This window comes from Streptomyces sp. NPDC034043 (assembly GCF_055575675.1).
This window is the reverse complement of record NZ_JBVISF010000008.1, coordinates 223,671-332,602: the sequence shown is the minus strand read 5'-3', so window position 1 is coordinate 332,602 and position 108,932 is coordinate 223,671. Positions and strand designations below refer to the sequence as shown.

The 108,932-nt window shown below is 73.2% G+C and carries 99 protein-coding genes, 3 tRNA genes, 2 pseudogenes and 1 riboswitch (1 of these 105 only partly in view); of the genes and pseudogenes, 39 read left to right on the top strand and 65 right to left on the bottom strand.

The features are described 5' to 3' along the window. Positions 1–91 precede the first annotated feature (91 nt). Positions 92–877 (bottom strand): SDR family oxidoreductase, encoded by a 786-nt coding sequence (locus ACZ51S_RS21650; RefSeq protein WP_468477532.1) that lies wholly within the window; start codon positions 875–877, stop codon positions 92–94. A 151-nt stretch (positions 878–1,028) separates the two neighbouring features. On the opposite strand from ACZ51S_RS21650, the gene ACZ51S_RS21645 reads away from it, so the two are divergent. After that, positions 1,029–2,174 carry an acyl-CoA dehydrogenase family protein gene (locus ACZ51S_RS21645; RefSeq protein WP_468802141.1) on the top strand — a complete coding sequence of 382 codons (1,146 nt, stop codon included), beginning with the start codon at positions 1,029–1,031 and terminating at the stop codon, positions 2,172–2,174. After that, on the top strand, positions 2,174–3,145 hold the full coding sequence (locus ACZ51S_RS21640; protein WP_468802142.1) for an acyl-CoA dehydrogenase family protein: 972 nt from the start codon (positions 2,174–2,176) through the stop codon (positions 3,143–3,145). Before ACZ51S_RS21645 ends, ACZ51S_RS21640 begins: the two co-directional genes overlap by 1 nt. Before the next feature lie 82 nt (positions 3,146–3,227). On the opposite strand, the gene ACZ51S_RS21635 is transcribed toward ACZ51S_RS21640, so the two are convergent. After that, positions 3,228–3,301, bottom strand: a tRNA-Lys gene (locus ACZ51S_RS21635). A gap of 53 nt (positions 3,302–3,354) precedes the next feature. Beyond that, positions 3,355–3,714 carry a hypothetical protein gene (locus ACZ51S_RS21630; protein ID WP_468802144.1) on the bottom strand — a complete coding sequence of 120 codons (360 nt, stop codon included), beginning with the start codon at positions 3,712–3,714 and terminating at the stop codon, positions 3,355–3,357. A 64-nt stretch (positions 3,715–3,778) separates the two neighbouring features. Here ACZ51S_RS21630 and ACZ51S_RS21625 point away from each other — a divergent pair. Then, a tRNA-Ala gene (locus ACZ51S_RS21625) sits at positions 3,779–3,853 on the top strand. A 74-nt stretch (positions 3,854–3,927) separates the two neighbouring features. Further along, positions 3,928–4,002, top strand: a tRNA-Arg gene (locus ACZ51S_RS21620). Between the two features lie 7 nt (positions 4,003–4,009). On the opposite strand, the gene ACZ51S_RS21615 is transcribed toward ACZ51S_RS21620, so the two are convergent. The 3 genes and pseudogenes from ACZ51S_RS21615 to ACZ51S_RS21605 all read right to left on the bottom strand — a co-directional run bounded on the left by ACZ51S_RS21615 (position 4,010) and on the right by ACZ51S_RS21605 (position 5,389). After that, positions 4,010–4,459, bottom strand: coding sequence for an alpha/beta hydrolase fold domain-containing protein (locus ACZ51S_RS21615; protein ID WP_468477536.1), 450 nt, complete (start codon positions 4,457–4,459; stop codon positions 4,010–4,012). A gap of 103 nt (positions 4,460–4,562) precedes the next feature. Further along, a pseudogene (locus tag ACZ51S_RS21610) lies at positions 4,563–4,646 on the bottom strand (hypothetical protein); the annotation flags it as partial. Continuing rightward, a complete protein-coding gene (locus ACZ51S_RS21605) occupies positions 4,646–5,389 on the bottom strand; it encodes an SDR family NAD(P)-dependent oxidoreductase (RefSeq protein ID WP_468961708.1) in 744 nt (247 codons plus the stop codon). The pseudogene ACZ51S_RS21610 and the gene ACZ51S_RS21605, both read right to left, overlap by 1 nt. A 156-nt stretch (positions 5,390–5,545) precedes the next feature. Here ACZ51S_RS21605 and ACZ51S_RS21600 point away from each other — a divergent pair, with 156 nt between their 5' ends. Together ACZ51S_RS21600 and ACZ51S_RS21595 are read left to right on the top strand one after the other, a co-directional pair. Then, entirely contained in the window at positions 5,546–6,184 is a 639-nt protein-coding gene (locus ACZ51S_RS21600) for a helix-turn-helix transcriptional regulator (protein WP_468477538.1), read from the top strand. A 152-nt stretch (positions 6,185–6,336) separates the two neighbouring features. Further along, positions 6,337–6,849, top strand: a complete 513-nt coding sequence (locus ACZ51S_RS21595; RefSeq protein ID WP_468477539.1) for a pyridoxamine 5'-phosphate oxidase family protein — start codon at positions 6,337–6,339, stop codon at positions 6,847–6,849. An 80-nt stretch (positions 6,850–6,929) separates the two neighbouring features. Here the strand turns inward: ACZ51S_RS21595 and ACZ51S_RS21590 are convergent, their stop codons facing one another. The 5 genes from ACZ51S_RS21590 to ACZ51S_RS21570 all read right to left on the bottom strand — a co-directional run bounded on the left by ACZ51S_RS21590 (position 6,930) and on the right by ACZ51S_RS21570 (position 15,373). Beyond that, a complete protein-coding gene (locus ACZ51S_RS21590) occupies positions 6,930–7,130 on the bottom strand; it encodes a DUF397 domain-containing protein (RefSeq protein ID WP_468477540.1) in 201 nt (66 codons plus the stop codon). Continuing rightward, positions 7,115–7,951 carry a helix-turn-helix domain-containing protein gene (locus ACZ51S_RS21585; protein ID WP_468802147.1) on the bottom strand — a complete coding sequence of 279 codons (837 nt, stop codon included), beginning with the start codon at positions 7,949–7,951 and terminating at the stop codon, positions 7,115–7,117. The genes ACZ51S_RS21590 and ACZ51S_RS21585 overlap by 16 nt, the downstream gene beginning before the upstream one ends. Before the next feature lie 214 nt (positions 7,952–8,165). Beyond that, a complete protein-coding gene (locus tag ACZ51S_RS21580; protein ID WP_468477542.1) occupies positions 8,166–9,626 on the bottom strand; it encodes a glutamate synthase subunit beta in 1,461 nt (486 codons plus the stop codon). Beyond that, positions 9,619–14,202, bottom strand: a complete 4,584-nt coding sequence (gene gltB / locus ACZ51S_RS21575) for a glutamate synthase large subunit (protein ID WP_468802331.1) — start codon at positions 14,200–14,202, stop codon at positions 9,619–9,621. Before gltB ends, ACZ51S_RS21580 begins: the two co-directional genes overlap by 8 nt. A gap of 439 nt (positions 14,203–14,641) precedes the next feature. Beyond that, the gene (locus tag ACZ51S_RS21570) at positions 14,642–15,373 is read right to left on the bottom strand and encodes a VIT1/CCC1 transporter family protein (RefSeq protein ID WP_468477543.1); all 732 of its coding nucleotides are present in this window, start codon (positions 15,371–15,373) and stop codon (positions 14,642–14,644) included. Between the two features lie 282 nt (positions 15,374–15,655). On the opposite strand from ACZ51S_RS21570, the gene ACZ51S_RS21565 reads away from it, so the two are divergent. The 7 genes from ACZ51S_RS21565 (at position 15,656) to ACZ51S_RS21535 (ending at position 24,012) form a co-directional block, all read left to right on the top strand. After that, the gene (locus ACZ51S_RS21565; protein ID WP_388935307.1) at positions 15,656–16,642 is read left to right on the top strand and encodes an ADP-ribosylglycohydrolase family protein; all 987 of its coding nucleotides are present in this window, start codon (positions 15,656–15,658) and stop codon (positions 16,640–16,642) included. Positions 16,643–16,890: 248 nt separating this feature from the next. After that, entirely contained in the window at positions 16,891–18,327 is a 1,437-nt protein-coding gene (locus ACZ51S_RS21560; protein ID WP_468961716.1) for an ADP-ribosylglycohydrolase family protein, read from the top strand. Positions 18,328–18,334: 7 nt separating this feature from the next. Then, on the top strand, positions 18,335–19,480 hold the full coding sequence (locus ACZ51S_RS21555; protein ID WP_468883726.1) for an ADP-ribosylglycohydrolase family protein: 1,146 nt from the start codon (positions 18,335–18,337) through the stop codon (positions 19,478–19,480). Beyond that, positions 19,477–21,024 carry an ADP-ribosylglycohydrolase family protein gene (locus ACZ51S_RS21550; protein ID WP_468961704.1) on the top strand — a complete coding sequence of 516 codons (1,548 nt, stop codon included), beginning with the start codon at positions 19,477–19,479 and terminating at the stop codon, positions 21,022–21,024. The genes ACZ51S_RS21555 and ACZ51S_RS21550 overlap by 4 nt, the downstream gene beginning before the upstream one ends. Further along, positions 21,021–21,962 carry a ribokinase gene (gene rbsK, locus ACZ51S_RS21545; RefSeq protein WP_468883729.1) on the top strand — a complete coding sequence of 314 codons (942 nt, stop codon included), beginning with the start codon at positions 21,021–21,023 and terminating at the stop codon, positions 21,960–21,962. The genes ACZ51S_RS21550 and rbsK overlap by 4 nt, the downstream gene beginning before the upstream one ends. Continuing rightward, positions 21,959–23,203 (top strand): CaiB/BaiF CoA transferase family protein, encoded by a 1,245-nt coding sequence (locus ACZ51S_RS21540; RefSeq protein WP_468961702.1) that lies wholly within the window; start codon positions 21,959–21,961, stop codon positions 23,201–23,203. The genes rbsK and ACZ51S_RS21540 overlap by 4 nt, the downstream gene beginning before the upstream one ends. Further along, the gene (locus ACZ51S_RS21535; protein ID WP_468477547.1) at positions 23,200–24,012 is read left to right on the top strand and encodes an HpcH/HpaI aldolase/citrate lyase family protein; all 813 of its coding nucleotides are present in this window, start codon (positions 23,200–23,202) and stop codon (positions 24,010–24,012) included. Before ACZ51S_RS21540 ends, ACZ51S_RS21535 begins: the two co-directional genes overlap by 4 nt. Positions 24,013–24,191: 179 nt before the next feature. Here ACZ51S_RS21535 and lgt read toward each other — a convergent pair whose 3' ends face one another. The 11 genes from lgt to hisI all read right to left on the bottom strand — a co-directional run bounded on the left by lgt (position 24,192) and on the right by hisI (position 33,390). After that, positions 24,192–25,250 (bottom strand): prolipoprotein diacylglyceryl transferase, encoded by a 1,059-nt coding sequence (lgt, locus tag ACZ51S_RS21530; RefSeq protein WP_468802152.1) that lies wholly within the window; start codon positions 25,248–25,250, stop codon positions 24,192–24,194. Positions 25,251–25,338: 88 nt separating this feature from the next. Beyond that, on the bottom strand, positions 25,339–26,277 hold the full coding sequence (locus ACZ51S_RS21525) for a DsbA family protein (RefSeq protein ID WP_468477594.1): 939 nt from the start codon (positions 26,275–26,277) through the stop codon (positions 25,339–25,341). Between the two features lie 95 nt (positions 26,278–26,372). Continuing rightward, positions 26,373–27,203, bottom strand: a complete 831-nt coding sequence (gene trpA, locus ACZ51S_RS21520; protein WP_468477549.1) for a tryptophan synthase subunit alpha — start codon at positions 27,201–27,203, stop codon at positions 26,373–26,375. Beyond that, entirely contained in the window at positions 27,200–28,465 is a 1,266-nt protein-coding gene (gene trpB, locus ACZ51S_RS21515) for a tryptophan synthase subunit beta (protein ID WP_468883741.1), read from the bottom strand. Before trpB ends, trpA begins: the two co-directional genes overlap by 4 nt. Before the next feature lie 177 nt (positions 28,466–28,642). Then, complete coding sequence (gene trpM, locus ACZ51S_RS21510; RefSeq protein WP_468477551.1) at positions 28,643–28,882, bottom strand: tryptophan biosynthesis modulator TrpM; 240 nt, start codon at positions 28,880–28,882, stop codon at positions 28,643–28,645. Positions 28,883–28,890: 8 nt separating this feature from the next. After that, on the bottom strand, positions 28,891–29,700 hold the full coding sequence (trpC, locus tag ACZ51S_RS21505; RefSeq protein ID WP_468477552.1) for an indole-3-glycerol phosphate synthase TrpC: 810 nt from the start codon (positions 29,698–29,700) through the stop codon (positions 28,891–28,893). Positions 29,701–29,881: 181 nt separating this feature from the next. Beyond that, positions 29,882–30,379, bottom strand: coding sequence for a DUF2752 domain-containing protein (locus ACZ51S_RS21500; RefSeq protein WP_468961699.1), 498 nt, complete (start codon positions 30,377–30,379; stop codon positions 29,882–29,884). 67 nt (positions 30,380–30,446) lie between these two features. Beyond that, complete coding sequence (locus ACZ51S_RS21495; RefSeq protein ID WP_388935342.1) at positions 30,447–30,698, bottom strand: HGxxPAAW family protein; 252 nt, start codon at positions 30,696–30,698, stop codon at positions 30,447–30,449. Between the two features lie 131 nt (positions 30,699–30,829). Further along, the gene (locus ACZ51S_RS21490) at positions 30,830–31,459 is read right to left on the bottom strand and encodes a TIGR02234 family membrane protein (RefSeq protein ID WP_388935345.1); all 630 of its coding nucleotides are present in this window, start codon (positions 31,457–31,459) and stop codon (positions 30,830–30,832) included. 22 nt (positions 31,460–31,481) lie between these two features. After that, a complete protein-coding gene (locus tag ACZ51S_RS21485) occupies positions 31,482–33,002 on the bottom strand; it encodes an anthranilate synthase component I (protein WP_468477555.1) in 1,521 nt (506 codons plus the stop codon). 19 nt (positions 33,003–33,021) lie between these two features. Continuing rightward, positions 33,022–33,390 (bottom strand): phosphoribosyl-AMP cyclohydrolase, encoded by a 369-nt coding sequence (gene hisI / locus ACZ51S_RS21480; protein WP_388935351.1) that lies wholly within the window; start codon positions 33,388–33,390, stop codon positions 33,022–33,024. Between the two features lie 84 nt (positions 33,391–33,474). On the opposite strand from hisI, the gene ACZ51S_RS21475 reads away from it, so the two are divergent. Continuing rightward, entirely contained in the window at positions 33,475–34,107 is a 633-nt protein-coding gene (locus tag ACZ51S_RS21475) for a TIGR03085 family metal-binding protein (protein WP_388935354.1), read from the top strand. Positions 34,108–34,195: 88 nt separating this feature from the next. Here the strand turns inward: ACZ51S_RS21475 and hisF are convergent, their stop codons facing one another. From hisF to hisD, 8 genes are read right to left on the bottom strand one after another with little or no spacing between them, the layout of a single operon-like run. Next, the gene (gene hisF / locus ACZ51S_RS21470) at positions 34,196–34,951 is read right to left on the bottom strand and encodes an imidazole glycerol phosphate synthase subunit HisF (protein ID WP_468477556.1); all 756 of its coding nucleotides are present in this window, start codon (positions 34,949–34,951) and stop codon (positions 34,196–34,198) included. Beyond that, complete coding sequence (locus ACZ51S_RS21465; RefSeq protein WP_388935359.1) at positions 34,948–35,334, bottom strand: RidA family protein; 387 nt, start codon at positions 35,332–35,334, stop codon at positions 34,948–34,950. The genes hisF and ACZ51S_RS21465 overlap by 4 nt, the downstream gene beginning before the upstream one ends. Beyond that, entirely contained in the window at positions 35,331–36,059 is a 729-nt protein-coding gene (gene priA, locus ACZ51S_RS21460; protein WP_468961696.1) for a bifunctional 1-(5-phosphoribosyl)-5-((5-phosphoribosylamino)methylideneamino)imidazole-4-carboxamide isomerase/phosphoribosylanthranilate isomerase PriA, read from the bottom strand. Before priA ends, ACZ51S_RS21465 begins: the two co-directional genes overlap by 4 nt. Beyond that, on the bottom strand, positions 36,059–36,700 hold the full coding sequence (gene hisH, locus ACZ51S_RS21455) for an imidazole glycerol phosphate synthase subunit HisH (RefSeq protein ID WP_388935365.1): 642 nt from the start codon (positions 36,698–36,700) through the stop codon (positions 36,059–36,061). Before hisH ends, priA begins: the two co-directional genes overlap by 1 nt. Then, positions 36,697–36,864 carry a hypothetical protein gene (locus ACZ51S_RS21450; protein WP_468477557.1) on the bottom strand — a complete coding sequence of 56 codons (168 nt, stop codon included), beginning with the start codon at positions 36,862–36,864 and terminating at the stop codon, positions 36,697–36,699. Before ACZ51S_RS21450 ends, hisH begins: the two co-directional genes overlap by 4 nt. 2 nt (positions 36,865–36,866) lie before the next feature. Further along, the gene (hisB, locus tag ACZ51S_RS21445) at positions 36,867–37,460 is read right to left on the bottom strand and encodes an imidazoleglycerol-phosphate dehydratase HisB (protein WP_266577736.1); all 594 of its coding nucleotides are present in this window, start codon (positions 37,458–37,460) and stop codon (positions 36,867–36,869) included. Further along, positions 37,457–38,566 carry a histidinol-phosphate transaminase gene (locus ACZ51S_RS21440; protein WP_468477558.1) on the bottom strand — a complete coding sequence of 370 codons (1,110 nt, stop codon included), beginning with the start codon at positions 38,564–38,566 and terminating at the stop codon, positions 37,457–37,459. The genes hisB and ACZ51S_RS21440 overlap by 4 nt, the downstream gene beginning before the upstream one ends. Then, positions 38,563–39,885: a histidinol dehydrogenase gene (gene hisD / locus ACZ51S_RS21435; RefSeq protein ID WP_388935374.1), complete on the bottom strand. Its 1,323-nt coding sequence runs from the start codon at positions 39,883–39,885 to the stop codon at positions 38,563–38,565. The genes ACZ51S_RS21440 and hisD overlap by 4 nt, the downstream gene beginning before the upstream one ends. A 122-nt stretch (positions 39,886–40,007) precedes the next feature. Here hisD and ACZ51S_RS21430 point away from each other — a divergent pair, with 122 nt between their 5' ends. From ACZ51S_RS21430 to ybaK, 3 genes are read left to right on the top strand one after another with little or no spacing between them, the layout of a single operon-like run. Further along, entirely contained in the window at positions 40,008–41,594 is a 1,587-nt protein-coding gene (locus ACZ51S_RS21430; protein ID WP_468802156.1) for an oxidoreductase, read from the top strand. 34 nt (positions 41,595–41,628) lie between these two features. Further along, positions 41,629–42,369, top strand: coding sequence for an LON peptidase substrate-binding domain-containing protein (locus tag ACZ51S_RS21425; protein ID WP_468961694.1), 741 nt, complete (start codon positions 41,629–41,631; stop codon positions 42,367–42,369). A gap of 4 nt (positions 42,370–42,373) precedes the next feature. Next, positions 42,374–42,886: a Cys-tRNA(Pro) deacylase gene (gene ybaK / locus ACZ51S_RS21420; protein WP_468477561.1), complete on the top strand. Its 513-nt coding sequence runs from the start codon at positions 42,374–42,376 to the stop codon at positions 42,884–42,886. Positions 42,887–42,934: 48 nt separating this feature from the next. Here ybaK and ACZ51S_RS21415 read toward each other — a convergent pair whose 3' ends face one another. From ACZ51S_RS21415 to ACZ51S_RS21400, 4 genes are read right to left on the bottom strand one after another with little or no spacing between them, the layout of a single operon-like run. Then, positions 42,935–43,549, bottom strand: a complete 615-nt coding sequence (locus ACZ51S_RS21415; protein WP_468477562.1) for a hypothetical protein — start codon at positions 43,547–43,549, stop codon at positions 42,935–42,937. A 50-nt stretch (positions 43,550–43,599) separates the two neighbouring features. Beyond that, a complete protein-coding gene (locus ACZ51S_RS21410) occupies positions 43,600–44,406 on the bottom strand; it encodes an ABC transporter permease (protein ID WP_468477563.1) in 807 nt (268 codons plus the stop codon). After that, entirely contained in the window at positions 44,403–45,440 is a 1,038-nt protein-coding gene (locus ACZ51S_RS21405) for an ABC transporter ATP-binding protein (protein WP_468477564.1), read from the bottom strand. Before ACZ51S_RS21405 ends, ACZ51S_RS21410 begins: the two co-directional genes overlap by 4 nt. 28 nt (positions 45,441–45,468) lie before the next feature. Next, positions 45,469–46,755, bottom strand: a complete 1,287-nt coding sequence (locus tag ACZ51S_RS21400; RefSeq protein WP_388935397.1) for an NYN domain-containing protein — start codon at positions 46,753–46,755, stop codon at positions 45,469–45,471. A gap of 212 nt (positions 46,756–46,967) precedes the next feature. Between ACZ51S_RS21400 and ACZ51S_RS21395 the strand changes: the two genes are divergently transcribed. Continuing rightward, positions 46,968–47,132 carry a hypothetical protein gene (locus ACZ51S_RS21395; protein ID WP_467888065.1) on the top strand — a complete coding sequence of 55 codons (165 nt, stop codon included), beginning with the start codon at positions 46,968–46,970 and terminating at the stop codon, positions 47,130–47,132. Between the two features lie 99 nt (positions 47,133–47,231). Here the strand turns inward: ACZ51S_RS21395 and dnaE are convergent, their stop codons facing one another. Next, positions 47,232–50,774 (bottom strand): DNA polymerase III subunit alpha, encoded by a 3,543-nt coding sequence (gene dnaE, locus ACZ51S_RS21390; RefSeq protein WP_468477565.1) that lies wholly within the window; start codon positions 50,772–50,774, stop codon positions 47,232–47,234. A gap of 169 nt (positions 50,775–50,943) precedes the next feature. Between dnaE and ACZ51S_RS21385 the strand changes: the two genes are divergently transcribed. The 5 genes from ACZ51S_RS21385 to ACZ51S_RS21365 all read left to right on the top strand — a co-directional run bounded on the left by ACZ51S_RS21385 (position 50,944) and on the right by ACZ51S_RS21365 (position 56,910). Beyond that, positions 50,944–52,278, top strand: a complete 1,335-nt coding sequence (locus ACZ51S_RS21385) for a DUF2252 domain-containing protein (protein ID WP_468477566.1) — start codon at positions 50,944–50,946, stop codon at positions 52,276–52,278. A gap of 83 nt (positions 52,279–52,361) precedes the next feature. After that, on the top strand, positions 52,362–53,051 hold the full coding sequence (locus tag ACZ51S_RS21380; RefSeq protein ID WP_468802158.1) for a hypothetical protein: 690 nt from the start codon (positions 52,362–52,364) through the stop codon (positions 53,049–53,051). A 40-nt stretch (positions 53,052–53,091) separates the two neighbouring features. Then, complete coding sequence (locus ACZ51S_RS21375) at positions 53,092–53,886, top strand: DsbA family protein (protein ID WP_388935410.1); 795 nt, start codon at positions 53,092–53,094, stop codon at positions 53,884–53,886. 197 nt (positions 53,887–54,083) lie between these two features. Further along, positions 54,084–55,733, top strand: coding sequence for an alkaline phosphatase D family protein (locus ACZ51S_RS21370; protein WP_468477568.1), 1,650 nt, complete (start codon positions 54,084–54,086; stop codon positions 55,731–55,733). A gap of 223 nt (positions 55,734–55,956) precedes the next feature. Further along, positions 55,957–56,910, top strand: a complete 954-nt coding sequence (locus tag ACZ51S_RS21365; protein WP_468477595.1) for a zinc metalloprotease — start codon at positions 55,957–55,959, stop codon at positions 56,908–56,910. A gap of 70 nt (positions 56,911–56,980) precedes the next feature. On the opposite strand, the gene ACZ51S_RS21360 is transcribed toward ACZ51S_RS21365, so the two are convergent. Beyond that, the gene (locus ACZ51S_RS21360) at positions 56,981–57,550 is read right to left on the bottom strand and encodes a dienelactone hydrolase family protein (protein WP_468477569.1); all 570 of its coding nucleotides are present in this window, start codon (positions 57,548–57,550) and stop codon (positions 56,981–56,983) included. Between the two features lie 73 nt (positions 57,551–57,623). Here ACZ51S_RS21360 and ACZ51S_RS21355 point away from each other — a divergent pair, with 73 nt between their 5' ends. Next, complete coding sequence (locus ACZ51S_RS21355) at positions 57,624–58,664, top strand: mechanosensitive ion channel family protein (RefSeq protein ID WP_468477596.1); 1,041 nt, start codon at positions 57,624–57,626, stop codon at positions 58,662–58,664. A gap of 31 nt (positions 58,665–58,695) precedes the next feature. On the opposite strand, the gene ACZ51S_RS21350 is transcribed toward ACZ51S_RS21355, so the two are convergent. From ACZ51S_RS21350 to ACZ51S_RS21330, 5 genes are all read right to left on the bottom strand, one after another. Next, positions 58,696–60,288, bottom strand: a complete 1,593-nt coding sequence (locus tag ACZ51S_RS21350; protein WP_468477570.1) for a Na+/H+ antiporter — start codon at positions 60,286–60,288, stop codon at positions 58,696–58,698. A 101-nt stretch (positions 60,289–60,389) separates the two neighbouring features. Beyond that, a complete protein-coding gene (locus tag ACZ51S_RS21345; protein WP_468477571.1) occupies positions 60,390–60,863 on the bottom strand; it encodes a GNAT family N-acetyltransferase in 474 nt (157 codons plus the stop codon). Continuing rightward, positions 60,860–61,801: an RluA family pseudouridine synthase gene (locus ACZ51S_RS21340; protein WP_388935421.1), complete on the bottom strand. Its 942-nt coding sequence runs from the start codon at positions 61,799–61,801 to the stop codon at positions 60,860–60,862. Before ACZ51S_RS21340 ends, ACZ51S_RS21345 begins: the two co-directional genes overlap by 4 nt. Positions 61,802–61,853: 52 nt before the next feature. Continuing rightward, a complete protein-coding gene (lspA, locus tag ACZ51S_RS21335; protein ID WP_388935424.1) occupies positions 61,854–62,420 on the bottom strand; it encodes a signal peptidase II in 567 nt (188 codons plus the stop codon). Positions 62,421–62,506: 86 nt separating this feature from the next. Next, entirely contained in the window at positions 62,507–63,529 is a 1,023-nt protein-coding gene (locus ACZ51S_RS21330) for a TraR/DksA family transcriptional regulator (protein WP_468961690.1), read from the bottom strand. Between the two features lie 554 nt (positions 63,530–64,083). Between ACZ51S_RS21330 and ileS the strand changes: the two genes are divergently transcribed. Further along, positions 64,084–67,230: an isoleucine--tRNA ligase gene (ileS, locus tag ACZ51S_RS21325; RefSeq protein ID WP_388935429.1), complete on the top strand. Its 3,147-nt coding sequence runs from the start codon at positions 64,084–64,086 to the stop codon at positions 67,228–67,230. Between the two features lie 180 nt (positions 67,231–67,410). On the opposite strand, the gene ACZ51S_RS21320 is transcribed toward ileS, so the two are convergent. The 16 genes from ACZ51S_RS21320 to rsmH all read right to left on the bottom strand — a co-directional run bounded on the left by ACZ51S_RS21320 (position 67,411) and on the right by rsmH (position 85,495). After that, a complete protein-coding gene (locus ACZ51S_RS21320) occupies positions 67,411–68,610 on the bottom strand; it encodes a DivIVA domain-containing protein (protein WP_468961688.1) in 1,200 nt (399 codons plus the stop codon). An 82-nt stretch (positions 68,611–68,692) separates the two neighbouring features. Further along, complete coding sequence (locus ACZ51S_RS21315; RefSeq protein WP_030155988.1) at positions 68,693–68,989, bottom strand: YggT family protein; 297 nt, start codon at positions 68,987–68,989, stop codon at positions 68,693–68,695. 60 nt (positions 68,990–69,049) lie between these two features. Further along, positions 69,050–69,667, bottom strand: a complete 618-nt coding sequence (locus tag ACZ51S_RS21310; RefSeq protein ID WP_388935436.1) for a cell division protein SepF — start codon at positions 69,665–69,667, stop codon at positions 69,050–69,052. Positions 69,668–69,836: 169 nt separating this feature from the next. Further along, positions 69,837–70,556, bottom strand: a complete 720-nt coding sequence (locus ACZ51S_RS21305; protein ID WP_468477574.1) for a YggS family pyridoxal phosphate-dependent enzyme — start codon at positions 70,554–70,556, stop codon at positions 69,837–69,839. A gap of 3 nt (positions 70,557–70,559) precedes the next feature. After that, positions 70,560–71,291, bottom strand: coding sequence for a peptidoglycan editing factor PgeF (gene pgeF / locus ACZ51S_RS21300; RefSeq protein WP_468477575.1), 732 nt, complete (start codon positions 71,289–71,291; stop codon positions 70,560–70,562). Beyond that, the gene (gene ftsZ / locus ACZ51S_RS21295; protein ID WP_388935446.1) at positions 71,288–72,490 is read right to left on the bottom strand and encodes a cell division protein FtsZ; all 1,203 of its coding nucleotides are present in this window, start codon (positions 72,488–72,490) and stop codon (positions 71,288–71,290) included. Before ftsZ ends, pgeF begins: the two co-directional genes overlap by 4 nt. 280 nt (positions 72,491–72,770) lie before the next feature. Beyond that, complete coding sequence (locus ACZ51S_RS21290) at positions 72,771–73,628, bottom strand: cell division protein FtsQ/DivIB (protein ID WP_468961686.1); 858 nt, start codon at positions 73,626–73,628, stop codon at positions 72,771–72,773. A gap of 23 nt (positions 73,629–73,651) precedes the next feature. Further along, positions 73,652–74,743 (bottom strand): undecaprenyldiphospho-muramoylpentapeptide beta-N-acetylglucosaminyltransferase, encoded by a 1,092-nt coding sequence (gene murG, locus ACZ51S_RS21285; protein ID WP_467896347.1) that lies wholly within the window; start codon positions 74,741–74,743, stop codon positions 73,652–73,654. A 6-nt stretch (positions 74,744–74,749) separates the two neighbouring features. Continuing rightward, a complete protein-coding gene (gene ftsW, locus ACZ51S_RS21280; RefSeq protein WP_388935453.1) occupies positions 74,750–76,111 on the bottom strand; it encodes a putative lipid II flippase FtsW in 1,362 nt (453 codons plus the stop codon). A gap of 69 nt (positions 76,112–76,180) precedes the next feature. Continuing rightward, a complete protein-coding gene (gene murD, locus ACZ51S_RS21275; protein WP_468477577.1) occupies positions 76,181–77,626 on the bottom strand; it encodes a UDP-N-acetylmuramoyl-L-alanine--D-glutamate ligase in 1,446 nt (481 codons plus the stop codon). Continuing rightward, positions 77,608–78,678 (bottom strand): phospho-N-acetylmuramoyl-pentapeptide-transferase, encoded by a 1,071-nt coding sequence (gene mraY / locus ACZ51S_RS21270; protein ID WP_388935460.1) that lies wholly within the window; start codon positions 78,676–78,678, stop codon positions 77,608–77,610. Before mraY ends, murD begins: the two co-directional genes overlap by 19 nt. Continuing rightward, positions 78,675–80,099: a UDP-N-acetylmuramoyl-tripeptide--D-alanyl-D-alanine ligase gene (locus ACZ51S_RS21265; protein WP_388935462.1), complete on the bottom strand. Its 1,425-nt coding sequence runs from the start codon at positions 80,097–80,099 to the stop codon at positions 78,675–78,677. The genes mraY and ACZ51S_RS21265 overlap by 4 nt, the downstream gene beginning before the upstream one ends. Further along, positions 80,096–81,790, bottom strand: a complete 1,695-nt coding sequence (locus tag ACZ51S_RS21260; RefSeq protein ID WP_468961684.1) for a UDP-N-acetylmuramoyl-L-alanyl-D-glutamate--2,6-diaminopimelate ligase — start codon at positions 81,788–81,790, stop codon at positions 80,096–80,098. The genes ACZ51S_RS21265 and ACZ51S_RS21260 overlap by 4 nt, the downstream gene beginning before the upstream one ends. A 37-nt stretch (positions 81,791–81,827) precedes the next feature. Further along, positions 81,828–83,819: a peptidoglycan D,D-transpeptidase FtsI family protein gene (locus ACZ51S_RS21255; protein WP_468477579.1), complete on the bottom strand. Its 1,992-nt coding sequence runs from the start codon at positions 83,817–83,819 to the stop codon at positions 81,828–81,830. 240 nt (positions 83,820–84,059) lie between these two features. Beyond that, entirely contained in the window at positions 84,060–84,569 is a 510-nt protein-coding gene (gene ftsL / locus ACZ51S_RS21250; RefSeq protein ID WP_468477580.1) for a cell division protein FtsL, read from the bottom strand. Then, complete coding sequence (gene rsmH, locus ACZ51S_RS21245; RefSeq protein ID WP_388936198.1) at positions 84,566–85,495, bottom strand: 16S rRNA (cytosine(1402)-N(4))-methyltransferase RsmH; 930 nt, start codon at positions 85,493–85,495, stop codon at positions 84,566–84,568. Before rsmH ends, ftsL begins: the two co-directional genes overlap by 4 nt. A 293-nt stretch (positions 85,496–85,788) precedes the next feature. Here rsmH and ACZ51S_RS21240 point away from each other — a divergent pair. From ACZ51S_RS21240 to ACZ51S_RS21225, 4 genes and pseudogenes are all read left to right on the top strand, one after another. Continuing rightward, positions 85,789–86,124 (top strand): annotated as a pseudogene (locus ACZ51S_RS21240) (carbonic anhydrase); the annotation flags it as partial. Between the two features lie 137 nt (positions 86,125–86,261). After that, positions 86,262–87,272 carry an AAA family ATPase gene (locus ACZ51S_RS21235; protein ID WP_388935473.1) on the top strand — a complete coding sequence of 337 codons (1,011 nt, stop codon included), beginning with the start codon at positions 86,262–86,264 and terminating at the stop codon, positions 87,270–87,272. After that, the gene (locus ACZ51S_RS21230) at positions 87,272–88,639 is read left to right on the top strand and encodes a DUF58 domain-containing protein (protein WP_468477581.1); all 1,368 of its coding nucleotides are present in this window, start codon (positions 87,272–87,274) and stop codon (positions 88,637–88,639) included. Before ACZ51S_RS21235 ends, ACZ51S_RS21230 begins: the two co-directional genes overlap by 1 nt. Further along, a complete protein-coding gene (locus ACZ51S_RS21225; protein ID WP_468961682.1) occupies positions 88,636–91,122 on the top strand; it encodes a transglutaminase TgpA family protein in 2,487 nt (828 codons plus the stop codon). Before ACZ51S_RS21230 ends, ACZ51S_RS21225 begins: the two co-directional genes overlap by 4 nt. Positions 91,123–91,429: 307 nt before the next feature. Here ACZ51S_RS21225 and ACZ51S_RS21220 read toward each other — a convergent pair whose 3' ends face one another. From ACZ51S_RS21220 to ACZ51S_RS21210, 3 genes are read right to left on the bottom strand one after another with little or no spacing between them, the layout of a single operon-like run. Beyond that, positions 91,430–92,056 (bottom strand): TetR/AcrR family transcriptional regulator, encoded by a 627-nt coding sequence (locus tag ACZ51S_RS21220; RefSeq protein ID WP_388935483.1) that lies wholly within the window; start codon positions 92,054–92,056, stop codon positions 91,430–91,432. Positions 92,057–92,084: 28 nt separating this feature from the next. Then, on the bottom strand, positions 92,085–94,178 hold the full coding sequence (locus ACZ51S_RS21215; RefSeq protein ID WP_468802163.1) for a YhgE/Pip family protein: 2,094 nt from the start codon (positions 94,176–94,178) through the stop codon (positions 92,085–92,087). Continuing rightward, on the bottom strand, positions 94,150–95,229 hold the full coding sequence (locus tag ACZ51S_RS21210) for an ATP-binding cassette domain-containing protein (RefSeq protein WP_468961680.1): 1,080 nt from the start codon (positions 95,227–95,229) through the stop codon (positions 94,150–94,152). Before ACZ51S_RS21210 ends, ACZ51S_RS21215 begins: the two co-directional genes overlap by 29 nt. 280 nt (positions 95,230–95,509) lie before the next feature. Here ACZ51S_RS21210 and ACZ51S_RS21205 point away from each other — a divergent pair, with 280 nt between their 5' ends. From ACZ51S_RS21205 to ACZ51S_RS21185, 5 genes are all read left to right on the top strand, one after another. Next, on the top strand, positions 95,510–95,992 hold the full coding sequence (locus ACZ51S_RS21205; RefSeq protein WP_388935493.1) for an SAV_6107 family HEPN domain-containing protein: 483 nt from the start codon (positions 95,510–95,512) through the stop codon (positions 95,990–95,992). 73 nt (positions 95,993–96,065) lie between these two features. Beyond that, complete coding sequence (locus ACZ51S_RS21200) at positions 96,066–96,824, top strand: methyltransferase (RefSeq protein ID WP_468477585.1); 759 nt, start codon at positions 96,066–96,068, stop codon at positions 96,822–96,824. Positions 96,825–97,132: 308 nt separating this feature from the next. Continuing rightward, positions 97,133–97,534, top strand: a complete 402-nt coding sequence (locus ACZ51S_RS21195; RefSeq protein ID WP_388935499.1) for a DUF3040 domain-containing protein — start codon at positions 97,133–97,135, stop codon at positions 97,532–97,534. Positions 97,535–97,635: 101 nt separating this feature from the next. After that, positions 97,636–98,262: a DUF4126 domain-containing protein gene (locus tag ACZ51S_RS21190; protein WP_468477587.1), complete on the top strand. Its 627-nt coding sequence runs from the start codon at positions 97,636–97,638 to the stop codon at positions 98,260–98,262. Between the two features lie 31 nt (positions 98,263–98,293). Beyond that, positions 98,294–99,727, top strand: a complete 1,434-nt coding sequence (locus ACZ51S_RS21185) for a phytoene desaturase family protein (protein WP_468477588.1) — start codon at positions 98,294–98,296, stop codon at positions 99,725–99,727. A 34-nt stretch (positions 99,728–99,761) separates the two neighbouring features. Here ACZ51S_RS21185 and ACZ51S_RS21180 read toward each other — a convergent pair whose 3' ends face one another. The 5 genes from ACZ51S_RS21180 to ACZ51S_RS21160 all read right to left on the bottom strand — a co-directional run bounded on the left by ACZ51S_RS21180 (position 99,762) and on the right by ACZ51S_RS21160 (position 104,097). Next, positions 99,762–100,646, bottom strand: a complete 885-nt coding sequence (locus ACZ51S_RS21180) for a hypothetical protein (protein ID WP_468961678.1) — start codon at positions 100,644–100,646, stop codon at positions 99,762–99,764. A gap of 50 nt (positions 100,647–100,696) precedes the next feature. After that, a complete protein-coding gene (gene metF, locus ACZ51S_RS21175; RefSeq protein ID WP_388935510.1) occupies positions 100,697–101,611 on the bottom strand; it encodes a methylenetetrahydrofolate reductase [NAD(P)H] in 915 nt (304 codons plus the stop codon). A 79-nt stretch (positions 101,612–101,690) separates the two neighbouring features. After that, positions 101,691–102,329 carry a thiamine phosphate synthase gene (gene thiE, locus ACZ51S_RS21170; protein ID WP_468477590.1) on the bottom strand — a complete coding sequence of 213 codons (639 nt, stop codon included), beginning with the start codon at positions 102,327–102,329 and terminating at the stop codon, positions 101,691–101,693. A 69-nt stretch (positions 102,330–102,398) separates the two neighbouring features. Further along, complete coding sequence (locus tag ACZ51S_RS21165) at positions 102,399–102,764, bottom strand: Rv2175c family DNA-binding protein (RefSeq protein WP_267035306.1); 366 nt, start codon at positions 102,762–102,764, stop codon at positions 102,399–102,401. A gap of 112 nt (positions 102,765–102,876) precedes the next feature. Then, a complete protein-coding gene (locus ACZ51S_RS21160; protein ID WP_468961676.1) occupies positions 102,877–104,097 on the bottom strand; it encodes an NAD(P)/FAD-dependent oxidoreductase in 1,221 nt (406 codons plus the stop codon). Between the two features lie 114 nt (positions 104,098–104,211). Continuing rightward, positions 104,212–104,324: riboswitch (TPP riboswitch) on the top strand. On the opposite strand from ACZ51S_RS21160, the gene thiO reads away from it, so the two are divergent. The 5 genes from thiO to ACZ51S_RS21135 form a co-directional block, all read left to right on the top strand. Continuing rightward, positions 104,322–105,503, top strand: coding sequence for a glycine oxidase ThiO (gene thiO, locus ACZ51S_RS21155; protein ID WP_468802168.1), 1,182 nt, complete (start codon positions 104,322–104,324; stop codon positions 105,501–105,503). It overlaps the preceding riboswitch by 3 nt. Next, entirely contained in the window at positions 105,500–105,700 is a 201-nt protein-coding gene (thiS, locus tag ACZ51S_RS21150; protein WP_401252701.1) for a sulfur carrier protein ThiS, read from the top strand. The genes thiO and thiS overlap by 4 nt, the downstream gene beginning before the upstream one ends. 5 nt (positions 105,701–105,705) lie before the next feature. Next, positions 105,706–106,500, top strand: a complete 795-nt coding sequence (locus ACZ51S_RS21145; RefSeq protein WP_468961675.1) for a thiazole synthase — start codon at positions 105,706–105,708, stop codon at positions 106,498–106,500. Positions 106,501–106,698: 198 nt separating this feature from the next. Continuing rightward, entirely contained in the window at positions 106,699–108,606 is a 1,908-nt protein-coding gene (gene pknB / locus ACZ51S_RS21140) for a Stk1 family PASTA domain-containing Ser/Thr kinase (RefSeq protein WP_468961673.1), read from the top strand. A 10-nt stretch (positions 108,607–108,616) separates the two neighbouring features. Beyond that, a protein-coding gene (locus tag ACZ51S_RS21135) for a deoxyribonuclease IV (RefSeq protein WP_468961671.1) crosses the window boundary here: on the top strand, positions 108,617–108,932 show its beginning. It continues 542 nt past the right edge of the window; only the first 316 of its 858 coding nucleotides appear in the window; its start codon is at positions 108,617–108,619; the stop codon falls past the right edge of the window.

Here is a 108,932-nt window from a genome sequence, read left to right as displayed (position 1 = left end):
GCCCGAGTACTGGACGTACTCGGGCGCCCCGACAACGCGGCGAGGTGCGGTGCCGGGGGCCGCGGGCCAGGCGGGACTTTGACGACAGGGCCTAGGCGTGCTGGCTGCTGACCGACACCGTCTCGCCCGTCATGTACGAGGAGTAGCCGCTGGCCAGGAAGACGATGACGTTGGCGATCTCCCACGGCTCGGCGTACCGGCCGAAGGCCTCGCGGGCCGTCAGCTCGCGCAGCAGCTCCTCGCTGGTGACCTTCGCCAGGTGCGGGTGCATGGCCAGGCTGGGGGCGACCGCGTTGACGCGTACGCCGAATCCGGCGGCCTCCAGGGCCGCGCAGCGGGTCAGGGCCATCACTCCGGCCTTGGCGGCGGCGTAGTGGGCCTGGCCGGTCTGGGCGCGCCAGCCGATGACGGAGGCGTTGTTGACGACGACTCCGCCGCGTCCGGAGGCCTTCAGGGAGCGCAGGGCGGCGCGGGTGCAGCGGAAGGTGCCGTTGAGGGTGACGTCGAGGACCCGGTCCCACTGGTCGTCGGTCATGTCCACGAGTTCGGCGGTGCCGCCGAGCCCGGCGTTGTTGACGACGACGTCGAGGCCGCCGTGGAGCTGTTCGGCGTGCGCGAAGAGGGCCTCGACCTGGTGGCCGTCGGTGACGTCGCAGGGCAGGGAGGCGACGCGGCCGGGCCCGAAGGCGGTGGTGAGGGCTGCCTCGGTCTCCTTCAGGCGGCGGGCGTGGGCGTCGCTGATCAGGACGGTGGCGCCCTCCTCCAGGAAGCGGCGGGCGGTGGCGCCGCCGATGCCCGCTCCGGCGGCGGCGGTGATGACGGCGGTGCGGTCCTTGAGCAGCCCGTGGGCCGGGACGTAGGCGGGCCGCGCGGTCATGCCCGTGCCTCCTCGGGGAGGCCGGGGGACCGCCCGGCGGTGGTGCGGGGGGTGCGGAGCCGGGCGCGGGCTCCGGTGCGCGACTCCTCGACTCTGCTCATGGCCGTACGTTAACCTACCAAACACTTGTTAGGGAAGGATGTGCCGCCTCATGAACCTCGACCACTCCCCCGGGGTGGAGGCCTTCCGGGCCGAGGCCCGCGACTGGCTCCGCGCCCACGTCCCGGCCCGCCCCCTGCCCTCCCTGGAGACCGCCGAGGGCTTCGCGGCCCACCGGGAATGGGAGGCGCTGCTGCACGCGGACCGCTGGTCGGTGGTGTCGTGGCCCGAGGAGTACGGGGGCCGGGGCGTGGACCTCGAGCGGTGGCTGGTCTTCGAGGAGGAGTACTGGGCGGCGGGCGCACCCGGCCGGGTCTCCCAGAACGGCATCAACCTGCTGGCCCCCACCCTCTTCGAGCACGCCACGGCCGCGCAGCGGGCGCGCGTACTGCCCCCCATGGCGAGCGGCGAGGCGGTCTGGGCGCAGGCCTGGTCGGAGCCGGAGGCCGGCTCCGACCTGGCCTCGCTGCGCTCGGAGGCGGTACGGACGGAGGGCGGCTGGCTGCTGTCCGGGCAGAAGACCTGGTCCTCGCGGGCCGCCTTCGCCGACCGGGCCTTCGGCGTCTTCCGCACGGACCCCGGGGCGCCGAAGCCGCACCAGGGGCTGACGTACCTGATGTTCGGTCTGCGGGACCCGGGGGTGACGGTACGGCCCATCGGCCGCCTCGACGGCAAGCCGGCCTTCGCGGAGCTCTTCCTGGACGGGGTCTTCGTCCCCGACGAGGACGTGATCGGCGAGCCCGGGCAGGGCTGGCGGATCGCGATGTCCACCACCGGCAACGAGCGGGGGCTGACCCTGCGCTCCCCCGGCCGGTTCCTGGCCGCCGCCGACCGGCTGGCCGGGCTGTGGCGCGACCGGGGCGACCCCGCCGACACGGCGCTGCGGGACCGGGTCGCGGACGCGGTGGTCGGGGCCCGCGCCTACGCGCTGTTCACCTGGGCGGGCGCCTCCCGCTTCGTGGCGGGCGAGCGGATCGGCGCCGAGTCCAGCCTGAACAAGGTGTTCTGGTCTCAGTACGACATCGCCCTGCACGAGACGGCCCTGGACCTGCTGGGCGCGGACGCGGAGCTCGCGGACGGCGAGTGGGCGGAGCCGTGGCTCTTCTCGCTGGCCGGGCCGATCTACGCGGGCACGAACGAGATCCAGCGCGACATCATCGCCGAGCGGCTGCTCGGCCTCCCGAAGGGCCGCCGCTGATGCGCTTCCTGCCGACCCCGGAACAGTCCGAGTACGCCCGCACCCTGCGCTCCCTGCTGGCCGCGGCCGGGGTCCCGGCGACGGCCCGGGCCTGGGCGGCCGGGGAGCACGGGCCCGGGCGGGCGCTGTGGGCCCGGCTGGCCGGGACGGGCCTGTTCGCGCTGGCCGCGCCGGAGGCGTACGACGGGGCGGGCCCGCTGCCGGTGGAGCTGTCGCTCGGCTTCGTGGAGCTGGGGCGGGCGGGCGTTCCGGGGCCGGTGGTGGAGACGGCGGCGGCCGCGGTGCTCCTCGCCGGGCTGGACGACGGGAAGCCGGCCGAGCGGTTCCTGCCGGGGCTGGCCTCGGGCGGCTCCTCGGCGACGCTGACGCTGCCGGGCGGATCCCCGTACTCCCTGGACGCGGACGCGGTGACGCACCGGTTCACGGTGACGGCGGCGGGCGAGCTGTGGCTGGCCGGCGGGCCGGGGGAGCCGCTGGCCTCGACCGACCCGGCGCGGCGGCTGTACCGGCCGGCCGCCGCCGGGGAGCTGCTGGCGGCGGGCCCTGCGGTGACGGCGGCGGCCGGGGCGGCCCTGCGCTGGGCGCGGCTGCTGACGGCGGCCCAGTGCCTGGGCGTCGGTGAGGCGCTGCTGGCGCGGACGGTGGAGTACGCGAAGGGGCGCACGCAGTTCGGGATGCCGATCGGCGGCTTCCAGGCGGTCAAGCACCGGCTGGCGGACACCCTGCTGGGGCTGGAGTTCGCCCGGCCGCTGTTGTGGGCGGCCGCGCTGTCCCTGTCGCGCCGGGACGTGGCGGCGGCGAAGCTGGCCGCCGGGGAGGCGGCGTACGCGGCCGCGCTCACCGCCCTCCAGGTGCACGGGGCGGTCGGCTACACCCGGGAACTGGACCTGTCGCTGTGGCTGCTCAAGGCCCGCCCGCTGCGTGACGCGTGGGGCGGCCCGTCGCGGTGCCGGGCGGAGGTGCTGGCGTAGGGGGGTGTCCGGCGGGTGAGGGCCGGACCGGAAAGCACTTCGGGCGGTGCCCGGTGAACCGGGAACCGCCCGAAGGTGAGGGTGCGCCGCCAGGGACTCGAACCCCGGACCCGCTGATTAAGAGTCAGCTGCTCTAACCAACTGAGCTAGCGGCGCCTTCCGACAGGAAAAATACCCGGTCCGGCCGGGTGCGCCAAATCGTCCCGGCGTCACCGGCCGCCGCTGCCGCCCGCCGGGGCGCGCCGTCGCCCGGTACGACGGCGGCGCCCGCGCAGCGACAGCCGCAGCAGCACCACCGTCTGGAGCAGCAGCAGCGCCCCGAGGCCCACCGTGGCCGGCAGGCCGAGCCCCTCCCAGGCGGCGGCCCCCAGCCGGGCGGCGCCCACCGCGGTGAGCGCGACGAGGAAGCGGCCCGCGAACTCCGCCTCGGTGCCGTGCGGTACGGCCGAGCCGGCCACGAACACCGCCAGCAGTACGGGGATCCACGGCGTCCCGGGATCGCGCAGCAGCGCGGCGGCTCCGGCCTCCACGGCGAGGAGCAGGCAGGCGCGCAGCAGGAAACCAGGCATGGACACATCATGCCGGGAATACCCCGGTGCGGTCCCGTCCGGCGGCGGCTAAGATCGCGAACAAGCGGGGTCGTAGCACAGAGGCAGTGCGCCTACACAGCATGGAGGAGGACGCCGGTTCGAATCCGGCCGCCCCGCCCCTCATCCTTCCCGGACCTTCCCGGACCTCCCGTCACGCCTCCGCGACGCCGACGCCGTACGATCGGCGCAAGGGCGGGGCCGTGGTACAGAGGTCGTTGCACCCCCTTGCGAAGGGGAAGACGCCGGTTCGAATCCGGCCGCCCCGCCCCCTCGCTCAGCCGGTGCCCGCCAGCCAGGCCGCCGCTCCCGCCACCGCCGTCTCCGCGGCCGGCAGCGGCAGGCCCAGGAAGCCGTGGAAGACCCCCGGGTAGAGCCGGACCTCACAGTCCACGCCCGCCCGGCCCGGGCGGCGCGCGTACGCCGGCCCCTCGTCCCGCAGCGGGTCGCAGTCCGCGAGGACGAGCAGCGTGCGCGGGAGCCCCGCGACCCGGGCCGCCCGCAGGGGTGAGACGTGCGGGTGGGCGGGGTCGCCGCCGTACTGCTCCCAGTACCAGGCCATGTGCGCGGCGGTGTGGAAGTAGCCGCGCCCGTACGCCGCCATCGACGCGGAGCCCATCGCGGCGTCCAGCGGCGGGTACACCAGCAGCTGTCCGGCGACCAGCTCCGGCGCCCGCAGCGCGGTGACCGCCGCCAGGTTGCCCCCGCTGGAGTCGCCAGCCACCACGACCCGGCGCGGATCGCAGCCGAGCCGGAGCGCCTCGGCCCCCCCACGGCAACGCGGTGAACGCGTCGTCGGCCGCCGCCGGCCAGGGGTGCTCCGGGGCCAGCCGGTACCCGGCGGAGACGACCACCGCGCCGGAGGCGGCGGCCAGGGCCCGGCACAGGGCGTCGTGGGTGTCGGGGCCGCACATCACCCACCCGCCACCGCGGAAGTACACGGCCAGCGGCCGCCCCGCCGCCCCGGGCGCGGGGTCGTAGACCCGCACCGGCACCCCGCCCGCGGTGGTGTCGTACACCGAGGCCACCTCCGGCCCCGCCGGGCGCACCGCCTCCCCCGCGGCCACCGCGGCCCGCAGCGCGGCGGCGTCCCCGGGCCACGGGGAACCGGGCGGCCATCGCGTCGCACGGCCGCCGCGCGGCCCCGGACAGCTCGTCCCGCGTCATCGCGCCGTCCTCCCCCCGTCAGCCCGGCGGTGGAGGAGATGTTGACGACGGAACCGCCCCCGCCGGCGCGCAGGACCGGGGCCAGCGCGCGGATGCCGAGGAACGGGCCCAGCAGGTTGACCCTCAGCAGCTCCTCGAAGCCCTCCGGGCTCTGCTCCTCGACGTGCGCGGTGCGCCACGGGGCGGCGTTGTTGACCAGCGCCGAGACCGTCCCGAAGGCGGCCACCGCCTCCCGCACCACCCCGGCCCAGCTGTCGGCGTCGGCCACGTCGTACCGTACGTACAGGCCCTGGCCGGCGCCCAGTTCGGCGGCGACCGCCCCGCCCTCCTCCTCGCGCACGTCGGTGACGACGACCCGCGCCCCGGCCCCCGCGCACAGCCGGGCCCCGGCGGCGCCCTGGCCGCGTCCGGCTCCGGTGATGACGACGACCTTGCCGTCGAGCGAGGCCACCTCAGACCCCGCCGCCGACGCCGGGACGGCACCCGGCACGCGGGCTTCTCCTGGAACGTCACGGAAGGCCCCTCCAGCGGGGATCGGGGAAAGCACGGCACTCACACCACACGGCACATCACGAACAGAAATGCTTCTAGCAGTCACATGCGCCAGGGGGAGGGCTCTCGCGCGACCGGTCGTAGACTGCGCTGCGTGGCAGACGAGACGGCCGAGACGGCAGACGAGGTGTCGGCGGGGGCACCCCCGCGCGCCCTCCCCGCGACCAGCTGGGCGGTCCTCGGACTGCTCTCCTTCGGCGAGGAACTCTCCGGCTACGACCTGAAGAAGTGGTCGGACTGGTCGCTGCGCTTCTTCTACTGGAGCCCCTCCTTCAGCCAGATCTACAGCGAGCTGAAGCGCCTGGAGAAGGCCGGCTACGCCTCCTCGCGGATGGTCTCCCAGGAATCCGGCACCCGGGACAAGCGCGTGTACCGGATCACCGACGAGGGCATGGCCGCCGTACGCACATGGGCGCGCGAGGCACCGGTCGACCCGCCGGTCCTCAAGCACGGGCCGATGCTGCGGCTGTGGCTGGGCCATCTGCTGGAGCCGGAGCAGATGCGCGAAGTGCTGCGCGGGCAGCAGGAGTTCGCGGAGGGCATGCGCCGCCGCGCGGAGGCCGACGCGGAGGACGTCCAGGGCGAGGCGGCCTGGGCGTACCCGGCACTGACCCTCAGGTGGGCCGAGCGGTACTACACCTCCGAGCGGGACCTCGCGGCCGCGATGCTGGAGGACATGGACGCCCTGGAGGCGGCACGCACCGCCTCCGAGGGCGCGGGCAAGCACCCGTAGGGGCGCCGGACCGACCACCCGCACGTCCGCGCGTCCCGCGCGTCCGCCGGACAGAAGCGGCATCCGAGCGCCCGCTTCACCGAAGATGTCCCCACGCCCCGGACACCAGGGCAGCGGTGGGCCGGCCTGCGACATCGTGCGAGGAGACCGAGATGACGACGAACAACTGGGCAGCGTTCGAGAAGGCGGAACCGGAATTCGCGGCGGCCGTGCGGGCCCGCTTCGCCCGGTACCCGCACCACGTCCTGGCCACCCTGCGCAAGGACGGCTCGCCCCGGGTGACCGGACTCAACGTCGAGTTCCGGGGCGGGGAACTGTGGCTCGGAATGATGGCGGGCTCGATGAAGGCCCGGGACCTCCAACGCGACCCGCGCTTCGCCCTGCACACCAACCCGGGCGAGGGCGACACCATGCCCGACGGCGACGTACGCGTCTCGGGGCGCGCGGTGGAGGTCGTGGAGCCGCCGGAACTGCACCGGTACGCGGAGGAGACCGACGCCCCGGCACACCCCTTCCACCTCTTCCACGCCGACCTGACCGAGGTGGTCCACATCGCCGTCGACGGCGAGGACCTGGTGATCCGCTCATGGACCCCGGCCCACGGAACACGCACCCTCCGCCGCGGCAACGACGACGAACCCCCGCGCGAGGACCCCACCCCCTGAGCACGGGCCCGAGCCGGTGGTCGCCCACCCAGGCGGACGTGATGGTCATGCCCGCCGGACGCAGCAGCTGCCGTACGAGATCAGCCTCGGCTCTTCACGTCCTGGATGAAGGAGGACCAGGCCTCAGCGGGGAACGCGAGCACCGGGCCGGTGCCCGCCTGCTTGCTGTCGCGGACGGGGACGGCGCCGGGGAGGTCGTCGGACACCTCGACGCAGCTGCCGCCCTCACCGTTGCTGTAAGAGGACTTCCGCCAGGACAGGCCGTTCACGTCTGCGCGCATGTTGCGTGTTCCTCCGCCGCCGATTCGATCAAGGTCAGGGACACCTCCGGCGACAGTGCGGCGGCCCTGGCAAGATCGTATGACCTCCAGTGGCGCTGAACCAGGGCCGGATAGTCGAGCAGCTGCCCCGCATGTGGCCCTTCCGTGTAGGCCACGTCGGGCGCGTCGGCGAACTGCATGACGGTCATCATCGAGCCCAGGGCGCCATGGGCTCCGGCCGAGAACGGCACCACCTGCACAGTGATCCGATGGGCACGGACGTATGAGGCTATATGCCGCAACTGAGCGGCCATCACGCCGTGGCCGCCGACCGCCGTCCGCAGCACCGCCTGGTGCAGGATGACCCACATGTCGGGGGTTGCCGGATCGTCGAGGAGTCGTGCGCGCTCGACACGGGACATGACCAGGGCATCAACGTGCTCGGCGAGCGCGGTAGGGCTGGCGGCCCGGATGACGGCGCGAGCGTAGTCCTCCGTCTGGAGCAGCCCCGGGACCAGCGTGGGGGCGTATTCGTAGATTGCCGTCGCCAGGCCTTCCAGCTCGGCCGCGACCGCGAAGTACTCCACGTGCTTGGACTTGAACGCCCTGGACAGGCGGTGGAAGTAGTCTCCCGTGCCGAGCTCCCTGTCGATCAGCATCGCCAGCTCCGGCCGCAGCCGCCGCTGCCCGCACTCCATCTGCCCGACGTACGACCCGCTCGTGTAGATCCGCTCGCCCAGAGCCTCCTGGGTCAGCCCGACCTCCTCGCGGTGCCGCCGTAGCTCCTCACGGGCGAACTCCTCCGGTGTCTGCGCGCCACCCTCGTCCTTCGGCTTGGCCATGAGCCGACTCCCCGCTTCCGCAGTGTTCTTGCGCCGCGAAAAGCGTAGTCCGCACCAGGTCGCCGCATCAGCGGAACGCATTGATATGACTGCAGAACGCCACAGCGCCCGCCATCCCTGGTCGGGGACTATGGCGGGCGCTGCGTCAGGTTTCCGTACGCCGTTGTACGGACCGTATGAGGGGTCCTCCCGAGGGAGGGGGTACTGCCTGGGGCTACACCATCAGGGAGCGGTCCGTCGGCTTGACCGGGTACGGGAGGGTGCTGGCGCCCGTCAGGTAGCGGTCCACGCCGCGGGCGGCCGAGCGGCCTTCCGCGATGGCCCACACGATGAGCGACTGGCCGCGGCCCGCGTCGCCGGCGACGAAGACGCCGTCGGCGTTGGTGGCGTACGAGGCGTCGCGGGCGATGTTGCCCCGCTCGTCCAGCTCCACGCCGAACTGCTCGACCAGACCGTTGGCCTGGTCCGTGCCGGTGAAGCCCATCGCCAGGGTGACCAGCTGGGCCGGGAGGACCCGCTCGGTGCCCGGCTTCTGCACCAGCTTGCCGTCGACGAACTCGACCTCGACCAGGTGCAGGGCCTGGACGTTGCCGTCCTCGTCGCCCTCGAAGTGAGTGGTGGAGACGGAGTAGATCCGCTCGCCGCCCTCCTCGTGGGCCGAGGTGACCTTGTACAGCATCGGGAAGGTCGGCCACGGCATGGACGCGGGGCGGTCCTCCGACGGGCGCGGCATGATCTCCAGCTGGGTGACCGAGAGGGCGCCCTGGCGGTGGGCGGTGCCGACGCAGTCGGCGCCGGTGTCGCCGCCGCCGATGACGACGACGTGCTTGCCCTCGGCGGTGATCGGCGGGGCCAGGAAGTCGCCCTCCTGGACCTTGTTCGCGAGGGGGAGGTACTCCATCGCGAAGTGGATGCCCTTGAGGTCGCGGCCCGGGACCGGCAGGTCGCGGGAGACCGTGGCGCCGGCGGCGACGACGACCGCGTCGAAGCGCTTGCGCAGGTCGGTGGCCGTGATGTCGCGGCCGACCTCGATGCCGGTGCGGAACTTGGTGCCCTCCGCGCGCATCTGCTCGATGCGGCGGTTGATGTGCACCTTCTCCATCTTGAACTCGGGGATGCCGTAGCGCAGCAGACCGCCGATGCGGTCGGCGCGCTCGTACACCACCACGGTGTGGCCGGCCCGCGTCAGCTGCTGGGCGGCGGCCAGGCCGGCCGGGCCGGAGCCGATGACGGCCACGGTCTTGCCGGACAGGCGCTCGGGCGCCTGCGGGGTGACGTCGCCGTTGTCCCAGGCCCGGTCGATGATCGAGACTTCGACGTTCTTGATCGTGACGGCCGGCTGGTTGATGCCGAGGACGCACGCCGACTCGCACGGGGCGGGGCAGAGGCGGCCGGTGAACTCCGGGAAGTTGTTCGTGGCGTGGAGGCGCTCCGACGCCGCCGTCCAGTCCTCGCGGTACGCGTAGTCGTTCCACTCCGGGATCAGGTTCCCGAGGGGGCAGCCGTTGTGGCAGAACGGGATGCCGCAGTCCATGCAGCGGCCGGCCTGCTTGCTGATGATCGGGAGCAGCGAGCCCGGGACGTAGACCTCGTTCCAGTCCTTGAGGCGTTCGGCCACGGGACGGGTGCAGGCGGTCTCGCGCGGGGTGGTGAGGAAGCCCTTCGGGTCAGCCATTGGTCGCCGCCTCCATCATCTTCTCGGTGGTCTCGGACTCGGAGAGTCCGGCCAGCTCAGCGGCGTCCTTGGCGGCGAGCACTGCCTTGTACGTGGTCGGGATGATCTTGCTGAAGCGGGCCGCGGCGGCGTCCCAGTCAGCCAGGAGCTTCGCGGCCACCGTCGAGCCGGTCTCCTCCTCGTGGCGGCGCACCACATCGTGCAGCCACAGCTTGTCGGCCTCGGAGGGGGCCTCGATGGCCTCCTTGTTGCCGACGTTGACCTGGCGGGGGTCGAGGTCGATGACGTACGCGACACCGCCCGACATGCCGGCGGCGAAGTTGCGGCCGGTCTCGCCGAGGACGACGGCCGTTCCGCCGGTCATGTACTCGCAGCCGTGGTCGCCCACGCCCTCCGAGACGACCAGGGCGCCGGAGTTGCGGACGCAGAAGCGTTCGCCGGTGCGGCCGCGCAGGAACATCTCGCCGCCGGTGGCTCCGTAGCCGATGGTGTTGCCGGCGATGGTGGAGTACTCGGCGAGGTGGTCGGCGGCGCGGTCCGGGCGGACGACGACGCGGCCGCCGGAGAGGCCCTTGCCGACGTAGTCGTTGGCGTCGCCCTCCAGGCGCAGGGTCACGCCGCGCGGCAGGAACGCGCCGAAGGACTGGCCGGCCGAACCGGTGAAGGTCAGGTCGATCGTGTTGTCGGGCAGGCCCGCGCCGCCGAACTTCTTGGTGACGTGGTGGCCGAGCATCGTGCCGACGGTCCGGTTGATGTTGCGGATCGCGACCCGGGCCCGGACCGGCTGGGCCGTCTCGGCGGACTCGGCGTTCAGCGCGTCGGCCGAGAGCTCGATGAGCTCGTTGTCGAGGGCCTTCTCCAGACCGTGGTCCTGCTCGATCAGGGCGTGGCGGACGGCGCCCTCGGGCAGCTCGGGCACGTGGAAGAGGGGCTCGAGGTCGAGGCCCTGCGCCTTCCAGTGCGTGACGGCCTTGCTGGTGTCGAGGAGCTCGGCGTGGCCGACGGCCTCCTCGATCGTGCGGAAGCCCAGCTCGGCGAGGATCTCGCGCACCTCCTCCGCGATGAACTCGAAGAAGTTGACCACGAATTCGGGCTTGCCGGAGAAGCGGTCGCGCAGGACCGGGTTCTGGGTGGCGATGCCGACGGGGCAGGTGTCCAGGTGGCAGACGCGCATCATGACGCAGCCGGAGACGACGAGCGGGGCGGTCGCGAACCCGAACTCCTCGGCGCCGAGGAGCGCGGCGATGACCACGTCGCGGCCGGTCTTGAGCTGGCCGTCCGTCTGGACCACGATGCGGTCGCGCAGCCCGTTGAGCAGCAGGGTCTGCTGGGTCTCGGCGAGGCCGAGCTCCCAGGGGCCGCCCGCGTGCTTGAGCGAGGTGAGCGGGGAGGCGCCCGTTCCGCCGTCGTGGCCGGAGATGAGGACGACGTCCGCGTGGGCCTTGGAGACACCGGCCGCGACCGTACCGACGCCGACTTCGGAGACCAGCTTCACGTGGATGCGGGCCGCCGGGTTGGCGTTCTTGAGGTCGTGGATCAGCTGGGCCAGGTCCTCGATGGAGTAGATGTCGTGGTGCGGCGGCGGGGAGATCAGACCGACGCCCGGGGTGGAGTGCCGGGTCTTGGCGACCCACGGGTAGACCTTGTGGCCGGGCAGCTGGCCGCCCTCGCCGGGCTTGGCGCCCTGCGCCATCTTGATCTGGATGTCGTCCGCGTTGACCAGGTACTCGCTCGTGACGCCGAAGCGGCCGGATGCGACCTGCTTGATCGAGGAGCGGCGCGCCGGGTCGTACAGGCGGTCCGGGTCCTCGCCGCCCTCACCGGTGTTGGACTTGGCGCCCAGCTGGTTCATGGCGATGGCGAGGGTCTCGTGCGCCTCCTTGGAGATGGAGCCGTACGACATGGCGCCGGTGGAGAAGCGCTTGACGATCTCGGAGACCGGCTCGACCTCGTCGATGGAGATCGAGGGGCGGCCGGAGTTGCCCCCCTCGATTCCCTTGATGGCGAACAGGCCGCGGAGCGTCATCAGACGCTCGGACTGTTCGTTCACGCGGTCCGTGTACTTGCGGAAGATGTCGTACCGGCGGTTGCGGGTCGCGTGCTGGAGGCGGAAGACCGTCTCGGGGTCGAACAGGTGCGGCTCGCCCTCGCGGCGCCACTGGTACTCGCCGCCGATCTCCAGCGCGCGGTGCGTGGCGGCGATGCCGGTGGCGGGGTACGCCTTGGCGTGGCGGGCGGCCACCTCCGTGGCGATGACGTCCAGGCCGGCGCCGCCGATCTTGGTGGCGGTGCCGCTGAAGTACGTGCCGACGAACTCCTCGTTCAGGCCGACGGCCTCGAAGACCTGGGCGCCGCGGTAGGAGGCGACGGTGGAGATGCCCATCTTCGACATGACCTTCAGGACGCCCTTGCCGAGGGCGTAGATCAGGTTCTTGATGGCCTGCTCCGGCTCCAGGCCGGACAGGAAGGTGCCGGCGCGCAGCAGGTCCTCGACGGACTCCATGGCCAGGTACGGGTTGACGGCCGCGGCGCCGTAGCCGATGAGGAGGGCGACGTGGTGGACCTCGCGGACGTCGCCGGCCTCGACGAGCAGGCCCACCTGGGTGCGCTGCTTGGTGGCGATGAGGTGGTGGTGCACGGCGGAGGTGAGCAGCAGCGAGGGGATCGGCGCGTGCTCGGCGTCCGAGTGACGGTCCGAGAGGACGATCAGGCGGGCGCCTGCCGCGATGGCCGCGTCGGCCTCGGCGCGGATCTCCTCGATCCGGGCGGCGAGGGCCTCGCCGCCGCCGGAGACCCGGTAGAGGCCGGAGAGGGTCGCGGCCTTCATGCCGGGCATGTCGCCGTCGGCGTTGATGTGGATGAGCTTGGCCAGCTCGTCGTTGTCGATCACCGGGAAGGGCAGGGTGACGCTGCGGCAGGACGCGGCGGTCGGCTCCAGCAGGTTGGACTGCGGGCCGATCGAGGACAGCAGCGAGGTGACGAGCTCCTCGCGGATGGCGTCCAGCGGCGGGTTGGTGACCTGCGCGAAGAGCTGGGTGAAGTAGTCGAAGAGCAGCCGGGGGCGCTCGGACAGGGCCGCGATGGGCGAGTCCGTACCCATGGAGCCGAGGGCCTCGCCGCCGGTGCGGGCCATGGGCGCGAGGATGACGCGCAGCTCTTCCTCGGTGTAGCCGAAGGTCTGCTGGCGGCGGGTGACCGAGGCGTGGGTGTGGACGACGTGCTCGCGCTCGGGCAGGTCCGTCAGCTCGATCTCGCCGCTCTCCAGCCACTCGGCGTAGGGGGCGGCGGCGGCCAGCTCGTCCTTGATCTCGTCGTCCTCGACGATCCGCTTCTGGGCGGTGTCGACGAGGAACATCTTGCCGGGCTGCAGGCGGCCCTTGCGGACGACCTTGGCCGGGTCGATGTCGAGGACGCCGACCTCGGAGCCGAGGACGACGAGGCCGTCGTCGGTGACCCAGTAGCGGCCGGGGCGCAGGCCGTTGCGGTCGAGGACCGCGCCGACCTGGGTGCCGTCGGTGAAGGTGACGCAGGCCGGGCCGTCCCAGGGCTCCATCATCGTGGAGTGGTACTGGTAGAACGCGCGGCGGGCCGGGTCCATGGAGGCGTGGTTCTCCCACGCCTCGGGGATCATCATCAGCACGCTGTGCGGCAGCGACCGGCCGCCGAGGTGGAGCAGCTCCAGGACCTCGTCGAAGGAGGCCGAGTCGGAGGCGTCCGGGGTGCAGATCGGGAAGATGCGGTCCAGGGCGCCCTCGCCGAAGGCGCTGGTCGCCAGCTGGGACTCGCGGGCCTTCATCCAGTTCCGGTTGCCCTTGACCGTGTTGATCTCGCCGTTGTGCGCGACGAAGCGGTACGGGTGGGCGAGCGGCCAGGACGGGAAGGTGTTCGTCGAGAACCGGGAGTGGACCAGCGCGAGCGCCGACGCGAAGCGGCGGTCGGAGAGGTCCGGGAAGAAGGGTTCGAGCTGGCCGGTGGTCAGCATGCCCTTGTAGACGATGGTGCGTGCGGAGAGCGACGGGAAGTAGACGCCGGCCTCGCGCTCGGCGCGCTTGCGCAGCACGAACGCCTTGCGGTCCAGTTCGATCCCGGTGCTTCCTCCCCCGGACTCCGTCCGGGAGGTGCCCCCGCTCACGAAGAGCTGGCGGAAGGCCGGCATGGTGGCGCGCGCGCCGTTGCCGAGCAGGTCGGGGGTGACCGGGACCTCGCGCCAGCCGAGGACCGTGAGGTTCTCCTCGGCGGCGATGGCCTCGATCCGCTCCGCGGCGACGGCCTGTGCGGTGCCGTCGGCGGGGAGGAAGGCGATGCCGACGGCGTACGCGCCGGCCTCGGGCAGCTCGAAGCCCGCGACCTCGCGCAGGAAGGCGTCCGGCACCTGGGACAGGATGCCCGCGCCGTCGCCGGAGTCCGGCTCGGAGCCGGTGGCGCCGCGGTGCTCGAGGTTCCGCAGGACGGTCAGGGCCTGCTCAACGAGAGTGTGGGTGGCCTCGCCGGTGAGGTTCGCCACGAATCCGACGCCACAGGCGTCCTTCTCGTTGCGGGGGTCGTACATGCCCTGCTGGGCGGGGCGACCGTCCATGGGCGACCAGGCGGTGTTGCTGGGGCCGGTCGCGGAGTGCGTGGATGCGGAACGCATCGGCTCTCCCGTCGTCGTCGTGGCAATGTGCTGGCCGAGGGACGACGTTGGCCCTCTGCGAAATTTCGTGCAGGTTACATGATGACGGCAATCCCGAGAACCGGATATCACATTCCAGCATGCGGACACTGCGGACCCTGCGCGAGGCAGAAAGAAGGGACCTTCAAGGGGGACGCGGAGGCTTCTACGAGGACTGCTGCGGCTCTGCAGGGGCGTCCGCGGAGGCTTCCGCTGGGTACGGCACGGGGAAGAAGGTCCCGGCGCGCGAGACGGGCATCGTTGCCCGGCGCCCTGGTGTGATGCCCAGCGGTCTCGGAATCGAAACCACCGGGTAACGGACTACTTATGTTGCGCTCTGCATAGTGTCTCACTCCCGGGGCCGTTAGCCTATGGCGCCGCCGATCCAGGTTCCCAGGATGTACGTCACACCCGCGGCGGCGCCACCCAGGGCGAGCTGGCGCAGGCCGCTGTACCACCAGGACCGGGCCGTGACCCGCGCGACCACCGCACCGCAGGCGAAGAGCCCGACGAGCGCCAGCAGCACGGCCGGCCACAGGGCGGTCGCACCGAGCAGGTAGGGCAGTACGGGCAGCAGGGCGCCCAGCGCGAAGCTGCCGAAGGACGACACCGCGGCGGCCAGCGGCGAGGGCAGGTCGTCGGGGTCGATCCCGAGCTCCTCGCGGGCGTGGATCTCCAGCGCCTGGTCGGGGTCGCGCGAGAGCTGCATCGCGACCTCTCGGGCGAGGGCGGGCTCGACGCCGCGCGAGACGTAGAGCTCGGCCAGCTCCTCCATCTCGTCGACGGGGTGCTTGCGCAGTTGCTGGCGCTCCACGTCCAGTTCGGCGAGGGCCAGCTCGCGCTGCGAGGCGACGGAGGTGTACTCGCCGGCCGCCATCGAGAACGCGCCGGCCGCGAGGCCGGCGAGACCGGTGATCACGATGGTGTGCGGGGCGACGGCGCCGCCGGCCACGCCGGTCATCAGGGCGAGGTTGGAGACGAGCCCGTCCATGGCACCGAAGACGGCCGGCCGCAGCCATCCGCCGTTGACGTCGCGGTGGGTGTGGTTGTCGCGGTGGGCGGTGTGCAGCGGCGCTTCGACGTCGATGATGGACATGCGGCGTATCTCCCCTTCTGTACGAGTGGGTACGGGTGGGTACGCGCGAGTGACGCGCAGCTGCGCCCCGGCGCGGGACACTCCCCCTCAACACCTCGAAAGTACGCACGATTTCGGGCTCCCGCCAGCAAGGAAGGCCGTACTTACCTGGGCTTTCGCGCGTCGGCGACCGGGTGACGGGGGTACGCGGGGGGCGTTTCGCGGCGACCGACAAACCTCATGCCGTGGCACAAATCCCCCAGGGGCTCATGATGAGCCCCCCACCAAGTGGAGAGGCGCGCCATGGAGCTGACCACATGCAGTCCGCAGGTCCTCCTCGAACGGGCCAGGGGCGCACTTCTCGGCCTCGCGGTGGGCGACGCGCTGGGCGCCCCCGCGGAGAACATGAAGCCGTCGGAGATCCGGGCGAAGTGGGGCCGGATCGAGGGTTTCGTCTCGGACGACCCGGCGGGCACGGACGACACGGAGTACGCGATCTTCTCGGGCCTGCTGCTGGCCCGGCACGGCTCCGCCCTCACCGTCGCGCACGTGGAACGGGCCTGGCACCACTGGATCGCGGACCTGGACGAGGGCCCCTTCCGCGGTGCGGGCTTCTCGGAGCGCGGAACGCTGGAGAACCTCCGCCGGGGCCTGGCGGCGCCGATCTCGGCGCAGCACCGGCACGCCTGGTCGGACGGCCTGGCGATGCGCGCGGCCCCGTTCGGGGTCTTCGCCGCCGGCCGGCCCGCGGAGGCGGCCCGCCTGGTCGCGATCGACGGCTCGGTCAGCCATGACGGGGAGGGCATCTACGGCGGCCAGGCGGTGGCGGCCGGTGTCGCCGCCGCCATGGCCGGCGGCTCGCCCGTCTCGGTGGTCTCGGCGGCCCTGTCCGTGATCCCGTCCGACTCCTGGACGGCCCGCTCGCTGCGCCGCGCGGTGACCGCCGCCCCGCGCGGGGAGCGGGCGGTGCGCTCGGCGGTGGTCATCGGCGGCTATCCCTGGACGGACCTGGCGCCGGAGGCGGTGGGCCTGGCCTTCGGTGCCTTCGCCGCCTGCGCGGGCGACTTCCCCGGCTCCGTCCTGACCGCCGTCAACATGGGCCGGGACGCCGACACCACCGCGGCGGTCGCGGGCGCCCTGGCCGGCGCCCTGTCGGGGGCCGCGGCCATCCCCGCCGCCTGGGCCTCGGCGATCGGCCCGGTCCGGGGCAGCTGCCTCCCCTCGATGCGCGGCTACCACGTCCTGGACGTCGCTGACCTCCTCACCCCCGAATCCGAGCCCGCCCGATGACCCCGGACTCCCTCACCGGCCCCGCCGCGCCGGACCGCGCCCCCGCACCGGGCCTCCCCCGGGCCGCCGCTCCGGCGCCCCCCGCGCTCCCCGCACCCGACGGCCCGGCCCCGGGGCCGGGGCCGGGGGCCGCGACCCCGGGCGGGGGCACGGCCGGGCGGGACCCCGCCCCGGCCGGCGGGCCGGCGCCCGTACCCGCGCCCCCGGGCGCCCCCGCCATCCCGGCGGCGGTCTGGACCCCGTGCCCCCTGCCGGGAGCCACGCCCCCGGCCCCCGGCCCCGGCGGGCCGCCCCCGGGCGGCGGGCCCGGCCGCCCGGCCGCGCTCACCGCCCCGCCGGGCGGCACCACCACCGCGCCCGTCCCGGGCGGCCCGGCCGGCACCGTCACCGCGCCCGTCCCTCCCGGCCCCGGCCGGGACGCGGCCGCGGGGTCGGGAGGGCCGCCCCGGGCTCCGGGGAGGGGCGCGGCAGGGGGAACCGCCGCCCCCGCCCGCATCCCCGGGATGCCGCGCCCCGCTCCCCGCGCGGAGCCTCGTACCCCCGCCCCGCCGGCGCGGGCGGGCCGGCGGATCGAGGGGCTGCTCCTCGGCCTCGCGGCGGGCGACGCCGCCGGCTGGCCCGCCGCCCGGCACCGGGCCAGCCGGATGCCGGAGTGGACCCGCCGCCTCACCCGCGAGCTCGACACCTTCGCGGAGCAGAACGCCACCACCACCCTCCCCGTGCCCATCGCCCTCAACCAGCCGCCCGAGCCCCTGCGCCTCGGCCCCTCCGACGACGCCGAATGGGCCGCCTTCGCCGCCGAGTCCGTATTCACCGCCGCCGGGGCCCTGCTCAGCGACCTCTCCCGGTCACGCCGCATGCGCGCCGCCATCGACCTCGCCTGGAACGCCCTGGCGAGCGAGGTCGCCGCCGCCGCCGAACGCGCCCCCGAGGTCGAGTCCGCGGTGCTGCCGATGCGCGCCCGGATCTCCGTACGCGCCGGGCTCGGCAACCTCGCCGCGGGCCTGCGCCCGCCCGCCACCGGCCACGACAACCCGCACTACTTCGACGACGCCGCCTGCGTCCGGGCCTGCGTACTCGCCGTCGTGCACCCCGGCGACCCCCGGGCGGCCGCGGACCTCGCCGAGTTCGACGCCCGCTACACCCAGGACGGCGACGGGGTCCACGGCGCCCGCGCCATGGCCGCCGCGGTCGCCACCGCCCTCGCCGGGGCGGACCCCGACACCGCCGTCGACGCCGCGCTGGCCCAGCTGCCCGCCGCCACCGAGATCGGCCGCAACGCCCGGCACGCCGTCGGACTGGCCCGGGCGCAGCAGGGCCCGGAGGGCGAGGGCGCCTTCGCCCTCGTGCCCCTCCTGGAGCACCAGATCGTCGACCACGTCTACAGCTACGGCATCGCCGCCGCCGAGACCGTCCCCGTGGCCCTCGCCCTCACCACCGCCGCCCGCGGCAACGTCTGCGGGGCCGTCCCGGCCGCCGCCTGCCTCTCCCGCGTCGCCGACTCGGCCCCCGCCCTCGCGGGCGCCCTCACCGGCGCCCTCGGCGGCGGCGACTCCCTGCCCGCCGCCTGGCGCGAGGCCTGCCGCACCCTCTCCGGATGCGCCCTGCCCCGGCTGGCCGGAACCGACCTCGTCGAACTCGCCGCGCTGCTCTCGCGTACGGAACTCACCTCACCGAAGGGATGATTCGGGCATGACCCTCACACTGGAGGACCGGTTCTCGGGCGCTCTCGTCGGCGCCGCCGTGGGCGACGCCCTCGGCGGCCCGGTGGAGGGCTGGTCCCCGGAGCAGATCGCCGAACGGCACGGCGGCCGCGTGCACGGCATCGTCGGCCCCTGGTACGAGGACTGGCGCACCGCCCGCCCCATCGCGCCGTACCACAAGGGCGACGGGCACGTCACCGACGACACCCTCATGACGCACGCGCTGGTACGCGTCTACACGGCCGTACGCGACCACCTGGACGCGTACGCCGTCGCCGAGCACCTCGTGCCGGACCTGATGGGCACCCCCCGCTGGATCCCGGAGCTGGAGGCCGAGGCGCTGCCCCTCCAGCGGATCTTCCTCGCCGAGAAGTGGATCGTGACCCGGCTGCACTACGCGCACGCGGACCCCCGCGAGGCGGGCACCGGCAACATCGTCAACTGCGGTGCGGCGATGTACATGGCGCCCGTGGGCCTGGTCAACGCGGGCAATCCGGCCGCCGCGTACGCCGAGGCGCTGGACGTCGCGGGCGCGCACCAGTCCTCGTACGGGCGGGAGGCGGCCGGGGTCTTCGCGGCGGCGGTCGCGGCGGCCTGCGCCCCGGGGGCGACGGCCGCCGCCGTGGTGGACAGCGCGCTGGCCCTGGCCAAGGACGGCACCCGCGCGGCCATCGCGGCGGTCCGCGAAGCCGCCCTGCGGCACCGGGACTTCGAATCCGCGCTCGCGCCGCTGCGGGCGGCCGTGGCCCCGTACGACTCGGTCGGACCGGACTACCGGGCGCCCTCGCTCGGCGCCCGCCGCCCCTCGCGCCTGCACTCCATCGAGGAACTCCCGATCGCCCTCGGCATGCTGCTGGTCGCGGACGGCCGGTACGAGACCTCCGTGCTCGGCGCCGTCAACTACGGCCGCGACTGCGACTCCATCGCCACCATGGCCGGGGCGCTCGCGGGCGCCCTGGGCGGGGAGTCCGCGGTGCCGGCCGGGTGGGCGAAACGGGTCGCGGAAGCCAGCCGGCTCGACCTGCACGCCCCGGCGGCCGCGCTGGCCGCCGTGGCCCGGGAGGTCTTCGACCGGGACCTGTCCCGCCGGCGCGCCCACGAGGACGCCTTCGCCTCGATCGCCTCCCCGCGGTGACGGGCCCCCGCGCCGCAGGCCCGGCCCCCGCCGCCCGGGACCTCGTACGGCTCACCTGGGTCCAGCCCGAGGACCTGCTCGGCCACGAGCTGCGCCAGGCCGCGGAGGACGGCCGGGACCCCGGCCCGGCCCTGCGCGCCTGGCTCGCGGCGGGCGGCCGCCCGGCCCCCGCCCGGGCCGGGTCCTCCCCCGCCCCGGCCGCGCCGGAGCTGCGCGCGCTCGCCACCCGCCTGCTGGCCGGGCTCGCGGACCTTCCCGTCCCCTCAGCGGCCGCGGAGCCCACCGCCTGGCCGGCCCTGCGCGCCACCTGGCCCGCACCGCCGCCGGAAGCCGCGGGCCGGGAACCGCGGCCCGGCGCCCCGGGCCGGGAACCGCGGCGGGTGCCCGCGACGGCCGCGGGCAGCCCGGCCCCGGCCGACGGGCCGCACCCCGGCCCGGACACCCGGGGACCGGCCGGCCCGCCCACCGCGGCCGGCCCCGTGGATCCCGGGCTGCGCCGCAGGCTGGAGGCCGCCTGGGCCGGCCGGGCCGTCGGCTGCGTGCTCGGCAAACCCGTGGAGAAGCTCCCCCTGGAGGGGATCCGGGCCCTCGCCCGCGCCGCCGGGAACTGGCCGCTGGACGACTGGTTCACCGCACGCGGCGTCCCGGCCGGGCTGCTGGCCGCGTACCCGTGGAACCGCCGCTCCGCCGCCACCTCCCTCGCCGAGAACATCGACGGCACGCCCGAGGACGACGACCTCGACCACCCCCTCCTCGGCCTGCTGCTGCTCCAGCGGCACGGCAAGGGCTTCGGCACCGCCGACCTGGCCCGCCTCTGGCTCGACGAGCTCCCCGCCGGCCGCACCTTCACCGCCGAGCGCGTCGCCTACCGCAACCTCCTCCAGGGGCTGGAACCCCCGCTCACCGCCACCCACCACAACCCCTTCCGGGAGTGGATCGGGGCCCTCATCCGCGCCGACGTCCACGGCTGGACCCACCCCGGCGACCCGGCCGCCGCAGCCGAGCAGGTCTGGCGGGACGCCACCCTCACCCACACCGCCAACGGGGTCTACGCCGCCCTCTTCGCCGCCGCAGCCATCGCCGAGGCCGCCGGCGGCCGGGCCGACGTGCACGCCGCGCTCCGGGCCGGGCTGGCCGTCGTACCGCCCGGCTCGCGCCTCGCCGAGGCCGTCCGCTTCGGCATCCGCGCGGCCGGCGAGGAGGCCCGCTTCGACCGGGTCGTGGACCGGCTGCACGCCCGCTACGGCCACTACCACTGGGTGCACGCCGTCCCCAACACCGCCCTGATCGCCGCCGCCCTCACCCACGCCGACGGGGACTTCACGCACTCCGTGTGCCGGGCGGTGTCCGGCGGCTGGGACACCGACTCCAACGGCGCCACCGCCGGGTCGGTCGCCGGACTCCTGGCCGGGTCCCCCGACCGGATCCCGGAACGCTGGACCGCCCCGCTGGGGAACCGCCTCACCACCACCGTCGCCGGTTTCGACGGCGTCGGCTTCGACACCCTCGCCCACCTCACCGCTCAGGAGGCATCCCGACCATGACGGCCATCGCCGTGCTCGGCAGTACCAACATGGACCTCGTCGCCTACGTGCCCAAGGCCCCCCGCCTCGGGGAGACCGTCACCGGGCGGGAGTTCCGCACGGTCCCCGGCGGCAAGGGCGCCAACCAGGCGGTGGCCGCCGCCCGCCTCGGCGGGGAGGTGGTGATGATCGGCGCGGTCGGGGCGGACGCGTTCGGCGTACGGCTGCGGGCCGCACTCGCCTCGGCCGGGGTCGAGACCGCGGCCCTGCGCACCGTCGAGGGCGCCAGCGGCACCGCGCACATCACCGTGGACGACGAGGGCGGCAACAGCATCATCGTCATCCCCGGCGCCAACGCCCGCGTCACCGGCCTGGAGGCGGGCGACGCATCGCGGATCGGCGCCGCCGACTGCCTGCTGCTCCAGCTGGAACTGCCCCTGGAAGCCGTCCTCGCCGGCGCGGAGGCCGCCCGCGCGCGGGGGGTCCGTACGGTCCTCACCCCGGCCCCCGCCCAGCCGCTCCCGGCCGGGCTGCTCGCCGCCACCGACCTGCTGGTCCCGAACGAGCACGAGGCCGCCGCCCTGACCGGGCTCACCGATCCGCACCGGGCCGCCGAGGCGCTGCTGCGGGAGGTCCCGGAGGTGGTGGTCACCCTGGGCGGGGCCGGCTGCCTGTACGCGGCCCGGGGGCGCGAGCCCCTCGTGGTGGCGGCCCCCCGGGTCCGGGCGGTGGACACCACCGCCGCCGGGGACACCTTCGTCGGGGCGCTGGCGGTGGCCCTCGGGGAGGGCCGCGCGATGCCGGAGGCGCTGCGCTGGGCCTGCGGGGCGGCGGCGCTGTCCGTCCAGCGGCCGGGCGCGCAGGACTCCATGCCCACGCGGGCGGAGACGGACGCCTTCGCCGCGGCCGCGCCGGAACCGGGCCCGCCGGCCCCGCCGCGCGACGGGGCCGGCTCATGACCCCCGCCGGCCCGGAGCCCGGGTCGCCGCCCGCGGACGCGGCCCCCGGGCTCGGCGGCGGCCCGCTGGCCGGACTGCGGGTGCTGGACCTGGCCACCCTGTTCGCCGGGCCGCTGGCGGCCACCCTGCTCGGGGACTTCGGCGCCGAGGTGGTCAAGGTCGAGCACCCGCACCGGCCCGACCCCTCCCGCGGGCACGGGCCGGCCAAGGACGGTGTCGGGCTGTGGTGGAAGCAGCTCGGGCGGAACAAGCGGACGATGACCCTCGACCTGTCCACGCCCGGCGGCCGGGACACCCTGCTGCGGTTGGCCGCCACCGCCGACGTGGTCGTCGAGAACTTCCGCCCCGGCACCCTGGAGCGGTGGGGGCTGGGCTGGGAGGCCCTGTCCGCCGCGAACCCGCGCCTCGTCCTGGCCCGCGTCACGGCCTTCGGCCAGCACGGCCCGTACGCCCGCCGCCCGGGCTTCGGCACCCTCGCCGAGGCCATGAGCGGGTTCGCCGCGATCACCGGGGAGCCGGACGGGCCGCCGACCCTGCCGCCGTTCGGCCTCGCGGACTCCATCGCCGCCCTGACCTGTGCGTACGCGGTGATGACCGCGCTCGCGGGGCGCGACCGCACCGGCCGGGGCCAGGTCGTCGACCTGGCGATCATCGAACCGATCCTCACCGTGCTGGGCCCGCACCCGCTCTGGTACGACCAGCTGGGCTACGTCCAGCCCCGCACCGGCAACCGCTCCGCCAACAACGCCCCGCGCAACACCTACCGCAGCGCGGACGGCCGCTGGCTGGCGGTGTCCGCCTCGGCCCAGTCGGTCGCCGAGCGCGTGCTGCGGCTCGTCGGCCGGCCGGAGCTGATCGCCGAGCCCTGGTTCGCGACCGGCTCCGGGCGGGCCGCCCACACCGAGGTCATCGACGAGGCGGTCGGCGGCTGGGTCGCCCGCCACAAGGCCGACGACGTGGTCGCCGCGTTCGAGGAGGCCGAGGCCGCCGTCGCCCTGGTGTACGACGTCCGGGACGTGATGGCCGATCCGCAGTTCGCGGCCCTCGGCACGGTCACCGGCGTCGAGGACCCGGAACTCGGCTCGCTCCGCATGCAGAACGTCCTCTTCCGGCTGTCCGGGACCCCCGGCGGGATCCGCTGGGCCGGCCGCCCGCACGGCGCGGACACCGAATCCGTCCTGACCGAGCTCGGCCTCACCGGGGCCGAGATCTCCGCTCTCCGCCTGGAGGGAGCCCTGTGATCCTGACCTGGCTGTACGCGCCCGGGGACCGCCCCGCGGTGGTGGCGAAGGCCCTGCGCAGCGAGGCCGACGCCGTCATCGTCGACCTGGAGGACTCGGTATCGGCCTCGCGCAAGGAGTACGCACGCGCGGCCACCGCCGAGCTGCTGACGGAACGGCCTCCGCTCCCCGTCCACGTCCGCGTCAACGCCCTCGGTTCGCCCTGGTCGGGCGCCGACCTCACGGCGCTGGCCCGGCTGCCCGGGCTCGCGGGACTGCGGCTGCCCAAGATCGACGCGCCGGAACAGATCACCCGGGTCGCGGAACGCACCGGCGGGGTGGCGCTGTACGCGCTGCTGGAGTCCGCGCTGGGGGTGGAGAGGGCGTACGAGATCGCCCGCGCCCACCCCTGCCTGCACGGGCTGACGCTGGGCGAGGCGGACCTCTGCGCCGACCTCGGCGTCTGCGCGGAGAGCGGGCTCGACTGGCCGCGTTCCAGGGTCGTCGTCGCGGCCCGCGCCGCGGGGCTGGCGCCGCCCGCGCAGTCGGTGTTCCCGGACATCCGGGACCTGGAGGCGCTGGCCGCGTCGTGCTCGCGGGGCCGGGCGCTGGGTTTCCTCGGCCGGGCGGCGATCCACCCCCGCCAGCTCCCGGTGATCGAGCGGGCCTACCTCCCCGGGCCGGAGGAGGTCACCGCCGCCGAGGAGGTCGTCACCGCCGCCCGCGCCACGCCGGGTGCCCTGGCCCTCCCGGACGGCCGCTTCGTAGACCCGGCGGTAGTGGCCGCCGCCCACCGCACCCTGTCCCTCTCCCAACGGTCCCCTTCCTGACGCCCCTGCTGCTGTTCAGCCTCGCCGGCGTTTGAGGCGCGGGGTCCGGGGCGGGGGCCCGGGGAAGGGTGGAAGGGCGGTCGGGGAACATTCCGCGCAGCGGCGGCTCCGGGGCGCCGGCCGGGTACGCCGGAGGGGGCGCCGCGGTACGCGCGGCGCCCCCTCCGGTGAAGACCCGGTCAGCCCTTGTCGGCCTCCGCGGCCTTCGTGAGGCTCGTGGGCTTCGCCCCGGCGTCGGCCGCCTTGACCTCGGCACCCGCCGGAACGGCCTTGGCATCGGCGTCGGCCGCGGGCTTCGCGAGGCTCGTGGGCTTGGCCCCGGCGTCGGCCGCCTTGACCTCCGCACCCGCCGGGACGGCCTTGGCATCGGCCGCGGCGTCCTTCGGCTCGGCCGAACCCGCATCGGCGGAACCCGAACCGCCGGCGGCCACCGGTTCCACGACCGCCTCGCGCCCCGGCCGCAGCTTCGCCGAGAGCACGAAGTAGACCACCGCGCCCACGAAGACCACGATCGCGGTCCAGACGTTCAGCCGCAGCCCCAGGATGTGGTGCGCCTCGTCGACCCGCATGTACTCGATCCAGCCGCGCCCCGCGCAGTACGCCGCGACGTACAGGGCGAAGGCCCGCCCGTGTCCCAGCTTGAAGCGCCGGTCGGCCCAGATGACCAGCGCGGCCACGCCAAGGCACCACAGGGACTCGTACAGGAAGGTCGGGTGGTAGGTGCCCGCGACCCGGTTGGGGCCCTCGCTGATCTCCAGCGCCCACGGCAGGTCGGTCGGGCGGCCGTACAGCTCCTGGTTGAACCAGTTGCCCCAGCGTCCGCAGGCCTGGGCGATGGCGATGCCCGGGGCGAGCGCGTCGGCCCAGGCGGGCAGCGGGATGCCGCGCAGCCGGCAGCCGATCCAGGCGCCGACCGCGCCGAGCGCGATCGCGCCCCAGATGCCGAGGCCGCCCTCCCAGATCTTGAAGGCGTCGACCCAGTCCCGGCCCTCGCCGAAGTAGAGCTGGTAGTCGGTGATCACGTGGTAGAGGCGACCGCCGACCAGGCCGAAGGGCACGGCCCACACGGCGATGTCCGCGACCGTGCCCGGCTTTCCGCCGCGCGCGATCCACCGCTTGTTGCCGAGCCAGACGGCGACGAAGACGCCGACGATGATGCAGAACGCGTAGCCGCGCAGCGGGATCGGTCCGAGATCGATCACGCCGGTCGACGGGCTGGGGATGTAAGCAAGGTCCATGGCAGACCTGACGCTACCCTGCCGGGCGGTACGCACCGCAACCCGCCCGGCAAGCTGAAATCAAAACCACACGCGGCGGGACCGCCGCTCAGCCTCCCGATCCGGCTCCCGTCCCGGTCCGGGAGCCGGAAGCGGAACCCGATCCGGCGGTGGGGGCGCTCCTGGTGCCGCTCCTCGTCCCTCCGTTGCCGGACGGGGACGCGGAGGGGGAGGCGGACGGTGACGGGACGGCCTTGCCGCCCGTGCCCTCGACCTTCTCCTTCAGCTTCTGCGGGGTCAGCGGGTTCGCCTGGTCGGAGAAGATGTCCTTGCCGTCGAGGAGCACGGTGGGGGTGCCCCGGAACTTCCCGGCGCGGAAGGCCTCGTGCGACTTGAGGACCCAGCTGTTGTGGGTGCCGTCCTCCACGCAGGAGCGGAAGGCCGGGGTGTCGAGCCCCTCGACCTTGCCGGCCAGTTCCAGCAGCCTGGCGTTCTTGCCGAAGGCGTCGTCGGTTTCCTGCGGCTGGTTCTGGAAGAGGAGGTCGTGGTACGGGGCGAACTTGCCGGCGTCCTGGGCGCAGGCGGCGGCGTTCGCCCCCTTCAGGGAGCCGGTGCCGCCCATGTTCCCGTCGATCAGGGTGACCAGGTGGTACTCGACCTTGAGCAGCCCCTTGGCCTCCAGGTCGTGGATGGTGGCGCGGTAGTTGTCCTCGAAGGCCTTGCAGGCGGGGCAGCGGAAGTCCTCCCACACCGTGAGGGTGGACTTGGCGCTGTCCTTGCCGGTCTGGATGGCGAGCGCGTCCTTGCCGGTGGCTCCGGAGGGCGCGGCCACCGGGCCGTCCTTGCCCGGCTTGTCGCCCTTGCCGGCGTTGGCCGCGATCACGCCGACGACGGCGGCCAGGCCGAGCACGCCGAGGACCGCTCCGGCCACCAGGAAGGTCCGCCGGCGCTTGTCCCGGGCCTTCTGCCGCTCGCGCTCCTCCTGGAGTCGCTCCCGGGCCGATCGTTTCGTCGCATCGCGGTTCGCACCGTCGTTCTTCTCGCTCACGACCGGCCAAACGAAGCGGGGAGGCACTCGCGTGCCTCCCCGCTCACGTTTCCACCCGATCGGGCTACAGAACCCCTTCCGGGGCCCGTCCCGGGTCAGGACCTGCGTACGCCTTCCGCAAGCTCGCCCGCCAGTGCCCGCACGGCCGACAGGCCGGCCGGCAGGTCGGGGGCGTCCAGGAGCAGCTTCACGAAGGCCGAGCCGACGATCACACCGTCGGCGAAGCCCGCGACCTGCTTGGCCTGCACGGCGTTGGAGACTCCCAGGCCCACGCAGACCGGCAGGTCGGTGGTGGCGCGGGTGCGGCGCACCAGTTCCTGCGCCTCGTTGCCGACGGACTCGCGGGTGCCGGTGACGCCCATGAGGGAGGCCGCGTAGACGAAGCCGGAGCCGGCGGCGGTGATGGTCGCCAGGCGTTCGTCCCGGCTGCTGGGGGCGACGACGAAGACGGTCGCCAGACCGTTCTTCGCCGCGTGCTCGCGCCACAGCGCGGACTCCTGGACCGGCAGGTCGGGCAGGATGCAGCCGGCACCGCCGGCGGCCGCCAGCTCGGCGGTGAACCGCTCGACGCCGTAGCGGTCGATGGGGTTCCAGTACGTCATGACCAGGATCGGGACCCCGGTGGCCTCGAAGGCCTCACGGACCGTGCGCAGTACGTCGGCGATCCTGACGCCGCCGCGCAGGGCGATGTCGTCGGCGGTCTGGATGACGGCGCCGTCCAGGACCGGGTCGCTGTGGGGCAGGCCGATCTCGACGATGTCGGCGCCGCCCGCGATGACGGCCTTGACGGCCTCGATGCCGCCGTCGACGGTCGGGAAGCCGGCCGGGAGGTAGGCGACGAGGGCCGCGCGGTCCTCGGACTTGGCCTTGGCGAGGGTCGCGCTCAGCAGTTCCAGGTGGCCGGTCCTGTCGGTGGTGCTGCTCACTTGCCGTCCCCCTCGATGCCCTCGGTGCCCTGGGCGCCGTCGTACAGCCCGAAGTAACGGGCGGCCGTGTCCATGTCCTTGTCGCCGCGGCCGGACAGGTTGACCACGATCAGCCCGTCCTGGCCCAGTTCCCTGCCCAGGTCGAGGGCGCCCGCGAGGGCGTGCGCCGACTCGATGGCCGGGATGATGCCCTCGGTGCGCGACAGCAGGCGCAGGGCCTGCATGGCGGCGTCGTCGGTGACCGCGCGGTACTCGCCGCGGCCGCTGTCCTTGAGGTAGGAGTGCTCGGGGCCGATGCCCGGGTAGTCCAGGCCGGCCGAGATCGAGTAGGGCTCGGTGATCTGGCCCTCCTCGTCCTGGAGGACGTAGCTGCGGGAGCCGTGCAGGATGCCGGGCTCGCCCGCGGTGAGGGTGGCGGCGTGCTCGCCGGTCTCCACTCCGTGTCCGGCGGGCTCGAAGCCGACCAGGCGGACCCCGGTGTCCGGGATGAAGGCGTGGAAGAGGCCGATGGCGTTGGAGCCGCCGCCGACGCAGGCGGCGACCGCGTCGGGGAGCCGGCCGGCGCGCTCGATGATCTGGCGGCGGGCCTCGACGCCGATGACGCGGTGGAAGTCGCGGACCATGGCCGGGAAGGGGTGCGGGCCGGCGACGGTGCCGAAGAGGTAGTGCGTCCGGTCCACGTTGGCGACCCAGTCGCGGAACGCCTCGTTGATGGCGTCCTTGAGGGTCCGGGAGCCGGACTTCACGGCGATGACCTCGGCGCCGAGCATGCGCATGCGGGCCACGTTGAGGGCCTGGCGCTGGGTGTCGATCTCGCCCATGTAGATGGTGCAGTCGAGGCCGAAGAGGGCGCAGGCGGTGGCGGTGGCCACGCCGTGCTGGCCGGCGCCGGTCTCGGCGATGACGCGGGTCTTGCCCATGCGCTTGGTGAGCAGCGCCTGCCCCAGCACGTTGTTGATCTTGTGCGAGCCGGTGTGGTTGAGGTCCTCGCGCTTGAGGAAGATCCGGGCGCCGCCCGCGTGCGCGGCGAACCGGGGCACCTCGGTCAGGGCGCTGGGCCGGCCCGTGTAGTTGACCATGAGGTCGTTGAGCTCGGCGGCGAAGGCCGGGTCGCCCTTGGCCTTCTCGTACTCGACGGCGACCTCGTCCACGGCGGCGACGAGGGCCTCCGGGATGAACTTGCCGCCGAAGTCACCGAAGTAGCCCTCGGCGTTGGGGACGTGACCCTCCGGGTCCGGGATGAAGAACGAGCTGGTGGACATGGCCACTACTCCTACGGGTGCGGAATGCGAGGCTTCGCTCGACGCGGGCTGGATGCACCGTATTGCGCCGCCGGTCCGTCGCCCGCGCACCCCGCTGACGGGTGGGCGGCGTACGGACGGGACGGTCCGCGCCCGGGAAGGGGCGGGGACCGTACGCGGCCGCCCGCGCCCGGTACGTCAGGGGTACCGGGCGGGGAGGGCCGTCGTCACGGGCGCGGTTCCGGCGCGCCATCGCATGCCGTTGACCTGTCCGGGCTCGGACCCGATCACGTAGCGCACCCGCCTGCCGTGCACGCGGCGCGCCGGGGCACGGCAGCCGCGGGGGCGGCAGCCGCGCGCCAGGGGCGCGTGCGCCGTCGGCACGCCGGCCGGGCCGTGGCCCGGGCGGGTGCGGACGCGGGAGCGGGCGGGAGGCATGGGAGTGGTCAGCTCCGCCCGTGGCGCAGGGCGGGGTGGGCGCCGGCGGCGACGAGGTCGGCCACGGCCGCCTTCGGGTCGCGGCCGGTGACCAGGGACTCTCCGACGAGGACGGCGTCGGCCCCCTCGTTGGCGTAGGCGATCAGGTCGTGCGGTCCGCGGATTCCGGACTCGGCGACCTTCACGATGTGGGGCGGGATCTCTCCGACGATCCGCTCGAAGGTGGAGCGGTCGACCTTGAGGTCCTTCAGGTTGCGCGCGTTGACGCCGATGATCTTGGCGCCCGCGGCGACGGCGCGCTCGATCTCCTCCTCGTCGTGGACCTCGACGAGCGGGGTGAGGCCGATGGACTCGGCCCGCTCGATGAGGGAGACCAGGGCCTCCTGGTCCAGGGCCGCGACGATCAGCAGCACGAGGTCGGCGCCGTAGGCGCGGGCCTCCCACAGCTGGTACGCCGTGACGATGAAGTCCTTGCGCAGGATCGGGATGTCCACGCGGGCGCGGACGGCCTCGAGGTCGGCGAGCGAGCCGCCGAAGCGGCGCTCCTCGGTGAGGACGGAGATGACCGCCGCCCCGCCGGCCTCGTAATCGGCGGCGAGCCCGGCCGGATCCGCGATCGCGGCCAGCGCGCCCTTGGAGGGGCTGGAGCGCTTGACCTCGCAGATCACCTTGACGCCGTCGCCACGCAGGGCGGCGACACCGTCCTTGGCCTGGGGCGCCTTGGCGGCACGCTCCTTGAGCTCGTCGAGGCTCACGCGGGCCTGCCGTTCGGCAAGGTCTTCGCGGACCCCTTCGATGATCTCGTCGAGCACACTCACGCGAGCGGCCCCCTTCCGGGTTGATGACGGTCGGCCGCCTTGCAGACACGTTCCACTGCAAGGTCAGCACTCAAATGGTATCCGCAGGTCGCCGAGGGCTCCGCACGGACTTCTCGGTGTCCCATGGACTGGACACTCGGAATATGGCCCTCCCGTAGTTCCCGCAAGGGCCTCCGCCGGGTCAGGGGGCCAAGGCAGAACCGAACGGGAGGTTCCGGACAATCGAGAAGGCGAGCACGACGGCCCCGATGCCCCACCAGGCGGTCGGCCCCGGGGCGATCCGGGGGACCGGGCCGCCGCGGAAGGCACGCACCAGCCACAGCGCCGTGAACGCGGCGAAGACCAGGTATCCGGCCACGGCCACGGCGTTGGCGCCGAGGGCGGCCGGCAGGTCCCCGGTGGCGAAGGCGTGCGCGCTGCGCAGCCCGCCGCACCCGGGGCACAGCACCCCGGTCAGCCGGAACAGCGGGCAGACCGGGTAGTGCCCGGGCTCGTTGGGGTCCACGGCACCCACGTACGCGAACGCCGCCACCGCCCCGGCCAGGGTGAGCACGGGGGCGGCCAGCCGCCGGGCCCGGGGGGCCCGTACGGGCGCCGGAGCGGGCGGCAGCGGCTGCCGGAGCGCCGCGTGCGGGGCGTCGGTGTGAGGGGCGTCCACGCGCTGATTCTCTCCGCTCATGACGAAAGGCGCAGCCCGACGGGGCCGCGCCTTTCGAAAGCGGACCGGCAGACCCGCGGGATCGCGCTCAGACCTTGGCGGGGACCCGGTTGGCGGCGATGACCTCGGCGAGGTCGCGGTGGCCGTCCTTCGGCGCGCCCATGCCGGCGGCCCGCATCGCGAGGCCGACCACACCACCGAGCGCGACGACGACCAGGCCGGCCCAGAACCCGAGCGGGTTCGCCAGCACCATGAAAGCGCCGGAGACGCAGAAACCGATGAAGGCGATGATGACACCGGTCCAGGCGGCCGGGGTGTGTCCGTGGCTCGTGCCCGCCATGAGTTGCTCCTCGTTGCTCTGTCTCAAGCGTGTAGAGAGCGTGGCCTGTGTCGCACGCTCGCTGTCGTTGTCATTCTCCCGCACGGGGCCGCCGGTTTCGCCAGTGGGTGGGGGTCCGCGGCGGGGCCCGCTCAGCCGGTGGGGTCCTCGCCTCGGTCCAGCGCCTTCCACAGGTCCTCCGGACGGTCCGGGTCCACCGGGGCCGGAGTGCGTCCGCGGGGGCTCCCGTCGCGCTCGTAGCGGCCTCCCATCGCGGGCCAGTCGCGGCCGAAGCGCAGCGCGAGCAGTCCCGCGAGCAGGATCAGCGCCGCTCCGGAGGCGGTGACGTACGGCCACGCCGTGTGGCTCAGCTCCATCACCCGGGCGGCGGTGTCGGCCGTCGCGGTGGCGGCCCGCTCGTCCAGCGCCCGCCGGTCGTCGGCGGCGGCCACCGCGGCCAGCGCCGCGCCCAGGCCGCTCAGCGCGAGGAGTCCGGAGACCAGCAGGCGGCCGCGGCCGCGTACGGCGAACACGGCGACCAGGGCGGCGAGGCCGACGATGGCCAGCGCCGCCGGGAGGCCCGTGACGGCCCGCCCGTCCGCGGTCAGGGGAAGGCTGCCGCCCCCGATGGAGGCGCTGCCCCGGGCCCAGGTGCGGCCCGAGGCGAGCAGGACGACGGTGGCGCCGAGCGCACCGAGCAGCAGGGCGACGGCCACGGTGCGGCGGCCGGTGCTGCTCCCGGCGGCCTCGGCCTCGTTGGGGGGGTGGGGTACGGCGGTCACGTACCCACTATCCCCTACGGCCTCAGGCGCGGTGGAGGCGGTTCGCCGCTCCCACGGCGCGGAGCACGGCGGCGGCCTTGTTGCGGCACTCCTGGTCCTCCAGCTCGGGCACCGAGTCGGCGACGACCCCCGCTCCGGCCTGCACGTACGCCGTCCCGTCGCGCAGCAGCGCGGTGCGGATGGCGATGGCGGTGTCGGAGTCCCCCGCGAAGTCGAGGTAGCCGACGCAGCCGCCGTACAGACCGCGGCGGGAGGGCTCCAGCTCCTCGATGATCTGCATGGCGCGCGGCTTGGGCGCACCGGAGAGGGTGCCGGCGGGGAAGCAGGCGGTGAGCACGTCGAAGGCGGTCCTGCCCTCGGCGACCCGTCCGGTGACCGTGGAGACGATGTGCATGACGTGCGAGTACCGCTCGATGCTCATGAAGTCGACGACCTCGACCGAGCCCGGCTCGCAGACCCGGCCCAGGTCGTTGCGGCCCAGGTCGACGAGCATGAGGTGCTCGGCGCGCTCCTTCGGGTCGGCCAGCAGCTCCTCGGCCAGGTCGTTGTCCTCCTGCGGGGTGGCGCCCCGGTGGCGGGTGCCGGCGATGGGGTGGACCATGGCCCGGCCGTCCTCGACCTTGACCAGCGCCTCGGGGCTGGACCCGACGACGTCGAAGCCGTTCTCGAAGCGGAAGAGGTACATGTACGGGGACGGGTTGGTGGCCCGCAGCACCCGGTAGACGTCCAGGGCGGAGGCGTGGCAGGGGGTCTCGAACCGCTGCGAGGGCACCACCTGGAAGGCCTCGCCGGCCCGGATGCGTTCCTTGACGTCCTCGACGGCCGCCTGGTACTTCTCGCCGCCCCACAGCGCGTCGAAGGGCGGCAGCTCCGACTCCGGGAGCGGGGCGGGCGCGTAGGGCGCGGGCCGCGCCAGGTCGGCCTCCATCGCGTCGAGACGGGCGACCGCGTCGGCGTGGGCCTCGTCGGCGCCGGTGTCGAGGGCGTTGTGGTTGATCGCGTTGGCGATGAGCAGGACGGTGCCGTCCCAGTGGTCGAGGACCGCCAGGTCGGAGGTGAGGAGCATGGTCAGCTCGGGGAGCTCCAGGTCGTCCTCGGTGTGGTCCCCGATGCGCTCCAGGCGCCGGACGATGTCGTAGCCGAGGTAGCCGACCATGCCGCCGGTGAAGGGCGGCATGCCGCCCGCGAGGTCGCGGGGGGTGTGCAGGGCCTCGACGGTGGCGCGCAGGGCGTCGAGGGGGTCGCCGTCCGTGGGGACGCCGACGGGCGGGGTGCCGATCCAGTGCGCCCGGCCGTCCTTGACGGTGAGGGTCGAGTCGCTGCGGACGCCGATGAAGGAGTAGCGGGACCAGGAACGCCCTCCCCCACTGCCTCCGGTGTGGGAGGTACCCCCAAGGGCGGATTCCAGCAGGAACGTGCCGGGGCGTTCGGCGGCCAGCTTCCGGTAGAGCCCGACGGGGGTGTCCCCGTCGGCCAGCAGCCTGCGGCTCACGGGGATGACGCGGCGGTCGGCCGCGAGCTTGCGGAACGTCTCGAGATCCATGCGGGGGGACCCTAACTGGCTAGCTGGCGTCGCTGAGGAGGAGGACATCGTCGTCGAAGCAGGTACGGGCACCCGTGTGGCAGGCGGCACCGACCTGGTCGACCTTGACGAGCACGGTGTCCGCGTCGCAGTCGAGGGCGACGGACTTCACGTACTGGAAGTGGCCGGAGGTGTCCCCCTTGACCCAGTACTCCTGCCGGCTGCGGGACCAGTAGGTGCAGCGGCCGGTGGTGAGGGTGCGGTGCAGGGCCTCGTCGTCCATCCAGCCGAGCATCAGCACCTCACCGGTGTCGTACTGCTGGGCGATGGCCGGAACCAGGCCGTCCGCGGAGCGCTTGAGGCGGGCGGCGACGGCGGGGTCGAGGGAGGACGTACTCATGGGCCCCATTGTGCCGGGCGGAAGGCCCTGGTACGGATCACCGTCCGCCTGATGAGCGGCGGCGGGGTGGCTTCCGGTCGTAGGCTGGCCCGTATGTCTACCCATGCGAAGCGTGAACGCCTGCTGCTGGCGGACCTTTTGGAGGCGGCGGGACCGGAGTCGCCGACGCTGTGCGACGGCTGGACCTGCCGGGAACTGGCGGCGCACGTGGTGGTGCGCGAGCGCCGCCCGGACGCGGCGGGCGGGCTGCTGCTGAACGTGCTGAAGGACCGCCTCGACCGGGCGATGGCCGAGTACGCGGCCAAGCCGTACGAGGAACTGATCCAGCTGATCCGCACCGGCCCGCCGAAGCTGTCCGTGTACGCCCTGAAGCAGATCGACGAGGCCGCGAACGCGGTGGAGTTCTACGTCCACGCCGAGGACGTGCGGCGCGCCCAGCCGGACTGGTCGCCCCGGACGCTGGACCCGGTGTTCTCGGACGCGCTGTGGTCCCGGCTGGAGAAGCTGGCCCGTCTCACGGGCCGCCGCTCGCCGGTGGGCCTGGTGCTGCGCCGCCCGGACGGGCGCACGGCGGTGGCCCACAAGGGCGTGCCGGTGGTGACGGTGACCGGGGAGCCGGGTGAGCTGACGCTGTTCTGCTTCGGCCGGCAGGACGCCGCCGCCGTGGAGCTGGACGGCGAGAAGGAGGCCGTGGCCCGGCTCACGGTGGCCCAGCTGGGCATCTGAGGCCCCGGGGCCCGACCGGGACCGGTGGACCGGGAGGCCCGCGACCCGGCCGGGCCGCCCTCGCGGGGGCCCGGCCGGACGGCCGGGGTCAGCGGACCGGGTGGCCCGCTTCGCGGAGGGCCGACTTGACCTCGGAGATGCGCAGGTCGCCGAAGTGGAACACCGAGGCGGCGAGGACCGCGTCGGCGCCCGCGCCGATGGCGGGCGCGAAGTGCTCCAGCTTGCCGGCGCCGCCCGAGGCGATCACCGGGACGGTGACGTGCGCGCGCACGGCGGCGATCATCTCGGTGTCGTAGCCGTCCTTGGTGCCGTCGGCGTCCATGGAGTTCAGCAGGATCTCCCCGGCGCCCAGTTCGGCCGCCCGGTGCGCCCATTCGACGGCGTCGATGCCGGTGCCCCGGCGGCCGCCGTGGGTGGTGACCTCGAAGGCTCCGGTCCCGGTGCGGCGGGCGTCGACCGACAGGACGAGGACCTGGCGGCCGAAGCGCTCGGCGATCTCCTGGATCAGCTCGGGCCGGGCGATGGCGGCCGTGTTCACGCCCACCTTGTCGGCGCCGGCCCGCAGCAGCTTGTCGACGTCGTCGGCGGTGCGGACGCCGCCGCCGACCGTGAGCGGGATGAAGACCTGCTCGGCGGTGCGCCGGACCACGTCGTAGGTGGTCTCGCGGTTGCCGGAGGAGGCGGTGATGTCGAGGAAGGTCAGCTCGTCGGCGCCTTCGGCGTCGTACAGCTTGGCCATCTCCACCGGGTCGCCGGCGTCGCGCAGGTTCTGGAAGTTCACGCCCTTGACGACCCGGCCGTTGTCCACGTCCAGGCAGGGGATCACGCGTACGGCGAGGGTCACGGCGCCACCTCCCCGTAGGCCTCGACCTCGACCTCGACGACCATGCCGGGGTCGACGAAGCCGGAGACGATGAGCATCGTGGCGGCGGGGCGGACGGTGTCGAACAGCGCCTTGTGGGCGCGGCCCACCTCGTCCACGTCCCGGGCGTGCGTCAGGTACATCCGGGTGCGGACCACGTGCTCGGGGCCGAGTCCGGCCGCGGCGAGCGCCTTGAAGGCGACCTCGAAGGCCTTGACCGTCTGGTCGTACGGGCCGCCCGCGTCGGCCGCCGTGCAGCCGGAGACCAGGACCAGGCCGTTGGGGAGGGCGACGGCGCGGGAGTAGCCGATGACGTCCTCGTAGGGGCCGCCGGAGGAGATGCGGCGTACGTCGGGGGAGCTCATGCGCGGACCGCCTCCAGGGCCTCTTCCAGGGTGAAGGCCTTGGCGTACAGGGCCTTGCCGACGATGGCGCCCTCGACGCCGAGGGGGACGAGCCCGGACAGGGCCCGCAGGTCGTCCAGGGACGAGACGCCGCCGGAGGCGACGACGGGCCGGTCGGTGGCGGCGCAGACGTTCCTCAGCAGCTCCAGGTTGGGGCCGGTGAGCGTGCCGTCCTTGCCGATGTCGGTGACGACGTAGCGGGCACAGCCCTCGGAGTCCAGGCGGGCGAGGGTCTCGTAGAGGTCGCCGCCCTCGCTGGTCCAGCCGCGGCCCTTGAGGGTGGTGCCGCGTACGTCGAGGCCGATGGCGATCCGGTCGCCGTGCCCGGCGATGGCCTTGGCGGCCCACTCGGGGGTCTCCAGGGCGGCGGTGCCGAGGTTGACGCGGGTGCAGCCGGTGGCGAGGGCCGCGGCGAGCGTGGCGTCGTCGCGGATGCCGCCGGACAGCTCGACCTTGATGTCCATGGCCCGGGTGATCTCGGCGACCAGGGACCGGTTGTCACCGGTGCCGAAGGCGGCGTCCAGGTCGACGAGGTGCAGCCACTCGGCGCCGGCGGCCTGCCAGGCGAGGGCCGCCTCCAGCGGGGAGCCGTAGGAGGTCTCGCTGCCCGACACGCCGTGCACGAGGCGTACGGCCTGGCCGTCGCGGACGTCGACCGCGGGAAGGAGTTCCAGAGTCTTCGGCATCACAGGGTCTCGATCCAGTTGGTGAGGAGCTGGGCGCCGGCGTCGCCGGACTTCTCGGGGTGGAACTGGGTGGCCCACAGGGCCCCGTTCTCCACCGCCGCGACGAAGCGCTCGCCGTGGGTGGCCCAGGTGACCCGGGGGGCGCGGATCACCGGGTTGGTGACTTCCAGGCTCCAGTCGTGGGCCGCGTAGGAGTGCACGAAGTAGAAGCGCGCGTCGGCGTCCAGACCGGCGAAGGCCTGGCTGTCGGCCGGGGCCTCGACGGTGTTCCAGCCCATGTGCGGGACCACGGGGGCCTTCAGCGGGCCGACGGTGCCGGGCCACTCGTCGAGGCCCTCGGTCTCCACGCCGTGCTCGATGCCGCGCTCGAAGAGGATCTGCATGCCGACGCAGATCCCCATGACGGGGCGGCCGCCGGAGAGCCTGCGGCCGATGATCCAGTCGCCGCGGGCGTCCTTCAGACCCTGCATGCAGGCGGAGAAGGCGCCGACACCGGGGACGAGGAGGCCGTCGGCGTCCATGGCCTTGTCGTAGTCGCGGGTGATCTCGACGTCCGCGCCGACGCGCGCGAGGGCGCGCTCGGCGGAGCGGATGTTGCCGAAGCCGTAGTCGAAGACCACGACGTTCTTCTTGGCGCTCATTCCCAAATTCCCTGGATTCGCAGGACTCCCGCGGCGAGGCACATCGCGGAGCCGAGGGCGAGCAGAACGATCACCGAGGTGGGCATCTTCTGCTTGTGGAAGGAGTAGACGCCCCCGGCCAGGAACAGGCCGAGGACGATGAGGATGGTGTTCAGGCCGTTCACGGCTAGAGGGCGCCCTTCGTGGAGGGCAGGATCCCGGCGGCGCGCGGGTCGAACTCGGCGGCGTAGCGCAGGGCCCGGGCGAGGGCCTTGAACTGGCACTCCACGATGTGGTGGGCGTTGCGCCCGTACGGGACGTGGATGTGCAGGGCGATCTGGGCCTGCGCGACGAAGGACTCGAAGATGTGCCGGGTCATCGTCGTGTCGTACGAGCCGATCATCGGCGCCATGTTCTCGGGCTCGGTGTGCACGAGGTAGGGGCGGCCGGAGAGGTCGACGGTCACCTGGGCGAGGGATTCGTCCAGCGGGACGGTGCAGTTGCCGAAGCGGTAGATGCCGACCTTGTCGCCGAGGGCCTGCTTGAAGGCGGCGCCCAGCGCGAGGGCGGTGTCCTCGATGGTGTGGTGGCTGTCGATGTGCAGGTCGCCGTCCGTCTTGACCGTGAGGTCGAAGAGGCCGTGGCGGCCGAGCTGGTCGAGCATGTGGTCGTAGAAGCCCACGCCCGTCGAGACGTCGACCTTGCCCGTGCCGTCGAGGTTTATCTCGACGAGGACCGAGGTCTCCTTCGTGGTCCGTTCGACCCGTCCGATGCGGCTCATGCGTGCTGCTCCTTCTTCAGTGCGCGAACCGCTTCCAGGAACGCGTCGTTCTCGGCCGGGGTGCCTGCGGTGACCCGCAGCCGGCCCGGTACGCCGTTGTCCCGGACCAGGACGCCCTGGTCGAGGATCTTCTGCCAGGCGGTGTGGGAGTCCTCGAACTTCCCGAACTGGATGAAGTTCGCGTCGGACTCGGTGACCTCGTACCCGATGGCCCGCAGTTCGGTGACCAGGCGGTCCCGTTCGGCCTTGAGCTGCTCGACGTAGCCGAGCAGGGTGTCGGTGTGCTCCAGAGCGGCCAGCGCGGTCGCCTGGGTGACGGCGGACAGGTGGTACGGCAGGCGTACGAGCTGCACGGCGTCGACGACGGCGGGGTGCGCGGCGAGGTAGCCCAGGCGCAGGCCCGCCGCGCCGAAGGCCTTGGACATGGTCCGGGAGACCACCAGGCAGGGGCGGCCCTCGATCAGCGGGAGGAGGGAGTCGCGGTGGGAGAACTCCACGTACGCCTCGTCCACGACGACCAGGGAGGGCTTGACGGCCTGCGCGGCCTCGTACAGGGCGAGTACGGTCTCGGCCTCGACGGCGGTGCCCGTCGGATTGTTGGGCGAGGTGATGAAGACGACGTCGGGGGCGTGCTCGGCGATCGCCCGCTCCGCCGCCTCCACGTCGATGGTGAAGTCCTCGCGGCGGGGGCCGGAGATCCAGCCCGTGCCGGTGCCGCGCGCGATGAGCGCGTGCATGGAGTACGAGGGCTCGAAGCCGATCGCCGTGCGCCCCGGGCCGCCGAAGGCCTGGAGCAGCTGCTGGAGGACCTCGTTGGAGCCGTTGGCGGCCCAGACGTTCTCCTTGGCGACGGGGTGCTTGCCCGTACGGGTGAGGTAGGCGGCGAGCTGGGTGCGCAGCTCGACGGCGTCCCGGTCGGGGTAGCGGTTGAGGGTGCGGGCCGCCTCGGCGACGCGTTCGGCGATGCGCCGTACGAGCGGCTCGGGCAGCTCGTACGGGTTCTCGTTGGTGTTCAGCTGGACGGGCACGTCGAGCTGCGGGGCGCCGTAGGGGCTCTTGCCGCGCAGTTCGTCCCGGATCGGGAGGTCGTCGATGCCGAAGGTCACTGTCCGGGCACCTTCCATCCGAAGCGCGCCTTGAGGGCGGCGCCGTGCGCGGGCAGGTCCTCGGCCTCGGCCAGCGTCACCACGTGGTGGGTGACCTCGGCGAGGGCGTCGCGCGTGTAGTCGACGATGTGGATGCCGCGCAGGAAGGACTGGACGGACAGGCCCGAGGAGTGGCAGGCGCAGCCGCCGGTGGGCAGGACGTGGTTGGAGCCGGCGCAGTAGTCGCCGAGGGAGACCGGCGCCCAGGGCCCGACGAAGATCGCCCCGGCGTTGCGCACGCGGGCGGCCCAGGCGGCGGCGTCGGCGGTCTGGATCTCCAGGTGCTCGGCGCCGTACGCGTCGACGACCTTGAGGCCGTCCTCCAGGGTGTCGACCAGCACGATCGCGGACTGCTTGCCCGCGAGGGCGGGCTTGATCCGGTCCTCGACGTGCTTGGTCGCGGCGACCTGCGGCTCCAGCTCCTTCTCGACGGCGGCCGCGAGCTCCGCGGAGTCCGTGACGAGGACGGCGGCGGCCAGCGGGTCGTGCTCGGCCTGGCTGATCAGGTCGGCGGCGACGTGCACCGGGTCGGCGGTGGAGTCCGCGAGGACCGCGATCTCGGTGGGGCCGGCCTCGGTGTCGATGCCGATCTTGCCGGTGAAGTAGCGCTTGGCGGCGGCGACCCAGATGTTGCCGGGGCCGGTCACCATGTTGACGGGCAGGCAGTCCTCGGTGCCGTACGCGAACATCGCGACGGCCACGGCGCCGCCGGCGGCGTACACCTCGTCCACGCCGAGCAGCGCGCACGCGGCGAGGATCGTCGGGTGCGGCAGGCCGCCGAACTCCCTCTGCGGCGGAGACGCCAGCGCGATCGACTCGACGCCCGCCTCCTGGGCCGGGACGACGTTCATCACGACGGAGGACGGGTACACCGAACGGCCGCCCGGCGCGTACAGCCCGACGCGCTCGACCGGAACCCACTTCTCGGTCACGGTGCCGCCCGGGACCACCTGGGTGACGTGCTCGGTGCGGCGCTGGTTGCGGTGCACGATCCGGGCGCGCCGGATGGACTCCTCCAGGGCGGCGCGGACGGCCGGGTCGAGCTGCTCCAGGGCGGCCGCGAGGGCCTCCGCGGGTACCCGGACCTGCGTGAGCTCGACGCCGTCGAACTTCCGCGCGTACTCGATCAGCGCCGCCGTGCCACGATGATGGACGTCCTCGCAGATGGGCCGCACCTTCTCCAGGGCGGCTTCCACGTCGAACTCGGCACGGGGCAGCAGGTCGCGCAGGGCGCCGCCCTCGGGGAGGGCGTCACCGCGCAGGTCGATACGAGAGATCACGCCCCAATTCTCTCAGACCGCCTCCCACGACCGTCCGCCCGTATCACTGGCTGATACACGCCCCGGACGTCACCGCCGCCCCTTAGCGTTCTCGTACACGTGAATGACAGCGGGGGGCTGCCATGACCGAAGCACGCGGGGACGGGCCGCCGGACGGCCTCACGGGGGCAGAACAGCGGATGTGGGAGGCCTTCCGGGCGGGCGCCGTCTGCGACCTCGGCGCCCGTACCGCCGGTCTGGACGATCCGCACTCCGGCCCGGCCTGGGGCCCGGAGCGCCGGGTCCGGGCGGAGGTGGTGGCGCACCTGCTGCTCGCCGGGCCGGCGCCGGTCCCGGGGCGGGTCGGGTGCCTGAAGCTGCGCGGTGCGCGGATCACCGGGCGGCTGGATCTGTCCGGTGGCACGGTGGCCCCGTACGTGGAGATCCGCTCGTGCCGCTTCGACGGCGAGATCCAGGTCTCCGAGACCCGCTTCGGCACGCTGCGGCTGGACAACTGCGCGATACCCCGGCTGGAGGGGGCCCGGCTGCACACCGAGGGGGACCTGCACCTGGCGCGCTGCCGGGTGGCGCGCGGGATCCGGCTGACCGACGCGCAGATCGGCACCGACCTGCTGCTCGGCCGGGCGGTGGTCCGGCGGGACGGCCGGGGCCGGGCCGTCGCCGCCGACGGGATGGCGGTCGCGCAGGACTTCCACGGCGACATGCTGGAGACGCACGGGGAGGTGAGCCTGCGCGGGGCGAAGGTGGGCGCCTCGATGAGCCTGCGCGGGGCGCGGCTGAGCAACCCGCACGGCCGGCGCGCGCTGAACGCCCCGACGCTGACCGTCGAGCGGACCCTGTACCTGACCTCCATCGGCCTGGCCTCCACGGGCGACGCGGACCGCCCGTACGACTGGAGCACGACCCCCACGACCGGCGGGCCGGTGCAGCACTTCGAGTGCCGGGGCGGGCTGCGGCTGGACGACGGCCGGTTCGGCGACTCGGTCGACTTCCACGGGGCCCGCTTCGAGCTGCTGCCCGACCAGGAGCTGTCGCTGCGGCGGGTGCAGACGCCCGAGCTGCGGTTCGTCGGGGAGGCCCCGGAAACGGGCCGGGTGGTGGTGTCCGGCGCGAAGGTGGTCAAGCTCGTCGACCGGTCGACGAGCTGGCCCGGGCGCGGGCGGGTGTCCATGGAGGGATTCGTCTACGAGGACCTCGCGCCCCGGGGCCACTTCCCGCTCTCGCGCCGCCTGGAATGGCTGGAGGCGGCCACGCCCGAGTACTCCCCAGGGCCGTACGAGCTGCTCGCCGCCGTGCTGCGCGCCGGCGGGGAGGACGCCGGCGCCCGTGAGGTGCTGGTGGCCAAGCAGCGCCGCCGCCGGGCCACGCTGCCCCCGGCGGCCAGGGCGTGGGGCTACCTCCAGGACTGGACGGTGGTCTACGGGTACCGGCCGGGGCGGGCGGCGCTGTGGATGGCGGTGCTGTGGGCGGCGGGCACCCTGCTGTACCTGCGGCACGAGCCGTCTCCGATCAAGGCGGACGAGCACCCGCAGTGGGACGCCGCCCTGTACGCGCTCGACCTCCTGCTCCCGGTGATCGACCTCGGCCAGCAGGGCCAGTGGAAGCTGGAGGGCGGCTGGCAGTGGGGGTCGGCGGCGCTGGTGCTGCTGGGCTGGATCCTGGCCACGACGGTGGCGGCGGGCGCGTCGCGGCTGCTGAGGCGGGGGTGACGGCCCGGGCCGTCCGGCCACTACCCTGTGCCAGGTGACCACCGTTCGCCTGCCCCTCTTCCCGCTGAACTCGGTGCTGTTCCCGGGCCTCGTGCTGCCGCTGAACGTCTTCGAGGAGCGGTATCGCGCCATGATGCGCGAGCTGCTGAAGACCGGGGAGGACGAGCCGCGCCGGTTCGCGGTCGTCGCGATCCGCGACGGCCGGGAGGTCGCCCCGACCGCGCCCGGACTGCCGGACCAGACGGCCCTGCCCGAGAAGGGCCCGGCGGCGGGCTTCGGTCCGGACCCGGTCCAGGCGTTCCACCGTGTGGGCTGCATCGCGGACGCGGCGACGATCCGGGAGCGGGAGGACGGCAGCTTCGAGGTGCTGGCCACCGGCACGACCCGGGTGCGGCTGCTCTCGGTCGACGCGTCGGGGCCGTTCCTGGTCGCGGAGCTGGAGGAGCTCGCGGAGGACGCGGGCGAGGGCGCGGGCGCCCTGTCCGAAGGGGTGCTGCGGGCCTTCCGCAACTACCAGAAGCGGCTGGCCGGGGCCCGTGAGCGGTCGCTGGCCTCCGCGGCGGAGCTGCCGGACGAGCCGTCGGTGGTGTCGTACCTGGTGGCGGCCGCCGCCGTACTGGACACGCCGTCGAAGCAGCGCCTGCTCCAGGCCCCGGACACCGCGACCCGCCTCGCGGAGGAGCTGAAGCTGCTCCGTGCCGAGACGGCCGTGATCCGGCACCTGCCGTCCCTGCCGGCGGTGGACCTGACCCGCGCTCCGACGAGTCCGAACTGAGCCCGTGGCGAAGAAGAAGCAGCAGCCGGCGGGCACGCCGGCCATCACCGCCCTCACCGCGTCGGGCGTCGACTTCACCACCCACGCCTACGAGCACGACCCGGCGCACCCCTCGTACGGCGAGGAGGCGGCGCAGGCCCTGGGCGTCTCCCCGGACCAGGTGTTCAAGACCCTGGTCGCCGACGTGGACGGGGCCCTGACGGTGGCGGTGGTCCCGGTCTCCGGCTCGCTGGACCTCAAGGCCCTGGCGGCCGCGGTGGGCGGGAAGCGGGCGGCGATGGCCGACCCGGCGCTGGCGGAGCGCACCACGGGGTACGTCCGCGGCGGGATCTCCCCACTGGGGCAGCGCAAGCGGCTGCGTACGGTGCTGGACGCGTCCGCGTCGGGGCATGCCACGATCTGCGTCTCGGCGGGCCGCCGGGGCCTGGAGGTGGAGCTCGCCCCCGCGGCGCTGACCACGCTCACGGGCGCCACGCTGGCCCCGATCGCCCGCCCCAAGGGCGTGCCGGCTAAGTAACGCCGGCGAAGCAGCGCCGGTGACGTGGCGCCGGTGGAGCGGCGCCGGTCAGGAGGAGTGCACGTGCGGCGGGGGGTACGTGTCCCCCGGGTGCCAGTCGTCCTTCGGCTCGGGGTCGCGCGGCCCCCACAGGGCCGTCAGGCCCAGGTGCACCGCCACGGCCGCCATGGGCCACACCAGCAGCACCCCGTGCGCGAGCAGTTGCAGCGGCGCGTCGAACGGCACCCCCTTGCCCGCCTTGGCGGCGGCGGCCGGGACGTTCACGCCGGGGTCGAGCCACAGCCCGAACCGCCATCCCGCCAGCGAGGCGAAGCAGGCTCCGAGGGCCAGCCCGATCACCAGCGGGACGCCCCCGCGCCGGCGCCACAGGAAGACGCCCGCCGCGGTGAGCACGCCGAGCCCCAGGGCCAGCAGGAAGAAGGTGCCGTCGGCGCCGATCCGCGCCTCGCTCTCGGTGTTGCGCAGGAAGACGGCCTCGCCGTTGGAGACGTACTGCACGCGCGGCGCGAGCCAGGTCCACAGCAGCCCGAGCAGTACCCCGGACACGCCCACCACGAGGGTGGCGGCGGCCCCGTCGCGGATGTCCGCCGGGGTGACGGCGGCCTCCGGCTCGGGGAGCGGGGACACGGTCGGCTGCTGCTGCGGGGTCACGGCTTCGGTCACTCCCACATCGTGCCAGGTCTCGGAACGGAAGGGGCGTCCGGGCGGGGCCGTCAGCGGACCGCCGCCCTCCGGTACGCCCAGGTCGCGAGGGCCAGGGACAGTACGCCGACGGCCGCGCACACCCCGAGGTCGAGGACGACCGCCGCCCAGTCGGGGTGCGGGGCGAAGGTCTCCGCGAAGGCCTCCACCCCGTACGTGGACGGCAGCAGGTCCCGCGCCCACACGATGACGTCCGGCATCCGTTCGGCGGGCAGCACGCCCAGCAGCAGCGCCGCCGACATGCCCAGCTGCCCGGCCAGCGTGGCCAGCTCCTGGCGCGGTGCGAGCAGTCCCAGCGCGGCGCCCAGCCCGGCGAGGGCGGCCCCGGCCAGGGGCACCACGGCGGCCAGGATCCACAGCCCGCCCATCGGCAGGCCGAACAGCACGCAGCCGAAGACGGCCGTCACCAGCGTGCCCGGCAGGGTGAAGGAGGCGTACGCGGCCGCGGCGCCCAGCACCACCGACGCGGGCGGCACCGGCAGGGTGGCGTAGTGGTCGAGGCCGCCGCCGGCCCGCAGCTGCCCGAAGTACTGCGCGAGCAGGTTCAGCGCGACGAAGGCGACGACCAGGACGGAGGAGCCCGCGACGACGGCCCGCGCCTCCGAGCCGCCGTCCACCACGCCCCGCATCAGGACCATGATCCCGACGGACTGGAAGGTGGCGACGAACAGCAGCGGTATCCGGGCGACCCGGGCCCGGGACAGCTGGGCCCGGTAGACGGCGGCGAGCGCCGGGAACAGCCGAGCGCGCGGCGCGAGGTCCGCGGGAGCGGGGGCGGCGGCAGCGGTGGCGGCGGCGGTGGCGGCAGCGGTGGTCACGACTTGACCAGACCCTTCGTACGGCCGCCCAGCGCGAGGTACACGTCCTCCAGGCTCGGCGTGGCCAGCGTGAAATCGTCGAGGGCGGCGAAGGCCGGGCCACCGGTCACGGCGGCGACGGCCGCGCGGGCCTCGGCCTGTCCCAGCCGCAGCACCCAGCGGCGGCCGGACTCGGCGGCCAGCGGGGCGAGCGACGCGACCTCGGGCACGTCCAGCGGCGGGGCGGTGCGCCAGACGAGCTCCAGGCGGACCTCGTCGGAGACCTTGGCCTTGAGGCCCGCCGGGGTGTCGCAGGCGATGACCCGGCCCTGGTCGACGACGGCGACCCGGTCGAGGACGGTCTCGGCCTCGATGACGTTGTGGGTGACGAGCAGGACCGTGGCCCCCTGGCTCCGGCGCCGCCGGTCCACGGCCTCCCAGACGGCCCGCCGGGCCACGGGGTCCATGCCGGTGGTGGGCTCGTCCAGGACCAGGACCGGCCGCTCCCCCACCAGTGCGGCGGCGAAGCAGGCGAGCCGGCGCTGTCCGCCGGAGAGCTTCTTCAGGGGGCGCGCGGCGATCTCGGTCAGCCCGAGTTCCTCCAGTACGCCGTCCCGCGCGGCCCGCGCCTCGCGCACGGCGAGCCCGCGCAGCCGGCCGGTGGTCTCGGCGGCCAGCGCGACGGTGAGCTCGTCGAGGGCGGTGGACTCCTGTCCGAGGTAGGCCAGCAGCCGGGAGGCCCGCTCGGGGTGGCGTACGAGGTCGTGGCCGAGCAGGTTCACGGAGCCGGAGTCGGGCCGCAGCAGTCCGGTCAGCTGGCGGACCAGGGTGGACTTGCCGGCGCCGTTGGGGCCGAGCAGGCCGAAGACCTCGCCGCGCCGGACCTCCAGGGAGATCCCGTCGTTGGCCCGGGTCCGGGGCAGGGCGGGGGCGCCGCGCCGGCCGCGTACGGCGGGGTAGGTCTTGACCAGGTCACGCACCGCGCAGACCACGTCCGAAGCGGCCTCCGCGGCCGCTGCCGTGGTGGGTCCTGCCTGTGCTGTGCCCGTACTCACGAGGGAGCAGCCTACGCGGCTTCCGGCGCTACTCGGCCGCCGGGGTCGTCGGCGACCCGGGTACGGCGGCCGTGGGACCGCCGACGTGCTCGGCCGCGGCGCGGACGTCGATCTCCCTCCAGAACCCGGCACGGATGGCGTAGCGGTCGTGCTCGTCGATCTGGTCGTCCTTGTGGGCGAGGAGCCCGAAGCGGGCGGCGTAGCGCAGCAGCTCCCCGTCGATCCGGTGCGGGACCCGGGGGTACATGGTGGCCAGTTTCTGGAGGTGGGCGGTCTCGGGAAGGCGTTCCATCCAGCGCCGGGCGAAGACCTGGCCGACCTCGAAGGGGTCGCCGCCGACGGTGGTGATGTCCTCCTCGCGGTCGGCCCAGCGCTGCTCGGCGCTGGTGAGCTGGGCGAGGGTGGGCAGCGAGGCGGTCTCGGCGGGTTCGCCGAGCGGTCCGGCGCGGTCGATCCAGCCCTTGTCGGAGGACCAGCGCAGGGCGCTGCCGGCGGGGCTGGGCGCTCCGTGTCCGGCCGGGGCGGCGGCGTGGACGGGGGAGGGCGCGCGGAGTGCGGCGAGGTCCTTCGGGGTGGGGACGGGCTTGGCCCCTTCGGTGGCGGGCGCCGGTACGGGTGCTCCGTTCGGGCGGGCCTCAGGGGTGGCGGCGGTGCCGTTGCGGGCGGCTTCGGCGAGGGCCGCCTCGGGCAGGGGCGCGGAGAGGATCGCGGCGATCTCGGGGCGGGGGGCGGGCGGCGGGGCGCAGAGTCCGGCGAGGTCGCGGGCGCGGACGGCGCGGGTGATCCAGGCGCGGTCGAGGACGCGGCGTTCGTCGGCTTCGGCGACGAGGTCCTCGGACTGGTTGTAGTCCCCGTCGGCGGCCTGGACGGCCCACAGGTGGACGGCGACTCCGTGTTCCTTGGCGGACATGAGGCCGGGCAGCAGGTCGCCGTCGCCGGTGACGAGGACCACGTCGGAGCAGGCCCGGTTGCGGGCGAGCTCGGTGAGTTCGGCGTGCATGGCGGCGTCCACGCCCTTCTGCGCCCAGCGGCCGTCGCTGCGGGTCAGGGCGCCGAGCCGGACGGTGACGCGGGGCATGACGCGCAGCCGGCGGTGCTCGGGCTGGGGCACCCGGTCGGGGGCTCCGTCGAACCAGTAGATCCGCAGGAGGGGCTGCTGGGTGTCGGCCTCGGCGCGCTCGCGCAGGCCCTGGATGAGGGCGGAGTGGTCGACGGTGATGCGGGAGCGGGAGGGTTCCCCGGCGAGGAGGCTCGCGGCGGCGCCCAGCAGGTATCCGGCGTCCACCAGGACGACGCAGCGGTCCACGCGTTCCACCCTCTTCCGTGGGGGTCCTCACAGGTTTTCCCCGAGTCTGCCCGACCGCAAGGGTGTTGACGGCCGGAACTCGATCATCGGCGTGGCGTATCTCCCGGGCGGCGGCGGCAGGGGCGGTTGCTACGCGCGACAATGATCCAAAATGCGCGGTTTGTAGGGTTGTGTGAATGTGAAGGCGGCCCCGGTCCCTACACCCCCCACGGAGGCGTTCCATGGCCAAGAACAAGAATCAGAAGCAGCCCGCGAAGCAGCAGCAGCGTTCGTCCGCCCAGGAGCGGAGTTCGGCCGAGGCGGCGCCGCAGGAGCGCTCCTCCCAGTCGCCGAGCCCGCTGGACATGGCCCACAAGAGCAAGCAGAAGCGCTTCGGCCACAACTGACGCCCGCGCACGGACGACGGAAGGGCCCGCCGGCGTCGCCGGCAGGGCCCTTCCGTACGTGCGGACGCGTCGGCGCCCGCGCCTCTGAACCGTGGTGGCCTAGCCCGCCAGGCAGGAGGGGCCGAGCAGCACCTTGAGGTCGCCGAAGAGGGCCGGGTCCGGCTGGACCCGGTGCCGGTCGAGGCGGAGCACGGTGGTGGTGCGCGGCCCCTGGAGCTTGATCCGCACCTCGGTGTTGCCCTTGTGGTGGCGCAGGATCTCGCCCAGACGGGTCACCATCGGCGGGGTGACCTTGACCGTGGGGATGGTGAGCACGACGGGGGCGTTGGTACCGGCCGAGGACAGGTCGGGGACCATCATCTCCATCGCGACGAGCCGGGGGACGTCCTCGCGCTTGTCGAGGCGGCCCTTGACGAAGACGACGGTGTCCTCGACCAGCTGGGTGGAGACGAGCTGGTAGGTCGCGGGGAAGAACATGCACTCGATGGAGCCGGCCAGGTCCTCGACGGTGGCGATGGCCCAGGCGTTGCCCTGCTTGGTCATCTTGCGCTGGAGGCCGGAGATGATGCCGCCGATGGTGACGACGGCGCCGTCGGAGTGCTCCCCGCCGGTGAGCTGGGAGATGCCGGCGTCCGTCTTGTCGGACAGGACGTGCTCCAGGCCGAAGAGCGGGTGGTCGGAGACGTAGAGGCCGAGCATCTCGCGCTCCTGGGCGAGCAGGTAGGACTTCTCCCACTCGACGTCGGAGAACTCCACGTCCAGGCCGAAGCCGGGCTCGTCGCCGCCGCCCTCGTCACCCATTCCGCCGAAGAGGTCGAACTGCCCCTCGGCCTCCTTGCGCTTGACCGCGACCACGTTGTCGATCATCGATTCGTGGTGGGCGACCAGGCCCTTGCGGGTGTGGCCCATCTCGTCGAAGGCCCCGGCCTTGATCAGCGACTCGATGGTGCGCTTGTTGCAGACGACGGCCTCGACCTTGTCCAGGAAGTCCGGGAAGGAGGAGAACTTCCCCTTGGACTTCCTGGTCTTGATGATCGAGTCGACGACGTTCTGGCCGACGTTGCGCACGGCGGTGAGCCCGAAGAGGATCACGTCGTCGCCCTGGGCGGCGAAGTTGGACTCCGACTCGTTCACGTTCGGCGGGAGCACCTTGATGCCCATGCGGCGGCACTCGTTGAGGTAGATCGCGGACTTGTCCTTGTCGTCCTTGACCGAGGTGAGCAGGCCGGCCATGTACTCGGCCGGGTAGTTCGCCTTGAGGTAGGCGGTCCAGTAGGAGACCAGGCCGTACGCGGCCGAGTGGGCCTTGTTGAAGGCGTAGCCGGCGAAGGGGACCAGGACGTCCCAGAGCTTCTGGATGGCCTCGTCGGAGTAGCCGTTCTTGCGGGCTCCCGCCTGGAAGATCGTGAAGTTCTTCGCCAGCTCCTCGGGCTTCTTCTTGCCCATGACGCGGCGCAGGATGTCGGCCTCGCCGAGCGAGTACCCGGCGATGATCTGGGCGGCCTTCTGCACCTGCTCCTGGTAGACGATCAGGCCGTAGGTGACCGCGAGCACCTCTTCGAGCGGCTTCTCCAGCTCGGGGTGGATCGGGGTGATCTCCTGCTGCTTGTTCTTGCGCAGGGCGTAGTTCGTGTGGGAGTTCATGCCCATCGGGCCCGGGCGGTAGAGCGCGGACACGGCGGAGATGTCTTCGAAGTTGTCGGGCTTCATCAGGCGCAGCAGGGAGCGCATGGGCCCGCCGTCGAACTGGAAGACGCCGAGGGTGTCGCCCCGGCCGAGCAGTTCGAAGGTCTTGGGGTCGTCGAGCGGGAGGGCCAGGAGGTCGATGTCGATCCCCTTGTTGGCCTTCACCATCTTGACGGCGTCGTCCATGATCGTGAGGTTGCGCAGGCCGAGGAAGTCCATCTTCAGCAGGCCGAGCGACTCGCAGCTCGGGTAGTCCCACTGGGTGATGGTGACGCCGTCGGTGTGCCGCACCCAGACGGGGACGTGGTCCACGATCGGCTCGCTGGACATGATCACGCCTGCGGCGTGCACGCCCATCTGGCGGACGAGGCCCTCCACACCGCGGGCGGTGTCGATGACCTTCTTCACGTCGGGCTCGTTCTCGTACATGCTGCGGATCTCGCCGGCCTCGCTGTAGCGGGGGTGCGAGGGGTCGAGGATGCCGGAGAGCGGGATGCCCTTGCCGAGGACGTCGGCGGGCATGGCCTTGGTGAGGCGGTCGCCCATGGCGTACGGGTAGCCGAGGACGCGGGCCGAGTCCTTGATCGCGTTCTTGGCCTTGATGGTGCCGTAGGTGCCGATCATGGCGACCTTGTCCTGGCCGTACTTCTCCGTGACGTACCGGATCACCTCGACGCGCCTGCGCTCGTCGAAGTCGATGTCGACGTCGGGCATGGAGACGCGCTCGGGGTTCAGGAAGCGCTCGAAGATCAGGCCGTGCGGGATCGGGTCGAGGTCGGTGATGCCCATGGCGTACGCGACGATCGAGCCGGCCGCGGAGCCTCGGCCGGGGCCCACCGCGATGCCCTGGTTCTTGGCCCACATGATGAAGTCGGCCACCACGAGGAAGTAGCCCGGGAAGCCCATCGAGATGATCGTGTCCATCTCGTACTCGACCTGGCGCATGCGGTCCTCGGGGATGCCCCCGGGGAAGCGGCGGTGCATGCCGCGCATGGTCTCCTCGCGGAACCAGGTGACCTCGGTGTAGCCCTCCGGGATGTCGAACTTCGGCATCAGGTTCCGGAAGGTGAACATGCCCTCGGTGTCGATCTGGTCCGCGACCAGCTTCGTGTTGGCGCAGCCCTCCTGCCAGGCGTCCGAGGAGTCGATCGCGTACATCTCGTCGGTCGACTTCAGGTAGTAGCCGGAGCCGTCGAAGCGGAAGCGGTCGGGGTCCGAGAGGTTCTTGCCGGTCTGGATGCACAGCAGGGCGTCGTGGGCGGCGGCCTCGTGCGCGTACGTGTAGTGCGAGTCGTTCGTCACCAGCGGCGGGATGCCGAGCTTCTTGCCGATCTCCAGCAGGCCGTCGCGGACCCGGCGCTCGATCTCGATGCCGTGGTCCATCAGCTCCAGGAAGTAGCGGTCCTTGCCGAAGATGTCCTGGTACTCGGAGGCCGACTTCAGGGCCTCGTCGAACTGGCCGAGGCGAAGGCGCGTCTGGAGCTCGCCGGAGGGGCAGCCGGTGGAGGCGATCAGGCCCTCCGACCACTTGCTGATGGTCTCCTTGTCCATGCGCGGCCACTTCGTGAGCCAGCCCTCGGCGTAGGCATCGGACGACAGCCGGAAGAGGTTGTGCAGCCCGGTGGCGTTCGCCGCCCAGATCGTCTTGTGGGTGTAACCGCCGGAGCCGGAGACGTCGTCCCGCTTCTGGTGGGGCTGGCCCCACTGGATGCGGCGCTTGTTGCGCCGGGACTCGGGGGCGACATAGGCCTCGATGCCGATGATCGGGGTGATCCCGGCCTTCTGGGCGGTGTGGAAGAAGTCGTACGCCCCGTGGAGGTTGCCGTGGTCGGACATGGCGATGTGCGTCATGCCCATCTCATTGCAGGCAGCGAACATGTCCTTCAGCCGCGCGGCACCGTCCAGCAGCGAGTACTGGGTGTGGACGTGCAGGTGCGTGAACGGCGTCTTGGTCACGGTGGGGGCCTCCTGAGGAGAGAGGGGCGGCAGCTTCGAATCCTACGTCCCACGAGTGACAGGCCGCGGGCACCGACGGGTACGGTCGTGCGTTGCAGAACCAGGAAGACAGGTCCGGCGTCCAGTCGGTCAGAAGCCGTACCACCCCTTGCACCAGGAGGCATCCGCCATGGCGGTCACCGAGACCACCGACGAACAGCGCGCCGAGCAGATACTCGATGTGTTCGACACCGCATTCGGCCGGCTGCTCGCCGTCGACCCCGCCGCCTTCCAGGTCAAGTTCCGGAAGATGGCCGCCTCCGCCTTCGCCTTCTACCGGGGCACGGCCTGCCTCTTCTACGCCGACCTGGAGCGCGAGCGCCACGGCGGGCCCTACCTGGACGAGCGCACCGGCCGGGTCTGGATCCACGGCGACCTGCACGCCGAGAACTTCGGCACGTACATGGACTCCAACGGCCGGCTGGTGTTCAACGTGAACGACTTCGACGAGGCGTACGTGGGCCCCTTCACCTGGGACCTCAAGCGCTTCGCCGCCTCCGTCGCCCTGATCGGCTACACCAAGGCGCTCAGCGACGAGCAGATCAGCGCCCTCGTGCGGACGTACGCGGCCGCCTACCGGGAGCGGATCCACCAGCTCGCGGTCGGGCGCGAGGCCCGCTACGAGGACGTGGTGCCCCCCTTCACCCTGGACACGGCCGACGGCGCCCTGCTGGGGGCGCTGCGCGCGGCCCGCGCCCGCACCCGCTTCTCCCTGCTGGACTCCATGACCGAGATCCGTGACCACGAGCGCCGCTTCAGCTCGGGCGGCGGGGCGATCGAGCTGGACGCGGCCACCCGGTACAAGGTGCTGGCCGCCTTCGACGGGTACCTGGAGACTCTCCCGGAGGAGTCCCTGGTGCGGCCGGACTCCTACCGGGTCAAGGACGTGGTGGGCCGGCGGGGCGTGGGCATCGGCTCGGCCGGCCTGCCCTCGTACAACATCCTGCTGGAGGGGCACAGCGACGCCCTGGAGAACGACGTCGTGATCTACCTCAAGCAGGCGCAGACCCCGGCCGTGTCCCGGCACGTCACCGACCGGGCGGTCCGGGAGTACTTCCAGCACGAGGGCCACCGCACGGTGATCTCCCAGCGCGCCCTCCAGGCGCACGCCGACCCGTGGCTGGGCTGGACCGAGCTGGACGGCTCCGGGCAGCTGGTGGCGGAGGTCTCCCCCTACGCGGTGGACCTGGACTGGTCGGACCTGGACGACCCGGAGGAGATCGCGGCGGTGGTCGCGGACCTGGGCCGGGCGACGGCCACCATGCACGCCTCGGCCGACGAGGCCGAGAGCGGGCAGTCCCTGGTGCCCTTCTCCACCGAGCGGGCCATCGACGCGGTCATCGCCGCCGACGAGGAGGGCTTCCCCGAGCTGCTGGTCGACTTCGCCCACGCGTACGGCGCCCGGGCCCGCGCCGACCACCAGATCTTCGTGGACCTCTTCCGCAACGGCCGGATCATGTCGTAAGCCATGGGGCGCAGGGGGTTCCGGGCCTTGATTCACAGGGCCAGGGGCCCTCGTCCACAGGAAGTCATGGCACACTCGCGACGATGGACATATCTGGGGTGAGGATCCGGGGGCTGCGGGCCGCGCTGTTCAGCGCGCTCGTCGTGCTGCTCTCGGCCGGCTCCCACGTGCTCCTGTCCCGGGTCCCGCTGCCGCCCGCGCTGGTCGCCGGCGCCTTCGCCGGGGTCTTCGCGATCGCCTTCGCGCTCGCCGGCCGGGAGCGGGGCTTCGGCCCGATCGCCGGGCTGCTGGTGCCGCTGGAGCTGGCGGCCGACACCGTCCTGACCGCCGGGCAGCACGCCTGCTACGGCCCGGCGGGCGGGCCGGTGTCCGGGCCGCTGCGCGCGATGGGCCTGGACGCGCTGTGCGGCGGGACCCCCGTGGGCGGCCCGCTGACCGAGGTGGCCGGGCCCGCCGGGGATCCGGCGGCGCTGCTGGCCTCGCCCGGGCCGTGGACGCCCTGGCTGCTGCTCGGCGCGCACGTCACCGTCGGGCTGGTCGCCGCCGCGTGGCTGCGGCACGGCGAGCGGGCCCTGGTGCGGCTGCTGCGGGCGGTCGCCGCCTTCGCGTTCCGGCCGCTGCTGCTGGCGGCGGCCTCGGCCGGGGCGGTCCCCGGGCGGGCCGGGCGGGCGCTGCGGACGGTGTTCCGCGGCGCGGTGGCCCGTACCCGCTTCCCGGCGCATTCCGTGGGCCTGCGGGGTCCTCCCGTACGCGTGGCGCCCTCGGGCGCCTGAGCGCGTACGGCAGTCCCCTCACCCCTCCACGGAGATCATCATGAGTTCACGCAACAGCCAGAAGAACAAGGCCGCCGCCCGCGAGCGGCTGCGCGTCGAGCGCGAGCAGCAGGCGAAGAAGGACAGGGCCCGGCGCCAGCTGGTCGTGGCCGGCGCGGCCGTCGGCGTCCTGGCACTGGCCGGCGGCGTCGGCTACGCGGTCGTGCGGGCCAACGAGCCCGGCTACTGGGACAAGGCCGCCGAGGCCCAGCTGGTCAAGCCGAAGAACGCCACGGGCGAGGACGGCCTGACCGTGGTCATCGGCAAGCCCGAGGCGAAGAAGACCCTGGAGCTGTACGAGGACTCGCGCTGCCCGGCCTGCGCCACCTTCGAGCAGTCGGTCGGCGAGCAGGTCAAGAAGGACGTCGAGGCGGGCAAGTACAAGCTCCGGTACATCGGCGCGACCTTCATCGACAACGGCGTCAAGGGCGAGGGCTCGAAGAACGCCCTGAGCGCGCTGGGCGCGGCGCTGAACGTGAGCCCGCAGGCCTTCCTCGACTTCAAGGGCGCGCTCTACTCGAAGGAGCTGCACCCCGAGGAGACCGTCGACAGCTTCGGCAAGGACGACTACCTGCTGAAGGTCGCGGACACCGTCCCGGCGCTCAAGGACAACGCCGAGTTCAAGAAGGCGGTCCAGGACGGTACGTACGACCGGTGGGCCATGGACATGTCGAAGGCGTTCAACGAGTCCGGTGTGAAGGGGACCCCGACGCTGAAGATGGACGGCAAGAAGATCGAGACCCCGGCGACGCCGGAGGCCTTCACCGCGGCGATCGACAAGGCCCTCGCGGGCTGACGGAACGACGGACCGACGGGCCGATGTCCTGACGGATTAACGGGCCGATGTCCTGACGGATTGACGGCTGATGTCCTGACAGATCCGGTCATACCGCCGGACCCACCCCAACGGGCGGGCGAACTCTCGGAGTTCGCCCGCCCGTTGCCGTTCCGTGGGTGTTCTCCGCCACGTACTGATCAGTAATATGATCGGCCGTGACCAGTCATCTCACCCCTTCACACCCGCGCCGCCGTACGGTCGTCCTGGCCGCCGCGGCCACGGCCGCGCTCGCGCCGATCAGCACCCTCGGCGGCCAGGCGGCCCACGCGGCGGGGGCCGCGCCCGCCTTCCTCCACGGCGTCGCCTCCGGCGACCCGCTGCCCGACGGGATCCTGCTCTGGACCCGCATCACCCCGACTCCCGAAGCGGTGCCCGGCTCCGGCCTGGGCCCGGCCACCGCGGTGGGCTGGGAGGTGGCCGAGGACAAGGCCTTCTCCCGGGTCGTCGCGAGCGGTTCCGTCACCGCCACCGCCGCCTCCGACCACACGGTCAAGGCGGACGTGCGCGGCCTGCGGCCGCAGACCCCGTACTGGTACCGGTTCACCGCCGGCTCCACCGTCTCCCCCGTCGGCCGCACCCTGACCGCCCCGGCGGCCGACGCCACCACGCCCGGCATCCGGTTCGGCGTGGTCTCCTGCGCCAACTGGGAGTCCGGCTACTTCTCCGCCTACCGGCACCTGGCCGCTCGCACCGACCTGCACGCGGTGCTGCACCTGGGCGACTACATCTACGAGTACCAGACCGGCGGTTACCCCGAGGCGAAGTACGTCGTGCGCCAGCACGAGCCGAAGAACGAGATCGTCTCGCTCTCCGACTACCGCACCCGGCACGGCAAGTACAAGACGGACGGCGACCTCCAGGCCCTGCACGCGGCCCACCCGGTCGTCGCCATCTGGGACGACCACGAGTTCGCCGACAACACCTGGTCCGGCGGCGCCGGGAACCACACGCCGGAGACCGAGGGCGACTGGGCGGCCCGCGCGGCCGCCGCCAAGCAGGCGTACTTCGAGTGGATGCCCGTACGCCCCTCCACGGCGGGTACCGTCTACCGGCGGCTGCGGTTCGGCACCCTCGCCGACCTGCACCTGCTGGACCTGCGCTCCTTCCGCTCGGAGCAGGTCAAGACCGGCAACGGCTCGGTGGACGACCCCGAGCGCACGCTCACCGGGCGCGCCCAGCTGGACTGGCTCAAGTCGGGGCTGGCCTCCTCGAACGCTACCTGGAAGCTTGTCGGCACCTCGGTGATGATCTCGCCGGTGGCCTTCGCCTCGCTGCCCGCGCACCTGCTGAAGCCGCTGGCGCACCTGCTGGGCCTGCCCGAGGGCGGGATAGCGGTCAACACGGACCAGTGGGACGGCTACACGGACGACCGCAGGGAGCTCCTGGGCCACTTGAAGGACCGGAACATCAAGAACACGGTGTTCCTGACCGGCGACATCCACATGGCGTGGGCGAACGACGTCCCGGTGAACATGGCGACGTACCCGGGCTCGGGCACGGCGGCCACCGAGTTCGTGGTGACCTCGGTGACCTCCGACAACATCGACGACATGCTGCACGTCGCGCCGCACACCCTCTCGCTCGTGGCGGAGGGCGCCATCAAGGCGGCGAACTGGCACGTCAAGTGGCTGGACATGGACTCGCACGGCTACGGCGTGCTGGACGTGACGGCCGAGCGCTCGCAGATGGACTACTACGTGGTCTCGGACAAGCGGCGGCAGGACGCGAGCTCCTCCTGGGCCCGGTCGTACCGCACGCTGAACGGCAGCCAGAAGGTGGAACGGGCCGACCAGCCGGTTCGCTGACCCTCCGTCAAATTTGCCGCGAATCGGGGCTCCTGGTGCAGACCAGGAGCCCCACCCGTCACATCGGCAACAAATCTTTAACCTACGAGTACTTGCCATCTTGATGACATGCACACATAAACTTCCGGCCAGCGTGAGGAAATCCCTCACCCCCCACCACGCTTGCCGAGGAGTCAACGTGCGCGCCGTCGCCCGCATATCCCCCCTTCTCCGCCGCCGCCTCATGGGTACGGCCGTCCTGGCCTCCACCCTGGCGTTCGCCCCCCTGACCGCGCCCGCCACGGTCGCCGCGGCCGCCCCCCACGCGGACGAGATCTGCGCCGAGGACGGCTCCGCCCCGGCCAACGCCCGTGTCGCCAAGCCCCAGCACGACCACGCGGCCGAGCCCAACGAGGTCACCGAGGCCCAGGTCAAGGCCATGGACGCCGACCTGAAGAAGAAGCTCGGCGAGGTCCGGCTGTCCCCGCAGCAGGTCTACGGCGTCGGCGCGGCCGCCACCGTCACGAACATCCCGGTGTACGTCCACGTCATCACCTCCGGCACCGCCGGCAAGCTGACCGCCACGGACATCAGCAACCAGCTCGCCGTCCTCAACGCCGCCTACAGCGGCCAGGGCACGGGCAACGTCGACGCCGGCTTCCAGTTCACCCTGGCCGGAACCGACTACACCGACAACGCCTCCTGGTACAACGTGTCCAGCGGCAGCCAGGCCGAGAAGGACATGAAGAACGCCCTGCGCAAGGGCGACAAGAACGCGCTCAACATCTACACCGCCAACCTCGGCGGCGGCCTGCTCGGCTGGGCGACCTTCCCGAGCTCCTACGCCTCCCAGCCCAAGATGGACGGCGTGGTCCTCCTCAACACCTCGCTGCCCGGCGGCACCGCCGCCAACTACAACGAGGGCGACACCGCCACCCACGAGGTCGGCCACTGGATGGGCCTGTACCACACCTTCCAGGGCGGCTGCTCGGGCAGCGGCGACTCCGTCTCGGACACCCCGGCCGAGAAGAGCCCGGCCTACGAGTGCCCGACCGGCCGCGACTCCTGCGCCACCAAGTCGGGCGTCGACCCGATCCACAACTTCATGGACTACACGTACGACTCGTGCATGTACCAGTTCACCGCGGGCCAGGTCTCGCGCATGAAGAGCATGTGGACCGCCTACCGCACCGTCTGATCCAGCGGCTCCCCGCACTCACGTCACTACCCCCCGGCGCCCGGCGCCGGGGGGCAGTGCCCTGTGGGTCCTACAGCGTGTCCAGGAAGGCCAGCGCGGCCTTCCAGGTCTCCTCCGCGGCCTGCGCGTCGTAGTCCTCCAGGTCCGGGTCGGTGAACAGGTGCCCCGCCCCCGGATAGCTGTGTACCTCCACGTCCGCCCCGGCCCGCCGCATCCGCAGGTACCAGGCCGTCAGCCAGTCGTGCGTCTCGTACGGGTCCGGGTCCGCGATGTGCAGCTGCACCGGCAGCTCGTCCGCCGAGGCGTCCTCCTCCAGGTCCGCCGTACCGTGCAGGAGCAGCAGGCCGCGGGCCTTGTCGTCGGCCAGCGCCAGGTGCTGCGCGACGGAACCGCCGAAGGAGAAGCCGGCGTACACCAGACCCTGGTCGGAGTGGGGCGCCGACGCCAGCACCGCCCGCTTGAGCAGCTCGTCGCGGCCCACCTCCTCCTGGTGGGCCACACCCTCCTCGAACGTGGCGAACGTACGGCCCTCGAAGAGGTCCGGCACCTGCACCCGGTGCCCGGCCGCGCGCAGCCGGTCGGCCGCGGCGTGCACCGCGGGCCGCAGCCCGTACGTCGAATGGAAGAGCATGATGTTCATGCCCTCCATCGTGCCATTCGTACGGAAAGCAGGAGTCCGGGGGCGCCCCGTGGATACGTTCTCCCCCATGGAGATGGAGAACGTCCTGCGTCCCGCCCTGGTCGTCTGCGCCGCCCTGGTCCTCACCCTGATCGCGGGCTGGCTGCTCGACCTGCTGCTGCGCAAGGCAGACGCCCGGCACCCCGAGACCCCGCTGTGGGGGCTGCTGCGCCGGTGCCGCCTGCCCTTCCGGCTCGTCCTCGGCACCGCGGCGCTCCAGGCCGCGTACCGGCCGGCGGACATCCTCCCCGCCCACGCGGCCGGGGTGGGCCACTTCCTCACCCTGGTCCAGATCGCCTCCACCGCCTGGCTGCTCGTCGGTATCGCGGCCGCGGTCGTCGAGGCGGCCTACGCCCGCTACGCCGCCGCCTCCCCCGACGACGCCCGGGTGCGCCGGGTCCGCACCCAGGTCACCCTGATCCAGCGGGTGCTCACGGCCGTCGCCGTGGTGGTCGCCGTCGCCGCGATGCTGCTGACCTTCCCGCCGATGCGCACGGTCGGCGCATCGGTGCTGGCCTCCGCCGGGGTGCTCGGCATCGTCGCGGGCATCGCCGCGCAGGCCTCCCTCGGCAACCTCTTCGCCGGGCTGCAGATCGCGTTCGGGGACACCGTGCGCATCGGGGACACCGTGGTCGTGGACAAGGAGTGGGGGAAGGTCGAGGAGATCACCTTGACCTTCCTGGTGGTCCGCACCTGGGACGAGCGCCGGATCACGATGCCGGTCTCGTACTTCACCAGCAAGCCGTACGAGAACTGGTCGCGCGGCGGCGCCCAGATGACCGGCACCGTCTTCTGGCACCTGGACCACTCGGCCCCGGTCGCCCTCATGCGGGACCGGCTCGCCGAGCTCCTCGAGGACATCCCCGAATGGGACGGCCGCACCGGCAGCCTGGCCGTCACCGACACCACCCCGCACACCATCGTGGTCCGCGCGGTGGTCACCGCGAAGGACGCCGACGACGTGTGGACCGTGCGCTGCGCGGTCCGCGAGCGGATGATCGCCTGGCTGGCCGCCCGCCATCCGTACGCCCTCCCCCGCGTCACCACCTCGGAGGCGGCCCGGCGACCGGACTGAGCGAACCGGACCGAGCCCCGTCACCGGCGGCCTACGCGCCGCGCAGGCTCCGCACGTCCAGGTGGCGCAGCACCCGGTCGACGATCTCCGGGTCGGAGCCCGGTTCGCTGCGCGCCGCCAGCACCTCGTGCCGGGCGGCGGACATCATCTCCCGCTGGATGCGCTGGACGTCGCGGATCCGCTCCACCCGCTTCGCGTAGGCCTCGCGCCGCTCCTCGTCGACCAGGTCGGGGCTGATCCGGGCCCCGACGTCGTACGCGCGCCGGTACAGCACCTCGACCAGGTCCTCGGGGAGGTCCTCGGACTCCTCGATCTCCTTGAGCCGCCGTTTCGCGGCCTTCGCCGCCCGCAGCGCCAGCCGCCGCTCGGTCTCCCGGTCCTCGTCCGTGTCCGCTTCCACCCCGAGCCGCCGCACCAGCCACGGCAGGGTCAGCCCCTGGAACACGAGCGTGGTCATGATCACCGCGAAGGCGATGAAGACGATCTCGTCGCGCGCCGGGAAGGGCTCGCCGCCCTCCGTGCGCAGGGGAAGCGCCAGGGCCAGCGCCACCGAGGCGACCCCGCGCATGCCCGCCCACCACATCACGACGCTCTCCCGCCAGCTCAGCGGGATGTCCTCGTCGTAGTCGCGGCGCCGGTGCAGCCGCTTCGCCAGCCAGCCCGCCGGCAGCAGCCAGACCAGCCGTACGCCGACCACCACCGCGACCACCACCGCCGCCCAGCCGGCCATGTCCCACTCGCGGCCCCGGGCCACCCCGAAGACGTGGTGCAGCTCCAGCCCGATCAGTCCGAACGCCACCCCGGTGACCAGTGTGTCGACGATCTCCCAGAAGGTGTGCCCGGCGAGGCGGCCCAGCACGTCGTCGGCGTCGCCCGCGTACTCGGCGAGGAACAGGGCCGTCGTCAGCACGGCCAGCACCCCCGAGCCCTGGAACTCCTCCGCGACCACGTACGCGACGAACGGCAGCAGCAGCGTCAGCCCGATCTGGAGCGTGGCGTCCCCGAGCCGGCCCATCAGCCGGTTCGCGGCCCAGCCGAGCGCCAGCCCGACGGCCAGCGCCACCACGGCGGACAGTACGAACTCCCCGAGCGCCTGGGGCCAGGAGAAGCTGCCGCTGACGACGGCGGCGACGGCCACGTGGTAGAGCACGATGGCGGTGACGTCGTTGAACAGGCCCTCGCCCTCCAGGATGGACACCATCCGGCGCGGCAGCCCGAGCGCCCCGGCCACGGCGGTGGCGGCGACGGGATCGGGCGGGGCGACGAGCGCGCCGAGGGCGACGGCGGCCGCCAGCGGCAGGCCGGGCACGACGGCGTGCGCGACGCCGGCCACGGCGGCGGTGGTCACGAACACCAGGGCCACGGCCAGCAGCAGGATGGGCCGGAGGTTCGCGGCGAACTGCCGCCAGGAGGTGCGCTGCGCGGAGGCGTACAGCAGCGGCGGCAGCACCAGCGGCAGGATGTACTCGGGCGGGATGTCCACATTGGGCACGGCCGGCACCAGCGCCAGCACGACCCCGCCGAGGGTCATCAGCACGGGCGCGGGCAACCCCAGCCGGTCCCCCAGCGGTACGGTGACCACGGCGCCGAGCAGCAGGACGAAGAGCAGAGCGAGCTGATCCACTCCCCCACCCTGTCAGAAGCGGGGCCGCACCCGGGGATTTGGGCCGCGCCCCCGGGGCACGCCCGCGGACCGCGCCCGGGACCACGCCCGGGCCGGCGCCCCTAGGGCAGGGTCCGGCGCATCGCCCGGTGCGGGATGCCCGCGTCCTCGAACTCCGGGCCGTACGCCTCGTACCCCAGCCGCTCGTAGAAGCCCAGCGCGTGCGTCTGCGCGCCGAGGTCCACGGCCGCCAGCCCCAGCCGGACGGCCTCCGCCTCGATCGCGCGGACCAGTGCCACGCCGGCGCCCAGCCCGCGCGCGGACGCGCGTACGGCCAGCCGCCCGAGGGAACCGACCTCCGGGGACCCGGTCTTGCCCAGGGCCCCGGGCCCGTGCAGCAGCCGGCCGGTGCCGACGGGTTCCCCGCCCGGGCCGACGGCCAGCACGTGCAGCGCGATCGCGTCGTAGGCGTCGTACTCGACCGACTCCGGCACGGACTGCTCCACCACGAACACCTCGGTCCGCACGGCGCGGCAGGCCGCGAGGTCGGCCTCGGAGGAGGCCACCCTCACCGTGACGGGCGGGGCGGGGGTCACTGGCTCTCGGCCCGGATCACGTCCAGCGCGTGCTGCAGGTCCGCCGGGTAGCCGCTCTCGAACTCCACCCACTGCCCGTCGGCGGGGTGCTCGAAGCCGAGCCGCACCGCGTGCAGCCACTGCCGGGTCAGGCCCAGCCGCTTCGCGACGGTGGGGTCGGCCCCGTAGGTCAGGTCGCCGACGCAGGGGTGGCGGTGCGCGGACATGTGCACGCGGATCTGGTGCGTGCGCCCCGTCTCCAGCTTGATGTCCAGCAGCGACGCCGCGCGGAACGCCTCGATCAGGTCGTAGTGGGTGACGGAGTCCTTGCCGTCCTGGGTCACCGCCCACTTGTAGTCGGCGCTCGGGTGGCGGCCGATCGGCGCGTCGATCGTGCCGCTCATCGGGTCCGGGTGGCCCTGCACCAGCGCGTGGTAGCGCTTGTCCACGACCCGCTCGCGGAACTGGTTCTTCAGCGAGGTGTAGGCGCGCTCGGACTTGGCCACGGCCATCAGGCCGGAGGTGCCGACGTCGAGGCGGTGCACGATGCCCTGGCGCTCGGAGGCGCCGGAGGTGGAGATCCGGTAGCCGGCGGCGGCGAGGCCGCCGATGACGGTGGTGCCGGTCCAGCCGGGGCTGGGGTGGGCGGCGACGCCGACGGGCTTCATGATGACCACGACGTCGTCGTCGTCGTGGATGATCTCCATGCCGGGGACGGGCTCGGCCACGAGTTCGACGGGCCGCGGCGGGGCGGGCATCTCGACCTCGAGCCAGGCGCCGCCGTGGACGCGTTCGGACTTGCCGACGACACTGCCGTCGACCGAGACCTTCCCCTCCGCCGCCAGCTCGGCCGCCTTCGTCCGGGAAAAACCGAACATACGGGCGATGGCGGCGTCGACGCGCTCGCCTTCAAGGCCATCGGGAACGGGCAGGGTGCGGATCTCGGGAATCGTACTCACCTGTCGAGTATGCAGGACTCGGCAGAGGAGCATGCCCGCGCGAGCTCCCCGGTCAGTCCTTGTGGACCGTGCCGTCCGGGTCCAGGCCCTTGAAGGAGAGCAGGACGATCAGGATCCCGCCGCACACGATCGCCGAGTCCGCGAGGTTGAACACGGCGAAGTTGGCCGGTGCGATGAAGTCGACGACCGCACCCCGGAACACGCCCGGCGAACGGAAGATCCGGTCGGTGAGGTTGCCCAGCGCGCCGCCCAGCAGCAGGCCCAGCGCGATGGCCCACGGCAGGCTGTACAGCTTGCGGGCCAGCCGGACGATCACCACGATCACGGTCGCCGCGATGGCGGTGAAGATGATCGTGAAGGCCTCGCCGATGCCGAAGGCGGCGCCGGCGTTGCGGATGGCGGAGAACTGCAGCACGTCGCCGATGATCTCGATCGGCGGCTGGTGTTCCAGTTTGGCCACGACCAGCATCTTGCTGCCGAGGTCGAGCAGGTACGCGAGCACCGCGACGACCAGCAGCGCCGTGATCCGCCTGCGCCCCCGGGGCGCCGCGGGCTCCGACTGCGGTTCGGCGTCGTCCCCGACTTCCGGCATACCGATGATGCGCTCCGCCTCTGCCACGTGAGTCCCTCGAACTAGCTCGAACCGGGTTCGGGAACCTTCATCCCGACGAGACACGAGAGTACGTCAGTGCCCGTAGGTCCTGGCTAGTGCCTCCGTTCCTGCTTCTGCTTGCAGTCCACGCACAGCGTGGCCCTCGGGAAGGCCTGCATCCTGGCCTTCCCGATGGGCTGCCCGCAGTTCTCGCAGAGCCCGTACGTGCCCGCCTCCAGCCGTTCCAGCGCCCGCTCGGTCTGCTCCAGCATCGAGGTGGCGTTCGCGGCGAGGGCCAGCTCGGACTCCCGGGTGATGTTCTTGGTGCCGGTGTCGGCCTGGTCGTCGCCCGCGCCGTCGCCGGAGTCCCGCATCAGGCCCGAGATGGCGACCTCGGAGGCGTCCAGCTCGGCGCGCAGCCGCACCACCTCGCCCTCCAGCTCCGCCCGCGCCTCGGCGACCTCCTCGGGGGTCCAGGGGTCCTCCCCCGCGCGCACGGCGAGACCGCCGCGCGCCGGGGCCGCGGTGGCCGCGGTGGCCTTCACCTTGGGAAGCCCGCTGGTGGCGGTCCCGGCCGTCTTCCTGGCCGTACCCACAGTCTTCTTGGCAACCACTTTCCGAGCTCCCGTCTTCCGCGCGGCCGGGGCCGCCCCCTCGGACACGTCCGCCTTGGCCGTGTCCTTGCTCGTGGTACGCCCGGCCGCCGCCTTCTCGGCGGTGGCCTTGCCGACCGGAGCCTCCGCGGCCCCGGTCTTCTCGGCGACGGCCTTCTTGGCCGGTGCCTTCTCGGCCGCAGCCTCCTTGGCCGGGACCTTCTTGGCCGCAGCCTTCTTCGCCGGGGCCTTCTTGGCCGCGGTCTTCTTGGCCGCGGTCTTCTTGGCCGGAGCCTCCTTGGCCGCGGCCTTCTTGGCCGGGGCCTCCTTGGCAGCGGTCTTCTTGGCGGCAGCCTTCTTGGCCGGAGCCTTCTCGGCCACGGTCTTCCTGGCGGCGGCCTTCCCGGCCGGAGCCCGCTCGGCCGGCGTCTTTCCGCCCGTCACCTCTTCGGCCGGAGCCCTCGTGGCGGTGGCCTTCCTCGCCGGGGTCTTTTTGACCGCGGCCTCGGCCACCTCCTGCGTCCCCGTCTTCTTCGCCACCATGGCCGCGGCCCCTTTTCACATACTGTGATCTTGTTCGCAGATCGTGCCGGAACGATAAATCGCCTCCGACCCCACGGCAACGGGGCACGCGTCCATCGAGGTCAACCTGCATCCGTTGTGCCCAGCGCGGAGCCCCGTAATCCGCCCCGCCCACCCCAGTGGATCCCGAACCGGCCCGTCGGGCCATCCGGGGCACCGCGCCCCGGCCCGCGCCACGCCGCCGGCCGCCGCAAAACCGGTCCGCCCACCGGCGCCCCGGCCCGTACACTGGGCGCAGCGAAAGGCATGGATGGGGACGAGTAGCGTCGGACGCAGCCAGGAGCGACCCGGGGACGGTGAGAGCCCGGGGGCGAGCGCGATGTGAAGGATCACCCCGGAGCCGCCGGAAGAAAGCCCGCACGGATCCCCGTACGGCGAGTAGAACCGGCTTCGCACCCCAATGAGGGGGCCGCCGGACCCGTCCGGAGGCCAAGGAGGGTGGTACCGCGGGAGCAGCAGACGCTCTCGTCCCTCCGGACGGAAGCGACACACCGCCGGAGGAAGAGTTCAGCCTCATGACCACACCGCCGCAGTACCGCCCGGTACCCGCCCAGGTCGACCTGCCCGCCCTCGAGCACGCCGTCCTCGACTTCTGGCGCGAGAGCAAGACCTTCGCCAAGACGCTCGAGCAGTCCGAGGGACGCCCCGAATGGGTCTTCTACGAGGGCCCGCCCACCGCGAACGGCATGCCCGGCGCGCACCACATCGAGGCCCGCGTCTTCAAGGACGTCTTCCCCCGGTTCCGCACCATGCGCGGCTACCACGTCGCCCGCAAGGCCGGCTGGGACTGCCACGGCCTGCCCGTGGAGCTGGCCGTCGAGAAGGAACTGGGCTTCAACGGCAAGCAGGACATCGAGGCGTACGGCATCGCCGAGTTCAACGCCAAGTGCCGCGAGTCCGTGACCCGTCACACCGACGCGTTCACCGAGCTGACGACCCGCATGGGCTACTGGGTCGACCTGGACGACGCCTACCGGACCATGGACCCCGAGTACGTCGAGTCGGTCTGGTGGTCCCTGAAGGAGATCTTCAACAAGGGCCTGCTGACCCAGGACCACCGCGTGGCCCCCTGGTGCCCGCGCTGCGGCACCGGCCTGTCCGACCACGAGCTGGCCCAGGGCTACGAGACGGTCGTCGACCCCTCCGTCTACGTCCGCTTCCCGCTGACCTCCGGCCCGCTCGCCGGCGAGGCGTCCCTGGTCGTGTGGACCACCACCCCCTGGACCCTGGTCTCGAACACCGCCGTCGCCGCCCACCCCGAGGTCACGTACGTCGTCGCGACCAACGGCGAGGAGAACCTCGTCGTCGCCCAGCCGCTGCTGGAGAAGGCGCTCGGCGAGGGCTGGGAGGCCACCGACCGGACCTTCACGGGCAAGGAGATGGAGCGCTGGACGTACGAGCGCCCCTTCGCGCTCGTGGAGTTCCCGGAGCCGGCGCACTACGTCGTCAACGCCGACTACGTCACCACCGAGGACGGCACCGGTCTGGTCCACCAGGCCCCGGCCTTCGGCGCCGACGACCTCGCGGTCTGCCGCTCGTACGGCATGCCGGTCGTGAACCCGGTCCGCGCCGACGGCACCTTCGAGGAGGACGTCCCGCTCGTCGGCGGCATCTTCTTCAAGAAGGCCGACGAGAAGCTGACCGCCGACCTCGACGCGCGCGGCCTGCTCTTCAAGCACATCGCCTACGAGCACAGCTACCCGCACTGCTGGCGCTGCCACACCGCGCTGCTCTACTACGCGCAGCCGTCCTGGTACATCCGCACCACCGCCGTCAAGGACGCGATGCTGCGGGAGAACGAGAAGACCAACTGGTTCCCGGAGTCGGTCAAGCAGGGCCGCTTCGGCGACTGGCTCAACAACAACATCGACTGGGCGCTCTCCCGCAACCGCTACTGGGGCACCCCGCTGCCCATCTGGCGCTGCGAGGAGAACCACCTCACCTGCGTGGGCTCCCGCGCCGAGCTGAGCGAGCTGTCCGGGCAGGACCACTCCGCCCTGGACCCGCACCGCCCGTACATCGACGACGTGACCTTCCCCTGCACCGCCGACGGCTGCTCGCTGACCGCCGTCCGCGTGCCCGAGGTCATCGACGCCTGGTACGACTCCGGCTCCATGCCGTTCGCGCAGTGGGGCTACCCGTACAAGAACAAGGAGATCTTCGAGAAGCGCTACCCGGCGCAGTTCATCTCGGAGGCCATCGACCAGACGCGCGGGTGGTTCTACACCCTCATGGCGGTCGGCACCCTCGTCTTCGACAAGTCCTCGTACGAGAACGTGGTCTGCCTCGGCCACATCCTCGCCGAGGACGGCCGCAAGATGTCCAAGCACCTGGGCAACATCCTCCAGCCGATCCCGCTCATGGACCAGCACGGCGCCGACGCCGTGCGCTGGTTCATGGCGGCCGGCGGCTCCCCGTGGGCGGCGCGGCGCGTCGGCCACGGCACGATCCAGGAAGTCGTCCGCAAGACGCTCCTCACGTACTGGAACACGGTCGCCTTCCAGGCCCTGTACGCCCGTACGTCGAACTGGGCGCCGTCCGCCGCCGACCCGGCGCCGGCCGACCGCACGGTCCTCGACCGCTGGCTGCTCTCCGAGCTCCACACCCTCGTCACCGAGGTCACGGACGCGATGGAGGCCTACGACACCCAGCGCGCGGGCAAGCTGCTCTCCGCCTTCGTGGACGACCTGTCCAACTGGTACGTGCGCCGCTCGCGCCGCCGGTTCTGGCAGGGCGACGCGGCCGCGCTGCGCACCCTGCACGACGTGGTCGAGACGGTCACCCGGCTCATGGCCCCCCTCACCCCCTTCATCACGGAGCGGGTCTGGCAGGACATGATCGTCCCCGTCACCCCGGACGCGCCGGAGTCGGTGCACCTGTCGACCTGGCCGGTGGCCGACGCCTCCGCCATCGACCCGGTGCTGTCGCAGCAGATGCTGCTGGTACGCCGCCTCGTGGAGCTGGGCCGTGCGACGCGCGCGGAGTCCGGGGTCAAGACCCGCCAGCCGCTGTCGCGCGCGCTGGTCGGGGCGGTGGGCTTCGACGCCCTGTCCCCGGAGCTCCAGGCGCAGATCACGGAGGAGCTGAACGTCTCCTCCCTGGCCTCCCTGTCCGAGGTCGGCGGCTCGCTGGTGGACACCACGGCCAAGGCCAACTTCCGGGCGCTGGGCAAGCGCTTCGGCAAGGGCGTGCAGGACGTGGCGAAGGCCGTGGCCGCCGCCGACGCCGCCGCCCTGTCCCTGGCCCTGCGCTCCGGTTCGGCGGAGGTCGAGGTGAACGGTGAGACGATCACCCTCACCCCGGAGGAGGTCATCATCACGGAGACCCCGCGCGAGGGCTGGTCGGTGGCCTCCGACTCCGGTGCGACGGTCGCCCTCGACCTGGAGATCACCCCGGAGCTGCGGCTCGCGGGCCTGGCGCGGGACGCCATCCGCCTGATCCAGGAGGCCCGCAAGAACTCCGGCCTCGACGTGGCGGACCGCATCGCCCTGCGCTGGTCCTCCACCTCCCCGGAGGTCGAGACGGCCCTGACCGACCACGCGGCGCTGATCGCGGACGAGGTCCTGGCGACGGACTTCGCGTCCGGCGAGGCCGACGCCTCGTACGGCGACCCGTTCACGGACGAGTCCCTGTCGCTGACGTTCCGCCTCCGCAAGGCGTAACGCCTCCCGGCAAGCGGCTGTGGCCCGGCCCCCCCCCGCGGGGGGCCGGGCCACAGCCGTCTCCACCCCCCGGCAGCCCGGCGCGTGGAGGAGGGGACGTGCGAAACGGGCCGGGCCCGGCGCCCCTGAAGGGGAACCGGGCCCGGCCCGTGAAACGACTGCCGACGGACGCGGCGGCGCCTAGTTGTCGTCCTCGTCGATCAGGAAGCCCCGCATGGGAGACGGCGCCTGCATCGGCTGCGGCGCGGCCGGCCGCACCGGAGCCATCGGCTGCGTCATCGCCGGGGACATCTGCTGCTGCCCGCCGTAGGACGGACCGCCGGCCATCGGCGAGGGACCACCCATCGGCGACGGGCCGCCCATCGGGGACGGGCCACCCATCCCCATGGCACCGGCCGGAGCCATCGAAGGCGACGGCGACGGCGGCAGGGCCGGACCGGCCGGGGTGCGCGGCGGCGCGAGGGAGTCGTCGGCCTGGGTCTCCAGCTGGCGCAGCTGCGACTCCAGGTAGGACTTCAGACGCGTACGGTACTCACGCTCGAAGCCCCGCAGGTCCTCGACCTTGCGCTCCAGCGTGGCGCGGGCGGACTCCAGGGAGCCCATCGCGACGCGGTGCTTCTCCTGCGCGTCCCGCTCCAGCGCGTCGGCCTTGGCACGGGCGTCCCGCTCCAGGCCCTCGGCGCGGCTGCGCGCCTCGCCGACGATCTTGTTGGCCTCGGAGCGGGCCTCCGCGATCGCCTGGTCGGCGGTCTGCTGCGCGAGCGACAGGACGCGGGCGGCGCTGTCGCCACCGGGGCCCTGCTGCGGGAGCTGCGGCTGTCCCATCGGCTGCATCTGCTGGCCCATGGGCTGCATCTGCTGCCCCATGGGCTGCATCTGCTGGCCCATCGGCTGGCCGAGCTGGTTCTGGCCGCCCATGGACTGCTGCTGCATCTGCTGCTGCATCTGCTGCTGCTGGCCCATCTGCTGCTGCGGCGCCATCGGGTGCTGTCCACCCATGGACTGCTGCTGCATGGGGCCGCCCATCGGGCCCTGGCCCTGCGGTCCGTGTCCGCCGGGACCGGCCGGGAGCTGCGGCGGGCCCATCTGCGGCTGCTGCTGCTGCGGCGGGCCGGATATGGCCGCCGGCACGGGGGCACCCGGGCCGCGCTGGTCCTGGGGCTCCGGCTTGCGCATGTTCTGCTGCTGCTGCTGGTTCTGCGCGGCGGCACGCGTGGCGGCGGCCAGCTTGGCGCGCAGGTCCTCGTTCTCGCGCAGCAGACGGGTCAGCTCGGACTCGACCTCGTCGAGGAAGGCGTCGACCTCGTCCTCGTCATAGCCTTCTCGCAGGCGGACGGTCGTGAACTGCTTGTTCCGCACGTCCTCGGGAGTCAGCGGCATGTCTTCTTCACCTCTACGTAGTCGTCGGCAGTCGGCAGGACCGTATCGGGACTGTCCCCGCGCCTGCGGGGGAGCTCATCGTTCACACGCTTCTCGCAGCGGTGCTCACGAAACTGATGAGGATGTAAACGATGATCATCAGAACGAAGAAGGACAGGTCGAGTGCCACGCCCCCGAGACGCAACGGCGGGATGAAGCGCCGAAGAAGCTTGAGCGGTGGATCGGTGACAGTGTAGGTGGCCTCCAGAACGACCACCATCGCCTTGCCGGGTGTCCATGAACGTGCGAACTGGAACACGTAGTCCATGACCAGTCGGAAGATCAACACGATGAGGAAGCACATCAGCGCGATGTAGACCACCTGTAGTGCGACGCCCATCCCGTGCTTCCCTCTCCCCTGCTTCCGCTCTGTTCCCGGTCCCGTTTCTGACGGATCGGTCTAGCTTTGGTTGAAGAACCCGCCCTCCGCGATGCGGGCCTTGTCCTCCGCCGTGACATCGACGTTAGCAGGAGACAGCAGGAACACCTTCTGTGTCACGCGCTCAATGCTGCCGTGCAGGCCGAAGACGAGACCGGCGGCGAAGTCCACGAGACGCTTCGCGTCCGTGTCGTCCATCTCCGTGAGATTCATGATCACCGGGGTGCCCTCACGGAAGTGTTCCCCGATGGTACGGGCCTCGTTGTAGGTCCGGGGGTGCAGCGTCGTGATGCGGTACGGCTCCCGCTCGGAGACGACCTTGGGCATGATCACGGGGGCGTTCTTCTCCAGGTTGGTGCGGTCAGGTGTGATGGATGCCACGGGGGCAATTCGCGCGGGACGTCCGTTTTCTGACGGAATTGGGAGGGGCTCGCGCGGAGCGGGCGGCTGTACGGCTCGTACCGGTTCGTCCGTTACGGGCGTTTGGTGCACCGGCTGCTGCCTACGCTCTCGATCCCGGGCCCGCTCCGGTTCCGGTTCGGGCTCGAACTCGTCGTCGGGGTCGTACCCCGGGTTGTCGTACCGGTCGTCCTCCACGAGGCCGAGGTAGACCGCCATCTTGCGCATCGCGCCGGCCATTCTCCGAGTCCTCCGCTCTGTGGTGGATCGCCCTGTCGCAGGTGTCGAGTGTCCGTCAGCAAAGTAGCTGTGTCACCAAAGTCACCAACTGCCCGCGATCCACGTGGTCTGTCCGCTCATCTGCGGAAATGACCATATTTTCTGCTGTGGTCCGACTTTCTTCGCGACGTTACCCGAGCCGGGGTCTCGCGCCGAGTACCGCAGTGCCGACGCGTACATGTGTCGCACCCGCCAGCACGGCCTGCTCCAGGTCGGCGCTCATCCCGGCCGACACCATCGTGGCAGCCGGATGGGCCGCGCGCAGGCTTGATGACAATTCCATCATCCGCTCGAAGGCCGCCCGTTCGCGCCCCGCGTAGGGGCCCGCCAGGGGGGCGACCGTCATGAGCCCGTCGATCCGAAGTCCCGGCGCACCCGCGACGAGGTCCGCCAACTCGGCCATCAGGTCCGGCGCGGCACCGCCCCGGGCACCCCGCTCGCCCGACTCGGCGTCGAGGGCGATCTGCACGAGGCAGCCGAGCTCGCGCCCCCGGCCCTCCGCGGCCGCCGACAGCGCGGTGACGAGCTTCGGCCGGTCGACCGACTGCACCACATGCGCGTATTCCGCCACGGAACGGACTTTGTTCGTCTGCAACTGGCCCACGAAGTGCCAGGTCAGCGGCAGATCCGCGCACGCGGCCGCCTTGGGAGCGGCGTCCTGGTCACGATTTTCCGCAACATGACGAACACCCAGGTCCGCCAGCAGTCGTACGTCGCTCGCCGGGTAGGTCTTGGTGACCACGATGAGGGTCACCTCCTCCCGCTCGCGTCCGGCCGCCGCGCAGGCGGCCGCGATGCGCTCCTCCACTCGCGCGAGGTTCGCGGCGAGCTCGGCCTTACGATCCGTCATTCGTCAGTCCAACCAGACATATCCGGCAAGCCGACCGGTCACCCGGTCGCGGCGGTACGAGAAGTGGTCCCGCGACTCCAGTGTGCAGACCGGCGAACGGTGCGCGTGCGCCACCCCCGCCCCGGCCAGTTGCGCGTGCACTCCGGCGACCACGTCCACGGCCGGCGTCCCCCAGCTCGTCTCGGCCCACGCGGCCGGAACCACCGCGGCGACCTGCTCGCGCATCTCGGCGGGCACCTCGTAGCAGCGGCCGCAGACGGCCGGTCCGGTACGGGCGACCATGCGCGCGGGGTCGGCGCCGAGGGCGACCATCGCCTCGACGGCGGCGGGCACCACCCCCGCGACCAGGCCCGGCCGCCCGGCGTGGGCGGCGCCGGCGATCCCGGCGACGGGGTCGGCCAGCAGTACGGGCGTGCAGTCGGCGGTGAGTACCGCGAGGGCGAGCCCCCGACGGGCGGTCACCACCGCGTCGACCTCCGGGATCCGCTCCCCCTCGGCCCAGGGGCCGTCGACCACGGCCACGTCCCGCCCGTGCACCTGGTTCATCCAGACCACCCGGTCCGGCCGGATGCCCAGGCCCTCGGCCGCGATCGCCCGGTTCGCGCGAACGGCGGCCGGGTCGTCTCCGACCGCGCCGCCGAGATTGAGCTCCTCGTACGGAACGGCGCTCACCCCGCCCCACCGGTCGGTGAAGGCGAAGTGGGCGCCGTTCTCGCTGTGCTGCCCCGATGTCACTTCAAGAAGTCCGGTACGTCCAGCTCTTCGGCCGGGCTGTCCTGGTAGGGCCGGGCCGTCGGGACCTGCGGCGCGGGGGCCACGGGCTCGACCGGGATCTCCACCGGGGCCGGGGGCTCCTCGCGGGGGGTGACCGTACCGAGTCCGCCGAAGGCCGGGCGGACCGGCTCGGGGGCGCGGACCGGCGCGGGAGCCGGCTCCTCGCGCTTGGTGGACGCGGCGCCGATGACGTTGTCCCGGCGGGCCGGGGGCTGTCCGCCGTCGAAGCCGGCCGCGATGACGGTGACGCGCACCTCGTCGCCGAGCGCGTCGTCGATGACGGCTCCGAAGATGATGTTCGCCTCGGGGTGGGCGGCCTCGCTCACCAGCTGCGCGGCCTCGTTGATCTCGAACAGACCGAGGTCGGAACCGCCGGAGATGGAGAGCAGCACGCCGCGGGCGCCGTCGATGGACGCCTCCAGCAGCGGCGAGGAGATGGCCATCTCGGCGGCGGCCACGGCGCGGTCGTCGCCGCGGGCGGAGCCGATGCCCATCAGGGCCGAGCCCGCCTCGGACATCACGGACTTGACGTCGGCGAAGTCGAGGTTGATCAGACCGGGGGTGGTGATGAGGTCGGTGATGCCCTGGACGCCCGAGAGCAGGACCTGGTCGGCCGACTTGAAGGCGTCGAGCACGCTGACCTGGCGGTCCGAGATGGACAGCAGCCGGTCGTTGGGGATGACGATGAGGGTGTCGACCTCTTCGCGGAGCTCGGCGATGCCGTCCTCCGCCTGGTTCGCGCGGCGGCGGCCCTCGAAGGTGAACGGGCGGGTGACCACACCGATCGTCAGGGCGCCGAGTGAGCGCGCGATGTTGGCGACGACGGGTGCGCCGCCGGTGCCGGTGCCGCCGCCCTCGCCGGCGGTGACGAAGACCATGTCGGCCCCCTTGAGGACCTCCTCGATCTCCTCGCGGTGGTCCTCTGCCGCCTTGCGGCCGACGGCCGGGTTGGCTCCGGCGCCGAGGCCCCGGGTGAGTTCGCGGCCGACGTCGAGCTTGACGTCGGCGTCGCTCATCAACAGCGCCTGGGCGTCGGTGTTGATGGCGATGAACTCGACGCCCTTGAGACCGACCTCGATCATTCGGTTGATGGCATTGACACCACCGCCGCCGACACCGATGACCTTGATGACTGCGAGGTAGTTCTGCGGTGCTGCCACGTCGAAGGCCTCTCGCCTCGAGTTACGTGTCGCCGCCTCGCGGGCCTGCGTAGCGACGACTGATGCCGAAATGTGGGACGGTCCGTACGCGCCGACCCGAACCCTCACCCTTAAGTTTAGGGTTAGGGGTGTGTCTGTTCCCTGGACTCTTCCGAACAGGACACTAAGTCGACAAGTAGCGCGTGTTCAACGAACACGCCGAACCTCCCGTTTTTCTTTTCACCCTATGTGATCACCCGTATCGGTGGCCAACCAGGGTGCGTCGGTGTTCGACCCGACGTCAACTCCCGGACACCGCAGGCGCCGTGGGGACGCTCACGTCGAAGTGGTCGGCCTTGGGCGAGGCCTTCAGCAGAGCCGTCAGCGCCTTGCCCTTCGCCTCACCCAGTTCGCCGCTCCCCCAGACGACCGTACGGCCCTTCGTGAGTTGCAGTACGACCGAATCGTACGACCGGACCGTGACCTGCAACGTCTCCTCGGCGATGGGCCGGGGGAGGCTTCCGGCGATGCCGACCGCCTCCCTCAGCAGCCGCTCGCCGTCGAAACGGCGGGCGCTCGGCGAGTCCTGCGCTGCCAATTCGAGGACCGGAACGTGCGCGGGTGCTTGCCGGACCGTGTCGAATCGCACACCGGAAGCGTCCACTTCGACGAACTGCCCGTCCTTCTTGATGAGCAGGACCGGTTTGCGTTCCGTCACTTTCAGCGCGATCCCGTGCGGCCAGGACCGCACCACGTCGACCGAATCGATGCGGGGCAGCCGGCCGCGCACCCGGCCCGCGATCTCGTCGGTGTCCACGCTCACCAGGGGTGCGCCGACGGGCACGGCCGCCGCGGCGAGGACCTGCTCGGGGGTGAGCACCTCGGTACCGGAGGCCGTGACCCGCTCGACGCGGAGCCAGGAGGAGCCGTAGAGCGCCCAGACGACGCCGGCGGCGAGGAGCACCGCGGCGGCGAGGGAGGCCAGCAGGCGGACCCGGCGCGGCAGTGCGCGGCCGGGCCCCTGGGGGCCGGATCTCCTCGGCGGATTCGGCGACTTGGGGCGCTTGGGCGCTTTGGGCGCTTCCGCTCCCTTGGCGCCCTTGCCTCCCTTGCCGCCCCGGCCGGAAGGGCCGCGCTCTGCCGTCGTCGCTCCGGCCACTCCTGCGCCTCCTGGGTCAGCGGTTACCCGCGTGCGGCCGCGATCGCCTCGTAGACCAGGCCGACGAGCAGGTCGTCGGCGTCCCGGCGGCCGAACTCGGCGGCGGCGCGGGACATCTCGTACAGGCGGTGCGGATCGGACAGCACCGGGAGGACCTGGCCGAGCACCCACTCGGGCGTCAGTTCCGCGTCGTCCACGAGCAGGCCGCCGCCGGCCTTGACCACCGGCTGGGCGTTGAGCCGCTGTTCGCCGTTGCCAATGGGCAGCGGTACGTAGGCGGCCGGCAGTCCGACGGCGGAGAGCTCGGCGACGGTCATCGCACCCGCGCGGCACAGCATCATGTCGGCGGCGGCGTACGCGAGGTCCATCCGGTCCACGTACGGTACCGGCACATACGGCGGCATCCCGGGCATGTTGTCGACACGCGGCAGTTCGTTCTTCGGGCCGACCGCGTGCAGGATCTGGATCCCGGAGCGCTGGAGGGTCGACGCGACCTGCTGGATCGTCTCGTTGAGGCGGCGGGCGCCCTGGGAGCCTCCGGAGACCAGCAGCGTCGGCAGGTTCGGGTCCAGGCCGAAGGCGGCCCGTGCCTCGGGGCGGACGGCGGCCCGGTCGAGGGTGGAGATCGAGCGGCGCAGCGGGATGCCCACGTAGCGGGCGCCGCGCAGCTTGCTGTCGGGCGTGGAGACCGCGACGGCGTGCGCGTAGCGGGAGCCGATCTTGTTGGCCAGTCCGGGGCGGGCGTTGGCCTCGTGGACGATGATGGGCACCCCGAGGCGCTTGGCCGCGAGGTAGCCGGGCAGGGCCACGTAACCGCCGAAGCCGACGACCACGTCGGCCTTGGTGCGCGTGAGGATCTCCTCGGCGGCCTTGATGGTGCCGCGCAGCCGCCCGGGAACGGTGATCAGCTCCGGGGTGGGCCTGCGGGGCAGCGGCACGGCGGGGATCAGCCCCAGCTCGTAGCCGCGCTCCGGCACCAGACGGGTCTCCAGGCCCCGTTCCGTGCCGAGGGCGGTGATGCCCACGGTCGGATCCTGCCTGCGCAGTGCGTCCGCGAGGGCCAGCGCCGGCTCGATGTGGCCGGCGGTCCCCCCACCGGCGAGTACGACATGCACCGAAATTCACCGCTCTCCGGACGGACGCCTCTTGACGCGCCGTCTCATCGACTTCCATATCGGCCCGCTCCGCTTCCAGCCCGCTCTGGGCTGTCGCATCGCGAGTGCCGCCCGCGCCGCCGGTTCCTCCCGCGCGAACGCGATGAGCAGTCCGACCGCGAACATGGTCGGCAGCAGGGCCGACCCTCCGTAGGAGAACAGCGGGAGCGGGACCCCGGCGATCGGCAGCAGGCCGAGCACCGCACCGATGTTGATCACGGCCTGGGCCGTGATCCAGGTGGTCACGCCTCCCGCGGCATACCGTACGAAGGAGTCCTCCGTGCGTCCGGCCACGCGGATACCCGCATAGCCTAGAGCCGCGAACAGGGCGAGGACCGACAGCGTCCCTGCCAGGCCCAGTTCCTCACCGGTGATGGCAAAGATGAAGTCGGTGTGGGCCTCGGGCAGTTGCCCCCATTTTTCCACACTCGCCCCGAGACCGGAACCGAACCATCCGCCGGAGGCCAGGGCGTAGATCCCGTGTACGGCTTGCCAGCAGAGGTCGTTCTTGCCCGGTTCCGTCGCCCCGAGGCAGGAGAGCCGGTCCATGCGGTGCGGACTGGTCTTGATGAGCAGTGCGACGATCACACCCGCGAAGGCGAGTACGCCCACGAACAGCCGCGTCGGCGCCCCGGCGAGCCACAGCAGGCCGAACAGGACGGCGCCGAGGATCATCGCGGTGCCCATGTCCCCGCCGAGCATGATCAACCCGAGCAGCAGGAAGGCCACCGGGACGAGCGGCACCAGCAGGTGCTTCCACTGGCTCAGCAACCCCTTGTCACCCTTGCGGGCCAGCAGGTCGGCGCCCCACAGGATCAGCGCGAGCTTGCCGAACTCGCTGGGCTGGAGCATGAACGGGCCGCCCAGGGAGATCCAGTTCTGGTTGCCGTTGATCGAGACCCCTATCCCGGGGACCTGGACCAGGACCATCAGGAACAGGGTGCCGGCGAGCACCGGATAGGACAGCGCGCGGTGGAGTTTGACCGGCATGCGGGAGGCGGCGAAGAGCAGTGCGCCGCCGATCAGGGCCGCCAGGAACTGCTTCTTGAAGAAGTAGGCGTCCCCCAGGCCCAGCTGGAGCGCCTTGATCATGGAGGCCGAGTAGACCATCACCAGCCCGAGCACGGTGATGAGCAACGAGCTGCCGAAAATCAGGTAATACGCGGTGAGCGGGCGGTCCCAGGCCTTGCTCAACTGCCGCTGCGTACGCCGCAGCCCCGCCAGCGGCCCGCGCCCGGCGGGGCGCTTGGCACCGCCCGCCGGGCGTTTGCGGCCCTGCGCCTTGACGGCGGCGGGCCGCCGCCCCGGCAGCATCTGCTTGGCCGGCATCTGTGATCTTCCCCTCCACTCGTACGGGGCGAGCAGCCGGCCGGAGGGAACCTGTCCCGGCGCCTCGGCCTAGACCTTGTCCGCGGCACTCCCGGAGGCCAGTTCGCGCACCGCGTCGGCGAACGCGTCCCCACGCGTGTTGTAGTTCGCGAACATGTCCATCGAGGCGCACGCGGGCGCCAGCAGGACCGTGTCTCCGGGCTCCGCGAGCCGGGCCGCTTCCCGGACCGCTGCGAGCATCGCCCCAGTGTCGGTCCGTTCGAGGTCGGTCACCGGGACCTCGGGGGCGTGTCGCGCCAGCGCCTCGGCGATCAGCGCCCGGTCGGCGCCCATGAGTACGACGGCGCGCAGCCGCTTCGCGGACTTCCGGACCAGCTCGTCGAAGGTCGCGCCCTTGGCGAGGCCACCGGCGATCCAGACGACCGGTTCGAAGGCGGCGAGGGAGGCTTCCGCAGCGTGGGTGTTGGTGGCCTTGGAGTCGTCGACGTACCGGACCCCGTCGACCTCGTCCACGTACGCGACGCGGTGCGCGTCGGGGCGGAAGTCGCGCAGCCCGTCGCGGACCGCGCGCGGCTCGACGCCGAAGGCGCGGGCGAGGGCGGCGGCGGCGAGGGCGTTGGCGATGTTGTGCGGGGCGGGCGGGTTCACGTCGTCGACGTGCGCCAGCTCCTGGGCGTTCTTCTGCCGGTTCTGCACGAACGCCCGGTCCACGAGGATCCCGTCGACCACACCGAGCATGGAGGGGCCGGGGGCACCGAGGGTGAAGCCGATGGCCCGGCAGCCCTCCTCGACGTCGGCCTCCTCGACCAGCCTCTCGGTGGCCGGGTCGGCGACGTTGTAGACGCAGGCGATGGTGTTGCCCTCGTAGATGCGGCCCTTGTCGGCGGCGTACGCCTCCATCGAGCCGTGCCAGTCGAGGTGGTCCGGGGCCAGGTTGAGCACGGCCGCCGAGTGGGCGCGTACGGAGGGCGCCCAGTGCAGCTGGTAGCTGGAGAGTTCGACGGCGAGCACGTCGTAGTGCTCGTCGCCGGTCACCACGTCGATGATGGGGGTGCCGATGTTGCCGACGGCGGCGGTCTTCAGACCGGCCGCCCTCAGGATCGACGCCAGCATCTGGGTGGTGGTGGTCTTGCCGTTGGTGCCGGTGATCGCGAGCCAGGGCGCCGCGTTCTCACCACGCAGCTGCCAGGCGATCTCGACGTCGCCGACGACGTCCACGCCGGCCTTGGCGGCCGCCAGGAAGAGCGGGCTGTCGGGCTTCCAGCCGGGCGAGGTGACGACCAGGTCGGTGCCCTCGGGGAGGGTCTCGGCGTCACCGAGGCGCACGGAGACCCCCTTGGACTGCGCCTCCAGCTCCGCGGCCCGGGCCCGGTGGCCCTCGCTGTCGCCGCCGTCGACGACGGTGACGGACGCGCCGAGGCCGGCCAGGGCGCGGGCGGCACTGATGCCGCTCACGCCGAGACCGGCGACGGTGATGTTCCTGTCCTGCCAGGAGGTCACTTGTCTGCTGCCCATCCCGCGTAGAAGAGACCGAGGCCGACGATCACGCACATGCCCTGGATGATCCAGAAGCGGACCACGACGAGGACTTCGGACCAGCCCTTGAGTTCGAAGTGGTGCTGGAGCGGGGCCATCCGGAAGACGCGCTTCCCGGTCAGCTTGAAGGAGCCGACCTGGATGACGACCGACATCGTGATGAGCACGAAGAGGCCGCCGAGGAGGGCCATCAGGAACTCCGTGCGGGAGCAGATGGCCAGGCCCGCGAGGGCGCCGCCGAGCGCGAGCGAACCGGTGTCGCCCATGAAGATCTTGGCGGGCGAGGTGTTCCACCACAGGAAGCCGAAGCAGGCGCCCATCAGGGCGGAGGCGACGACCGCGAGGTCCAGCGGGTCTCGCACCTCGAAGCAGGCGTTCGGATTGGTCAGGGTCATCGCGTTGGCGCAGGACTCCTGGAACTGCCAGACGCCGATGAAGGTGTAGGCGCCGAAGACCATCACGGCGGCGCCGGTGGCGAGGCCGTCCAGACCGTCGGTCAGGTTCACGCCGTTGGACATGGCCAGGATCATGAACAGGGCCCAGACCACGAACAGGACGGGTCCGATGGACCAGCCGAAGTCCGTGACGAAGGAGAGCTTCATCGAGGCCGGGGTGAGCCCGCGCGAGTCCTTGAACTGGAGCGCGAGCACCGCGAAGGCGACGCCGACGATCAGCTGGCCGGCCATCTTGGCCTTGGCCCGCAGGCCGAGCGAACGCCGCTTGACGATCTTGATGTAGTCGTCGAGGTAGCCGACCAGGCCCATGCCCGCCATCAGGAACAGCACCAGCAGGCCCGAGAAGCTCGGCTCCTCGCCGGTGATGACCTTCGTCAGGGCGTACGCGATGAGCGTGGCCAGGATGAAGGAGATGCCGCCCATGGTGGGCGTGCCCTTCTTCCCGGCGTGGCCGCGCGGGCCGTCGTCGCGGATGAACTGGCCGTAGCCCTTGCGGGCCAGCAGCTTGATCAGCAGCGGGGTGCCGATCACGGTGAGGAACATGCCGATGACACCGGCGAACAGGATCTGCCTCATCGGTCGGCGACCCCGCCCTCGCGCTCCAGCAACGCCAGCGCGACCCGCTCCAGGCCGACCGACCTGGAAGCCTTCACCAGCACGACGTCCCCCGGGCGCAGTTCACTGCGCAACAGGTCGACCGCCGCCTGCGCGTCGGACACGAGCACCGACTCCTCACCCCACGAACCCTCGTTATATGCGCCCAGTTGCAGCCAGGACGCTTCCCTGCCCCCGACTGCCACGAGCCTGCTCACGTTGAGCCGGACGGCAAGCCGTCCCACCGCGTCGTGCTCGGCCAGCGATGCGTCGCCGAGCTCGGCCATGGGGCCGAGCACCGCCCACGTACGTCCCCCGTTCGCCTTGCCGGACTCGCCCATCGCGACGAGTGCGCGCAGGGCGGCCCGCATGGACTCCGGGTTCGCGTTGTAGGCGTCGTTGACGATCGTCACGCCGTCCTCGCGCTCGGTGACCTCCATCCGCCACCGGGACAGCGTGCCCGCTCCGGAGAGCGCTGTGGCGATCTCCTCGACCGGCATGCCCAGGACATGGGCGACGGCGGCCGCGGCGAGCGCGTTCGACACGTGGTGCTCACCGTACAGCCGCAAGGTCACATCGCTGCACCCGGTGGGTGTGTGGAGTGTGAAGGAGGGCTGCCCCGCGGGCGTCATCCGCACGTCGGTGGCGCGTACGTCGGCGTCCTCGGCCTCGCCGAAGAGGACCGTACGGGCCTTCGTGCGGGCCGACATGGCGCGTACCAGCAGGTCGTCGGCGTTGAGTACGGCGACGCCGCCCTCGGCCTCGGACGGCAGGGCCTCGACCAGCTCCCCCTTGGCCTGCGCGATGGCCTCGCGGCCGCCGAACTCGCCGATGTGGGCGGTGCCGACGTTCAGGACGAGGCCGATGCGCGGCGGGGTCAGTCCGGTCAGGTAGGCGATGTGGCCGATGCCGCGGGCGCCCATCTCCAAGACCAGGTGGCGGGTTTCCCCGGTGGCCTTCAGGGCCGTGAGCGGCAGGCCGATCTCGTTGTTGAGGGAGCCGGGCGTCCACACGGTGGGCGCGTGGTGCTGGAGCACCTGGGCGATGAGGTCCTTGGTGGAGGTCTTGCCGGCGGAGCCGGTCAGGGCGACCACGTCGGTGCCGAGACGTTCGACGACGGCGCGGGCGAGGGCGCCGAGCGCCTTCTCCACGTCGGGCACCACGATCGCCGGTACGCCGACGGGCCGGGTGGCGAGGACCGCGGCGGCCCCGGCGGCGACGGCGCGCTCGGCGTAGTCGTGGCCGTCGACGTGCTCGCCCGCGAAGGCGGCGAAGAGGCTGCCGGGCTCCACCTGGCGGGAGTCGATGACGACGGGTCCGCCGATCCGCACCGCCGGATCCGGTATGTCGTGGGGCCGCCCGCCGGTGATGTCGGCGATCTCGGCGAGGGAAAGGGCGATCACTGGTCCACCTCGGCCTGTCGGGCGCTGAGCTGCTGGTTCTCGATGGCCGCGCGGAGCACGGCGCGGTCGTCGAAGGGGCGTACGACGCCCGCGGTGTCCTGGCCCTGCTCGTGGCCCTTGCCGGCGACGAGGACGGTGTCGCCGGCCTCGGCGCGCGCGACGGCCGCGGCGATGGCCGCGGCGCGGTCGGCGTCGACGAGGACCGCGCCGCGCTCCTCGGCGGGCACGGAGACGGCTCCCTCGAACATCGCGGCGAGGATCCTCAGGGGGTCCTCGGAGCGCGGGTTGTCGGACGTCAGGACGGCGGTGTCGGCGTACCGGGCCGCCGCGGCGCCCATCGGGCCGCGCTTGGTGGTGTCGCGGTCGCCGCCGCAGCCGAGGACGATGTGCAGCTTGCCGGTGGTGACCTCGCGCAGGGCGCGCAGCACCGACTCGACGGCGTCCGTCTTGTGGGCGTAGTCGACGACGGCCAGGTACGGCTGTCCCGCGTCGACCCGCTCCAGGCGGCCGGGGACGCCCGGGACCGCGGCGACGCCGTCGGCGGCGGTCTGGGGGTCGAGGCCGGCGGTGGCGAGCGTGACGACCGCGGCGACGGTGTTGGCGACGTTGAACGGGCCGGGCAGCGGGGCCTTGGCCCGTACGCGCTGTCCCGCCGGCCCGAGCAGGGTCAGGGTGGAGTCCATGTGGCCGCTGACCACGTCCTCGGCGCGCCAGTCGGCGGCCAGGTCGCCGGTGGCGGAGAAGGTGACGACCGGGATCGGCGCCTCCTTGGCGAGGCGGCGGCCGTACTCGTCGTCGATGTTGACCACGCCGACGCGGGCCCGGCGTTCGGTGAAGAGCTGGGCCTTGGCCTGGAAGTAGTCCTCCATGCCCGTGTGGAACTCCATGTGTTCCGGGCTGAGGTTGTTGAAGACGGCGACGTCGAAGACGCAGCCGTCGACCCGGCCCAGGACCAGGGCGTGGCTGGAGACCTCCATCGCCACGGCGTCGACGCCGCGTTCGCGCATGACGGCGAACAGTGCCTGGAGGTCGGTGGCCTCGGGGGTGGTCCGCTCGGACTTGATGCGCTCGTCGCCGATGCGCATCTCGACGGTGCCGACGAGTCCGGTGGTACGTCCCGCCGCGCGCAGCCCGCCTTCGACGAGGTACGCGGTGGTGGTCTTGCCGGAGGTGCCGGTGATGCCGAGCTGGAGCAGGGCCTCGCCGGGCCGTCCGTAGATCTCGGCGGCGACCTCGCCCATCCGGGAGCGCACGTCGGCGACGGCCAGGACCGGCAGCCCGGTCGCGGCGGCGCGTTCGGCGCCCTCCGGGTCGGTCAGCACGGCGGCGGCGCCGAGGGCGGCCGCCTGGGCGGCGAAGTCCGCACCGTGCAGCCGGGCGCCGGGCAGGGCCGCGTACAGGTCTCCGGGGCGTACCGCACGGGAGTCGTGCGTGATGCCGGTGATCTGAGCGGCGCCGGACTCGGGCAGACCCAGCAGGGTGGCCAGCTCGCCCAGCGGGGTCGGGCGGGCGGTCACGGGCCGGGGCGCTCCCGGCGGCGCTGCCGGGGCGTCTTTCTGGGCGGTTCTGGGCTGATCAGCGTGAGGCACGGCGGTGAGCGTACCGGGCGCGGCGGGCCGCTCGCGAAGCGAGGGCCCCGCTTGCGCGCCGGCGGCCGTCTGGTTCCCCGGTTCCGGGGTGATCGTTGTCACTGGTCGTGCCTCGCGCTCTGGTGGCTGGACGGTCGGTTCACTGCCCGGGCCGCGGGGCGGCCGGGGCGCTGCCGGGGGCGGCGGGCGGCGGGCCCGCCTCGTAGGTCACGGGCAGGCCGGCGGGGGCCGTTCCGGTGGGTGCGACCTGGAGGGTCTTGAGGGCGAACTCCATGACCGTCTTGTAGATCGGGCCGCAGATCTGGCCGCCGAAGTAGCTGCCCTTGGTGGGGTTCTGGATGGCGCAGTAGACGGTGACGCGGGGGGCGTCGGCGGGGGCGAAGCCGGCGAAGGAGGCCGTGTAGCCCTTGTAGCGGCCGGTGGCCGGATCCACCCGGTTGGACGTGCCGGTCTTCCCGCCGACGCGGTAGCCGGGGATCTTCGCCTTGGTGCCCGTGCCCTCCTGGTCGTCGACCACGGACTCCAGCATCTCGGCGAGGGTCCGGGCCGTCTCGGCGCTGATCACGGTGGTCCGCTCGGGGGCGGGGGCCGGGGTGAAGCGGCCGTCGGGGCCCTTGGTGCCGCGTACCAGGGTCGGGGTGATGCGGACCCCGCCGTTGGCGATGGTGGAGTACACGGAGGCCGCCTGCATGGCGTTGACGGACAGGCCCTGGCCGAAGGGGATCGTGTACTGCTGGGAGGTGGACCAGGCCTCGGGCCTGGCGAGGATCCCCCGGGATTCGCCGGGGTAGTTCAGGCCGGTGGGGCGTCCGATGCCGAACTTGTCCAGGTACGAGTAGAGGACCCGGTTGGCCTCGGCCTGGGTGGCGCCGAGCTGGCCGGTGGCCAGGATGGTGCCGATGTTGGAGGACTTGGCGAGGACCCCGTTGAGGGTCAGGTACCAGGTCGGGTGGTCGACGTCGTCCTTGAAGAGCCGGTCGCCGCGGTGGAGCCGGTTGGGGACCTCGACGTGGGTGTCGGGGCGTGCCTTCTTCTCCTCCAGGACGGCGGCCATCGACATCACCTTGGCGGTGGAGCCGGGCTCGTACACGTCCTGGAGCGCGGCGTTGCCCATGGCGGCGGAGCTGGCCCGGCTCAGGTCGTTGGGGTCGAAGCCGGGGGCGTTGGCCATGGCCAGTACCTCGCCGGTGCGGGTGTCCTGGACGATGACGTAGCCGCGGTCGGCGCCGGACTTCTCGACCTGCTCGGCGATGGCGCTCTGCGCGGCCCACTGGATGTCGCGGTCGATGGTCAGCTCGATGTCGTCGCCGGGTACGGCGGGCTTCTCGCTGGATCCCGCGGTGGGGACGCGGCGGCCGCCGGACTGGGCGTAGGTCAGTTCGCCGTCCTTGCCGGAGAGCTTCTTGTCGAGGGCGGATTCCAGGCCGCCGCCGCCCTTGCCGTCGGCGTTGACGTAACCCAGTATCCCGGCGGCGAGGTCCCCGCCCGGGTACACGCGCTTGCTGCTGACCTCGTTGAAGACGCCGGCGATGACGTTGGCGCCGGGGCCGTTTTTCTTCTTGTCGGCGGCCGCCTTGTCGGCGAAGAGCTTCTTGAGGTCCTTGATCTGGTTCCAGACCTGGGGGGTCTGGCGGCGCGCCAGGACCACGTAGCGGCTGTTCTTGGTCTGGAGGCGCTTGGCGAGCTCTTCGGCGTCGGCTCCCAGGATCGGCGCGAGGAGCGCCGCGGCCTGCTGGGGGGCGTCGGGGGCCTTGCTCTCCTGCGGGGTGAACATCTTGGGGTCGGCGGTGATGTCGTACGCGTCGACGCTGGTGGCCAGGGCCACGCCCTTGCGGTCGGTGATCTCCCCGCGCTCGGCGGCCAGGGTGTGGCTGAGGAAGCGGTTCTCGCTGGCCTTGGCGGAGTACGAGGAGGCGTCGACGGCCTGCACCTGGAGGAGCCGCACCACGAAGGCGAGCATGACCAGGGTGAGGCCGACGCCGACCAGGCGCAGCCGGGGTTTGGGGTTGCCGAGGCGGATGGTGTGCGGGGTGCGCCGTGCGGCGGGCCGGGCGGTCGCCCGGGCCCGGTCGCCGGGGCGCGGCCGCGGCGGCCCGGTCACCCGCCGCCGGGGCGGCTCCGCGGGGCTCACCGGTGGCTCCTCCGCCGTGCGGTGCGGCGGCCGCCGCACCGGTGGGGGCCTCCCGCCCCGGGGCCGCGCCGCGGACCGTGCGCTCCGGACGCCGGCGGGAGCGGCCCGCGGGGCGCCGCCGTGCGGCGGGGCCGGACCGTCCCGGCCGCGTCCGCGCTCGTGGCGCGGGGCCGGGCGGGGTCCGCGGAACAGGGGAAGGGCGGGGCGGTGAGATGCCCCACGGGGGTCCGCGTCACGACGTCACCTTCCAGGGGTCTGGCTCGGCTGTGGCTGGGGTTGCGGGGGCGCGGGCGGGCCCGTGGCGGGCGCGGGGGGCCCGGAGGGCGGTGCGGACGCCCCGGGGGCGGACGGCGCCGGGCTCGGGGGCGCGGCCGCCGGCGCGGGCGTGGCCGCGGGCGGCGGGGCCGGGGCCTCGGCCGGCACCGGGCTGCCCGCGACACTCCCGTCGGGGCGGAGGAAGACGGGGCTGCCGCCGGGCACCAGCCCCAGTTCGCGGGCCCGCCGCTGGAGGGCGTCCGGCGCCGAGTAGCCGTCCACGTCCCGCTGGAGCGCCTGCTGCTCGTCCGTCAGCGCGGTGGTCTCCTTCTTCAGCCGGCTCAGCTGGAAGGAGCCCTCGTTCAGCGCCGAGTTCAGCAGCAGGAGGCTGATCAGTCCGCCCGCGAGCAGCGCCACCACCAGCAGGACGAACGGCATCCGCGCCGCCCCGCCGCCCTGCTGCCGCGGCCGGGCGCCCGCGCGGGCCTTGGTCACAGCCGCGCCTCGCGGATGCGCTCGACTCCCCGGAACCGGGCCGGGGCGGCCCGCCGGTTCTCGGCGATCTCCTCCTCGGTCGGCAGCTCGGCACCGCGCGTCAGCAGCTTCAGCTTCGGCTGGTACTTCTCCGGGACGACCGGCAGCCCCGGCGGGGCCGTGGAGGCGGCGCCGGCGGCGAAGACCTGCTTCACGAGGCGGTCTTCCAGGGAGTGGTACGAGAGCACCGCGATCCGGCCGCCGACCGCGATCCGGTCGACCGCCGCCGGGATGGCCCGCTCCAGCCCGGAGAGCTCGCCGTTGACCTCGATCCGCAGGGCCTGGAAGGTCCGCTTGGCGGGGTTGCCGCCGGTGCGCTTGGCCGCCTGCGGCAGGGCGTCGCGGATCAGCTCCACGAGGCGGGCGCTGTGGGAGAAGGGCTCCTTCTCCCGCTCCCGCACGATCGCCGACACGATCCGCTTGGCCTGCTTCTCCTCGCCGTACTGGCGCAGGATCCGCACCAGCTCGCCGGGGGCGTAGGTGTTGAGGACCTCGGCCGCGCTGATGCCGGTCGTCTGGTCCATGCGCATGTCCAGCGGGGCGTCCTGCGCGTACGCGAACCCGCGGTCGGCCTCGTCGAGCTGCATGGAGGAGACGCCGAGGTCGAAGAGGATGCCCTGGACGGCCGGGAGTCCCAGGTCGTCGAGCACCTCGGCGAGGTCGGCGTAGATCGCGTGGACGAGGGTGGCCCGGTCGCCGAAGGGCGCGAGCCGCTCCCCGGACAGCCGCAGGGCCTCCCTGTCGCGGTCGAGGCCGATCAGGCGCACCTCGGGGAACCGGGTCAGCAGGGCCTCGCTGTGGCCGCCGAGGCCGAGGGTGCAGTCGACGACGACGGCCCCCGGCCTCTCCAGCGCCGGGGCCAACAGGTCCAGGCACCGCTGGAGCATCACCGGGACATGTCGGGACTCGCTAGTCAAAGCGCCCTCTCAGATAACGGCGCGGCAGGCATACGCCGCGCCGCGCACGCGGAGTGTTACCAGGGGGCCGGGCGGCCGGTGGGGGCCGGGCTCCGGCCGGTTCGCGTCACTTTAGTGCAACGGTCGCCGCGGTCAACGAACCGCCCCGTGCCCGGTGCGCCCTTCCCCCGGACAAGACCCAAAAGCCGCGAACCACCCGGACGGCCGCCCCCGCCTCACCCTTGTGGGTTAGCTCACACCAGGGCTCGTTGACCTTCTTCGTCCACCCTCACACCCACGCCGGAGGAGTCGTCGCCGACGACACCATCCGCTCGCTCACCATCGGCCAGCGGGCGCCGGGCACCCGCTCGGTCATCCTCATCCACCACACCGGCCGCGGCCTCGAAAGCCCGGCCGAGGACTTCCGGCACGAGCTGGAGGACGAGGTGGGCCAGCGCCCCGCCTGGGCCGTGGAGGCCTTCCGCGACGTCGAGCAGGACGTCCGCCAGTCCATGCAGCGGGTCCGGACCAACCCCTTCCTGCTCCACAAGGACGATGTGCGAGGCTTCGTCTTCGACGTGCACACCGGTCTCCTGCGGGAGACCGATCCGGCCACCTGAGTGACAGACCCGTCGGACGCCGTCAAGAATGCGGGAAGACACCGCCCGGAACCCGTCCGGGGCGGCGTCCGTGTTTCGGGGTGGGCCGGTTCATGCGCCAACAGCGTCGGCCCCGGGAAAGGGCCGAGGAGAACCAGGTGACCACGTACGACGACCGAGCGAGCCTCGCTGATCTGACCAGCACGGCCGAGCGGGTCCGCCGGTCGGTCGAGAGCGTGATCGAGGGCAAGCCCGAGGTCGTACGGATCGCGCTGACCGTGCTGCTGGCCGAAGGACACCTCCTGATCGAGGACGTCCCCGGTGTCGGCAAGACGATGCTGGCCAAGACGCTCGCCAAGTCCATCGACTGCTCGGTCCAGCGCATCCAGTTCACGCCGGACCTGCTGCCCTCGGACATCACCGGCGTCAGCATCTACGACCAGCAGCGCCGCGAGTTCGAGTTCAAGCCCGGCGCGATCTTCGCGCAGATCGTCATCGGCGACGAGATCAACCGCGCCTCCCCCAAGACCCAGTCCGCGCTGCTGGAGTCGATGGAGGAGCGCCAGGTCACCATCGACGGCACCACCTACGCCCTGCCCAGCCCGTTCATGGTCGTCGCCACCCAGAACCCGGTCGAGATGGAGGGCACCTACCCCCTCCCCGAGGCCCAGCGCGACCGGTTCATGGCCCGCGTCTCCGTCGGCTACCCCAGCCCCGAGGCCGAGCTCCAGATGCTCGACGTGCACGGCGGGCTCTCCCCGCTCGACGACCTCACCGCCGTCGCGCACGCCCACGACGTGGTCAAGCTGATCGAAGCCGTCCGCGAGGTGTACGTCGCCGCGCCCGTACGCCGCTACGTGGTCGACCTGGTCTCCGCGACCCGCAGCCACCCGGAGCTGCGCCTGGGCGCCTCGCCCCGCGCCACCCTGCACCTGCTGCGCGCCGTCAAGGCCTCCGCCGCCCTGTCCGGCCGGGACTACGTCCTGCCCGACGACGTGCAGCAGCTGGCCGCGCCCGTCCTCGCGCACCGGCTGCTGCCCACCGCGCAGGCCCAGCTGAACCGGCGCACCGCCGAGCAGGTCGTCCACGACATCCTCCAGCGCACCCCCGTCCCCGCCGCGCACGCGCGCGGCGAGATGCCGCCCGGCGCGGGCCTGCGGGGCTTCTGATGAGCGCCGGTGCCCCGCACGGCGCCGGCGGGCAGGTGAGGGAAGCCGGGGGGCTGCGCGCCTCGTTCGCGGGGCTGACCACCCGGGGCCGCTCGTTCCTGGCCGCCGGGACCGCCGCCGCCGTCTGCGCGTACGTCCTGGGCCAGGGCCAGCTCCTGCGGGTCGGGCTGCTGCTCGTCGCCCTGCCCCTGATCTGCGTCCTCGCCCTGCACCGCACCCGCCACCGGGTCACCGCGAGCCGGCGCCTGACCCCGCCGCGGGTGCCCGCCGGCGGGGAGGCCCGCGTCCAGCTCCGGCTGGAGAACGTCTCCCGGGTGCCCACGGGACTGCTGATGCTCCAGGACCGGGTGCCGTACGTGCTGGGGCCGCGGCCCCGCTTCGTACTGGACCGGGTGGAGTCCGGCGGGCGCCGCGAGGTGTCGTACCGGGTCCGTTCCGACCTGCGCGGCCGCTACCCCCTCGGCCCCCTCCAGCTGCGCCTGACCGACCCCTTCGGGCTGGTCGAGCTGACCCGCTCGTTCACCGCGTACGACACCCTCACCGTCGTCCCGCGCACCCAGCCCCTGCCCCCGGTCCGGATGACCGGCGAGGCGGGCGGCTACGGCGACGGCAGCCGCCGCTCGCTCGCGCTGGCCGGGGACGACGACGTGATCCCGCGCACCTACCGGCGCGGCGACGACCTGCGCCGGGTCCACTGGCGCTCCACCGCCCGCTACGGCGAGCTGATGGTGCGCCGCGAGGAACAGCCCCAGCGCAGCAGGGCCACCGTCCTGCTGGACACCCGCGACACGGCGTACGCCGGCGCGGGCCCCGACTCCGCCTTCGAGTGGGCGGTGTCGGCCGCCGCCTCCACCCTGCTGCACGTCCTGGAGCAGGGGTTCTCGGTGCGGCTGATCACCGACACCGGTGACCGCGTGCCCGGCGAGGGCGGCGGGGGCGGCGGCGGCTTCTCCTCCGGCGGCCCGGAATCCGCCGAGGCGGCGGGGCTGATGATGGACACCCTCGCGGTCGTCGGGCACTCCGACGGGAGCGGGCTGGGCCGCGCCTACGACGCGGTCCGCACCGGCGGAGCCGGCCCCGCCTCCTCGGGCGGTGACGGCCTGCTCATCGCCTTCTTCGGCGACCTCGACGGCGAACAGACCGAGATGGCGGCCCGGATGCGGCAGCGCAGCGCGGGCGCGGTGGCGTTCGTACTGGACTCCGCGGCCTGGACCGGAGCGCCCTCGCGGGCGGAGGAGCGGCTGCGCAGGCTGCGGGACGCGGGCTGGACGGCGCTGGCCGTCCCGCCCGGCGCCGCCTTCGCCGAACTGTGGCGGCAGGCCGGGAACGCTCCCCTCGGCCCCGAGAACTCCGGAGGCCGGGCATGAGCGGGCGCACGCGGGTGACGCTCTTCGCAATGCTGGCGACGCTGCTGACCTCCTGGTCGCTGGCACCGCTGGTGGAGTCCACGGGCTGGCTGCTCCAGGCGGCGGCACTCCTCGGGGTGCAGTCCGCTGTGGGGGCCGGCGCCCGGCGGGTGCCGCTGGCGCGGTCGCTGACCGTGGCGGCGCAGCTGCTGGTGTCGCTGCTGGTGCTCGCCCTCCTCTTCGCGGGGAAGGCCGAGACCGCCGGGGGCGGTCCGCTGTCCTTCCTGGTCACCGACTTCGGGGCCCTGTTCCAGCAGGGCGTGCGGGACGTGAGCGAGTTCGCCATACCGGCCCCCCTCACCGACGGCATCCGGCTGTTGCTGCTCGCCGGGGTGCTGCTGATCGGGCTGCTGGTGGACGTGCTCGCCGTGACGCTGCGGACCTCCGCGGCCGCCGGGCTGCCGCTGCTGGCGCTGTACTCGGTGGCGGCCGGGCTGGCGACGGGCCAGGGCGGCTCCTGGTTCGCCTTCCTGCTGGCCGGGGCGGGCTACCTGATGCTGCTGCTGTCGGAGGGGCGCGACCGGCTGGCCCAGTGGGGCCGGGTCTTCGGCGGCGCCCCCGGCACGCGCGTCTCGGCGGCCTCCGGGTACGGGGGCGGCGCGGGCGGCGGCCGGGCCGTGGCGCCCGTGCGCACCGGGCGCCGGATCGGCGTGGTCGCGCTCGGCGTGGCCGTGGCGGTGCCGGCCGTACTGCCCTCCCTCGGCGGCGGACTGCTGGGTGCCCCGGGCGACGACTCGGGCGCGGCGGGCCGGGGCGGCGGCACGATCTCGGCGGTGAACCCGCTGGTCTCGCTGCAGAGCAGCCTGAACGCGCAGGACAACCGGGTCGTGCTGCGGTACCGCACGGACAGCCCGCAGCTCGGCGAGCAATACCTGCGGATCCTGGCGCTGGACGAGTTCAACGGCGTCAAGTGGGAGGCCTCCGGGCGCCCGCTGACGGACGTGCCGGAGCGGCTGCCGACCCCGTCGGGGCTGAGCGACCGGGTGCGCGAGAGCGCGTCCGAGGTACGCACCTCCGTCTCGGCGGCGCAGACGTACGCCCAGCGCTACCTGCCGATGCCGTACCCGGCGACGCAGATCGACATCGCCGGCAAGTGGCGGTACGAGCCGGCCGGCCGGACCCTGGTCGGCGACCAGCTGGCCAAGGACCGCTTCCAGAACGTGCAGGGCGCGCAGTACACCGTACGGAGCCTGCTGCTGCGGCCCACGGCGGCGCAGCTCCAGGCGGCGCCCGCCCCGAACCCGGCGGTGCGGGAGGAGTACACGAGGCTCCCGGACAACCTGCCGCCGGTGGTGGCGGAGACGGCCCGGCGGGTCACCCAGGGGGCGCGGGACGACTACACGCGGGCCGTGCGGCTCCAGGACTTCTTCGCGGTGAACGGCGGCTTCCGCTACGACACCAAGGTGTCCTCGGGGACGGGCTCGCAGGCCATCGCCCGGTTCCTGGCGGACAAGGAGGGCTTCTGCGTCCACTTCGCCTTCTCGATGGCGGCGATGTCCCGCTCCCTGGGCATCCCGGCGCGGGTGGCGGTCGGTTTCACCCCGGGCGAGAAGCAGGCCGACGGCAGCGTGAACGTCTCGATGCGGGACGCGCACGCGTGGCCCGAGCTGTACTTCGAGGGCGTGGGGTGGACCCGCTTCGAGCCGACGCCCCGGGCCGGCATCTCGCTGCCGGACTACAGCCGCACCGAGGCCCCGGCGCCGCAGCCGTCCGCGCCGTCCGCGCTGCCCTCGGCGTCCGCGTCGGCGCCGGCGCCCATGCCCTCGCAGGCCGAGGCGTGCCCGCCGGAGCTGAAGAAGCTCGGCGAGTGCGGCGTACCGGCCGCCCCGCAGGGCACCGGCACCGGGTCCGGCGGCGTACCGGTCGGCGCGGTCTTCGGCTGGACCGCCGGTGCGCTGGTGGTCCTCGGGCTGCCGCTGCTGCCGCTGCTGTGGCGCCGGCGGGTCCGCGAGCGGCGGCTGGCCTCCCCGCAGGGGGCCGCGCGGGGGCCGTCGTCCCCCGGGGCCCCGGCCGTCCCGCCGGGGTCCTGCCCCGGGGTGCTGGCCGCCTGGCGGGAGCTGGGCGACTCGGCCTGGGACGTGGGCATCCCGCCCGACGGGGCGCTGTCGCCGCGTCAGGCCGCGAGCCGGGTCGTCGTCATGGGCCGGCTCGACGGGGAGCCCGCGCGGGCGGTGCACCGGGTCGCGGACGCGGTGGAGCGGACGCTGTACGCCCCGCCCGGCGCGGACGTCCCGTACCCGCGGCTGGCCGACGACGTCCGCCTGGCCCGCACGGCCCTGCTGGCCGCCCTCGGGCGCCGGGCCCGGCTGCGCGCGTTGCTGCTCCCCCGGTCGGCGGCGCGCGTGACCGCCGCCGCCTCGGCCCGGGCGGCGGCGCTGTTGGCGCGGACGGCGGCCCTCACGGCCCGGATCCGCTTGCTGATCCCGCTGCGGGGCCGCGGCTGAGCGGGAGCCCGCGGCAGGAAATGACGGACGCCGGTGCGTTCGGACTCGTTCCCCCCGAGTCCGAACGCACCGGCGTTCGCCGTACCGCTCACGGCCAGGGACCGGTCCGCTCCGCGGCCCCGTGTCCGCGGTGCGGGCCGAGGCCCCGTCCGTGGCTCCAGTCTGCTGTCTGCGCAGGTGGGAGCCCATCCGTACGCGTACTCATCTGTTCGCCTAGGTACGGATACTCAGTTCTACGCCGGTCCGGCCCCCGGGCGGCACCGCCGACCGGGGGTCAGCGGCTTCCGTGGGACCGCCGACCGGGGGGTCAGCGGCTTCCGCTGACCCGTCCCCGGAGCAGCAGCGACAGCGCCGAGTGGACGTCGTCCAGGGAGCGCTCGCTCTGGAAGGCCTGCCAGTCCAGCGCGGCCACCAGCACCATCCCGACCAGTGCGGCCGCCGTCAGCGGCACGTCGATCTCGGCGCTGAGCTCCCCGCGTTCCACACCCTCCCGCAGTACCGACTCGACGACCGCGACGGCTTCGCCCCGCACCACCATCAGGGTGGACTGCCAGGCGCGGTTGGTCCGCCAGAGTTCGGCGACGTACAGCTGGGTGAAGGCCGGATAGCGGTCGATGAAGACCAGGCCGGCGCGGATCATCGCGTCGAGGGCCTCGATCCGGCTGCCGCCGCGCGCCTCGGTCCCGTCCGCCGCCGCCCGCAGCGAGGCGGTCAGCAGACCCACCCCGTGCCGCAGCAGCTCCTCGAACAGCTCGGTCTTGCTCGCGAAGTTGTAGTAGACGGTGCCCTTGGCCACGCCGGCCCGCTCGGCGATCTCGTCGACCGTGGTCGCGGAGAAGCCCTGTTCGGCGATGAGCGTGACGGCCGCCTCGTACAGCTTCTGCCGCGTGGCCTGCCGCCGGGCGCCGCCCGCGGTGGTGCTACTGCTTTCCATGGCGCTGATTCTCACAGGTCACAGCCCCTTACAGGCTCAGTTCGGGGTGCAGTCGGTCCATCGTCCACACCTGCTTGCCGCGGGCGGTGAGCGCGGTGAGGGCCAGTGCCCCGGCCGTGAAGGCCACCAGGACCGCGCAGCCCTGCCACACCGGGGTGAGGTCGCCGCCGGTGATGAGGCGGCGCAGGCCCTCGACGACGTAGGACATCGGCAGGTACGGGTGGACGTCGTTGAAGAAGTCCGGGCTGGTCTGGATGGGGTACGTGCCGCCGGCCGAGGTGAGCTGGAGCATCAGGACGGCGAGGACCAGGATGCGGCCGGCCGCGCCGAACTTGGCGTTCAGCCACTGGATGATCGCCGCGAAGCAGGCGGTGACCAGGACCAGGAAGCCGATGGTCAGGGCCGGGTGGGCCATCTTCAGCCCGAGGCCCGGGGCCCAGTGCAGTACGGACATCAGCGCGCCCACCTGCGCGGCGCCGAGGCCGGCCACGGGCAGCCAGCCCGCGACGGCGATCCGCCAGGGCGAGGCGCCGGCGGCCAGGGCCCGCTTGTTCATGGGCGCGATCAGCATGTAGGCGACCATCGCGCCGACCCACAGGGACAGCGGGATGAAGTAGGGGGCGAAGCCGGTGCCGTAGTTGGGCGCCTTGTGCAGGGCCTGGTTGGCGAGCTGGACCGGGTCGGCCATGACCTCCGTACGGGCGTCGCGCTGCCGCTGGTCGTAGTCCGGGATCTTGCCGACGCCCTCGTGCAGGCCGTCGGCGAGCCGGCCGCTGCCGTCGACGAGCTTGAACATGCCGCCGCCCAGGGTGTGGGCGCCGTCGCCGAGCTTGCCGACGCCTTCGCCCAGCTTGCCGGAGCCGCCCGCGGCGGTGCCGATGCCCTTGTGCAGCTCGACCATGCCGGCGGCGACCTTGTGGGCGCCGTCGTTGAGGGCGTTGGCCTTGGTGACGGCGGCGTCGAGGTCGCCCGCGAGGCCGGGGGCCTTGGTGGCGAGTTCGCGGGCCTTGTTCTCCAGGTCGGTCAGCTGTGTGCGGAGCTTGGTGATGTCGCCGCTGGAGTTCCCGAGGACGGTGCTCGCGTCGCCGGCGAGCAGGGCGGCCTCGGCCGCGTTGTCCTTGATCTGCTTCAGCTCGGGGCAGGAGGCCGCGAGGGGCGCGGCGCCGGGGGTCGCGCACACCTTGGTGTAGTACGAGTCCAGGCCGGTGGCGACCGCCTTGGTCCGGGCGGCGGCGGCCGGGGCCTTCTCGACGGCCTTGGCGAGGTGGTTGTTGACGACCTTGGCGCTGTCGGCGACCAGCTTGGCGGTGTCCGCCAGGTTCTTGGGGTCCTTGACGAAGGGGCGGGCCTTGTCGGCCGCGCCGTTGACCACGTCGGCGACCTTCTGGGTGCCGTCCGCGACCTGCCGGGAGCCGGTCTCCAGCTTGCCGGCCGCCTCGTTGAGCTTCTTCAGGCCGCCGGTGAGCTCGCCGGACTTCTCCTTGGCCGTGTCGAGGCCGTCGGCGAGTTCCTTCGCACCCTGCTGGGCCTTGCCCGCGCCGTCCTTGAGCTGGGCGGCGCCGTCGGCGGCCTCGGCGGTCTTGTCGTGCAGGTCGGAGAAGGAGATGAAGATCTTGTCGAGAAAACCGCGGGAGGCGTTGGCGGACGCCGCCGAGCGGACCTCGGAGAAGACGGTGCGCGAGATCGAGCCGACGATGTAGTTGTTGGCGTCGTTCGTGCGGACCTGGAGGGCCCCGGTGGTGGGGTCGTCGCCGCCGCTGGAGGCGATGTTCCTGCTGAAGTCGGCGGGCATGGTCAGGGAGAGGTAGTACTTCCCGTTCTCCACGCCCTTGGCCGCCTCGGCGGCGCTGACCTCGCGCCAGTCGAAGGTCCTGCTCTCGCGCAGTTTGCGGGTGATCTCGCCGCCGGCGTCGAGGCGCTTGCCGTCCACGGTGGTGCCCTGGTCGGCGTTGACGAGGGCGACGGGCACCCTGTCGAGGCGCTTGTACGGGTCCCAGAAGGACCAGAGGTACAGGGCCCCGTAGAGCAGGGGCAGCAGGAGCAGCGCGACGAGGGCGGCCCGGGGCAGCTTCCCCCGCCCGAACCGCTTCAGCTCAAGCGCGGCCAGTTTCGGCGAGCGCATCGTCCGCCCCCTTCGTGTCTTCGTCGGTGTCGGTGTCGGCGTCGGGCTCGGTGCCGGGCTCCTCGGCGTCGGGCTCGGTGCCGGGCTCCTCGGCGTCGGCCTCGGTGCCGGGCTCCTCGGTGCCGGGCTCTTCGGTGCCGGTGCCAGCCCCGGTGCCGTTGCCGGTCTCCTCGGCCTGGGCGTCGCCGTCCCCGTCGGGGTCCGTGTCGTTGCCCGGGGTCGTGCCGGCGGGCAGGCCCCAGGTGATCTTCGGACCGTCGGCGTGCGCCCCGGCCGCCCCCGCGAGACCGGGCGCGGCCTTCCCGGTGCCCCCGCCCGCCCGCGGCGACGGGCCCACGGGCTCCGCCGTGTCCGGCTCCGCGCCCGTGCGCAGCACCGTCACGCCCTCGGGGGCCTCGCTGCACACCGCGAGGACGGTGGTCCCGCGGTCGGCGACCGAGCGCAGCAGGGCCCAGGCCTGCGCACGTTCGGCGTCCGAGAGCTTGAGGTCGAGGTCGTCCAGGGCCAGCAGCCGGGGACCGCCCAGCAGGGCGATGGCCAAGGACAGCCGTACGGCCTCCAGGCGCTCCAGGTCGCGTACGGAGGTCCGCTCGCCCTTCGGCAGGGCGGAGAGGTCCAGCCCGACGGCGGCCAGGGCTTCGTCGATCCGGGCCCGGGCGGCGGCGCGGCGGTCGCCGCGCGGGCGCAGCAGGGAACGCAGGGGGGCGTCGTAGCGCCGCTGGAGCATGGCTCCCTCGCGCAGTTGCTCGGCGACGGTGAGGGCCTGGTCGAGGTCGTTGACCCCGGGGACGGGGCCGAGGGCGGTGATCCGGCGGACCGCGGCCATCTTCTTCGGCAGCCGGTGGCGGCCGATCTCGGCGTGGCCCTCGGTGGCCTTCATCCGTCCGGTGAGGGCGAGGAGCAGGCAGGTCCGGCCGCTGCCGGAGGGTCCTTCGAGCGCGATGAGCGATCCGGGGGCCGTTTCGATCCCCACGCCCCGGAACACCCAGCCTCGCGGGCCCTTGAGTCCGAAGCCCTCGGCCTTGACGGCGGCGCCGTGCGGGCTGTTCACGCCTCCCCCTCCTTTTGAACTGACTGGTCAGTTCAAAAGTTAGCAGGCGTCAGGCCCGGGGGCCCGGCGGGCGGCGCTTTTGGCGGGAACCCGGCGGCCCGTCACAGGTCCCGGCCCTCCCTCACCCGCGTGCCCGCGCCGGGGCCACCCATGCCCGTCCCGTCCGGGTTTCACGGTGAATGCGCAGGTCAGCGCGATTGTCAGTGGCCCCCGTCACGATGGACCCACGAACGGAAAACAGCCGCACCGCCGAGCACCACGCAACGACAGGAGGTTCGTCATGGCCACACCGTCCCCGTCCCCTGTCCACCCCGTCCCGCGCAGGGCGTCCGCACCGCCGGCCGCCCTCGAACTGCTCGCCAAGGCCCGCGACGGCCTGGCCGAGGCGGCCCTGCTGCCCCGGCCCAACGAGCGGTACGCCACCGCACACCTGGCCGCGCTGCGCGCCGCCGCGGCCGTACTCGCCGCGCGCGGGCGGCCCGAGCCGGCCGGGCGCCGGCGGAGGCCGCGGATCCGCAGCGCGTGGGAGGTGCTGCCGGAGATAGCGCCGGAGCTGACCGAGTGGAGCGCGCTGTTCGCCTCGGGTGCGGCCCGGCGGGCCCGGGCCGAGGCCGGGATACGGGACGCGGCGAGCAGCCGGGACGCGGACGACCTCGTACGGGAGGCGGGGATGTTCCTGCGGCTGGTGGAGCGGATGCTCGCGCTGCAGCCCGTGGCGCAGGCGCTGCCGCAGCCTCGTCCGGAGCGTCCGAACGCCGGATGAGCTGCGCGGTCGGCTGAGGCAATAGGGTGGGGCAAGCACCTCCCCACCCTTACGCGCCGAGGAGTCATCAGCCGTGTCGGACACTTCCCGCCCCCGTGCTTCCCTCCGCACCGCCGTGGTGTGGGAGGTCCTCAAGGAGGCCCTCGACCGCCGGGTGAAGGCGACCGGGCGGGAAGCGCTCGAGGTGCTGGACACCGGCGGCGGCACGGGCAAGTTCGCCGTGCCGGTGGCCCGGCTGGGCCACCGGGTGACCGTGGTCGACCCCAGCCCGAACGCGCTGTTCGGGCTGGAGCGCCGGGTCTCCGAGGCCGGTGTCGCCGATCTCGTGCGCGGGGTCCAGGGCGACGCCCAGGGCCTGCTGGACGTCGTCGAGCGGGACGCGTACGACGTGGTGCTCTGCCACGGCGTGCTGGAGTACGTGGACGACCCCGCCGAGGGCGTGGCCAACGCCGTCGCCGCCCTGCGCCCCGGCGGCATCCTCAGCCTGCTCGGCGCCGGCGTCGGCGGAGCCGTGCTGGCGCGGGCGCTGGCCGGGCACTTCACCGAGGCCCGCACCGCCCTCACCGACCCGGCCGGGCGCTGGGGCTCCGGCGACCCGGTGCCGCGCCGCTTCACCGCCGAACAGCTGAGCGCGCTGGTCGGCGACGCCGGCCTGGCGGTCGGCGCGGTCCACGGCGTGCGGATCTTCGCCGACCTGGTCCCCGGGGTGCTGGTGGACACCGAGCCCGGCGCGGTCGAGGCGCTGCTGCGGCTGGAGGAGGCCGCCGCCGAGCTGCCCGCCTTCCACGCGGTGGCCACGCAGCTGCACGTCCTGGGCGAGAAGCCCGCCTGATCTGCGGGCTTGCTCGACCGGGCTCCGGCGGATCCCCTCCCAACCGGCGCGCCGACACGTATGATCGGGTGCACCGGTCGGCATGACGGACCGCCCATTGGGGAATAAGCGCCTCAATGGCCGCCCGCCTTGGCGTCGGTACGTTCGAAGCACCCGTTCGGCACCGGGTCCGGCACTCAGGACTTGCCCGGCACGGTGGTTTGCAGAATGTGGCGTAGAGGGCGGGTATCACGGGGGCGATTCCCCGCCTATCCTGAAGGGGACCCCTGGTCGCTACCCCCCGCGACCGACGGATGAGGAGGACTCCCGTGCCGCTCTCGGAGCACGAGCAGCGCATGCTCGAGCAGATGGAGCGAGCGCTGTACGCCGAAGACCCCAAGTTCGCGACAGCGCTTGAGGGCAGTGGACTGCGCACGTACACCCGGCGACGGGTCTACCAGGCAGTCGTAGGCATTGTGGTGGGTATCGCGCTCCTCATGACTGGTGTGATCTGGCAGGAAGTGCTCTGGATCAGCGTGGTGGGATTCCTCGTCATGCTGGCCTGTACCGTCCTCGTGGTCACCGGTTGGCGCAAGGCCCCCAAGCCTGGCGAACAGCCCGTCTCCGGAAGTGCCGGCGGTTCGGCCCATGGCCGCAACCGGCAGCGTCGGTCGATGATGACCCGTATCGAGGAACGGTGGCAGCGCCGCCGTGACGAGCAGGGGCAGTAGCCCCGCACAGACTCCGCCGGTGAGGGGACGTCCGCGAGAGCGCGGCCGTCCCCTCGCCGTTTCCGCCGCCCTGATCGGCCGCTCTGCGGCATGCTGATCAGATGAGTGTGCTCCCCCTGGTCTTCACCAGCGGCTGGGCCAGCGGGATCAACGCCTACGCCGTGATCCTCCTGCTCGGCGTCTTCGGCGCGACCGGACTGTCCGACGAGGTCCCCGCCTCGCTCCAGCGCACCGACGTCCTCGTCGTCGCGGGCGTGCTGTTCCTGTGCGAGGCCGTGGCCGACAAGATCCCGTACGTGGACTCCCTGTGGGACACCGTCCACACCGTGATCCGGCCCGTCTCCGGAGCGGTCGTCGGCGCCCTCCTGGCCGGGCAGAGCGGCTCGCTCTCCGACCTCGCCGCCGGTGCCGTCGGCGGTTCCACCGCGCTGGCCAGCCATTTCGTCAAGGCCGGCACCCGGATGGCGGTCAACACCTCGCCCGAACCGTTCAGCAACATCGTGCTGAGCACCGCCGAGGACCTGGGCGTGGGCGGCGTCGTCACCTTCGCGATGTTCAACCCCCGGGCGGCCGCCGTCATCGCCGCCGTCCTGCTGCTCATCGGCCTGGTCCTGGTGGTCTACCTCTGGAGCCGGATCCGCCGCTTCCGACGGCGGCGGGCCCAGCGGCGCGAGGAGAAGCGGCTGGCCGCCACCACCCGGGCCGTGGGCGGAGCACCACCCGGCTGACCTGCGGGCCCGGCTCGATAGGCTCAGCGGTATGGCGAGAATTGCGGTGATCGGCGCCGGCATGGGCGCGATGGCGACGGCGGCCCGGCTGGCCGTGGCGGGGCACCGGGTGACGGTGTACGAGCGCGGGTCCACCTACGGGGGCTCCGTCGGCCGGTACGAACGCGACGGCTTCGCCTTCGACACCGGGCCCGGGCTGCTGCACCTGCCCGCCGTCTACCGCGACCTGTTCGTGAAGACCGGCAAGCGGCCCCTGGAAGACCTCGTCGGCACGGTCCAGCTGGACCCCGCCGTCCGTCACGTGCTGGACGGCGTCGCCGTCACCCTCCCCGGCGCCTCCCGGGGCGGGGTCGCCGCCGCCCTCGACGAGGCCTTCGGCGCGGGCGCGGGCGAGCGCTGGAACGCCCTGCTGGGGCGGGCCCGCGACACCTGGGACGCCACCCGCCGCCCGCTGCTGGAGGAGCCCCTGCGCCCCGACTGGCAGGTGCTCGGCCGCGACCCGTACCCGGCGCTGCGCGGCAGCGGTCTGCTGCGCCGCCGCCCGCCGACGCTGGCCGAGGTGGCCCGGCGCGAGCTGGGCGGCCGGCTCGGCGAGCTGCTGGCGGGCCGGGTCCTGGCGTACGGGCTGGACCCGGACGCGACGCCCGCCGCGGCGGCCGCGCTGCCCTACATGGAGCAGACCTTCGGCAGCTGGTACGTCCGGGGCGGCATGCGCGAGCTGGCCACCGCCGTCTACGAGCGCTGCCGGGAGCGGAAGGTGGAGTTCGTCTTCGGCGCCGCCGTCCGCTCGGTGCTGAGCCGGGACGGCCGGGCGGCCGGGGTGGGGCTGGCCGACGGCACCGAGGCCGCCGCCGACCACGTCGTCTGCGGCATCGACCCGAGGCAGCTGCCGAGCGCCTCGGTGCCCCGCCCGCCCGGCGGCGTACCGGCCCGGGGCACGGAGGTCCCCGGCCGGCTGACCCTGCTGCTGGCGCTGCGGGGCGGACGGCCGGCGGACGCCGTCCACCGCACCCTGGTGCACTCCCCGGACCCCGCCGGCGTCCGGCTGGTCACGGTGCTGCGCCCGGACGACCCCGCCACCCGGCCGGACCCGGACCACGAGGCGGTCACCGTGAGCGCCGTGTGCGGGCCCGCGGGCGGCGCGCCCGTCCCGGACCCGGAGGAGCTGCTGGACCTCGCCGCCCGGGCCGTCCCCGGGCTGCGCGAGCGGCTGCTGTGGCAGGAGGTGCGCACCCCGCGGGACGTGGAGGCCGCCACGGGTGCCCGCGGCGGCTCGGTGCCGCCGCCCGCGCTGCCGGGGGACGGGGGCCGGCTGCTGTACCCGGCCAACACGACGGCGCTGCCCGGGCTGTACCTCGCGGGCGGCTGGGCGCACCCCGGCGGCGGGCTCGCGCACGCCGGGATGACGGGGGCCCTGGTGGCCGGGCTGATCGTGGAGGGGGCCGGGTTCCGCGGCTCGCAGTGAGCCCCGGCCTGCCGGGGCCGGGGCCGGGTGCCCGTCAGTGCCGGTACTGGCCGTACTCCCCGTTGCCGGGGTACGGGTACGGGTACTCCTGCTGCGGGTCCTGCTCCGGGTAGGGCTGCGGGGCGGCGTCGGTGGCGCGCTGCTGCGGGACCCAGACCCCGCCGGGCGGGGTGTCCATGGAGTACTGCTGCTGGGCGGGGTCGCCGTAGGGCGGGTAGGCCGCGCCGTCGTAGGGCGGGGCCGGGGAGACCTCGCCGCCGGTGCCGATGTACGGGTCCGAGTAGGCGGCGTAGACCTGCTGCTCGCCCTGGGGGTAGGTGCCGGGGTAGTCGTAGCCGCCCTGGCCCTGCTGCTGGTCGTAGTAGGCCGCGTACTGGTGGGCGTCCTGCTCGGCCGTGGTGAACGGCGAGGCGAAGGGGGTCTCGGCGCCGGGCTGCTGCACCTGCTGCGACTGCTGGGGGACGAAGCTCTGTATCCCGTACGAGCCGGTCTCCTCGGGCACCGGCTGCGGGGTGAACACCGCGTCCTCGGAGCCCGGGTCCTCGCCCGGTCCCCGGCCCTGGTCGGCGTACTCCAGCCCGGTGACCTCCAGTGCCGGCTCCGGGCGCGGTCCGCTCCCGGAGCGGCGGCGTCTGCCCGGAGCCGCGTCCGGTGCGGGCCGCCCGCCCCGGCGCAGCGCCCAGCCGGCCACGAAGCCCTTCCGGAAGGAGAGCGTGACCAGGGTCTGGCCGACGGCGAAGGCGGTCGCGCCGGCGGCGATCACGAGCACCGACGGCAGTACCACTCCGGCCACCACTCCGGCGAAGCCGGTGAAGGCCAGCAGGCGCCAGCGCAGCCGGGCCTTGTACTGCATCAGGACCTCGGCAAGCAGCCACAACGCGACGATGCCGAACGCGATGTAGAGGACCGTCATTCCCATGCAAGGCCCCTCTCGGTACGGCCGCCCGCGCGGGAAGGGGAGACGGCCGGTCAGGCCCGCTGGTGCAGGCCCAGGTTCTCGTAGATCTCGAGAGTCGCCGTGGAATTGTTCAGCGTGATGAAGTGCAGTCCCGGGACACCCTCGGACAGCAGCCGCGCGCAGAACTCCGTGGCGAACTCGATGCCAATGGAGCGTACAGCGGCCGGGTCGTCCTTGACGGCGAGCATGCGCTCTTTCACGGCGTCGGGGAAGACGGCGGTGCTCAGCTGCGGCAGCCGGTCGAGCTGCTTGATACCGACAACGGGCATGACCTCGGGGATGATCGGGGTCTCGCAGCCCGCCTTGGCGACGCTGTCGCGCAGCCGCAGATAATTCTCCGGATCGAAGAACATCTGGGTGATGGCGTAGTCCGCGCCGGCGCGGCACTTGTCCACGAAGTGCCGGATGTCCGTGTCCCAGTCCTCGGAGCGCGGGTGCATCTCGGGGAAGGCGGCGACGCCGACGCAGAAGTCGCCGGACTCCTTGAGCAGGCGCACCAGGTCGGCCGCGTAGTCCACGCCCTCCGGGTGCCTGACCCAGGGGCCCATGGGGTCGCCGGGCGGGTCGCCGCGCAGGGCGAGCATGTTGCGGATGCCGGCGTCGGCGAACTGGCCGATGACGTGGCGCAGCTCGGCGACGGAGTGGTCCACCGCCGTCAGGTGCGCGACGGGCGTCAGGGTGGTGTCGGAGGCGATCTGCTGGGTGGCTCGGACGGTACCGCCACGGGTGGAGCCGCCGGCCCCGTACGTGACGGAGACGAAGCTCGGGGAGACCGCCTCGATCCTGCGGAGCGCGTTCCAGAGGTTGCGCTCGCCCTTCTCGGTCTTGGGAGCCCAGAACTCGAAGGAGTACGAGGCTCCGGACGCGATGAGGTCGCGGACCGTGTGTGCACGGTCCGACCAGGTGGAAGCGGTACCAAGGGCCATACGGGCAGGTTAGACGGGGCCCGGCGGACGCCGAAGCGCTGTCCACGACCTGGACAGCTTTTTGGACGCCGCTCCAGCGTCACCCGAGGCGGCCGCGAACCCTCTTGGCGAGTTCGGCGGCCGCGGCCCCGGGGTCGGAGGCCTCGGTGAGGGCCCGGACGACCACGACGCGGGTGGCGCCGGCGTCCAGGACCTCGTCCAGGTTGCCGGCGTCGATGCCGCCGATCGCGAACCAGGGGCGGTCCTGGGCGAGGGAGGCCGCGTACCGGACGAGGTCGAGTCCGGGGGCGTGGCGGCCGGGCTTGGTGGGGGTGGGCCAGCAGGGGCCGGTGCAGAAGTAGTCCACGCCGGGCTCGGCGACGGCGGCGTCCACCTCGGACTCGGCGTGGCAGGAGCGGCCGATCAGGACCCGGCCGCCGAGGACGGCGCGGGCGGCGGGGACGGGGATGTCGCCCTGGCCGAGGTGCAGGACGTCGGAGCCGATGGCGTGCGCGACGTCGGCTCGGTCGTTGACGGCGAGGAGCTTGCCGTGGCGGCGGGCGGCCTCGGCGAAGACCTGGAGGTGTTCGAGCTCCTCGCCCGCCTCCATGCCCTTGTCGCGGAGCTGGACGATGTCGACGCCGCCGGCCAGGACCGCGTCGAGGAACTCGGGGAGGTCACCCTGCCGCTTGCGCGCGTCCGTGCACAGGTAGAGCCGGGCGTCGGACAGCTGCTGCATGGGATTCCCCCCGTGGTGGTGGGGTGTGCGGGCCGATGGGGTCGGCCCGCACACCGGTGGATCAGCCGGTCAGAGGGCGAGTGCCTGGGCGCGGCGCTTGACCTCCGTGCCGCGATTCTCGCGCAGCGCCTGCACGGGGGTGCCCGGCAGGGTCGGATCCTCGGTGAAGAGCCACTCCAGCATCTCCTCGTCGGAGAAGCGGTCGTCCCGCAGTACGGTCAGCAGCCCGACGAGGCCCTTGACGACCTTGTCGCCGTCGATGAACTGCGCCGGAACCTGCAGGGCACGGTTCTCGCCCCGGCGTACGGCGATCAGCTGCCCTTCCTTGACCATCTGGCGGACCCGGGTCACCTCGATGTCGAGCATCTCCGCGATGTCGGGGAGGTACAGCCAGGAGGGGACGAGGGCATCGATCTTTGCGTCAATCTCGGTCACGGGGACAAGCCTGCCACTTCGGACGGGCCGCCGGTACCTGGCCCCGTCCGTCCGGGGCCGGGCGGCCGCCGGATCGGGGCCCGGCGGGCGGCCCGGCAGGGCCCCGGAGCCGTCAGACCAGGGCCGATTTCAGCGGAACGGCCGGGTCCGCGACCTTGGACGGGTCCACGGGCGCGGCGGTCTCGATCAGCTTGCGGCCCTGCGCCAGGTCCCGGGGGCGGCCCACGGCCAGGACGGCCACCAGCGTGCCCCCGCGCAGCCAGCACACGGACCAGGCGGGGCCGGCCGGGTCCCCGCGCCACAGCAGGGTGTCGGCGTCGCCGTGGTGGCCGGCGTACTGGACGAAGCGGCCGAACTGCTCGGACCAGAAGTACGGCACGGGGTCGTACGCCTGGACGGGCTCCGCCGCGAGGATGTTCGCCGCGACGGCCCGGGGTCCCTGGAGGGCGTTGTCCCAGTGGTGGACCAGCAGCCGCCGCCCGTAGCGGGCCGACGGGAAGGAGGAGCAGTCGCCGACGGCGTACACGCCGGGGACGGAGGTGCGCAGGTACGCGTCCGCGGTGACGGATCCGTCGGAGCCGAGCTCGACCCCGGTGCCGGCGAGCCAGTCGGTGGCGGGCCGGGCGCCGATGCCGACGACCACCGCCCCGGCGGGCAGCTCGCGGCCGTCGGCCAGCAGGACCCGGCCCTCCTCGATCCCCGCGACCTTCGCTCCGGTGATCAGGCCGGCACCGGCCTCGGCGTACCAGCGGCCCATCGGCTCGGCGACCTCGGCGGGCAGGGCTCCCGCCAGCACCCGGCCGGCGGCCTCGACCACGGTGACGGCGCAGCCGGCCTCGCGGGCCGCGGTGGCGAACTCGGCGCCGATCCAGCCCGCCCCGACCACCACGGTCGCGGGCGCCGCGGCCAGCACCGGGCGCAGCCGGGCGGCGTCGTCGAGGGTGCGCAGCAGGTGGACGCCGGGGACGCCCTCGGTGCCGGGCAGGGTCAGCGGGCGGGCGCCGCAGGCCAGCACGAGGACCTCGTACGGGACCGGGCCGGCCTCGGTGTCGACCTCGCGGACCTCCGACCGCAGCCCGGTGACCTCGGTGCCGAGGCGCAGGCCGATGCGCAGATCCTCGAAGTCGATCTCGAACGCGGAGTCCTCGGCCTTGCCGAGGAGCACCGCCTTGGAGAGCGGGGGGCGGTCGTAGGGCTGGTGGGGTTCGGCGCCCAGCAGGGTCACGGGGCCCTCGTAGCCCTGTTCGCGCAGGGCCACGGCGGTCTGCACGCCGGCCATTCCGGCACCCACGATCACGACGCCGGGGTTCGTCTGTTCCGTCTGCTCACTCACGCGGCCCAGCCTAGTGAACTGACGGGCCATCAGGAACACGGGGAGGAGGACCGGCGGGCGGACGCCGGGGAGGCAGCCTTACCCGGCTCCGGCCGCGGGGTTTAGTCTGGCCACCGTACCTATCGCGGGAGTCCGGGCGTACCGGGCTGAGAGGGAGGCTGGCCGGCCTCCGACCGTACGAACCTGATCCGGGTCATGCCGGCGAAGGGAGGGGCTGGACGCCCATGCACTCATCTCGGAAGGGATCCGCCGGGGGATCCGACGTCCTCGTCATCGGGGGCGGCATCATCGGCCTGGTCACGGCCTGGCGGGCGGCCCGGCGCGGACTGCGCACCGCGCTGGCCGACCCGGACCCCGGCGGCGGCGCCGCCCGGGTCGCCGCCGGCATGCTGGCCGCCGTCACCGAGCTGCACTACGGCGAGGAGACCCTGCTCGGGCTCAACCTCGCCTCCGCCGCCCGCTACCCGCAGTTCGCCGCCGAGCTCACCGAAGCCAGCGGCGGCATGGACCTCGGCTACCGGGCCTGCGGCACCCTCGCCGTCGCCCTCGACGCCGACGACCGCCTCCACCTGCGGGAGCTGCACGCCCTCCAGCGCCGCTGCGGCCTGGAGTCGGAGTGGCTCACCGGCCGCGAGTGCCGCCGCCTGGAACCGATGCTCGCCCCCGGCGTACGCGGCGGGCTGCGCGTCGACGGGGACCACCAGGTCGACCCCCGCCGGCTCGCCGCCGCCCTGCTGGCCGCCTGCGGGCGGGCCGGCGTCGCCATCCACCGGGCCCGCGCGGAACGGCTGCTCGTCACCGCCGACCGGGCCGCCGGAGCACTGCTCGACGACGGTACGGAGCTGCGCGCCGGCCAGGTGGTGCTCGCCGCGGGCTCGCTCAGCGGCCGGCTGGCCGGCGTACCGGCCGAGGCGCGCCCGCCCGTACGGCCGGTGAAGGGGCAGGTGCTGCGGCTGGCCGTACCGTCCGCGTACGCCCCGTTCCTGTCCCGGACGGTACGGGCCGTCGTACGCGGCAGCCACGTCTACCTGGTGCCGCGCGAGAACGGCGAACTCGTCATCGGGGCCACCAGCGAGGAACTCGGCTGGGACACCACGGTGACCGCGGGCGGGGTGTACGAGCTGCTGCGCGACGCCCACGAGCTGGTGCCCGGCATCACCGAGCTCCCGCTGGTCGAGACCCGGGCGGGGCTGCGCCCCGGCTCCCCCGACAACGCGCCGCTGCTCGGCCCGACCGACCTGCCCGGCCTGCACCTGGCCACCGGGCACTACCGCAACGGGGTGCTGCTGACCCCGCTGACCGGCGACGTGATGGAGGAACTGCTGACCACCGGCTCCGTGCCGGAGATCGCCCGGCCCTTCAGCCCGCGCCGCTTCTCCTCCACGCGTCAGGAGTCCCTCGTATGACCATCTCCGTCAACGGCGAGCCGCGCGAGGTCGCGGCCGGCACCACCCTCGACGCGGTGGTCGCCACCCTCACCACGGCCCCCTCGGGCGTGGCCGCCGCGCTCAACGAGACCGTCGTCCCGCGCGGGCAGTGGCGGGCGACGCCGGTGGACGAGGGCGACCGGATCGAGATCCTCACCGCGGTCCAGGGAGGCTGACCACCATGGCTGACGACGTCTTCACCCTGGGCGGCCGGACCTTCTCCTCCCGGCTGGTCATGGGCACGGGCGGGGCCCCGAGCCTGGACGTCCTGGAACGCGCCCTGGTCGCCTCCGGCACCGAGCTGACCACCGTGGCCATGCGCCGCCTCGACCCCACCGTGCAGGGCTCGGTGCTCTCCGTGCTGAACCGGCTGGGCATCGCCGTCCTGCCCAACACGGCGGGCTGCTTCACCGCCGGCGAGGCCGTGCTCACGGCCCGGCTGGCGCGGGAGGCACTGGGGACGGACTGGATCAAGCTGGAGGTCGTCGCGGACGAGCGCACCCTGCTGCCCGACGGCGTCGAGCTGCTGGACGCCGCCGAGGTCCTGGTCGACGAGGGCTTCACGGTCCTCCCGTACACCAACGACGACCCGGTCCTCGCGCGGAAGCTGGAGGACGCGGGCTGCGCGGCGATCATGCCGCTGGGCTCCCCGATCGGCTCGGGCATGGGCATCCGCAACCCGCACAACTTCGAGCTGATCGTCGAGCGCGCCGGGGTCCCGGTGATCCTCGACGCGGGCGCGGGAACCGCCTCCGACGCGGCCCTGGCGATGGAGCTGGGCTGCGCTGGGGTGATGCTCGCCTCGGCGGTGACGCGTGCGCAGCAGCCGGTCCTGATGGCGGCGGCGATGCGCGACGCCGTCTCGGCGGGCCGCCTGGCCCACCGCGCGGGCCGCATCCCCCAACGCCGCTTCGCCGAGGCCTCGTCCCCGGTGGAGGGCCGCGCGGCCCTGGACCCGGAGCGGCCGGCGTTCTGAGGGCGGGCGGGGGTACGGGGCTTGCGGCGCGGGCCCGCCATCCCCCCTCGCCCTCCCGGGGCGGGTCGGTGTTCGCCCACCCGCCCCCTTGTCTGCGGGCCGGTGGCGTGCCCGAACCGCGGGCCCCCCATGTCACGGCTGCGCTGCAAGCGTGGACACCCCGGCCGGGGGTGTCCGGGGCCCTCGTAGAATCGCCGGGTGGATACGACCCTGGATGACCCCCTCGTCGGGCGCGTGCTCGACGGCCGCTACCGCGTAGACGCCCGCATCGCGGCCGGTGGCATGGCAACGGTCTACCGGGCCGTCGACACCCGCCTCGACCGGGTCCTCGCGCTCAAGATCATGCACCCGGACCTCGCCGCCGACGCCGTCTTCGTCGACCGCTTCATCCGCGAGGCGAAGTCCGTGGCGCGCCTCGCCCACCCCAACGTCGTCGCCGTCTTCGACCAGGGCACGGACGGGCCGTACACCTACCTGGCCATGGAGTACGTCTCCGGCTGCACCCTGCGCGACGTCCTGCGCGAGCGCGGCGCGCTCCAGCCGCGGGCCGCGCTCGACATCCTGGAACCGGTCCTCGCCGCCCTCGGCACCGCCCACCGGGCCGGGTTCGTCCACCGGGACATGAAGCCCGAGAACGTGCTGATCGGCGACGACGGCAGCGTCAAGGTCGCCGACTTCGGCCTGGTCCGCTCCGTGGACTCGGCCACCAACACCACCGGCTCGATCCTCGGCACCGTCTCCTACCTCGCGCCCGAGCAGATCGAGGACGGGGTCACCGACACCCGCGTCGACGTCTACGCCTGCGGTGTCGTCCTGTACGAGATGCTCACCGGCTCCAAGCCGCACACCGGCGGCACCGCCGCCCAGGTCCTCTACCAGCACCTCAACGAGGACGTCCCGGCCCCGTCCGCCGCCGTTCCCGGCCTGCCCGCCGCGCTCGACGAGCTGGTCGCGCACGCCGCCGCCCGCAGCGCCGAGCTGCGCCCGTACGACGCCGCCGCCCTGCTCGGCCTGGCCCGGGAGGCCCGGGCGCGGCTCAGCGAGGCCGAGCTGGACGCCGTACCGCCGCAGGCGCGGGCACAGGAGCGGTCCGCCGCCGAGGACCGCACCAGCGTGATCCCGCGGCCGGTGGAGCAGAGCCGGCCGGTGCACCACACCTCCCGCCTGGAGCGCCCGCCGGCTCCGGGGCGGGCTCCGGCCGCCCCGCCCCGGCGGGCGCCCCGGCGCGGGATCTTCCTCGTCATCGCCGGGATCCTGCTCGCCCTCGGCATCGGCGGCGGCGTCTGGTACATCAACTCCGGCCAGTTCACCAAGGTCCCGAACCTCCTCGGCAAGACGGAGGCGCAGGCCCGGGCGGAGCTCTCCGCGGCCGGCCTGGGGGTCAAGAAGGTCGACCGGAAGTTCAGCGAGGCCTTCGACCGGGGCACGGTCATGGAGACCAGTCCCGGCGGCGGCAAGCAGATCCGCGGCAACGACGCGGTCGTCATCGTCGTCTCGCGGGGCCCCGAGGTGGTCAGCGTGCCCGACCTCAAGGGCAGGCCGCTGGAGGCGGCCAAGGAGGAGCTGACGAAGGCGGGGCTGGCCCCCGGCATCGTCACCCAGGCCTTCAGCCAGGACGTCGCCCAGGGCTCGGTGATCAGCACCGACCCGGCGGGCGGCCAGAAGCGGGCCCCCGACACCGCGGTCGCGCTGCTGGTCAGCAAGGGCCGCCCCGTGCCGGTCCCGAGCGTCACCGGCAAGCCCGTCGACCAGGCCAGGGCCGCGCTGGAGGCGCTCGGCCTGAAGGTGGAGACGGCCGCCGACCAGGTCAACTCCCCCTCCCCCGCCGGGACGGTGGCCAACCAGTCGGCCGCCGCCGGCACCCAGGCCGCCGCGGGCGACACGGTCACCCTGACCCTGTCCAAGGGCCCCCGCCAGGTCCAGGTCCCGAGCGTCACCGGCCAGGACGTGGACGTCGCCCGCAAGACCCTGGAGGCCCTGGGCTTCAAGGTGAAGGTGGAGCGCCCCTTCCTGTCCTTCAGCAGCACGGTGGACACCCAGTCGGTGCCCGCCGGCCAGAGCGCCCCCGAGGGCAGCACGATCACCGTCAAGACCAAGGGGCTCTGAGCCGTCAGTGATGCGCAATCCCGTGGGCGGGCACGTCCCCGTCGCCGGCGGGCTGGCTTCGGTCGGCCTCGCCTACGCCCGGGAGATGGGTGCCGAGGCCGTCCAGGTCTTCGTCGCCAATCCCCGCGGCTGGGCCACCCCGACCGGGAACCCGGCGCAGGACGAGCTGTTCCGCGTCCAGTGCGCCGAGGAGTCGGTCCCGGCGTACGTGCACGCCCCGTACCTGATCAACTTCGGCTCCCACACCGCGGCGACCGTCGAGAAGTCGGTGGATTCCCTGCGGCACTCGCTGCGCCGGGCCCGGGAGATCGGCGCGCTCGGGGTGG

Coding starts and splice junctions, on each gene's coding strand:
- ACZ51S_RS21650 (WP_468477532.1), bottom strand. CDS start 877: ATGACCGCGCGGCCCGCCTACGTCCCGGCCCACGGGCTGCTCAAGGAC.
- ACZ51S_RS21645 (WP_468802141.1), top strand. CDS start 1,029: ATGAACCTCGACCACTCCCCCGGGGTGGAGGCCTTCCGGGCCGAGGCC.
- ACZ51S_RS21640 (WP_468802142.1), top strand. CDS start 2,174: ATGCGCTTCCTGCCGACCCCGGAACAGTCCGAGTACGCCCGCACCCTG.
- ACZ51S_RS21630 (WP_468802144.1), bottom strand. CDS start 3,714: ATGCCTGGTTTCCTGCTGCGCGCCTGCCTGCTCCTCGCCGTGGAGGCC.
- ACZ51S_RS21595 (WP_468477539.1), top strand. CDS start 6,337: ATGACGACGAACAACTGGGCAGCGTTCGAGAAGGCGGAACCGGAATTC.
- ACZ51S_RS21590 (WP_468477540.1), bottom strand. CDS start 7,130: ATGCGCGCAGACGTGAACGGCCTGTCCTGGCGGAAGTCCTCTTACAGC.
- ACZ51S_RS21585 (WP_468802147.1), bottom strand. CDS start 7,951: ATGGCCAAGCCGAAGGACGAGGGTGGCGCGCAGACACCGGAGGAGTTC.
- ACZ51S_RS21580 (WP_468477542.1), bottom strand. CDS start 9,626: ATGGCTGACCCGAAGGGCTTCCTCACCACCCCGCGCGAGACCGCCTGC.
- gltB (WP_468802331.1), bottom strand. CDS start 14,202: ATGGACGGTCGCCCCGCCCAGCAGGGCATGTACGACCCCCGCAACGAG.
- ACZ51S_RS21570 (WP_468477543.1), bottom strand. CDS start 15,373: ATGTCCATCATCGACGTCGAAGCGCCGCTGCACACCGCCCACCGCGAC.
- ACZ51S_RS21565 (WP_388935307.1), top strand. CDS start 15,656: ATGGAGCTGACCACATGCAGTCCGCAGGTCCTCCTCGAACGGGCCAGG.
- ACZ51S_RS21555 (WP_468883726.1), top strand. CDS start 18,335: ATGACCCTCACACTGGAGGACCGGTTCTCGGGCGCTCTCGTCGGCGCC.
- rbsK (WP_468883729.1), top strand. CDS start 21,021: ATGACGGCCATCGCCGTGCTCGGCAGTACCAACATGGACCTCGTCGCC.
- ACZ51S_RS21540 (WP_468961702.1), top strand. CDS start 21,959: ATGACCCCCGCCGGCCCGGAGCCCGGGTCGCCGCCCGCGGACGCGGCC.
- lgt (WP_468802152.1), bottom strand. CDS start 25,250: ATGGACCTTGCTTACATCCCCAGCCCGTCGACCGGCGTGATCGATCTC.
- trpB (WP_468883741.1), bottom strand. CDS start 28,465: ATGTCCACCAGCTCGTTCTTCATCCCGGACCCGGAGGGTCACGTCCCC.
- trpM (WP_468477551.1), bottom strand. CDS start 28,882: ATGCCTCCCGCCCGCTCCCGCGTCCGCACCCGCCCGGGCCACGGCCCG.
- ACZ51S_RS21500 (WP_468961699.1), bottom strand. CDS start 30,379: ATGAGCGGAGAGAATCAGCGCGTGGACGCCCCTCACACCGACGCCCCG.
- ACZ51S_RS21495 (WP_388935342.1), bottom strand. CDS start 30,698: ATGGCGGGCACGAGCCACGGACACACCCCGGCCGCCTGGACCGGTGTC.
- ACZ51S_RS21485 (WP_468477555.1), bottom strand. CDS start 33,002: ATGGATCTCGAGACGTTCCGCAAGCTCGCGGCCGACCGCCGCGTCATC.
- hisI (WP_388935351.1), bottom strand. CDS start 33,390: ATGGGGCCCATGAGTACGTCCTCCCTCGACCCCGCCGTCGCCGCCCGC.
- ACZ51S_RS21475 (WP_388935354.1), top strand. CDS start 33,475: ATGTCTACCCATGCGAAGCGTGAACGCCTGCTGCTGGCGGACCTTTTG.
- ACZ51S_RS21465 (WP_388935359.1), bottom strand. CDS start 35,334: ATGAGCTCCCCCGACGTACGCCGCATCTCCTCCGGCGGCCCCTACGAG.
- priA (WP_468961696.1), bottom strand. CDS start 36,059: ATGCCGAAGACTCTGGAACTCCTTCCCGCGGTCGACGTCCGCGACGGC.
- hisH (WP_388935365.1), bottom strand. CDS start 36,700: ATGAGCGCCAAGAAGAACGTCGTGGTCTTCGACTACGGCTTCGGCAAC.
- hisB (WP_266577736.1), bottom strand. CDS start 37,460: ATGAGCCGCATCGGACGGGTCGAACGGACCACGAAGGAGACCTCGGTC.
- ACZ51S_RS21430 (WP_468802156.1), top strand. CDS start 40,008: ATGACCGAAGCACGCGGGGACGGGCCGCCGGACGGCCTCACGGGGGCA.
- ACZ51S_RS21395 (WP_467888065.1), top strand. CDS start 46,968: ATGGCCAAGAACAAGAATCAGAAGCAGCCCGCGAAGCAGCAGCAGCGT.
- ACZ51S_RS21385 (WP_468477566.1), top strand. CDS start 50,944: ATGGCGGTCACCGAGACCACCGACGAACAGCGCGCCGAGCAGATACTC.
- ACZ51S_RS21380 (WP_468802158.1), top strand. CDS start 52,362: ATGGACATATCTGGGGTGAGGATCCGGGGGCTGCGGGCCGCGCTGTTC.
- ACZ51S_RS21375 (WP_388935410.1), top strand. CDS start 53,092: ATGAGTTCACGCAACAGCCAGAAGAACAAGGCCGCCGCCCGCGAGCGG.
- ACZ51S_RS21365 (WP_468477595.1), top strand. CDS start 55,957: ATGGGTACGGCCGTCCTGGCCTCCACCCTGGCGTTCGCCCCCCTGACC.
- ACZ51S_RS21360 (WP_468477569.1), bottom strand. CDS start 57,550: ATGAACATCATGCTCTTCCATTCGACGTACGGGCTGCGGCCCGCGGTG.
- ACZ51S_RS21355 (WP_468477596.1), top strand. CDS start 57,624: ATGGAGAACGTCCTGCGTCCCGCCCTGGTCGTCTGCGCCGCCCTGGTC.
- ACZ51S_RS21330 (WP_468961690.1), bottom strand. CDS start 63,529: ATGGTGGCGAAGAAGACGGGGACGCAGGAGGTGGCCGAGGCCGCGGTC.
- ileS (WP_388935429.1), top strand. CDS start 64,084: ATGACCACACCGCCGCAGTACCGCCCGGTACCCGCCCAGGTCGACCTG.
- ACZ51S_RS21320 (WP_468961688.1), bottom strand. CDS start 68,610: ATGCCGCTGACTCCCGAGGACGTGCGGAACAAGCAGTTCACGACCGTC.
- ACZ51S_RS21315 (WP_030155988.1), bottom strand. CDS start 68,989: ATGGGCGTCGCACTACAGGTGGTCTACATCGCGCTGATGTGCTTCCTC.
- ACZ51S_RS21310 (WP_388935436.1), bottom strand. CDS start 69,667: ATGGCCGGCGCGATGCGCAAGATGGCGGTCTACCTCGGCCTCGTGGAG.
- ACZ51S_RS21305 (WP_468477574.1), bottom strand. CDS start 70,556: ATGACGGATCGTAAGGCCGAGCTCGCCGCGAACCTCGCGCGAGTGGAG.
- ftsW (WP_388935453.1), bottom strand. CDS start 76,111: ATGCCGGCCAAGCAGATGCTGCCGGGGCGGCGGCCCGCCGCCGTCAAG.
- murD (WP_468477577.1), bottom strand. CDS start 77,626: ATGGGCAGCAGACAAGTGACCTCCTGGCAGGACAGGAACATCACCGTC.
- mraY (WP_388935460.1), bottom strand. CDS start 78,678: ATGAGGCAGATCCTGTTCGCCGGTGTCATCGGCATGTTCCTCACCGTG.
- rsmH (WP_388936198.1), bottom strand. CDS start 85,495: ATGCTCCAGCGGTGCCTGGACCTGTTGGCCCCGGCGCTGGAGAGGCCG.
- ACZ51S_RS21230 (WP_468477581.1), top strand. CDS start 87,272: ATGAGCGCCGGTGCCCCGCACGGCGCCGGCGGGCAGGTGAGGGAAGCC.
- ACZ51S_RS21225 (WP_468961682.1), top strand. CDS start 88,636: ATGAGCGGGCGCACGCGGGTGACGCTCTTCGCAATGCTGGCGACGCTG.
- ACZ51S_RS21220 (WP_388935483.1), bottom strand. CDS start 92,056: ATGGAAAGCAGTAGCACCACCGCGGGCGGCGCCCGGCGGCAGGCCACG.
- ACZ51S_RS21215 (WP_468802163.1), bottom strand. CDS start 94,178: ATGCGCTCGCCGAAACTGGCCGCGCTTGAGCTGAAGCGGTTCGGGCGG.
- ACZ51S_RS21205 (WP_388935493.1), top strand. CDS start 95,510: ATGGCCACACCGTCCCCGTCCCCTGTCCACCCCGTCCCGCGCAGGGCG.
- ACZ51S_RS21190 (WP_468477587.1), top strand. CDS start 97,636: ATGAGTGTGCTCCCCCTGGTCTTCACCAGCGGCTGGGCCAGCGGGATC.
- ACZ51S_RS21185 (WP_468477588.1), top strand. CDS start 98,294: ATGGCGAGAATTGCGGTGATCGGCGCCGGCATGGGCGCGATGGCGACG.
- ACZ51S_RS21180 (WP_468961678.1), bottom strand. CDS start 100,646: ATGGGAATGACGGTCCTCTACATCGCGTTCGGCATCGTCGCGTTGTGG.
- metF (WP_388935510.1), bottom strand. CDS start 101,611: ATGGCCCTTGGTACCGCTTCCACCTGGTCGGACCGTGCACACACGGTC.
- thiE (WP_468477590.1), bottom strand. CDS start 102,329: ATGCAGCAGCTGTCCGACGCCCGGCTCTACCTGTGCACGGACGCGCGC.
- thiO (WP_468802168.1), top strand. CDS start 104,322: ATGCACTCATCTCGGAAGGGATCCGCCGGGGGATCCGACGTCCTCGTC.
- thiS (WP_401252701.1), top strand. CDS start 105,500: ATGACCATCTCCGTCAACGGCGAGCCGCGCGAGGTCGCGGCCGGCACC.
- ACZ51S_RS21145 (WP_468961675.1), top strand. CDS start 105,706: ATGGCTGACGACGTCTTCACCCTGGGCGGCCGGACCTTCTCCTCCCGG.